This window comes from Synechococcus sp. PROS-U-1 (genome assembly GCF_014279755.1).
GTDB lineage: Bacteria > Cyanobacteriota > Cyanobacteriia > PCC-6307 > Cyanobiaceae > Parasynechococcus.
The window spans coordinates 224,146-335,485 of record NZ_CP047951.1; the positions used below are offsets into that span (position 1 = coordinate 224,146).

Below are 111,340 nucleotides of genomic sequence, written 5' to 3' on the forward strand. Positions count from 1 at the left end.
TGGGAATGGATTCCCTGGCCGTGAATCATGTGGCAGGCGTCGTGCATGGCCACGATCCCGGGAAGAGGTTGCAATTGCGTGCGGAACGTCTCCAGGAGGCCGCGGTCAGCCAGGAACTCCTGCACATCCAGCACCGGCGCACGGAATTGGATGTCGCCGTTCAGCAGCTCGCCGTAGGCCTTCATTGTGTGGCCGCAGCCGGAGGCGGCCACTAACACTGCATCCAGATCTCCCTCAATAGCGTTCATGCTTCGCACCAGGTCGGCCGCAAGTTGGCGGGTGAGTTCCAGCTCTCCTTGGTGATGGCTCACGGCACCGCAGCAGCCCTGCTCCTGTGGAATCACCACCTCGAAGCCGTTGGCCTGCAGCACCTTGACTGTTGCCGTGCTCACGCTGGGATCGAAGCAGCGCTGTACGCAGCCCAGCAGCAGCGCTACGCGGCCGCGGCGTTCAGCTTTGGCGGGGTTGATCAGAGGCAACTGATCGCTGAAGGCCTCCGCTGCCAGGGGCGGCAGCAACCTCTCCATCGCTTCGATCTCAGGGCCAAACAAACGGGTGAGCCCTGTGCGGCGGGCCAGGGCCTGGAGCGGTGTACCGGTGTAGGCCCGCAAGGGTTGCAGCAGGGCTCGCAGGCGACCTGGATAGGGAAGTACCTGCAACAGCAACTGGCGGAAGCTGGTCTGCCAGGCGCTGCGTTGCCCGGCATTGATCAGTTTTGGACGGGTGGCCTCGATCAGCTGGTCGTAGCGCACCCCCGAAGGGCAAGCGGAGACGCAGGCGAAGCAGCCCAGGCAGGTGTCGAAATGGCTCGCCACCGTGGCATCCAGTTCCAGTTCACCGGCTTCGATCGCCCGCAGTGCATGGATGCGGCCGCGGGGGGAGTCCATCTCACTGGCCAGCACGCGATAGCTGGCACAGGTGGGCAAGCAGAAGCCGCAGTGCACGCAGGGGTCCGCGGCGCCAGGCGGTAGACCAGGAAGCTGGGTGGGAGAGGCCATCGCCTGAGTCTGGCGTGAATGGCAGCTCTCGTGATCAGAACCTCTGGATGATCGCTTCAGCGAAACCGCTGCAGCTCACCGGATCCACCTGGGGTTCCATCAGTCGGGCCAGGTCGTAGGTGACCTGCTTGTCCGCAATGGCGGCACTGAGGCCCTTGGTCACCAGGTCGGCGGCCTCCTGCCAGCCAAGGAACTCCAGCATCATCACCCCGCTGAGGATCACCGAGCCCGGGTTGATCCGATCGAGACCGGCGTGTTTCGGGGCAGTGCCGTGGGTGGCTTCGAAGATGGCAGCGTTCTCGCCGATGTTGGCGCCGGGGGCCATGCCCAGACCGCCCACCATGGCGGCCGCGGCATCGGAGATGTAGTCGCCGTTGAGGTTGAGCGTGGCGAGGATCGAATACTCCTGAGGCCGGGTCTGGATCTGCTGGAAGATGCTGTCGGCAATGCGGTCGTCCACCAGCACCATTTCTTTCCACTTGCCGCCACCGTGGCTGTTGCCAATGGCGTCGATCACCGCCTGCACCTCGGCATCGATGTCGGCCTTTTTCTCAGGAGTGAGGCTGTCGTAGCCCGGCTCAATCATGCGGGCGTTGGCCTGCACGCTCAGATTGGGATCCTTCTCGAGGTTGCCGAGGATCCAGCTCTCCCGCTCGGTGATGCACACGTCACGGAATTCGGTGGTGGCCAGTTCATAGCCCCAGTCACGGAAGGCTCCTTCCGTGAATTTCATGATGTTGCCCTTGTGCACCAGGGTCACGTGGCGCTTGTTGCCTTGAAGACGCAAGGCGTGCTGGATCGCCTTGCGGATGTGGCGCTGGCTGCCGGCCTTGCTCACTGGCTTGATGCCGATGCCGGATCCCTCAGGGATCTGGCGCTTGCCCAGCTTGCCGTTGGCGGGGATCACCACCTCGTTGAGATGCTTGCGCAACTCCTGGCCGACGGCGTCATCGGCTTCCCATTCCACCCCCATATAGATGTCTTCGGTGTTCTCTCGGTAGACGATCACGTCCAGATCCTGGGGACGCTTGTGGGGGCTTGGGGTGCCTTCGTAGTAGCGGCAGGGACGCACGCAGGAATACAGATCAAAGATCTGGCGCAGGGCCACGTTCAGCGAGCGGATGCCGCCGCCCACCGGTGTGGTGAGGGGGCCTTTGATCGCTACCCCATACGTGCGGATCGCCTCGAGGGTGTCTTCCGGAAGGTACTGGTAGGTGCCGTAGAGATCGCAGGCTTCATCGCCGGCATACACCTTGAACCATTCGATGCTTTTGCTGCCGCCATAGGCCTTGGCCACGGCCGCATCCAGCACCTTCATGGTGGCGGGCCAGATGTCCACGCCAGTGCCATCACCCCGGATGAAGGGAATGATCGGGTTGTCGGCCACCACGGGCTGACCGTTCTCGAAGCGGATTGGTGTGCCCTGGCTGGGGGCGGTGAGCTTCTCGAACTGGGCCATGGCGGTTGGTCGGGCGTCAGCAGGCCGAGCCTATGACCGAGCCGGGAGCCCTACGGTTCACTGCAGTGCAGACCACTCATTGATGGCCAGCGAGCAGGTATGGGTGGTGGCGGCCTGCTTCAACGAAGAGGCGGTGATCACCCGCTTCATCGAACGGGTTCTGGCCCTGCCGGAGGTGGACCGTCTCCTCCTCGTTGATGACGGCTCGTCCGATGCCACGGTTGCGGTGATTCGTGCCTGCCAGCAGAGCCATGCCGATCAGAGCGTCACGCTGCTGGAGCTCACCCGAAATTTCGGAAAAGAGGCGGCAATGCTGGCGGGGCTCGACCATGCCAATGGACGCTGTGCTGCTGCGGTGCTGATCGATTCCGACCTGCAGCACCCTCCGGAGCGGATTCCCGCGATGGTGCAGGCCTGGCGAAATGGCGCTGAGGTGGTCACGGCGGTGCGGGATGACCGGGATGCCGAAGGATTGGTGAAGGTGGCCACCGCGTCTTGGTTTTATCGAGTGTTCAACCGCCTGGTGGATTCGATCCAGCTTCAGGAGGGGGCTGGCGACTTCCGTTTACTGAGTGCACAGGTGGTGGAGGCGGTGACCCAGTTGCGTGAGGCCACGCGCTTTTCCAAGGGGTTGATGCCCTGGACCGGTTATCGCAGCGAGGAGATCGCCTACAGCCGCGTAGCCCGCGTTGGAGGAAGCACGTCCTGGAGCTCCCTCAAGCTCTGGCGCTATGCCCTGGACGGCATCTTTTCGTTCACGGTGAAGCCGTTAAAGGTTTGGGGCGTGATCGGTGTTCTGATTTCGTTCCTGAGCTTCATCTATGCCGCACTGATCGTGCTGCGCACCTTGGTCTTTGGTGTCGACTTGCCGGGCTATGCCTCATTGATCGTGGCTGTTCTGTTCCTGGGGGGGATTCAGTTGATTGGTATCGGTGTTTTGGGCGAATACATCGGCCGGATCTACATCGATGTGAAACGACGGCCGCATTATTTCGTCAGAGCCGTGCACCAGAGTTCAGAGCTGTTGCGCTGACGACCACTCTTTTTGGCGGTTGGTGGCACTGAAAAAGGCCACGGACTGCTGAAAGGCGTCCTGATCCATGCCCGATACGGCATGGCGGCGGGCTGGATGAATCAGAACAAGGGGCCTTGACGCGCGACGGACCTTGCCAGGGCTGTGGGCGGTGATCCAGCTACGACGCAATGCCTTGCCGAACATCGATCCACTGAACAACACGCCGGCAAAGCGACGGTTGGTTTGAATCCCGGCTCGGCGCAGTCGGGGCATGGCCAGCCCGCTCAGCAGCTGCAGCACAAACCATTTGATCAGGCCCCCTGTCTGCAGGCTTCGCCACCAGAGCGCCAGAGTCAGGCCCTCGGGCAGGGGTTCCCGTGTCGTACGCACCCAGGTGATTGATTCGGAACGGGCCAAATCCAGCACCGCATCCAGCACGAGAGGAACGAGGTGGATGTGCTGGTGGCCATCGAGGCGGATCTGCCGCAGCCCGGTGAGCTGGCGGTAGCGGCTGATCTGCTCCAGCAGAACTGTGCGCAGCTGGGGTGCGATGCGTCGGCGCTGCCAGGGCAGGATCGAGGCCAGCAGCAAGGTGCCGAATCCGGTTGGCAGATCTGGACAGTTGTGCAGCCGATGCCCTTCGGTGAGGCAGAGGTGAAGGGTGAGCGGCGGTGGCTCAGCAAGCCTGCGCCAGGTTTCGACAGCGTCGCTTGCACTTGGGCCATTCACCAGCAGGCTGGCTCCCTGGAGCCGCCCGCTGCGGGCGAGATCGACAATCGCTGCATCAACGCCGGCCGCCAGCCCGAGGTCGTCGGCATGGAGCAGCGGTGGTTGGCCGTTGTGTTGCTGGCGGCTCCTTGCACTAAACCGGGCCGCGCGGCTCCAGATCAGGGCATTCAGCACCGTGGGTGTGAACACCAGCACCAATGTCGGGGCTTTGAGAAGCGGCAGCAGGGCGCAGACGCTGATGTTGACGACGTACTGCAGCAGCAACCAGCGACGGGCGAACTGGCGACCACCGGTCTCTTCCCGGAAGGTCAGCAGGGCGTGGCCGAGATACCCCGCCACGGAGGCGGCCAGGAAGGCGATGGGATTGGCCAGGCTGAGGGCCATCCACTGGCCGAGCAGCAGCAGCACGCCGAAGTGCACGGCCGCGGCGGTTCCTCCCACCACGCCATACCGCAGCAAGCGGTTCAGCAGAGCAATTATGCGCATCGTTGGGGAGTCTCGTTGCACCGCTGCAGCAGGGCCTCAATCAGCCGCCAGGCCTGTTTTTCGTAGCGTTTGACGAAGTCTTCGAAGCTTTGGGCTGCCGCTTCGTCGGCACCATCGGAAATCACCCGCAGAACCAGCCAGGGGACGCCCTCTTGCTCGGCCACTTGCGCGACGGCAGCACCTTCCATTTCAACGGCCCGCAGATCGGGAAGGGCGTCCCGCAACGATTGCAGCACCGTGGGATCGCCGATGAAGCGATCCCCTGTGGCGATCAGACCGCTGATTGGACAGGCAAATCCCTCCAGATCGCCAGCTCCGTGTGCCTCCAGGAGTGCGGCCTTGGCCCAGTTGAACCAGGCCGGCTGTGGTTGGAGTCGGTCCTGATTCAGGGCTGGCAGGGTGAACCGTGGGAACAGGGGGCGAGCATCCATGTCGTGCTGCAACACCGCATCGGCCAACACCACATCCCATTGACGCAGGGCTGGATCTGCAGCGCCTGCGACACCGGTGAACAACAGCAGATCAATGCTGGGATCGCTGGCGAGCAGGCGTGTGGCGGCCCGCGCAGCGCTCACCTTGCCCCAGCCGCTCCAGGCGAGGCTGAGGCGGACCTTCTCACTCCAAGATCCCCGATGGATCTTGAGGTCTCCGTGTTCGCTGCAGCTCAGCTCTTTGAGGTGGCTGAGATCGGAGCCGATCTCCTCCGGCATCGCGCCAAGCAGGGCAATGTGCAGCGGTTGCGTCATGGTTTCTTAAACCTCGGGCAACCGTAACGGCGACCTCTTGCATCTCCCTGCACACTGTGCGGAAGTCGGAGGTTTAAGTGAACGCGGGCGAGTCGGTACAGAGCGTGGCCCGGGTGCGTGCACTGGCCTCCACGATCACGCTGGTGCGTCACCAGTTTCCGGCTGCGCAGGCCAATCTCAGTCCCTGGCGAGACGATCCGCAGACCCGTCAATGGAGTGAGGAAGAATCGCTGGATCTGTCGTTTCACTTCCCCGGCTGGAGCCCACGCTTGGAATGCCGCAGTTTGCTGATGCAGCTGCATATCAGTGCTGAGCGAGGTGATGAACAGCTGCGTCTGCTGGGAGTGTTAATGCGGGGCATGACCTATGACGGCGAACGTTGGCGCCTCGCCACGGTTGGTGAATGGTTGCCGGAAGGTCCTCATTTGCCTCAGCAGCAGCAGGTGAAGCAGCTTCAGCAGATCTGTCGCGAGCTGTTTGAGTTGTTCGATGCAAATGCTGCGTCCGATACAGCGGCGTAACCCTTCGCAACGCTCAAGACCACGCTTCCGTGGACTGCTTATAGGGTCCTCCTATCGGTCCAATCACAAGCATTCATGTCCGTTGCACTGGCTGCCCAGATCCGTGAAGGCACGAAAAAGTCTCACACCATGGCCGAAAACACCGGCTTCGTGAGCTGCTTCCTTAAAGGTGTCGTCGACAAAGCCAGCTATCGCAAGCTTGTTGCAGACCTCTACTTCGTCTACGAGGCGATGGAAGAGGAGATCGACAAGTTGGGCGATCACCCGGTTGTCGGACCCATTGGCAAGAAAGAGCTCAACCGTCGCGAATCTCTCGAGCAAGACCTCACCTATTACTTCGGTGATGGTTGGAAAGAGCAGATTCAGCCGTCTCCGTCTGCAGCGATGTACGTCGAACGGATTCATGCCGTCGCGAAAGAGTCCCCTGAGCTTCTGGTCGGGCATCACTACACCCGCTACCTGGGTGATCTGTCTGGTGGTCAGATCCTCAAGAACATTGCTCAGAAGGCGATGAACATGGATGGCGACGATGGACTTCGGTTCTACGTCTTCGATGACATTGCTGATGAGAAGGCGTTCAAGACCAACTACCGCGCTGCCATGGATAGTCTCCCGATCGATCAGGCCACGGCCGATCGCATCGTTGAGGAAGCCAACCATGCCTTCCACTTGAACATGAACATGTTCAAGGAGTTGGAAGGCAACCTTGTTGCCGCGATTGGCAAAGTCTTGTTCGGTTTCCTGACGCGGCGTCAGCGGGCGGGCAGTACAGAGGCCGCCGCCGCTTGAGTTCTCGCTGGTGCCCACCGAACTGATTCGTTTCCTGGTCCCCGGGACCAGCCGTCGCTTTCGATGTGGTGGGCTTAGCGTTGAGTTGCAGACCGCAAATCTGGTTGGACGTTGCTGTCCGACCGAGATCGTGACGTACCGCGAGCGTTGTCACGATCACCCATTTCTGGCCGACCTCTTACAGCGTGAATCCGTTCGCGATGAGGTGATTTGGATTGTGAGCTGGGGGTTCGATGTTCCTCGGCTCATCCACCGTTTGCGAGGTCATCGCGTGGCCTATCACGCCCACAGCAGCGGCTATGGATTTGACCTCCCACGAGGGGTTCCTGTGTTGGCGGTGAGTCGGAACACGTTGGGCTACTGGGGGGATCGAGCACCCCGCAATCCGCTCTATCTCGTGCCCAATGCCCTGGAACCCCAGTGGATGGATCGGGGTGATCATTTGGGCTCAGGCTCACGTTCCATTGATGTCCTTGTCCAAGCGCGCAAGAGCAGCCCTTATGTGTTGAATCAGCTGGTGCCAGCGTTGCGGCAAGCCGGCCTTGTGGTGGAGGTTCAGGCTGGCTGGGTGGATGACTTGGTCGATCTGTTCAATCGCTCCACGGTGTACCTCTACGACTCAGCCGAGTACTGGCGTGGACGCAGAGTGACCGAAGGTTTCGGGTTGCCACCGCTGGAGGCTCTGGCCTGCGGTTGCGTTGTGTTCAGCAGCCTGAACCATGCCCTGGCCGACTACGGCGACCCAGGTCGCACCATGCATCAGATCGGTTGTGGCCGGCTGACGTTCGATCTGGAACGGATCAAGAGTGCCGTTGATGCTCCCCAGCGCTGGCGACCCTCAGTCGATCGTTTGGAGGCTCTGCTGCAGGAGTGTTCAGAAACTGTGCTGCTTGAGCGCTGGCGCGATGCCTTCGCTCACCTGGATGTGCTGGAGGCTTCATCGGGAACGCACCTAAGCAGTCTTCCCACATGGCGATTGCGGCTTCAGCAGGTGGTCTCTCGGCTTCAGCGAGTGGTCAATCGGTTGCCCGGCTGGCCGAAGGGATAAATCCATCTCCCACAATCACGGCCTAAGTTCCTGAAATGGACTGCCAGGGCTTGAATCAGACCAAAGTTCTGCATGTTGGAACATGTTGATGCGGAGCAGAACCCTCACTGATCTAGCGGTTCTGTTGAATCAATTGCCGCGGCGGCGTCTGCGGCTCATGGGCGTCGTTCTTGTTGCGTCCTTTCTTCAAGGCTTGCTCGACATGCTGTTGGTGGGCCTGATGGCTCGCATGGTCGGTTTGCTTGCGGGAGTGAAGCTGCAGGATCAAATCCCAGGGATTCGCGTGTTTGGTGGATCGTTGTTGGATCAAGCGGGTTGGCTGATTGGTCTCCTGATTGCAGCCTTTTGGTTCACCTCCATCATTCGTTTTGGTGTTTCGCTGATGCAGAGCATGCTCAGCGCTGAAATTTGGAATGATTTGGTGAATAGGGTTTATGCCAACTTGATGCGGCAAAACTATGCTTTTTTTACAGAAAATAGAACAGCAAATCTCTCCGAAAGTTTTAATCGTGTTCTGAATCGTATTTCGACGGCAGTCATCAGTCCCCTGATTACCATTGCGGGAAATTTGCTGTCTGTTGTCGTTCTTCTTGTCGGCGTCAACATCATTCTTGGCTGGAAGGCTTTGTTGATGTTTGCTTTGATGCTGATGGCCTATGTGATGTCGTCGCGTTTAATTACGCCCTATTTGCGTCTGGGTACAAAGCAGCGTGTTCGATATACCAGGCGCATCAATATGATTCTGATGGAATCACTTCGCTCGATGCGTGATGTTCAGCTTTACTCGGCAGATCAATATTTCACGTCTCGTTTCTCGCGTGATGGTGTGATCGCCAAGCGCTACGACCGTTTGACGCGATTGCTCCCCGATGTTCCGCGATATGTGATTGAACCTGTGGCCGTCACGGTGCTTTTCGCCATTGGTGTCGGCCCTTCTCTGATGGCAGGTGATATGGAGAGTGTTCGCGAGAGTTTGCCGCTGATTTCGGTGATTTTGGTGACTCTTCTGCGGATTTCCGGCCCGCTTCAGTCAATGTTCCGGAGCGTTAACAAGCTTCGTGGCGGGTTGCCGGAAATTCAGGATGCCCTTGACCTCTTGCAGCTGAAGCCGGAACGCCTCACCTTGCAGAGTCCGGGTGTTCCCTCCCCCAGTGGAGTGACCCCTCGCAGATTGATTCAGCTGGACAATGTTGGCTTCACTTATGCAGGGCGCGATCAGCCTGTTCTCCAGGCGATCAATCTGTCGATTCCTGTTGGCTCCCGGATTGCACTGGTGGGTCGCACGGGTAGCGGGAAAACAACGCTGGCCCACATCATTCTTGGTCTCTATACCCCCAGTTCGGGTGAGCTTTGCCTTGATGGAATTCCCATCACGGCTGAGGAAATGCCTGCTTGGCAGGCCAACTGTGCCTTGGTTCCGCAAGACATCCGTTTGCTTGATACGAGTGTTCGCGAGAACATCGCCTTTGGTCAATCCGGTGATGAGATTGAAGATGATGAGGTTTGGAATGCTTTGGCCGCGGCTCAGTTTGATGATGTTGTGAGTCAAATGCCTTATGGGCTTTACACCATGATTGGAGAGAATGGTGTCAAATTGTCAGGTGGGCAGCGGCAGAGATTGTCTTTGGCACGCGCTTTTTATCGCAAGGCAAGTGTTTTGATTCTGGATGAAGCGACGAGCGCATTGGATAACAAAACTGAGCACGAAGTGATGCAGGCTCTGGACATCATTGGTCGACGTTGCACCACGATCGTGATTGCTCATCGGTTGTCGACGGTCCGAAAGTGTGACCAGGTGTTTGAAGTTGGTGACGGTCGGATCAAGGCCTCCGGCAGCTTTGAAGATCTCGTCAAAATCTCAGACAGCTTCCGCGAGATGAATCAGCTGGAATCAACTTGATCATCGATGGCTGATTTCGTTGTCTTGGCAACGGCGGATTGGGATCACCGCCTGTGGACCAACAAGCAGCACACAGCCCTTTCGTTGCAGCGGGCTGGGCACCGTGTGTTGTACATCGAGTCGTTGGGGTTGCGCCCCCCGCGTGCCGATAGGCAGGACAGTCAGCGGATCGTCAAGCGACTGAGGCGGATGTTCCGGCCGCCGCGCCAGGTCGAGCCAGGGTTATGGGTGTGGTCACCGATGGTGATACCCGGTGGGACGCGCGGTGTTCTGCTTCATATCAACCGAGTGTTGTTCAGCAGTGCTCTGGGTTGGATTCTCAGGGGTCTTCGCTTTCGTTCACCACTGCTGTGGACCTACAACCCGCTCACCGGTCGCTATCTGAATCTGAAACGACGTGCAGGAACGTCGAAGCCATCGATGTTTTCTGCTGCCGTTTATCACTGTGTTGATCGCATCCATGCTCAACCAGGCATGCCCGCGACGTTGATTGCCGACAGCGAGCGTCAGCTCTGTCGCACGGTGAATGTGGTGTTCACCACGTCTCCCGATCTTCAGGCGTCGCTGATGCGAATCAATGCCTGCACTTACCACTACGGCAATGTTGCCGATCAGGCACATTTTGCTGCCGCTTTGGATGCTCTGCCCGCTCCCGATGGCCTTGCAGGTATCCCTAAGCCTCGCCTGATGTTTGTTGGTGCGATCGATGCCTACAAGCTCGATCTGCCCATGCTGACGGCCTTGGCCCGTCAACGGTCCGATTGGTCGTGGGTTCTTTTGGGTCCCGTTGGCGAGGCCGATCCGGACACGAGCATTGCGGCGCTTCAGGCTTTGCCGAATGTGCACGTCATGGGTCTGCAGGCCTATGACGATCTGCCGGCATGGCTCGCGCACGCCGATGTGGCTCTGCTGCCCCTGCAGGAGAACACCTACACGCAGCACATGTTCCCGATGAAGTTCTTCGAATATCTCGCTGCGGGGCGCCCCGTGGTGGCCACCCAGATTCCTGCTTTGCGGCCCTACGCCTCCGGGGCGTTGCTTTGTCCTCCGGATCCGGAGGCATTTGAAGCTGCCATCGCGACGGCATTATCGGGCGATGGTCCATCGCTGGATCAGCGCTTGGCGCTGGCCGCAGAACACACCTACGAGAGCCGTACGCAGAAGATGCTGCATGACCTGCAACGGGATGGACTGTTGGACGCGGCGTCCAGCGGTCAGTCGATGCTGCGTCTCCAAGGCCGAACCTGGCCGTTGCAGCGGGTGTTGATGCCTGCCTTGTTCCGTTCGGTGCGGTTGCGCAATCGTTGCGGGCGCAGCGAAGCAGGCCGGCAACTGTTGCGCTGGATCGATGGGCATCATCCCGTTGAGCCGCAGGTGCTCGATGCGCAGATTCCCCGCTTGATCAAAAGGGGTCTGTACTCAGAGGCCTTGGCACTAATGGAGCGCTCATGGTTGGAGCTCGGCCGCACCGATCACCTCCATCATTTGTTGTTTCGGCGTGGTGCCAGACCCAAGGCCTTGCAGGAGCAGATCTCGCTGTTCGAGACCCTGGGTGCCAGTTCCCGCTTGCCCCTCAGCTATCGCGCCTATTGCAGGGTGGTGTGTGCCTACCGATCTGCTGAACTCAACGACCCTCAGCTGATGCGCGCTTCCATTGCAGCTTTGGATGCAGTTGCCACAGGGTTGGAAGACGATCCCAACACACGCCTGTGTCGCCAGGGGAATCGCTTCAACCGAGCCAAACTTCTGATCTCCTGTTACGCCACCACGCTGCGGCTTCAGCTCACCTTGGCAGATCGGGACGGGGCCGCGAGCCTCGGCAGACGTGGGTTGCAGTTTAGTGAATCCCTCGATCTCACCATGATCGAAACAGAAACCTCCTTCCGGCTCACTCGCAATCTGATGCGGGTGCTGTCGATCAACATTGTTGAGGCATGGGCCTCATCCGATGCCACTCTTTACTGGCGGGCGAGACGGGCCTTGCAGGCCGTTCATGACCATGCGCATCGACCGGAGCATGACGAACGAGAAGTGCAGGAAGACCATCGTGCGTTTGCGGTGCAGGTGATGGAGCGTGTCGTACTGATGGATCCCGCACTCGCTGATGCGGATGCGATGGGTCGTGCCGTCGAAGATCTGATGCTGTTGCTGTTCCGCGCCAAGATCGTGAGTGAGGCCTGGCGGGCGGAGCGGCTGCCTGGGGTTTTGCCCTGTTTCAAGAGATTCCTGCACCCCGACCAAGGGAATCCGGGCACGTCATGACCCGGAGGGTCGTGTTGTACATCGATTCACTCAAGACCGGTGGAGCCGAGCGCGTCACGCTTCTGTTCGCCCGCTGGCTTGCTCAGGAAGGGTGGCGGGCCACGGTGCTCACCCGCCACGGTCCATCCCGAGACTTTTATCCCGTCCCGGCGGGAGTGCATCGGGCCATTGAGCCGTCAGATCCGCCCTGGTTGCGCTGTCTTGGGCTACTTGGTTTTCCGCTTCGCGTGCTGCGTCTGCGGGCATGGCTGCAGCGTCATCAACCCGATTTGGTCCTGGGCATGACCACCCTGCCCGCGATCAAGCTGCTGCTGGCGGTGCGGGGCATGGCGTGTCCATGCATCGTGTCGGAACGAAACTTCCCACCCTTGAAACGGCCCGGTTGGCCCTGGCGGCTTCTGCGGCGGCTCACCTATCCATGGGCCCATCTGCATTTGGTTCAGACCGAATCCACGGGCCGTTGGCTGGCCCAGCACTTGAACGCCCGACCTCAGCTATGTCTGGCCAACCCCGTGGCCTGGCCTCTGCCGAGGTTTGCGCCTGACCCTGACCCCACCGATTGGCTGGCGCGCCAGAAGGTCGGGGCCGACCAGCAGGTGCTCCTTGCGGTGGGAACCAAAGCCCATCAAAAGGGCTTTGATCGATTGGTCGCCATGTTTGCGCTGTTGAGGGAGCGGCATCCCCAGGTGCATCTTGTGATTCTTGGCATGGATGCAGTGCCGTATCACGGTGTGGATCAGCAGGCCCAGTTGCGTCGGATGCTGCCGCAGGCATCGCATTCCTTGCACTTTCCAGGGCGGGTGGGCAATGTGCAGGATTGGTACGAGCGGGCCGATCTGTTCCTGCTCCCCTCCCGTTACGAGGGTTTCCCCAACGTGCTGCTTGAAGCCATGGCCAGCGGCTGTTGTTGTGTCTCCTCCGACTGCCCCCAGGGTCCAGCCGAGTTGATTCGCGATGGCGTCAATGGTCGTTTGTTGCCGAACGATGCCAACCCGCAAACCTGGGCCGACGTGGTGTCGGCGCTGCTGGTGGATTCAGACGTACGCCGGCGCTTGGCGTGTCGGGCCCTGGAGGTGCGGCAACGCTTTTCCGAGGGACGCTTGCGTCAGTGTTTCATGAGCGGCGTGTTGCAGCTGGTGAGTGATGACTGAAGCGGAGCCAGCTGCAGGCCGTGATGATCTGTGGCTGGTGTTGCCGCATCTCGGAGCCGGGGGCGCTCAAAAAGTTGCCTTGATTGCCGCCCGTCATTTCGCGGCTCAGGGCTTGAAGGTGAAGCTTGTGACGCTCATCTCAGGGCATCCCGTGACTCATGCCCTTCCGGATGGGATCCCTCTGCTCGAACTGGGGGCACCGACCCATCGTTCCTGGTGGGCCCGCGGTGGTCGTTTCACCCTGGCGCAGCTCGACAAGTTGATCCGCTGGTTGTTCCAGCTGCAGCTGCGCTGGTTCGCCGGCTGGTTCCAAGCCCATATCCATCCGGGAGGTCGGGGCCTTGCGATGCAGCTCTTTCAAGTCGGAACAGAGGCGACGGCTGGCTTGCGTCTCCGCCAACTGCGTCGGCAGTTCCGCCGTCAGCGGCCCCATCGGGTCCTGTCGCTGCTCACCCGTACCAACATCATCTGCTGTTGTGCTGCCTGGGATCTGCCGATTCATCTCGTGGTCTCGGAGCGCAACGACCCTTCGCGACAGCTTCTCCCGGAGGTGTGGCAGCGCATGCGTCCCCTGACCTACCGACGGGCCGATGTCGTGACAGCCAACACGTCGGGTGTTCTCTCAGCTCTGGAATCGATGGGGCCCTGGGAGAGACTGGCCTTGCTGCCCAATCCATTGCCGAGTGCGCCTGCGCTGGCTGCCGGCGGCGGTGTGTCCAGCCCCAGTGGCTTCATCACCGTGGCCAGGTTGGTGCCCCAGAAGGGACTGGATGTGTTGATCGCTGCCTTGCCCAGGCTGAGTGGAGCTGCGGCGACTTGGCCCGTCACCTTGGTGGGTGATGGTCCGGAGCGTGCCGCGTTGGAGCAGCAGGCAAGGGATCTTGGGGTGTCGCGCCGATTGCGAAGCCTGGGGTTCCGTTCTGATCCGGAGCGGTTCCTGGCCGAGGCTGCCGTTTTCGTGTTGCCCTCCCGTTTTGAAGGCATGCCCAATGCACTGTTGGAGGCCATGGCTGCTGGTCTGGCGGTGATCGTGACGGATGCTTCCCCTGGCCCCCTGGAGGTGGTTGAGCCTGGGGTGAGCGGTTTGGTGATTCCCAGTGATGATCCGGCTGCACTCGCTAGAGCGATGGACGCGCTGGCTTCAGATCCCGAGCGTTGCAGGCGGATGGGTGCAGCGGCCAGAACGCGGATTGCTGCGTTGGACTGGCCCCAGTTGGAACCGCTCTGGCGGTCGATCCTGGCGTTGTGATGCCCGCTCGCGTTCTGGTGTTGGCTCCAACCCGGCGCGCCCGGACGGAAACGTTCGTGCGCGCCAATTTGGCCCGCTTGCCGTTTGCTGTGGAGGCCTGTTTCGGGGATGAAGTGCCCTGGTGCGAGCCCCTTAAAGCGCTCTATGGCCTGGCGGTGCTCACCAGCAAAGTCTGCACTCGCCTGGGTTGGCTCCGGCTTGCCACGTGTCCAACTTCACTCGTAGCCCTGCTTTTGGTATGTCGCCACCGTCCGGACGTGGTGATGGTGGAGTTCGGTTTTCATGCCGTTCGGGTGATGGAGCTGGCCCGCACGGGAGTTCCCCTTGCAGTTCACTTCCGCGGCGCCGATGCCTCGGCGGACCGCTACGTGAAGCATCTGGAGCAGCGCTACCGCCGTTTGTTTCAGCTCACTTCGGCTGTGATCGTCAAGAATCAAACGATGCGGAGCCGCTTAATCGCCTTGGGCGCGCAGCCGGCACAGCTGGTGATCAGTCCATCCGGTGCTGATGAGCAGCGCTTTCAGGGGGCCACTCCTGCGTCCATGCCGCCGCGGTTTCTGGCGGTGGGCCGCTTTGTGGCCAAAAAAGGTCCGATGGATACTCTGGAAGCCTTCGCCAGCCTGCTTGGTCTGAGTGACCATGCCGAGGCTTGCCGGCTGGTGATGGTTGGGGATGGCCCTCTGCTCCCCGAGGTGCGGGAACGGGCGCGCCAGCTTGGCCTCGAGCAGATGGTTCAGTTCCCTGGCGTGCTTGCCCCCGATGCGGTGGTGAAGGAGATGCGGCGTGCGCGGGTGTTTGTGCAGCATTCCCGGACAGCGGAGGATGGTGATGAGGAGGGATGCCCGGTCTCCGTGATGGAAGCTCAGCTTTGTGGTTTGCCGGTTGTGGCCACCCGTCACGGTGGGATCCCTGACGTGGTGGTGGATCAGCAGACCGGGTGGCTGGTGGGGGAAGGCGACCGCCGGGCGATGGCGGAGGCCATGGCCGTGCTGGCAGATCGTCCGGATCTCGCCGGTGCTTGGGGTGCTGCCGGTCAACGGCGGGCCCAGGCTCGCTTCACCGTGGCGCACCACGTCGATCAGATCACAACGCTGCTCAATGGTTTGGTGGATCACAGACGATGAGCAGCAATCGCTTGAAGTTGCTGCTCATCCGTGGTCTTGGCCACAGCGGCACAACGATGCTGGATTTGGCTCTGGGGGCCCATCCGCAGATCATTGGCCTGGGCGAGGCGGCGCGAATTCTGGCGACGCCCCAACCTGGCGATGAACATCGCGGGCCCAGTCAGCTGCGCGGTGCTCACCGGTTTGAACGGCGTTGCACCTGTGGTGCGATCGCTGCGGATTGCCCCCTCTGGGGCCCTCAGCTCGAGTGGCTGCGCCTGCATGATCAAACGCCGATGCAGGAGAAAGTGCAGCGCCTGCTGACCGGTTCACCCCACGCCGGTATGGAGGTGTGGCATGTCGACTCTTATCAGGACGATCTGGTGATGACGCAGCTGCCTGAGGCGATGTTTGACATCCGAATCATCCATCTCGTGCGGGATGTGCGTTCCTGGGTGCATTCCCGAGCCCGTGCCGGTCGCAAGTCAGGCCAACGCTGGCCTGCCGCACGTCAGCTGGCGCGCTGGTGGCGAGTCAACGCCAAGTTCGAACGAGCGTTTCAGCAGTCCCCTTACCCGCTCTTTCGTCTGGGGTATGAGGAATTTGCGCTTCAGCCCCAGCGCAGTTTGGAGTTGCTCTGCGCCTGGCTGTCCATCGATTTCCAGGAGGCGATGCTGGCTCCTGGTCTGAACAGCACCAGTCACATCCTCGCGGGGAACCGGGTGCGTTTCGATGCGGAGCGCAGCCGAACGATTGCCTATGACGGTGGCTGGCTGGCTGCCCCAGCACCTACGGCTGCGCATCTCGGCTTGCTCATGCCCGGTGTGGCCAGGATGAACCGCCGCCTGGTGTATTCCAACGGTTTGCTGTGACGGGCTGCTGTGCGGTGGGTCGCCTTAGGCGTCTCTCCAGGTCATCGCGGTGGCCCAGTGCTGTTCAACTCTGAGATCCGGACAACGGTCCTGGACCGCCGTCACCAACGGGGCGAAGTGGTGGCCAAGACGCCGCAACACCTCCGTTGGAACAGCTGTGGTGGCCTGACTGGCATTCACCCGGTGGCTCAGTTCGGGGATCTGCTCTGGGATGCCCAGACACCGGCACAAGGCACAGTGATCCGCTGCTGTGAACAGGGTTTCGTAGAGGCCGATGAACACCTCGGAGGCTGCAAGACCTGTCCGGAGTGCATCGAGGGTCGCGGGGTAATCGCTCCGGGGAGATTCACGTTTGAGCAGCTTGAGGCTGGCCTTGCTCAGATGTTCGGTTTCATGCTCGGGTTTGAGCAGGCCACGCTTGCGCAATTGCATGCGTTGCTGTGACAGGAACCGTTCCACCGGGTCACGCATGATGAACACCGCTCGCATCTGCACGCCACGTTCCTTGAAGGCGTCTTTGATGCGCTTGAAGCTTGGCGCGCTTAATCCGGCATAGGACGGGGTGATGTCTCCCGTCAGTCGAATCTGGGACGGCTTGAGCCGTGATGCGAAGTAGTCGAAGTAGCGCTCGGGTCGTTCCATGAACCGCGCCCGACGCCAGGTGCGCCACTGAATTGGTGTGGGGTTGTTCGCTCGGAAGGAGGAAAAGTGTTCCAGCTCCAGAGCATCAAAGACGTGGTATTCCTTCAGGAAGCCGAAATCAGCATCCTTCCTGCGGTTCAGTTGATCGTGCAGCCAGGAGGTTCCTGCTTTCTGGGCGCCAACGCCGAGCAGAAAGGTTGCGTCAGAGGCCAAGAGGTTTTGCCGAGAAACACCGCATTAGTTGATCTGCAGAGGTGGCATTGCTTTCACCAGATCATCGATGGCTTTGACCTGCGTCAGAAATGGCTCCAGCTGATCGAGTGGTAAGGCGCTGGGGCCATCGCATCGTGCTTTGGCTGGGTCTGGGTGGGCTTCCAAGAACAGACCAGCCAGACCAACCGCCATGCCTGAGCGGGCCAGGTCAACCACTTGTGTGCGGCGTCCGCCTGAGGCCGCACCACCAGGATCTCTGCACTGCAGAGCATGGGTCACGTCGAAGATCAAGGGAAGGTCATCGCAAGTGCGTTTCATCACGCCGAAGCCCAGCATGTCGACGACGAGATTGTCGTAACCGAAGTTGGTTCCTCGCTCGCAAAGCAGCAGCTGTTCGTTTCCGCATTCGCGGAATTTGTCCACGATGTTGCGCATCTGCTCCGGGCTGAGAAACTGAGGCTTCTTGATGTTGATCACAGCCCCTGTTTCAGCCATGGCGCGAACCAGATCGGTCTGACGGGCGAGGAAGGCAGGCAGCTGAATGATGTCGGCCACCTTGCCGGCGGCAGCGGCCTCTTCAGGGCTGTGGACATCCGTGATCACAGGGATGCCATGGGTGTCTTTGACCGCCTGAAGGATCTCCAGTCCCTGTTTCAGGCCGGGGCCGCGAAAGGAGTGAATCGACGAGCGGTTGGCCTTGTCGTAGGAGGCCTTGAAGACGAGAGGGATGTTCAGTCGCTCGCACACATCCTTGTAGTGCTTTGAGCAGCGCAGGGCGAAATCCAGATCCTCGAGAACGTTGACGCCACCTAGAAGGGCAAAGGGGCGATCGTTCGCGAAGGTGATCTTGCCCAGTTGGATCTGCTGCGCCACGGTCTTGAGCGTTCTCCGGATCGCGCGAGCCTACCCGCCTTCCTTTAGCTGCTCTGCAGACTCAAGCCGATGCTGCTGGGGTCCAGGCTGTAGCTCCCAAGCTTGAAGTCGGCGTTGTAGAGATCCACCACAGCCTTGATGGTTGTAGGGCTGTAGTAGCGCGACAACTTGCTGGAGGCTTGGGTGAGTTTGCTGTGCTGGTTGCTTTCAATGCGGTGCGGTTGTTGCAGCTGCTCGGCGCTGGGCAGGGTTAAGCCTGATTCGGCCAGGGCATTGGGAAGTTCGGTCGAGAGATGTTCAAGCCTGCAAATGCTTTTGAAATGGGATGCGGGCAGGATTAACGCAGCGTTCTGTGGTTTCCAGTGGTGGTTGGTATGCAACCCACCGCCGCCAAGAAAGGTGACGAAGGCTTCGAAACCGGCTTTGCTGTTGTCGCCAAATCCAGGGATGGATCCGTATTTGTCTTGAGGACCGTTGGCAATTTTGTCGAGAAATGCAGATAATGTTCGTGTCCACGGATTGCGAACGACCGTAAAAAATAAAGCCTTTTTCAGGCATGCGCGGTCTTTTTTTGTCCTCGACATTTCAATCAGGCTTTTGCCTGTGCCCATGGCGCTGCGTTTCGCTTGCTTGTAGTCGTTTTGATGGCTGCTTGGACCCCTGATTGCTTCATCCAGGTAAAGAATGACGGATGAATTGCCGCTTTTGGCGATTCTATTAAAAGCAATGTTGTGTTCTGGGTAAAACACGACGCGATCAAGATTATCGCGCCTGATTTCTAATGTTTTGCGCTCGATGGCCAGGCTTAGGAGAGCTCGCTGCTCTCGCAACTCTCTGCGAATGCGTTTCTGAGTGAGAGAGAAGGGCAAGAACGTCTGATGGCTCAGGATTGACTTTACCGATGGCTGTTGAAGTTCCAGGCCAGAGGGGCGACGCAATCCTTTGCAGGAGAGTGGAGGTCGGAGAGGAGGTAGGGCAGGAGGGCACCCAGGTTGTCGTCGCAGCCGAACAATTTCGTCGCGATCGCCTCAACGGATTCACGTTGGTTGAAGCCAATATCCCCGATTTTGATTTTCCGAGTAGTTGACATGTTGACCTTGACCGCGTTGTTTGTTCTGTCGGGCTGCAGAGGGCTTTGATAGTCCTCGGGCAAGAGTGAGTTGATCTTCGCGAGCAGCTCGTTCTGGGCTCCAGTGATGCCTTCGAAAGGCACAAAAAAGAGAGGGATCTTGTTTGTCCTTGTTGCTTCAATCCAGCTGCGAACCAGCAGATGGATCTGGGGGAGATAGAGGATGCCCAGGAGGTGGAACAAATCGCTTTCCGAGCGCTGATGGAGGTTCGGGATGCCATCCGTGAGTCCTGGACAGCGGAGGTCGAGGGGGCCGTAGCTCTTGCGGCGGGTGTGGTGAATCAGGGAGCACAACAAGGCGCCTAGGGGGCGCACTGGCATCACCACAGCAGCTGTGCTGTAGCGCCGCTTGAGCTGCTTGAGGTTGTGGTGGGAGGCCGGGTAATGCCCGTAAACCAAGAGGCGTTTGTGCGGTTGGTGGAACCGGATCCTGCGCATCCAACGTTCGCGGCGGCCAAGCTCGGGAACGTCCAGGAGCAGGTGTCCAAATCCCTTGGTGGTTTTGTGGCGCACAACCGGCGCCTCAAGGTGATTGCTCAGCAGGGCAGCGAGGGTTTGACTGGCACATTTCGGTGGAGCTGGAACGAGAAGCGCGCGCTGTGGCCCTTTGGGGGATGGCATTGATATCTCGCCAGTCATCCGCAGCTGCGTTGGAAGCATCTAAGCACCACTAATCTCCACCCATGAGCTTTTTGGCCGGCCTCAACGACGCCCAGCGGAGGGCTGTCGATCATCACGTAGGTCCACTGCTGGTGGTGGCAGGAGCTGGCAGTGGCAAGACACGCGCCCTCACCCATCGGATCGCTCATCTCATCGGTGAGCACGGTGCCGATCCGGCCCAAATTTTGGCGGTGACCTTCACCAACAAAGCCGCCCGCGAGATGAAAGAGCGGCTTGAGCTGCTCCTGGCGCAGCGTCTGGCCCAGAGCCAATACGGCCAGCCCTGGAGCACGCTCCCACCGGTGGATCAGCGCCAGTTGCGTTCACGCATCTACCGGGAGGTCACCAAGGAACTCTGGATCGGCACCTTCCATGCCTTGTTTGCCCGGATGCTCCGCTACGACATCGACAAGTTCAAGGATTCGGAGGGGCTCACCTGGACCAAGCAGTTTTCGATTTACGACGAGGCTGATGCCCAGAGCTTGGTCAAAGAAATCGTGACCCAGGAGCTGCAGCTCGATCCCAAGCGGTTCGAGCCGAAAAAGACCCGCTGGGCCATCAGCAATGCCAAAAATCAGGGTTGGTTGCCGGAGCAGCTGGAAGCGAATGCCGAAGGCCAGCGGGGAAAACTCACGGCTGATGTGTATCGGCGTTACCGCAAAGCCTTAGCTGCCAATAACGCGCTTGATTTCGACGATCTCTTGTTGCTGCCGGTTCAATTGCTTCAGCAGAACGAGCAGGTGCGCAGTTACTGGCACCGCCGTTTTCGCCACGTTCTGGTGGATGAGTACCAGGACACCAATCGCACCCAGTACGACCTGATCAAGCTGTTGGTGACGGATGGCAAAGATCCTCAGGACGTCGAAGACTGGTCTGGACGTTCCGTCTTCGTCGTCGGCGATGCCGACCAGAGCATCTACAGCTTCCGTGCGGCTGACTTCACGATCCTGATGGGCTTCCAGGACGATTTCGGCGATCAAGCGCCGGATGACATCACCAAGACGATGGTGAAGCTGGAGGAGAACTACCGCTCCACGGCCACGATTCTTGAGGCAGCGAATGCCCTGATTGCCAACAACAGCGAACGGATCGACAAGGTGCTGCGGCCCACCCGCGGGGAAGGTGAGTTGATCACGCTCACGCGTTGTGACGATGAAATTGCCGAGGCGGAAGCCGTGGTGCATCGCCTGCGCACGATGGAAGCCGCCAACCCTGAGCTGAGCTGGGGAGACATGGCGGTGCTGTATCGCACCAACGCTCAGTCCCGTTCGATTGAAGAATCCCTGGTGCGCTGGGGCATTCCCTACATCGTGGTTGGGGGACTGCGCTTCTACGACCGGCGCGAAATCAAGGATCTGCTGGCCTATCTGCGGCTGTTGGTGAATCCGGCCGACACCGTCAGCCTCCTGCGGGTGATCAATGTGCCGAAACGGGGCATCGGCAAGACCACGATTCAGCGCCTCACCGATGCGGCCAATCAACTGGGGATCCCGCTCTGGGATGTGGTGAGTGATCCCGAAGCGGTGCGCTCCCTTGGCGGCCGTTCGTCCAAGGGGCTTCTGCAGTTCTGTGACCTGGTTAATGATCTGAAGGCTCGCAGCCGTGATGTGGCGCCATCGGAACTAATTCAGCAGGTGATGGAGAAGAGCGGCTACGTCAGCGAGTTGATTGCCGATGGCACCGATGAGGCTGATGAGCGTCGCCGCAATCTTCAGGAACTCGTGAATGCCGCTCTCCAGTACCAGGAGGAAAATGATGAGGGGGACCTGGAGGGATTCCTGGCCACGGCGGCCTTGTCCAGTGATGCCGACAGCAAAGACACCGCTGCCGACCGCGTCACGTTGATGACCCTGCACAGCAGCAAGGGGCTGGAGTTCCCGGTGGTGTGTCTGGTGGGTCTTGAGCAGGGTCTCTTCCCCAGTTATCGCTCCCTGGATGATCCGGCCTCTCTGGAGGAGGAGCGCCGGCTTTGTTATGTCGGCATCACCCGCGCGAAGGAACGCTTGTTCCTCTCCCATGCCAGTGAGCGACGTCTCTGGGGTGGCATGCGGGAAGCGGCCGTGCCTTCGGTGTTCCTTTCCGAGCTCCCGGAGGCTTTGATTCAGGGAGACATCCCGCAGACCGGTGGTGCGGCGCTCCGGCGTGAACGTCGTCTGGACCGACTCACGCGTGTGGACCGTGACAAGCCCTCATCGGCCCCGGCCAATGCCGTGCGTCGCCGTCAGGCTGGGCCTGCCCCCGGCCGCAGTTGGCAGATCGGCGATCAGGTCATCCACGCCAGCTTCGGGGTTGGTGAAATCACCCACACCTTCGGCAGCGGTGAGAAGGTGTCGATCGCGGTGAAGTTCGCCGGTATGGGGCCAAAAATTCTTGACCCGAGGCTGGCGCCGATCGAACCCCTGGCCAGCGCTGATGGATGACTCATGTTCAGCGCCTAATCTCGACCGCAATCAACGAAGGCCCGTGCCGACTGTCTGCCAGCCGATCCCCATTTTTATCGGCTACGACCCTCGGGAGCGGGCTGCCACCAATGTTCTGATCGACAGCCTCTACCAGAACAGCAGTGTTCCTCTGGCGATCACCCCCCTTGTCACTCCGCAGCTGGAGGCCCAAGGTCTGTTCAAGCGCGAGCGTGATCCGAAACAGAGCACAGCGTTTTCATTCACGCGGTTTTTAGTGCCCCATCTGATGGGCTACCAGGGCTGGGCGCTGTTCATGGATTGCGACATGCTTTGCCGGGCTGATATCAAGGATCTCTGGGATCAACGTGATGACGCCTACGGCGCCATGTGCGTCCAGCACGAGCATGTGCCCGGAGAGACCGTGAAATTTCTCGGTGAGGTGCAGAGCGCCTACCCCAAGAAGAATTGGAGTTCCCTGATGCTGCTCAACTGCAGCCGCTGCACCAAGCTCACGCCCGATTACGTCAACACGGCGACGGGGCTGGAGCTGCACCGCTTTCATTGGCTGGACGGTGATCATGAAATCGGTGCGATCATGGGCGGTTGGAATCACCTGGTTGATGTCCAGGCTCCACCCGAGCCGTTGGATGCCTCGCCGATGCTGCACTGGACCCTCGGTGGTCCGTGGTTTCGCGAACAGCGCACCATGGGTGGGCCGTTGGCCGCGGAGTGGTTCAGCGCCCGGGATGACGCGATGAAGCTCTGGGATTGATGGCCATCAAACGATCCGTCGTCGCGGTTCCTGCCCGCTTGCAGTCGTCCCGTTTGCCGAACAAGGTGTTGGCTGATATTGGCGGAAAGCCAATGATCCAGCGGGTTCTGGAGCGGTGCCGTGAGGCCAGCAGGGTCGCGGCTGTGGTGCTCTGCACGGACAGTCCACAACTGCAGTCCCTCGCCAAGGGCTGGGGATTTCCCGTGCTGATGACGGCCGAGTCCTGCAGCTCGGGGAGCGAACGCATCGCCTCCGTTGCTGATGACCTCATGGCCTTGGCCTGGGGAGACAGCCCGGTGGTCGCGGACCAAACCGCCATCATCAATGTGCAGGGGGATCAGCCCTTCATTGATCCTGCTGTGATCGATGCCATGGCGGCCGAGTTCCTGCGGCTTGATCCAGTGCCTGCCGTGGTTACTCCGGTGTATGCGCTGAAGCCGGAAACCGTTCACAACCCCAATGTGGTGAAGACCCTGCTGGCCCATGACGGTCGCGCCTTGTACTTCTCCCGCTCCGCCATCCCCCATGTTCGGGATGTGGACGCGGCTGATTGGCACAAGCACACCACCTACTGGGGGCATGTGGGCATGTACGGCTTCCGGGGTGATGTGCTGGCTGGCTGGGACGAGCTGCCCGCTTCACCACTTGAAGATTTGGAACGTCTGGAGCAGCTGCGCCTGATTGAAGCTGGTCTCACCATCGCCACGTTCCCGGTGCAAGGCACATCACTGTCGGTGGACACCGCCGAACAGCTGGAGGAGGCCCGGACTCTGGCCTGACTGGCGGTCGGAATCACCAACCATCAATAGCTTGAGGTTTGTGCCCACACCTCCCGCGGGGGTGGATGTGTCGTGTCTGAGCTCAAATGTCCATTCAGTGGCCATACCGGTGCCGTCACTCCAGCGGCCCACACGGGCCATCGGCAATGGTGGCCCAATCAGATTGATCTCGGCCTGCTGCATCAGCACCATCCAGCCTCCAATCCCCTAGGGGATGCCTTCGACTATCCCGCCGCCTTCGGCGGCCTGGATCTGGAGGCGTTGAAGGCGGATCTGGCGGAGCTGATGACCGACTCCCAGGACTGGTGGCCAGCGGATTGGGGCCATTACGGCGGTCTGTTCATCCGTCTGGCCTGGCATAGCGCCGGCACGTACCGCAGCGCCGACGGTCGTGGTGGTGCCGGTCATGGCAATCAGCGTTTTGCCCCTCTCAACAGCTGGCCCGACAACACCAATCTCGACAAGGCCAGGCGGCTGCTTTGGCCGCTGAAACGCAAGTACGGCAATGCCATTTCCTGGGCGGATCTGATCATCCTCAGCGGCAATGTGGCCTTGGAATCGATGGGGTTCCGCACCTTCGGTTTCGCCGGGGGCCGTACCGACATCTGGCAGCCCGAAGAGGATGTGTTCTGGGGCGAGGAAACCGAGTGGCTGGCGGATGAACGCCACAACACTGAGGCGGGGCTGGATCAGCCGCTGGCGGCTGTTGAGATGGGGCTGATTTACGTCAACCCCGAGGGTCCCCACGGTCATCCGGATCCTGTGGCTTCCGGTCCTGAAGTGCGCGACACCTTCGCTCGGATGGGGATGACGGTCGACGAGACCGTCGCCCTTGTGGCGGGTGGTCACACCTTCGGCAAATGCCACGGTGCTGCTCCGGCATCCCACCTGGAGGCGGAACCGGAGGGGGCCGCATTGCATCAGCAGGGCCTGGGCTGGCACAACCGCTTCGAGAGCGGCAAAGGGGAACACACCATCACCAGCGGCATTGAAGGGGCATGGAAACCCCACCCCACCCGTTGGGACCAGGGCTACTTCGAGATGATGTTCACCTACGACTGGGAGCTCACCAAGAGCCCGGCCGGCGCCTGGCAGTGGGTGGCCAAGGATGTGAAGCCGGAGCACAGGGTCCCCGATGCCCACGTCCCTGGCCGGTCGTCCGCGCCAATCATGACCACGGCTGACCTGTCGTTGCGGCACGACCCGGTGATGGAGCCTGTGGCGCGCCGCTTTCATCAGGATCAGGACGCCTTCGCTGATGCCTTCGCCCGGGCCTGGTTCAAGCTCACCCATCGGGACTTGGGCCCCCGGGCTCTCTATCTCGGCCCGGATGTTCCCCAGGAGGTGCAGATCTGGCAGGACCCAGTGCCCGCTCAGGATCATCCGCTGATTGGTGAGTCCGAGATCCAGGCCCTGAAGCAGCGGGTTCTGGCCAGCGGCTGCAGCATCGGGGCTCTGGTGGGCACGGCCTGGGGTTCGGCATCAACGTTCCGTGGCTCCGATCGTCGCGGTGGTGCCAATGGTGGTCGGATTCGCCTTCAGCCCCAGAACACTTGGGAGGTCAATGACCCAGAGCAGCTGCGAACAGTGCTGCAGGCGCTGGAGGCGGTGCAGCAGCAGTTCAACGCTGAGGCTCCCGGTGGCCAGCAGGTTGCGATGGCCGATTTGATCGTTCTGGCTGGGTGTGCGGCTGTGGAACAGGCGGCCGCTGCTGGTGGTTACAGCCTGACGGTGCCGTTTATGCCCGGCCGGACGGATGCATCCTCGGATCAGACCGACACCGCATCATTCAATGTGCTCAAGCCGATCGCCGATGGCTTCCGCAACTGGATGCGCAGCGGGCTGCCGTTGCGTGCGGAGGAGTGTCTGGTGGATCGCTCCCAACTTCTGGGGCTTAGTGCCCCGGAGATGACGGTGCTGCTCGCTGGTTTACGGGTGCTGGGTGCCAACACTGGCGGTAACCGTCAGGGGGTCTTCACCGACCGCGTCGGTGTGTTGAGCAACGACTTCTGCGTGAATCTGCTCGATATGTCGACCCGCTGGACTCCCACCACTGAGGCGATGGACGCTTATATCGGTCGGGATGCCCAGGGTTCCGAGCGCTGGACGGCAAGCCGTGTTGATCTGGTGTTTGGTTCCAACAGCCAGCTGCGGGCCATTGTTGAGGTCTATGCCCAGGAGGATGGCGCCAGCCGTTTTGTTGCCGACTTTGTTCAGGCCTGGGTGAAGGTGATGAACCTCGATCGCTTCGATTTGCGCTGAGTCATCGGTCCCCTCAATCGTTGCGGTCTTTCCAGCCGTCACGGCGCAGGCCTTTCCAGCGTCCACGCACTTGAAGAATGCGCTCCGCCAGTTCACGGACGGCCCCATGGCCGCCCCGGCGGCGGAGCACCGCATCGGCACCCCGGCGGACGGGTCGGCAGGCGTCGGCGGGGGCGAACAACAGCCCGACAACAGGCCGAACGGCCAGGTCGTTGAGGTCATCCCCAACGAAGGCTGTCTGGTCTTCGCGCACCCCCAGCTGGTTCTGCAGGGACGTGAGGGCGGTTGGCTTGTCTTTGATGCCCACAAGGCAATGGCTGATGCCCAGTTGTCGGGCTCGCACCTCCGTCGCTCCCCCTTGCCCACCACTGAGGAAGGCGATCTCAAGACCAGCCTGCAGCAGCAGGCGGATGCCGAGTCCATCGCGCACATCAAAGCGCTTGCTCAATTGCCCTTCGGCATCGAACCAAAGGCCGCCGTCGGTGAGAACACCATCCACATCCAACACGAGCAGCTGAACCGATCCCAATCGGCGCCGCAGCAACCACCAGCGCAGACGGTTCACGCGAGTCCCGCCTGCACCAGATCATGCAGGCGCAGCAGACCCATCAGTTGGTGTTCTTGATTGACCACCGGCAGCACCGAGATGGGTTTACGCCGGTTGTGCTCCATCTGCTCCAAGGCCTTCACGACCAGGACATCGGCCTTCACGGTGATCGGATCCGCGGTCATCAGGTCCTTTGCCGTCAGATGGGTCCATGTTTCAGGACTGTGATCCTGCAGCGCTCGGCGCAGGTCGCCATCCGTGAGGATGCCGAGCAGGCCTCCGGGGCTGTCCGGGTTCTCGACCCATCCACTGCCGATCCCATCGCGTGTCAGGCCGCCGATCACCTCGGGCAAGGGGGTGTGGGACTGGAGAGGATGCAATTGGCTCGCAGGCACCATCAGGTCGGCAGCCGTCAACGTCAGTTGTTTGCCAAGGGATCCGGCGGGGTGATTCAGCGCGAAGTCAGCCGGTGAGATGCCCCGTCGTTCCATCCACACCGCAGCCAGGGCATCACCGATGGCCATGGCCACGGCTGTGCTCGCGGTGGGGGCCAGGTTCAAGGGACACACCTCACGGTCCACGCCGGCTTCCAGCACGACATCACTGCCTCTGGCTAGCGAGGAGTCGGCGCGTCCAACGATCGCGATCCTGCCGGTACCGCGCCGTTTGAGATGGGGGAGCACCTCAATCAGCTCGCTGGTCTCGCCACTGTTGGAGAGAAGCAGGCAGACGTCCTCAGCGGCCACAACACCCAGATCGCCATGCAGCGCGTCGGTGGGATTCAGAAAGAGGGCCATGAGCCCGATTGAGGAGAACGTGGCCGCGATTTTGCGAGCCACAATGCCGCTTTTACCTACACCGGTGATCACCAGCTTCGCCTTGCGATCTGCACAGCGCTCCAGCAGGGCGAGGGCTGCTTCTACCTGGTCGCTGTTCAACCGTTCTGCGGCAGTGGCAATCGCCGAGGCTTCCTCCTGAAGGCAGCGGGTGAGAGCGGACAAGGACGAGATCCGTGATGATCGGCCCATTGTCCTGCACGCCCCGTGATGGAACTGCCCGGTGTGCCGACTTCGCTGCTGGAGGAGTTGCGGGAGGCGGCGGTCTCCATCGGTGTGTCTCGTTTGGCTCTGGTGGGTGGTGTTGTTCGTGATCAGCTGCTCCATCAACGCTTCGGCCATCCCTGGACCGGCGTCCCAGATCTGGATTGGGTGGTGGAGGGAGATGCGGTTGCTTTGGCGGCTGAGCTGGTCCGACGTTGCGGCTCAGACCGGCTGAAGGCCCTGCAGGAGTACGGAGCCTTCGGCACCGTGTCTCTCCAGCTGGATGGCACGCCCCTTGATCTCGCCACGGCCCGGCAGGAGCATTACCCGGCACCGGCAGAAAACCCCGTCGTGCAGGCCGGAACGCTGACTGCTGATCTGGTGCGACGTGATTTCACGATCAATGCCATGGCCATGGAGCTGGTGGCTGGTGAGCTGATCGATCTCCACGATGGCCAGGAGGATCTGGCATCAGGCCAGTTGCGTTTTCTGCATCGGTGCAGCGTTCAGGACGATCCCACCAGGGTGTTCCGTGCCGCCCGATACGCCGCGAGGTTGGAGTTCCAGCTGGCAGAGGAGAGCCGAGAGCAAATTCGCAGCACCGTTGAGCAGTGGCCCTGGGCCTGGCGCCAGGACGACCCTGCGCCGGCGGCACCGCCCGCCCTCTCGACGCGTTTGCGGATGGAATTGGATCGTTTGCTGGAGCGGGAACCCTGGCGTCAAGCGCTGGATCTGCTGGAGCAGTGGCAGGCGCTCCCCTTGTTGGATCGACAGCTCCAGAACGATCGACAGCGCACCAAGCGGCTGCGCTGGGCGCGCCGCCTCGGCCTGCCATTGATGCCTGTCTTGCTGATGGGGGCAGCTGATCCCGTCGCCGTAGCCCAGCGGTTGCAGATCCCTGGCCGTCAGCAGCAATGGTTGCAGCAATGTGCAGAGCTTCTGCACTGGTTGGATGTTGACCCGTTGCCCTTATCAGCGGGCCCGTCGGTTTGGTCCGCTGCTCTGGAACAGCACAACTGGCAGCCGGAAGCGGTGGCGCTGGCTGTGACACTGCGGCCGAGGCCATGGAAACCCCTCCTGCGTTGGTGGGGACGCTGGCGCATGATTCAGGCGCCCCAGACGGCGCGCGACCTGATCGACATGGGTTGGCAGCCCGGGCCGGCCCTGGGTGAGGAGTTGCGCAGGCAGCGCAGCGCAGCGCAGGATCAAAGCCGATGAAACGGAATTGGCTGCTGCTGGTGGCGGCTCTTTGCCTGGCCTTTGGTCTCCGGGTCTTGTCCCTGATCGATGCCACGGCGCTCTGGAGCGATGAGTTGTACAGCGTCGGCAAGAGTTTCCAGCCCAGCTTCATCAGCCTGTTGGCCATGCTGAGGGAGGACACCCATCCCCCGGCTTACTACGGCCTGCTCTGGCTGTGGGGGCATCTGGTTGGCCAGAGCCCGGTCAGTCTTCGCTTGCTGTCTTGGCTCGCCTATCTGGCCGGTGGCCTGGTGATGGTTCGACAGGCGATGGCCCTCGGGGGGGTGCGTCTCAGGGTGGCGGCCATTGCAGCGCTGCTGGCCTTCTGCAGCCCTTACCCGATCCGATTCGCGATCGAGGGCAAGAGTTATGCGGTGCTGGTGCTGTTGGTGGCCTTGGCCTGGTGGTGGCGCCGGTCGGCCCATCCCATCGCCTACGGCGCCGTGGCGGGACTCGCCAGCCTGACGCACTTTTATGGATTATTCGTGGTGCTGGCGGCCGCGGCTTGGGATGGTTGGCAGCGTCGCTGGACCATCGCCGTCGCTGCCCTGATCGGCGCCCTTCCCGCTTTGGCCTGGATGGCCTACGCGGCCGGCTACCTGTTCAGCACCCGGGCCGGAAGCTGGATCGGTGCGCCGGATTACGCCTTGTTCGAGGAGATCCTGGCCCGTGGCCTCGGGCTCTGGCCGCTTCCCAAGTTGGTCCTGATTCTGCTGTTGCTGGTGGTTCTCCGGCGCTGGGGAGGTCTGGGGCCTCTGCGTTGGCCAGAGCGGGATTTGCTCGATCGAAGCGGTCTGATTCCGTCTCTGCTGATGGTGGTTGGTGTTGTTGTCGTGTCGTTCGTGAAGCCGATGGCCTTCAGCCGCTACTTCGTTGTGTTGTTGCCTTCAGTTGTCCCGGTCCTGGCAGTGTTGATCAGCCGTCTTGAGCTCAACCGCTTCGGGCGTAGCTGCGGTCTGATTGTGCTGGTGCTGTTGATGGCCAGCTGGTGGGGGCCAGGATTCAGCGAGCTCGATGCCGGCGTCGGTGGTGTGAGGGAACAGGACCAGTTCCGTCTGATCAGCCAGCGCACCAGCGGGCTGGAGGAGCGTTACAGCCCCCGGCCGCGGCTGTTCAACCTCAGCGACCGCATGGAAGCGGCGATGGGGCGGGTTCCCTTGCCGTCATCGCCATGGGGCGGAAGGGATGCTCTGGAACAACAACTGGAGGCGCGGGATCAGCCGAAGCAGCTCTGGCTGGCCAGCAGCGGCCCACCGCCGGCGATGGACCGCAAGCTCAAACCATTGCAAGAACTGGTTGAGCAGGCGGGTTTTCGCTGTGAACCACGAGCGAATGACCTCACCCATGCGCGGCTGTTGCGCTGCCGATCTGAATCCACGGGCCGTTCTGAATAAGCCGTTCCGCGGCCGCGCTGGTGCAGGCCAGCAGCAGGGGGCCGCAGGTCTGCGGGTCCACCAGGAGCTCCAGCAGGGACGCTGAGGGAGGCTGGTTCAGTTGAACAGGGCCATCCAGCCACCGCCAGGCTGCTCGGTTGGAGGGTGACAGCGTGCTGGAGACGCCGCGGTCGAACAGGTCGAACACACCCGGGTAGGCCGGGATGGCAGGACCATCCAGCTGGATCGCGAGTCCTGGTTCGCTCTCAAGCATTTCGCCCAGATGCCCGAGCAGGCCGAAACCGGTGATGTCGGTGCAGGCATGAACACCCTCACGGACGGGCTCCACCTGCTGAAGAAGCGTGTGCTGACTGCAGGCCATACCCTGCAGTGCCGTATCCAGATCGCGGGCGGAGGTGGCGCCGGTCATGGCCCCTGCAAACAGCACCCCGGTTCCAAGAGGGCGACTGATCAGTAGGGCATCCCCCGGCCGCAGGCCCGATTTCATCCAGGGTGATGTGCTGCTGCCGTTCACCGTCAGGGTGATCTGCACCCCCAGGCTTGCCGGCATGGGTGTGGCGCTTCGGGATTCCATCGTGTGTCCGCCGATCAGCTGGGCACCCTGCTCATCGAGGACCGAGCGGATTCCTGCGAGGGACTGCACCAGCAGCTCCTGCTGTTCGTCGGTAGGGACCATCGGCAGCGTGATCGTCGCCATTGCGCTGGAGACCTTGGCCCCGCAGGCCCAGAGGTCAGAGCAGGCATGCAGGGCCGTCAGGCGCCCGTTGAGCCAGGGGTCACTCACCAGGGCTGGAAAGCCATCCACGCTTTGCAGCAGCTCAGGATGGTCAGGGAGACGGGCCGCATCTTCGGGCTGTCCCCCCAGCCCCACCCGTTCCAGAGCCGCGACAAGAGGTTGAGCTGGCAACTTGGCGGCACAACCCCGGCAGGCCATGGAAGCGGCCTCGCGCATCGAACTCGGCTGCTGAAAGCCGTCCATGAAGCTGCGGTCGATGCGTCGCTTCAGGCGCCAAAGCAGTGGGGATGGCCCCAGCTGCCAGGCTCCCCATCGTGCCCAAGCGGAATTTTGATACGTGCCGATCAGTTGCAGCGCCTGACGCTGCGGTCGCCAGGGGCGAAGTGGTTGGCCCTTGCAGGCCGCTTCCAGATTCGCGGCCAACGGGCGGCCGGCTCGCACAGCCCACACCCCTGATGCTGCGCGAGGCGCTGTGCTGATCACGGCGCAGTCTCCGCTGGCAAATAGGGATCGATGGCCTTCCACCCTCAGACAGGCATCCGTGAGAATCCGCCCATCGGGATCCAGCGGCAGTCCGGCTGTTGCCAACCAAGCGGGCCCTTGGCTTCCAGTGCACAGCAGGCTGGGTCCGCTGTGGTGGGTGTCGTCGTCGATCAAGGCGATGCGAGCCCGTTTCAGCACCTGCTGGATGGCTTGATCCAGCTGTCCCCTGCGTTGTTGCAACTGCAGTTCCCGCTGTGGCCAGCGGCGTCGCAGCGCCAGAGCGACTTCCAGGCCGGCAGCTCCCGCTCCGACCACCCGGAGTGGCCTTGGGTCGGTCCCGCCCTCGCTTTGCAGAAAGGCAAGCGAGGCTTCCAACGGTTTGATGGGGATCCCGATGGCGCTCGGTCGGCTGACGGCGCCCACGTCCAAACTGAGCAGATCAAAGTGCAGCGCTGGTCGCTGTTGGAGCCTCAGACAGTTCTGCTGGAGGTTTAATCCAGTGATTTCCGCTTCCACGAAGGCCACGCCTGCCCGATCACAAAGCTGGCGAAGGTCGATGGCGAGCTCATCGCGTTGATAGAGGCCAGCGATCAACCCCGGCACCATGCCGGAATAAAGGGATGTGCTGGTGCGATTGACCAGGGTGATGCTGAGTTGTGGGCGTTGCTGCGGTCGCATCGCCCAGTGTTTGAGCAACAGGGCATGACTGTGGCCACCGCCGGCCAGGAGCAGCTGACCAGCTGCACTCATGAGTTGTTCCGGTACCCCGTTGGGTTGGCCTGTTGCCAGGCCCAGCCATCACGGCACATCTCCTCCAGGGTTCGACGGGCGCTCCAGCCGAGCATGGTCTGCGCACTCTGGGGGCAGGCCTCCAGGCGGGGCACATCTCCGGCTCGACGCTCAACGAGCTCGTAGGGAATCGTCAACCCTGTGGCCTGCTCAAATCCGTGCACCACCTCCAGCACGCTGAGTCCACGGCCGGTGCCGATGTTCAGCGTCAGGGGATCGGCGTTTTGCCGCTGGAACAAACGGTCCAGGGCCACGCCATGGGCTTCGGCCAGATCCATCACGTGCAGGTAATCGCGAATGCCGGTGCCATCGGGTGTGGCGTAGTCCTGGCCGAAGATGCGCAACCGTTCGCGACGGCCTGCGGCCACCTGGGTGATGAAGGGGAACAGATTGTTGGGTGTTCCCATCGGGTCTTCACCGATCTGCCCGCTGGGGTGCGCACCAACCGGATTGAAGTAGCGAAGACAGGCCACCTGCCAGGAGCCTGCGCGGCACAGGGCCCCCAGTATCTGCTCCACCGCAACTTTGGTCTGGGCATACGGGTGAATCGGTGCCATCGGCATGTCTTCCCGCAACGGAAACGTTTGGGGTTCGCCGTAGACGGTGGCTGTGCTGCTGAACACCAGGGTCCGGCAATCGTGGCGGTCCATGGCCGCTGCCAGAACCCGGCTGCCGTTCACATTCACATCCCAGTAGTGAAGCGGGTTGGCGACGGATTCTCCAACGGCTTTCAGACCGGCGAAATGAATCACGCCATCCACCGTTCCGGCCGTGCGGAAGGCCTGATCCACCGCCTTGGGGTCCCGGACATCCCCCTCCACCAGGGTCAGCTGGGTCGAGCCCGCCAGCTCCTGCACCCGCCGAAGAGCCTCTGGACTGCTGTTGTCGAAGTTGTCGAGCACCACAATCTCGTGGCCCTGCTCGAGCAGAACAAGGCAGGTATGACTCCCAATGAAGCCGGCACCGCCGGTGACGAGGACTCGCCGGCCCATGTCTTCAATTCGTTCAGTCTTCTGATTCTGAATCAGCTTGATTGCAAAAGCCTGACGCCCTAGGCAATCGAACCTAGGGTTCGCGCGTTGCGTTGGGCTTGTGGAAAGCGGAACGGTAGTTCCTGAGTTGCGACGTTCAATCGGAGCGGAAGGTCGTGCCCTGCTCAAACGGTTCAACCTGCTCAATCCTTTGGTGGAGCAGATGGTGACCCGCGAGGCGATCGCCGCCGTCGTGGTTCCCGAGGATCAGCTCGAGGAGGCGCAGCGTGGCTTGCTCCAGCAGCGTGGTTATGACGGCATCGAGCAGTGGGCGGAGCTGCTGGACGAGTTGGGGCGGAGCGAGGAGGAGGTGTTCGAGCGTCTTCGCCACGGCATCCGTCGCCGCAGCTTCATGCGGGAGCGTTTCGCGGCCAAGGCGGAAGCACGCTTCCTGGAACGCAAGAACCAGCTGGATCAGGTGGTGTACAGCCTCCTGCGTCTTGAGAACAGCTTTCTGGCGCGAGAGCTCTACCTGCAGATTGAATCCGGCGAATCCAACTTCGCCGATCTGGCCAAGCGCTACGCCGAGGGACCGGAACGCAACACCAATGGAATCGTGGGCCCGGTTTCTCTCACCCAGGCGCATCCGACCTTGGTGGAGAAGCTACGGGTCGCTCAGCCCGGTGTCTTGCTGGAACCTTTCCGAATCTCGGACTGGTGGCTGGTCGTTCGTTTGGAGCGTTACTCGCCGGCCACGTTCACCGATGAGGTCTCCGACCAGATGTGCCAAGAAATGTTCGACGCCTGGATCGATGAGGAAACCGCCACGAGTTTGAGCCAGCTGGCGTCCGAGACAACGGATTCGGCGCCCACTAGTGATTTCAGCGATTTCAGCATCTCCCGATGACCCAGACACCGTCTTTCCCTCTGCTGGAGCATCCGGCGTTCCGCGGTTTGTCTGAGGACTCGGCATCCAAGTTGGAGAGCAACTGCAATGTGCTCCGTTTCGAGCTCGGTGGACAGCTCTGTGATTCCAAGGACATCACAGCGAGGATTCTGGTCATCCTCCAAGGTCAGGCCCGCCTTGTTGGCCGTCATAACGGCCGTTTAACAACTGTCGGTAAGTTCGGCCCCGGCAGTGTGATCGGGGCTGCGAGTCTTCTCTGCGGTGCCCCCTGCGAGAACGTGATCGCCGCTGAGGAGGTGATTGCCTGCTCCATTTCTGATGAACTCTGGAGAGAGCTCTATTCCAGCGAAGTCTCATTCCGTCACTGGTGTGACCAGCAGCTTTGGCCCCAGGAGCTACTCAAGCTTTTGGAAGTTCTTGAGCAGAACACCCCTGAGACCGACAGTTCCGCTCTTGAAAAGCTTGAGGACGCTCTTCAGTGCGCCGAGCGCTGCTCCCCGGATCCAATGGCTGTGGATGCTGCCCTGGCGGCTGGCAAGCAGCTGTATGTAACCAGTGCGTGGGGCGACCTAACGGTCGGTCAACCGGTCCGATCATCCGCGGACCTACCGCCCTGCGAACCGTTCGCGCTTCGGTTGGTGTCTCTACCAGCACCCGGTGTGACCGATGAGTCCGAAGAGGAACCGACCAAAACCGGTGGTTCTCTCGTCCCGGTGGAGTCCATTCAGGATGCTGAAGTACTGCCTCCGGTGAGCAGCTTCAGTCCTGAACGCAATGTTGTCGACAGCCTGCGGTTGATCCGGGCCGATGGTCCCCTCAAGGAAACCCTGGCCTGTTTCCAGATGCTGGCGCAGTTGATGAAGCTGCCGTTTCGCCGGGATTCGATCGAGAAAGTTCTTCAGGACAATCTCCGTCGGGGTCTCACCCCCAATCTCCAGCTCTGTGGTCAGCTGGCTGCGAGCCTTGGACTCCATGTCATGGCGGCCAAGGTGCCAGCGGGGGCAGGCACACGGCTGCAGGTGCCCTCCATGCTGCCTTGGCAGGGTGGTTTCGCTCTGGTGATCGCCAGCAACGAGCGGGGGCTGAAGCTGGCCTCGCCCAAACAGGGCATGGTGACCCTGGAGCCGGACGATCTGGCGGAGCAGTTCCCCGAAGGAATTGAACTGCTGTTGATGGAGCGGTCCAATGCAACTCCCGATCAGAAATTCGGACCCGGATGGTTCTGGCCCGCGCTGAAGCGCTATCGCGGCGTGTTGATCCAGGTGCTGGCAGCCAGTTTTGTGGTGCAGCTGTTCACCCTGGCTAACCCGTTGCTGATCCAGGTGATCATCGACAAGGTGATCAGCCAGCGCAGCCTCGACACCCTGCAGGTGCTGGGGATCGCCCTGGTTGTCGTCACCATCCTGGAAGGGGTGCTGGGAAGCCTCAAGACTTTCCTCTTCGCTGAAACCACCAACCGGATCGATCAGCGCCTTGGGGCTGAGGTAATCGACCACCTGTTGCGTCTTCCCCTCGGCTATTTCGACCGTCGCCCTGTGGGTGAACTGGGGACCCGGGTGGCCGAATTGGAGAAGATCCGAAATTTCCTCACCGGTCAGGCCCTCACCACCATCCTGGATGCCGCCTTTTCCGTGATCTACATCGCGGTGATGGTGGTCTACAGCTGGCTGCTCACCTTGATTGCCCTCTCCGTTCTACCGATCCAGATCGGTTTAACGATCCTGGGGGCCCCCCTCTTCCGCCGTCAGTTCCGGGCTGCTGCCGAAGAAAACGCCAAGACCCAGAGCCATCTCGTGGAGGTGCTCACTGGCATCCAGACGGTGAAGGCCCAGAACGTGGAGATGGTCAGCCGCTGGCGCTGGCAGGAGTTCTATTCCCAGTACATCGCTCGCACCTTTGAGAAAACGATCACCGGCACGGCCCTGAACCAGACCAGCCAGGTGCTGCAGAAGATCTCCCAGCTGATGGTGCTCTGGATCGGTGCCTCCATGGTGCTGAGTGGTGATCTGACCCTTGGTCAGCTGATCGCGTTCCGGATCATTTCCGGTTACGTCACCCAGCCGCTGCTGCGTCTCTCCACGATCTGGCAGAACATCCAGGAACTGCGCGTCAGCTTTGAACGGCTTGCCGATGTGATCGATACACCGGAGGAATCCGATGAGGTCGACAAATCCAAGGTGATGCTTCCTCCGCTGCAGGGAGAGGTGCGGTTTGAGAACCTGTCGTTCCGCTTCCGTCCCGGTCAGCCCCAGGTGCTGAAGGACGTGAACCTCGAGATCCCCTCCGGCACCTTTGTGGGCATCGTTGGTCAGAGCGGCAGCGGCAAGAGCACCTTGATGAAGCTGCTACCCCGGCTTTACGACCCCGAGGAAGGTCGGATCCTGATCGATGGCTACGACATCGGAAAGGTCGAGCTCTATTCCCTGCGCCGACAGATCGGCATCGTTCCCCAGGATCCCCTGCTGTTCAGCGGAACGGTGAGCGAAAACATCGCGCTGACCAATCCGGAGGCCTCCAGTGAAGAGATTGTTCGAGCCGCGCGTCTCGCCAACGCCCATGACTTCATCATGGATCTGCCCAGTGGTTACAGCACCCCCGTGGGCGAACGTGGGGCAGCCCTCAGCGGGGGACAGCGACAGCGGGTTGCCATCGCTCGCACCCTGCTCAGCAACCCCAAGCTGCTGGTAATGGACGAGGCCACCAGCGCCCTCGATTACGAAACCGAAAGGAAGGTCTGCGACAACCTTCTGGACAATCTTGATGATCAAACGGTCTTCTTCATCACCCACCGTCTGTCGACCATTCGTCAGGCCGACATGATTGTGATGCTTCATCAGGGAGCCGTCGTTGAAGTCGGCACGCACGATGAATTGATGACGCATCGCGGTCGCTACTACGCCCTTTACCGCCAGCAGGAGAGCACCTGACCATGAAGCTCAATCCGCAAAACCTGACGACTTTGGTCAAGCAGGGCTCTAGCAAACTTGTCACGACGTCACGCGATTTTCTGCGCCGTTTCGATCCCGGCGCCACACAAGACGCCACCAATGTCGAGACCTACGACGAGTCGATTCTCCAGCAGGGGCGCTTCTGGATGCGCACCGTCACCTGGACCTTGATTGGCACCACCGTGTTCGGTGTGGGTTGGCTGGCCTTGGCACGGACCGAGGAGATCGTTGTGGCGCCAGGCCAGTTGGAGCCGATCGGTTCTGTGCAGGACATTCAGATGCCTGTGGGTGGTGTGGTCGCTCAGATTCTCGTGAAGGAAGGGGATCCGGTGAAGGCAGGCCAGGTGCTGATGAAGCTGGACACCGAAGCCAGCGAGGAACAGCGCAACAGCCTGGAAAAGACGATCAAGCTCAAGAACGAGCAGTTGGTTCTCAAGGACGAGGAAAAACGCAACTACATGCAGGTCAACCAGGAAGAGGTGCTGATGCTGGAGAGCAATCTCGAGCTTCAGGCTGAAATTTTGGGGCGTCTTGAACAGTTGGAGGAGGCTGGTGCCTATTCGGAAGTGCAGATCCTCAATCAGCAGAACACCGTTGCTGAAATCCGAGGAAAATTGATGCAGAGCAAGGCCGAGCGCCTGCGTCAGGTTGCCCTGCTCGATCAGCAAACCGCCCAGTTGAAGTCGGAGCTTGCCGATCTCAATGGCCGCTTGGTGGAGACCAAGGTCACCCTGCGTTATCAGCAGCTCAAGTCGCCTGTGGATGGTGTGGTGTTTGATCTCAAGCCCACCTCCCGTGGTTTCACAGCGCAGTCCACCCAGACGGTGATGAAGGTCGTGCCAATGGGTTCGCTCGAAGCAAAGGTGGAAGTGCCGAGCAACAAGATCGGTTTCGTGCAGGTGCCACCGGGTTGCCCCAAGGAGCGCAAGGCCTGCATGGACGCCGATATCAGCATCGACTCCTTTCCCTCGACTGATTTCGGGGTTCTCAAGGGGAAGGTGACGCGGATCGGTTCTGATGCCCTAGAGCCAGACCCCCAGGAGCAGCGACAGGAACTCAGTTTCCCGGTCACGATTGAGCTGGACGATCAACAACTCAAGCTCAAATCCGGATCCTCTCTGCCGTTGCAGGTGGGCATGAGCCTGACGGCGAACATCAAGCTGCGCAAAGTCTCCTATCTCCAGCTGCTGCTGGGTGAGTTCCAAGACAAGGCGGAATCGCTGCAGCGTCTCTGAAGCCGTGCGGATTCTTTTCGTTCATCAGAACTTTCCGGGCCAGTACGTCCACATCATTCAGCGGCTGGCCAAGCACGGTCAGCACCAACTGGTGGCGTTGGGCGTCAATGCACTGGACCGGGGGCGTGGCATTCCCGAGAGCATCAACCATTTTCGTTACCGCCTCGATCGTGGCAACACCCAGGGAGTTCATCCCCTGGTGATGGAGACGGAGACCAAGATCATCCGTGCTGAGGGCTGTGCCCGCGCGGCTGAGCAGCTCAAGGCCAAGGGCTTTATTCCCGATCTGATCTGCGCCCATCCCGGTTGGGGTGAGCCCCTGTTTCTGAAGGCGATCTGGCCAGACGTGCCATTGCTCTGCTACCAGGAATTTTTCTACAACGAGTTGGGCTTCGACTCCAACTTCGATCCGGAATTCCAGGACGAACGCGGTTGGAGAGAGCAGGCGAAGTTGACGATGAAAAACGCTTATCTGCATCTCACCCTGGAGCAGGCGGATTGGAACATTTCACCCACCCACTTCCAGGCCAGCAGCTTCCCAGAGCACTGGCGGCGAAAAATCAGCGTCATTCACGATGGTGTTGATCTTCGAAAGGCGTTGCCCAATCCGTCTCCGGCACCGTTGAAGCTGCCCGATGGAACAGTTCTCGAACAGGGGCAATCCATCGTCACCTTTGTGAACCGATGCCTGGAGCCCTACCGCGGTTGCCACAGCTTCATTCGAGCCATTCCTGAACTGCAGCGTCTGCATCCCGGGGCCCGGTTGGTGATCGTTGGTCAGACCAAAGGCGTGAGTTATGGAGCGGCCTGTCCAGATGGTGAATGGAAGGATCGCTTCCTTGCGGAGATCGAAGGACAATTTGACCCGTCCCGCGTTCATTTCACGGGAACCCTGCCCTACGACCAGTTTGTTCCTCTACTGCAGCTTTCGGCTTGCCACGTTTATCTGACCTATCCCTTTGTGATGAGCTGGAGCTTGCTGGAGGCCATGGCCTGTGGTTGTGCTGTTGTTGGCTCCGATACGGCTCCAGTTCGTGAGGCCATTCAGCACGGGCATAACGGCCTGCTTGTGGACTTCTTCTCTCCCAACGATCTGGCGGCGGCTGTGGCGGAGATGCTGGTGGACCGTGATCGAGCGGCCGCCTTCGGTGCGGCTGCGCGTGAAACCGTGGAGCGCACGTACGATCTCGATGCTTGCGTTAGCCGACAGTTGGCGTTGATGGACCTGGTGGCGAGCCGGAGCATCAACGCCTGAGGCCACCCGGCAGACTGAGCCACTGTACCTGCTTCTCGCACGTGAGTCAGCTCCAGAGCCTCAGGGGCATGGTGGATCTGCTGCCGGAGACGCTTCAGCGTTGGCAAGCCGTTGAGGCCATGGCGCGACAGCATTTTCAGCGTTCGGGTTTTGGGGAGATTCGGACTCCTTTGCTGGAGACGACAGATTTGTTCTGCCGTGGCATTGGTGAGGGCACCGATGTTGTTGGCAAGGAGATGTACAGCTTTCAGGATCGTGGTGATCGCTCCTGCACCCTGCGGCCGGAAGGGACCGCATCCGTTGTGAGAGCTGCTCTTCAGCATGGCTTGCTCAGTCAGGGCCCTCAGAAACTTTGGTATGCGGGGCCGATGTTCCGCTATGAACGGCCCCAGGCGGGTCGGCAGCGGCAGTTTCATCAGATTGGTGTGGAGTGGCTGGGCGCGGATAGCGCCCGCAGCGATGTTGAGGTGATTGCTCTGGCCTGGGATCTGCTGGCCAGTCTCGGCGTCGGAGGCTTGGAGCTGGAACTGAACAGCCTCGGTACGTCGGAGGATCGCCAGGCTTACCGCAACGCACTGGTGGCCTGGCTCGAACAGCGCTCTGAGGAGCTCGATCCCGATTCCCAGGCTCGACTCAGCACCAACCCGCTGCGCATCCTTGACTCTAAAAACAAGGACACCCAGGCTCTTCTGGAGCATGCCCCCACCCTGACAGACACGCTTTGTGATGCCAGCCGTGAGCGATTTGCAGAGGTGCAGCGCGGGCTGAATGCTTTGGGGATTCCCTTCCGGCTGAATCCGCGGTTGGTGCGTGGTTTGGATTACTACAGCCACACGGCTTTCGAGATCACCAGCGATCAACTCGGGGCCCAGGCCACGGTGTGTGGCGGTGGCCGTTATGACGGTTTGATTGGACAGTTGGGTGGAGCTCCGACCGCCGCTATCGGTTGGGCTCTTGGGATGGAGCGGCTCTTGCTGGTGCTGGAGGCGGCTGCTCAAGCGGCGCCGGATGGGCCAGCGGCAAAGCTCGTCGCGCAAGTCACGCCAGATGCCTACGTGGTGAATCGCGGTGACCAAGCCTCTGCTGCTGCTCTCATCCTGGCCAGGGGGCTGCGGGCCAGGGGGTTGGTGGTGGAACTTGATGGATCAGGAGCGGCGTTTGGCAAGCAGTTCAAACGGGCTGATCGCAGCGGCGCACGATGGGCGCTGGTGTTGGGTGATGACGAGGTGGACGGCCGACAGGTGCGTTTGAAGCCTTTGCAGCAAGCGGGTGAGCCGCAGAGTTGTGATTTGGACGATCTGCAGGCTCTGAGCGTTGTTCTGGGCTCCAGTTCCGGGGCTTAAGGCCAGACTCTGCATGGTATTTTTCCCGGGATTCCGAGGGAAAGGCGTTGATCAATCTGGTGACCGGCGGAGCCGGTTTTGTGGGTTCTCACCTGATTGACCGTTTGATGAATGCCGGAGAGGAAGTAATTTGCCTCGATAATTATTTCACTGGTCGTAAAACAAATATTGCCCAATGGATGGGTCATCCCCGTTTTGAATTAATTCGCCATGATGTCACCGATCCAATTCAGCTGGAGTGTGATCGAATCTGGCATTTAGCTTGCCCGGCTTCTCCCGTTCACTATCAATTCAACCCAATCAAAACCGCTAAAACCAGTTTTTTGGGTACCTACAACATGCTCGGCCTTGCCCGTCGAGTGGGAGCGCGCTTGCTTTTAGCAAGCACGAGTGAAGTGTACGGTGATCCTGAAGTTCATCCTCAGCCCGAGAGTTATCGAGGGTGTGTAAATACCATCGGTATTCGAAGTTGTTATGACGAAGGAAAGCGGATTGCAGAAACCCTGTGTTTTGATTATCAACGGATGCACGATGTTGAAATTAGGGTGATGCGTATTTTCAATACATATGGTCCGCGAATGCTTCCGGACGATGGTCGCGTTGTCAGTAACTTTATTGTCCAAGCCTTGAAGGGAGAGGCCCTGACGCTCTATGGCGATGGCTCTCAAACACGTTCGTTCTGTTATGTCGACGATTTGGTGGAGGGGATGATTCGCTTGATGAATGGATCCCACACCGGCCCTATGAATATTGGGAATCCAGGGGAATTTACGATACGTCAATTGGCTGAATTGATTCGTGAAAAGGTCAATCCTGGCCTTGAATTAATTGAAAAGCCATTGCCTGCAGATGATCCGCTACAGCGTCAGCCGATCATCGATCTTGCTCAGAATGAGTTGGGATGGAACCCAACTATTTCATTGGAAAACGGTTTGATACCTACAATTGACTGGTTCCGTAAGGTTCTTGAACAACAGGGCGCTCAATCTGCTGGAGCTAACTCATGACTGTTCAACGCATCTGTTGCATGGGTGCCGGCTATGTCGGTGGTCCAACCATGGCTGTGATTGCCGATCGCTGCCCTGAGGTTCAGGTCACAGTTGTTGATCTCAATGATCAAAGGATTGCTGCTTGGAATGATGCCGATTTAAGTCGGTTGCCTGTGTATGAGCCTGGTCTCGATGCTGTGGTTGGCAGGGCACGGGGACGCAATCTGCACTTCTCCACCGATGTGGATGCTGCCATTGCAACGGCCGACATGGTCTTCATCTCGGTCAACACCCCCACCAAGGTGAAGGGTCTTGGTGCTGGCCAAGCCAGTGACCTGCGCTGGGTGGAAGCCTGCGCACGCCAAGTGGCTAAGGCTTCACAAGGTCACACCATCGTGGTCGAGAAGAGCACGCTTCCGGTGCGCACTGCGGAGGCCATTCGCACCATTCTCGAGGCTGCCCAGGATCCTCCGACCAATGGTGAGCAGCCCCGCACTTTTTCAGTGCTGTCCAATCCCGAGTTTTTGGCGGAAGGTACTGCCATTCCCGACCTCGAAGCCCCCGATCGTGTCTTGATTGGTGGTGAAGATGACGCCTCAATTGACGCCTTGGCTGGTGTTTATGGCCAGTGGGTTCCTCAAGACAAGATTCTGCGGACCAATCTATGGAGCAGTGAGTTGTCCAAGCTCACTGCCAATGCGTTCTTGGCCCAGCGCATCAGTTCGATCAACTCTGTTGCCGCTCTTTGTGAGTCCACGGGTGCTGATGTTGAAGAGGTTGCCCGTGCGATTGGCACGGACAGTCGCATTGGCCCCAAGTTTTTGAAGTCTGGTCCGGGCTTCGGTGGAAGCTGTTTTCAGAAGGACATTCTCAATCTCGTGTATTTGTGCCGTCACTTCGGCCTGCCTGAAGTGGCGGATTACTGGGAAAGCGTGGTGCACCTGAACACATGGCAGCAGCACCGCATTTCTCGTTTGGTCGTGCAACGTTTGTTTGGCACGGTGACCGGTAAAAAACTGGCGATCCTTGGATTTGCCTTCAAGGCAGATACCAACGACACACGGGAGGCGCCAGCGATTCGTATCGCGACGGATCTTCTCGAGGAAGGGGCGCAACTGGCGATTCACGACCCCAAGGTCGAAGCTGCACAGATCTCTCGTGACCTCAGGCTTGAACCAACCGCCGCTGAATCTGAAGCCGGTCCGACAGCGCAGGCCCTCAGTGGGCAAGGCAGCTGGTGGAGTGCAGGAAGCGTGGAGCAGGCCGTCGCCGGTGCTGATGCTGTTTTGGTCCTAACGGAGTGGAATTCCTACAAGGCTCTCGATTGGATGGATCTGGCCCGCAGGATGCGTCGTCCTGCCTGGGTTTTTGACGCTCGCTCGGTTGTTAATCCCGAGGATGTGCGTTCGGCCGGCTTGACCTTGTGGCGTGTGGGTAACGGCGCGATCTGATGCTGTCTGTTCTGGTTACAGGCGCTGCTGGGTTCATTGGTGCAGCCCTCTGCCAGCGGTTGTTGCAACGTGGCGACAGGGTTGTCGGTCTCGACAACCTGAATCACTATTACGACCCGTCCCTCAAACACTCCAGGCTGCGTCAGATCGAAGCCGTCGCCTCACGTGGGGCCTGGCGCTTTGAGGCGTTGGCTCTTGAGGATGCTGAGGGGCTGCATGCTCTGTTCGCTTCGGAACGCCCCCAGGTGGTCGTCAATCTGGCGGCCCAGGCCGGTGTCCGTTACTCCCTGGAGAATCCGGCGGCTTATATCCAAAGCAATTTGGTGGGCTTTGGTCATCTTCTGGAAGGGTGCCGCCACCACGGCACTGAGAACCTGGTGTACGCCTCGAGCAGCTCGGTCTACGGCGGCAATCGCAATCTGCCTTTTCACGAGCAGCAGCCCGTCAACCATCCGGTGAGCCTGTATGCCGCCAGCAAGAAGGCCAATGAGCTGATGGCGCACACCTACAGCCATCTTTATGGCTTGCCAGCAACGGGTCTGCGTTTTTTCACCGTCTATGGCCCCTGGGGGCGACCCGACATGGCCCCGATGCTGTTCGCCCGCGCCATCCTTGCTGGCGAACCGATCAAGGTGTTCAACAACGGCAAGATGCAGCGGGATTTCACTTACATCGATGACATCGTTGAGGGTGTGCTGCGTTGCTGCGACAAGCCAGCAACCGCCAATGCTGCCTTTGATCCGCTTCAGCCTGACCCTGCTACGGCGGCAGCCCCGCATCGGGTGTTCAACATTGGCAACAGCCGGCCGATCGAGCTTTTGCGCTTCATCGAGGTGATGGAACAAGCGCTGGGCCGGGAAGCGATGAAGGATTTTCAACCGATGCAGCCCGGTGATGTGGTGGCGACTGCCGCGGATACCTCTGCCTTGGAGCAGTGGGTGGGCTTTAAGCCGTCCACCTCAATCGAAACTGGAGTGGACGCGTTCGCGCGCTGGTATCGCGACTATTTCAACGTTTGAGCTGAGGCTTGTTCTGCGTTGAGAAGACACAAAAAAACCGGCTTAGATGCCGGTTTGAAGCCTGTTGTTGGTTGAAATCAGGCGGAACCAACACCGGTGTAGGAACCATAGAAAAACAGACCTACAACAAAAAGAACTGCCATTCCCCCTGCTGTTGCAACCAGCCAGAGAGGTAGGACGCCTTCGGTCCAGCGTGACTTCCAAGGCACAGCGGGACGACCATCAGGCAAGCGATCGGGAATGCGACCGTCGGGATACGGGGATTTTTTTCCGCTCATGGAATAAACCTCAGTTGAAGAAGTAGCTGGACATGAGCACGCCGGTCACGAAGACAAACAGAAGACCCAAATAGAGGCTCGTGCGGTTGAGCTCAACCGGAAGGTTGTTGGGGTTGGGATTGCGTTCCATGGATCCAATCAGCGACGGATGAACTGCATCGCGGCGAGAGCGCCGAGGAAGAACACCGTCGGCACGCCGAGGGTGTGAAGAGCCAGCCAACGCACCGTGAAGATCGGATAGTTGCGTGGTGTTGTTGCAACGGGGGGAGCTTGTGTCATGGCTTATTTCAGACGAGTGTCAAGTGCAGACTTGCCTTCGTAGCGCTGGCTGACAACGGGAGCCTTGCTCTCAGATGCCTGGAAATAGGCGTCTGGACGAGGAGTTCCGAAGGCGTCATAGGCCAAGCCGGTGGACACAAACAGGAATCCTGCCAAAAAGATGGAAGGGAGTGTTACGGCGTGAATCACCCAGTAACGGATGCTCGTGATGATTTCGAAGAACGGACGTTCTCCTGTTGAGCCGGCGGCCATGGCGTTGGGCGTGTCAGGACGATGATCTTAGGAGGTGACTTTGGTCTGCCGAGGCTGAGGCTGCACCTCAGTTACACAGCGTTGCCGACCCAGCGCAGAAGATTTCCGCGCTCCCCGAGCACAAAGGCGTGCTCACCGTCGAAAACCATCCTGGTGAAGTTGCTTGGTTGACGGTCGCCTACGGGGTCGTTCTCCCAGCTGTCGCCACCGTCGCGGCTCACTAGCAGGGTGCCGTTACCACCCCCTGCCCAAATCGCACCATCGTCATCCCATGCCAGATCCATGTATCCGTAGCCATTGGTGATGGGGATGATGGCTTTGCTCCAACTATCGAAGTTTCCTGGCTCATCGTTGAGGCGAATTTGCGCGCCGCGAGCAACCATCCAGAGATTCCCGTCGGGTTGGAAGCCGATGCTCTGCAAGCGCTGACTGCTAACACGCTGGTGAACTTGCCAAACGGAATCTCCTGGTTCCCACGTTGCGTAGAAATTTCCAAGCCCGCTGACGCTCACATAGCTGCCGTCGTCGCTACGACGAAGATCGCGGACGGCGCCAGCTGCATCGGTCACCTTGGCTTCCCAGCTCGATCCATCGTTATGGGTTTCGTAGACCGCGCCCACGTTGGTGGCGAGTTCTGCGGAATGGCGATCCAGTGCTGTGATCAGGTAGGGCTCGCCGGGCAGCTTGGTGTCAAGGAACAGCCGAGTCCAGTTCTGACCACCGTCCTCGCTGTGCATCAGTAGTCCCGGCTGTCCGGCAATCCAGCCTTCATCGCCGTTGAAGTCGATACTGATCAGACGGAAATTCTCTTCGTCGGGAAGGTCAAGACTGCGTTCGTTCCAGTGGGCGCCGCCGTCGTTGGTTTCTCTGATCATCCGGTTGCTGCCCACCAGGTAGCCATGGCGGCTGTCGGTGAAGGCCACATCCAGTGGGTTGGCTTGCGTGTCGAGGTCCAAGGCTTGCCATGGGCTGGACGTCGCAAGTGGAACGTGAGTGGTGACGCAGCCGGTGAGGCTGATGCCGAGCACCAGAACCAGCAGAAACTGGGTTGCAGAATTCAACAGTCGCTTCATGGGGTGGCCTCAGCGCAGGGAGTAAAGGGACAAGAAGAAGGCGAAGCCAAGGGCGAGGCCGCCGAAAATCAGGACATTCTTCTGGCCTGGGGTCATGCGGTTGACGCCGAGACCGAAATCGAGATTTTCGTCAAAGCCGCTGGCTTTGGTGCGTGGGCCAATGTCGCGGAACGCGGCCACTCTGCTGCGGCATACCGGACAACGGAACGACATTGGGTCGAGATCCATGAAGGCTGTGCCGGGTTCAACCCCGACTTTTTTCACGCCTTCATCAGGGTCATAGACGTAGCCGCAGCTGCGACATTCAAAACGGTGGGTCCGTGGATCGCTCTCCGGAGCGGTTTCAACCGGAGTGTCCACCGCTTCGGTGGTCTCAATCGGTTGGACGGACTGTTGTTCGTCGCTCACCGCTGCGTTGCTGGGAAGGGTGACTCTATCCACGACAACTCCCGGCGGTGAATGCCAGACTGAGCCGGTCTACGGGGACGTACATGTTTGCCTTACCCGGCTATGACGCCTTCCTGGGATTTCTGCTGATTGCTGCAGCAGTGCCTGTGTTGGCTCTGGTGACCAACAAGTTGGTTGCTCCAAAAAGCCGTGCCGGTGAGCGCCAGCTCACTTACGAATCAGGCATGGAGCCGATTGGTGGGGCTTGGATTCAATTCAATATCCGCTACTACATGTTCGCCTTGGTCTTCGTCATCTTCGATGTCGAGACCGTGTTTCTTTATCCCTGGGCCGTGGCTTTCAACCGCCTCGGTTTGTTGGCCTTCATCGAAGCCCTGATCTTTATCGCCATTCTTTTGGTCGCCTTGGCTTACGCCTGGCGCAAAGGCGCCCTTGAGTGGAGCTAGTTATGTCAGAGAACACCTCCCCCTCCATCTCGGCTGTACGCGACCTGCGGGAAGCGAGCTGCGGTCCGATCGGTGCCCCGACGGTCACCAATGATCTCAGCGAGAACGTCATCCTCACCAGCCTGGATGATCTGCACAATTGGGCCCGGCTGAGCAGCCTCTGGCCCCTCCTCTATGGAACGGCCTGCTGCTTCATCGAGTTCGCAGCCTTGCTGGGCTCCCGGTTTGACTTCGACCGTTTCGGTTTGGTGCCCCGCAGTTCTCCGCGTCAGGCAGACCTATTAATTGTTGCTGGCACGGTCACGATGAAGATGGCTCCGGCACTGGTTCGCCTTTATGAGCAGATGCCGGAGCCGAAATACGTGATTGCCATGGGGGCCTGCACGATCACGGGTGGCATGTTCAGCGCTGATTCCACCACCGCTGTTCGGGGAGTCGACAAGCTGATACCGGTTGATCTTTATTTGCCTGGGTGCCCGCCACGGCCGGAAGCGATTTTTGATGCAGTGATCAAGCTGCGCAAGAAAGTGGGCGATGAGTCTCTTGCTGAGCGCCGCAAGCATCAGCAGACCCACCGCTACATGACGGTGACCCACCAGATGAAGCGCGTTGAACCTGTGGTGACCGGTTCTTATCTGCGTGCTGAATCCCAGAAAGCCGCTTTGGCTGCAGCTCCAGCTGGTCAGACCCTGGCCACGGATGCCGCCGTGCTCACTCCTGCTGCTGAACCGATCGAGTCATGAGCGAAACCCCTTCCAAGCAATCCTCCGGCGCTGACGACTCAGCTGCTGTTGTTGCCCCCGAGCCTGGTCCTGTGAGTCATTGGTTGAAGCAGCAGGGCTTTGATCACGACAGCCTTGACCCCGACCATCTGGGCATCGAACAGATCGGTGTTGAGGCTCCTGTGCTTCCGATGATTGCGGCGGCCCTCAAGAGCAACGGTTTCGACTACCTGCAGTGCCAGGGGGGCTACGACGAAGGCCCGGGTGAGCAGTTGGTTTGCTTCTACCACTTGTTGGCGATGGCCGAACAGGTGGACGCCATGACTGCTGACCCTTCAGCCAAGCTGCGGGAAGTGCGGATCAAAGTGTTCCTCAGCCGCGAAGGCACCCCGTCGATTCCGTCGATTTACGGCCTGTTCCGGGGCGCTGATTGGCAGGAGCGTGAAACCTATGACATGTATGGCATTCAATTTGAGGGCCATCCCCATCCCAAGCGTCTGCTGATGCCGGAGGACTGGAAAGGTTGGCCTCTTCGTAAGGACTATGTTCAGCCCGATTTCTACGAAATGCAGGACGCCTATTGATCGCGATCTCTGCGATGTGATCGGTAAAAACGCATCACTGCTAAGGCAAGGCTGCGGGAATCGTGGCGCAAGGTGGCTGTTGGTCTGACTCCTTGAAGAGGTGCTTGATGGACGTCGTAGCCATCTGAGCGAAGTCCCTCGGCATCACAGCGCACGGGATCCGCGCCGCGGCTTTGGTAGTAGCGCACCAGGTCTGAAGAGGGCAGGTTGTCCTGCGCAAGGACAGCACTGAACAGTCTGGGTTCAATGCCCAGGCTGGCGAGCTGAGCCTCGATCGCCCGGATGTGACCGCGAACATCCAGACCGTCGGTTTCACCCGGCTGCGTCATCAGGTTGCAGATGTAGAGCCGAGGAGCCCTGCTGCGTTTGATCGCACTCACCAACTCCGGCACCAGCAGATTCGGGAGCAGAGAGGTGTAGAGGCTGCCAGGCCCGAGCACGATCAGGTCGGCGTTGGCGATCGCTTCGAGCGCCCGGGGCAGGGCAGGAGGTCGTTCTGGAATGCAGCCCAGACGAACGATTGGGCTGGGGGCGTTGCCGATGTTGCTCTCCCCTTCAATGCGTTCGCCGTTTTCCAGTTCGGCCCACAGCCGCACATCCACATTGGTGGCAGGCACCACCTGACCTTGCACCGCCAGCACGCGGCTGGAGGCAGTGATGGCTGTTTCTAGATTGCCCGTGATGGCCGTCAGGGCGGAGAGGAACAGATTGCCGAAGCTGTGACCTTCCAGACCACTCCCTGCGGAGAAGCGGTATTGGAAGAGGCGGGTGAGCAGAGGTTCCTCGGTGGAGAGAGCGGCCAGGCAGTTGCGGATGTCTCCTGGGGGCAGCACTCCAAGTTCCCGCCGGAGAACACCACTGCTCCCACCATCGTCAGCAACGGTGACGATGGCGGTGATGTGGCTGCTATAGCGCTTCAATCCACTCAGAAGGGTCGATAGGCCAGTGCCGCCACCGATAGCCACGATGTTGGGTCCCCGGTTCAAGCGGCTTTTGGCCCGCAGGGCATCCACCAGCACGGTGTCTTTGTCGGGCGCGAGCGCCTGTTGAATCGATCCGAAGCTGCGGCTTTGCCCCCAGAGGAGCAGGCCCATGCCGATCAACACCACCAGTGGCCCGGTGACCTCACGGGGCAACACAGTGGTGAGGGTGCTCAGCAGCCAGCTGAGGGTTTCCAGAATCCAGTAAATCGGTTTTAGATCAGCCCAGACGGCGGCACCCAGGAGAGCCATCAACAGGCCCAAGCCGGAGGTGAGCAGCCATCGCTTGACCACCAGGCCGGGTTGCAACCAGCGCATGGCCCGTTGGGATCGGGTCATCAGATCCCGTCGCCGCCGATCGCGCAACATCTGGGCCTGGCGTCTGCTTTTCGGGTGCTTCAGCGCCAAGGAATGGCTTGATCCGCAAGTTCACCGAACTGTACGGAGCTTGTCGAAAGGCGGCAGGATGTCTGTGTTTTTCGGCCCAGACCGTGCCGCAGCTGGAACCCGTTGTGGAAATGCGGGACCTCACGATGCAGTGGGGGCCTCGCCCTGTTCTGGATCGGGTCAACCTGACCCTTCGCCCGGGAGAACGGTTGGCCGTGGTGGGCCCATCGGGTGCGGGCAAGTCAACGGTTCTGCGTCTGCTGGCCGGTTTGCAGCTGCCCTCCAGTGGCGAGCTGCGTTTGTTCGATCAACAACAGACTTACCTGCGGCTGGATCAGACCGATCCGCCGGATGTGCGGCTGGTGTTCCAGAACCCCGCTCTGCTGGCATCGCTCACCGTGCAGGAGAACGTCGGCTTCCTTTTGCGTGAAAGGGCACAGCTGTCGCGAGAGGAGATTCAGGACCGTGTGAATGCCTGCCTGGAAGCTGTCGGGCTCTATGACGTGGCGCATCTCTATGCCGGGGAACTCAGTGGTGGCATGCAGAAGCGGGTCAGCTTCGCCCGTGCCCTGATTGATGACCCCCAGCGCGGGGATCAGTCGATGCCCTTGCTGCTCTACGACGAGCCCACTGCAGGGCTAGACCCCGTGGCCTGTACCCGGATCGAGGATTTGATTGTGAAAACCACCACCGTGGCGAAGGGATGTTCTGTGGTGGTGAGTCATGTGCGCAGCACGATTGAACGGACTGCTGAACGGGTGTTGATGCTCTACGACGGCCGCTTCCAGTGGGAAGGTTCGGTGGACGCGTTCCGCACCACAGACAACCCCTATGTCGTGCAGTTCAGGACGGGTAGCCTGCGCGGACCGATGCAACCGGCGGAGCACTGACCACCATGCGACGCAGCGTTCGTGATGCCATCGTCGGTTTCACTGTGATCGGCGGCATCGTCGGGTTTTCTTCGATGGCCTTGTGGTTGAGGGGGGTGCGTTTGGGGTCCAGTCATTGGACATTGACCGCTCGTTTCAATGATGCGGCTGGTTTGGCGGAACGTTCCCCTGTCACCTATCGGGGCATCCTGGTGGGCTCAGTGCGCTCGATTGCGGTGACACCTGAAGCGGTGGTTGCTGAGCTCGAAATTGATAAAGGTGATTTGCGCTTACCGCTGCCCGTCACGGCCACGGTCGCGTCAGGCTCTTTGTTGGGGGGTGATGCGCAGGTTTCTCTCGTGAGTCGAGGCAATCCGTTGCCAAAAGATGCCCCCCTTCCCCGTGCTGCTGACTGCCGCACTGAACAGCAGCTCTGTGATGGCAGCACGGTCGACGGTCGCGAAGCAGCCAGCTTGTCCACCGTGACGGAGGCACTGCAGGAGTTGCTGGCCGAGGCTCAGAAGGAACGGGTGATCCCCCACGCGGCGGACTCGTTGGAGCAGATCGATGCCACTGCGAAGCAATTCGAAGTGCTGACCGTGAAGCTCCAGGACGAGCTCGCCAAAGCTGCTCCAGTCATTCGCAACTTGGAGACAGCCACGGCCAATGCTGTGGCGGCAACGTCGCATGTGAACAACATCGCGTCTTCTCTCGACAATCCCCAGACGTTGAGTGAGCTCAAGCAGACGGCCGCCAATGCCGCACAGCTCACCGCCAAGATCGATGCTGTCGGCGGCGATGTGGCACGACTCACTGGAGACCCTGAGTTCATGAAGGGCGTGCGCAATCTCACCATCGGCCTGGGTGAACTGTTTGGTGAGATCTATCCGGCGCAGACCGCCCAGTAGACGCGATATTTCATGGGAAACGTGTCGATTCAGTCACGATATTTGGGCGATATCGTGCCGCCTAAATGCTGCTGATCGCGTCCATGGCCACCGCTGCGATTGCCTGATCGCTGGCCTTGGGCAGCTGCACGTATTTGCCTCCCGCGGCTTCGGCGAGGTCCTTGCCCATGCCGCTGCCGATGAACTTGCGTTCGGTGTCGATCACCAGAAGCTTGATGCCCAGCATCCGGTAGCGCGCGGCCACATCCAGCACCTCTTGCTTGAGGTCGGGTTTCTCCTCGCCCTCCAGTTCCGGTTGGCCCAGGGAGGTGCTGAGGGGGACGTTGCCGCGTCCGTCGGTGATCGCCACCACCACCACCTGGCCGAGATCACCTGTGGCCAGCGCATTGGCGCCGACGCGGGCGGCCTGGGTGAGCCCATGGGCCAAGGGTGAGCCACCGCCGCAGGGCATTGATTCCAGCCGGCGGCGGGCGGCGGTGATCGAGCGGGTGGGGGGCAGCAGCACTTCCGCCTGATCGCCGCGGAAGGGGATCAGGGCCACTTCATCGCGGTTTTCGTAGGCCTCGGTGAGCAGCCGGATGACGGCGCCTTTCGCGCTCTGCATCCGGTTCAGGGCCATTGATCCGCTGGCATCCACCAGGAACACCACCAGGGCACCGGCTTTGCGCTGCAGCAGCTTGGCCCGGAGGTCGCCCTCTTCGACGATGACCGAGCGGCCTGGTTCCCGCTCCCGCCGGATCTTTTGATAGGGCGCGGCGGCGCGCAGAGTCGCATCCACGGCGATCCGGCGCACCGGACCGCGGGGCAGCATCGGTTTTACGTAACGACCGCGGCTGTCGCTGAGCACCACCGAACGGCTGCCGCTGTTACCGCTCTTGGCCTTGGCGGCATTGAACAGCAACAGATCGGGGTCCACGTCGATCGCCTCCGGATCGAGCATGAACTCCTCGGGCACCGCCGGTGGAGTCTGATCGTCCTCGCCGTCGCCCTCATCATCGTCGGTGTTGTCGTCGTCGCTGCTGTCCTCCGGTGGATCGTTCTCTTCCTCGTCGGATCCCTCCGGTGGCGGCGGAGGATTCTCCTGCTGCTGGTCGCCTTGGTCCTGGGGTGGTGGCGGCGGCTCCTGATCTTCCGGCGGTGGCGGTTCCATCTGCTGGTCCGGTGGCGGCATCTGGGAGGCCCGCGGCGCAATCACCAGGGCGACGGCCACCTGAAGGTCGTCGGCTTCCACACGATCCCGGCCGCTCAGGGCGGCATGGGCCTTGGCCACCCGCACTGCGTAGAGCTCGGAGCGGTGGCCTTCCACACCGCCGCGGATCGCTTCGGTCACCAGGTATTCGATCTGCTCGCGGGTGATCTGCACATCTGGCAGCCACTGGCGGGCCAGCAGGAGCTGGGTGGCCAGTGCATCGGTTTCCTCGCCCCACTTTTCGGCAAAGCTGCGGCTGCACTGGCCATGGCTGATCACTGCATTGGTGATTTCCACCCGCTGCTCGGTGCTCACCAGTTGGTTCGCCGAAAGCGCGATGGCAAAGCGGTCCAGCAGATGATCACGGACGTTGCCTTCCTCCGGGTTGTAAGTCGCGATCAGCAGCGGCCGGCAGGGATGGCTGAGGCTGAGACCTTCCCTCTCGACCCGGTTCTCGCCGCTGCCCACGGCCGCCAGCATCAGGTTCACGATGCCGTCATCCAGCAGGTTCAGCTCATCGACGTAGAGAACGCCGCGGTGAGCATCGGCCAGAAGCCCCGGCTGAAAGACGGCACTGCCGCTGGAGAGCGAGGCGGCCACATCCACGGCACCTACCAGACGGTCTTCGGTGATGCCAAGGGGGATTTGGATGAAGGGGGCGGGGATGACCGCGGAGGGGGCGTCGCCGGTGATTCGCTCCCGTGTGGCCGCATCCCATTCCTCTGGGTTTTGCGGGTCGAGGTTGCGCCCGACACCGCCTTCAGCATCCAGAACGTCGATGGGGGGGAGAAGGGCGTGGAGCCCCCTGGCCAGGACCGATTTGCCGGTGCCGCGCCCGCCGGCGATCACCACTCCGCCCAGGCCGGGATCCACGGCGGCCAACAGCAGCGCCAGTTTCAGGGTCCCGTGTCCGGTGATCGCCGCCAGCGGAAAGGCACGGGTGGCCTGGTCGTCCTTCACCGCTACACCGGTTGCCACCATGGACACGTTCAGCCCGTTCGTGCGCGCCAGTCTCGCTGATGCCCTCGATTGATGATGCTTCTGTTGCGGTGGCGCTGGGAGCAAACCGACCCAGTGCGGTCGGATCGCCGCGCGAGACGTTGCTGGCGGTACGGCCTTTGCTGGAAGAGCTCTTTGGAGGCTGGGCCGCACAAGATCTTCGCTTTTGCTGGTCGCAGCTGTTGGAGACCGAGCCCATCGGACCGATCCAGCAGCCTGACTTTGTCAATGCGGTGGTGCTGGTGAAGGGCCTGAGGGTTGTGCCTTCCGAACGATTGGCTCTGGATTTGTTGCAGCGCTTGCATGGGCTTGAACGTCGCTTTGGGCGTGAGCGGTCCCAAGAGCAGCGCTGGGGTCCCCGCAGCCTCGATCTCGACTTGTTGTTCTGGGGTGAACTACGCCTCGACCATCCCCAGTTGATCCTTCCCCATCCCCGGATGCATTTGCGGACCTTTGTGCTGGAGCCGCTGTTGCAGGCGATGCAGCAGCGGCCATAACTGGTCTTAGATCAAGCTTGAGTTGATCACGTAGGTGCCGGTTTCATCCCCACCGCTTGCGGTCGCATTAAGGAAATAGAGCCCTTTCTTATTGATCGTTGCTGCGATCAAAGCGTCGTTGCCCTTGCCGCTGTCGTCATCGGAAAGAATGACTTTGCCTTTCGAATTCAGCAGTTGAAGGGCTGGGTCGGTGAGAGAGCTCCCTTGTAGATCAAATCGATAATTACCAGGCTTCAGTTTGAGTTTGAACCAATCTTCATCGGTTTGATAATCGATGGTGCCTGATTGGCTTCGCCCCATTTTGTACGTCTTGGCTGTTTTGGAGGATTCGTCCGTCTGCCATGCCGCAATCGTGTAGCTCCCCGTTACGGCATCGCGATTGCCGCTGGCGTCGAGGATGTGCATGCCGCTCTTTTTCGGGGTGAATCGGATGACGGCATCTTTTCCGCTGCCACTGTCGTTATCAGAAGACAGGATCTTGCCTTTCTTGTCACGAAGGTTGAGGTAAGGATCAGACAGCGTGTTGCCCTTGAGCTCAAGGTGATAAGTGCGCCCCTTTTTGAGCTTCAGTTTGAACCAATCATGATCTGTCAGGTAGTCAATGGCCTTTTGCGTTGGATTGTTTGTTTTGAGTTTGATGGCACCTTGCGCTGTGGAATCACGATCGATGACCTTTACTGTTGTTAATTTGTAAGTTCCGGTGTCGTTGCTTTGGATTGCTCCGGCATCGAGAAAGTAGGTGCCTGCTGTTGCGGCGGTGAAGCCGATCGAAGCATTGTTGCCCGCTCCACTGTTGTCGTCAGAGGTGATGAGAGTCCCGCTGGAGTTCCGCAGTTTGAGTTCGGGGTCTTTGAGGGTGATTGAGTTGAGGTTGAAATTGTATCGAGTGTTTTTAGTGAGCTTTATTGCATACCAGTCTTTGTCTTTTGGATGTTGCACGTTGCCTGCAACGGATTTGCCAACCTTTAAGTTATTGGCTGTGCTTGCGCTTTCATCGGTTTGAAGGGCGATGAGTTTATAGCTTCCTGTTTTGGTATCACTGCTGTCACTTACATCGATATAAAAAGTCCCTGTTTTGCTTGGCTTGAAGTTTAGTATCGGATCATTGCTTGTATCAATGTTGTCGTTTTCGGCTAAGAGCGCTCCATAAGAGTCTCTGAGTTGAATTTTTGGATCATTGAGCTCTGATCCCTCGACTGAAAATCGATAACCCTTTTTGCTAGAAAGATTGATTTTGTACCAATCATTGTCGCCTTTGTAGAGGATGGAGCCTTGTTTTGTTTCGCCGGGGTTGATTGAGTTTGCTGTGCTCTTGGATTCGTCGTAGTTGAGTTGCTTGGTGCTCAGTGTGTATGTCCCCCACCGATAGCCAGCGTCACTTGCAATAAGATAGAAATCATCTGTGCTTGGAGCGGTAAAAGTAATGAGTGCATTATTGATTTCGTAGCCGCTATCGTTATCTTCGGCTAAGGTCTTGCCTTGAGAATCTTCAAGTATCAGATAGGGGTCGTATAATGAGGATTTTTCCATTTCGAATTGATAGGTACGACCTTCTGTGAGTTTTATCTTGTAGGAGTCTTCGTCCAGCTCGTGCTCAATTGTGGAGGCTTTGTTGGTGCCAACCGATATCGAAGTTGAGGTCGATTGAGTGTCGTCAGTTTTCCATGCGCTGATTTCGAAAGATCCTGTGTGGTACCAGGGATAAAAGGCTGGGTCTGGTGTGTCTGTTACCTCGAGGTAGTAAGTTCCCGACTGGGTTGGAGTGTAATAAATTAATGAGTTGAGGGAGTCAACATTTACTGTTTTTCCCGAATACCAGCCTGGCCCCAAATCATCGTTAGAATCGAGGGTTGAATTAGAAGAGTTGAGTAGGTATAGGTTGCTGTCTGAAAGTGATATTCCTTCTACGTAAAAGGCGTATTCGATTCCTGCGGATAGTTCGACGGAATACGTTTTGTAGTCACCCTCATTACTGATTTCTCCCCTAGTGCGTTCTCCAATGGGAAGGTTGATTGAGCTCATCTACTTGAATTTTTGAGGTTGATAACCTTATCAGTTGCTGGCAGCGCACTTCGTGTCAATCGTGCTCCCAAGACTGTCGTCTGACTTGTTTCGCTGAGCGGAGTCGTGCCCTCACTTGCCATGCTGGTGACCATTTCCTCCTGACCCCATGGCGCCGTTGCCGGCCCCGGAGCCTTTTGAGTTGCTGGACACCGTTGAGGCGGTGGATGTGGGCAAGCTCCGTTTTGAGCGCAATCGGATCAAGTTGCCGATGGGTGTAGAAGCCACCTTCGGAATGATTCGCCATCCCGGCGCTTCTTTGGCGGTGCCGATCACAAACGATGGTCAGGTGGTGCTGCTGCGGCAGTACCGCTTTGCGGTGCAGGCCCGTCTGCTCGAGTTCCCCGCCGGCACCTTGGAAGAAGGGGAAGACCCCCTGGAATCCATGCAGCGGGAGTTGGGTGAAGAAGCCGGCTACAGCGCGTCGCGCTGGGATGTTCTCGGCCCGATGCTCCCTTGCCCCGGCTATTCCGATGAGGTGATTCATTGCTTCTTGGCCAGGGAGCTCACCCCACTGGAGAACCCACCTGCCGGTGATGACGATGAAGACCTGGAGGTGGTGCTGATGAGCCCAGCCCAGCTGGACATGGCGCTGGCTTCGGGTGATGAATGGCTTGATGGCAAGAGCGTCACCGCCTGGTTCCGCGCCAAGCAGCTTCTCGGCCTCTGATGACAACCTCACGTGTTCTGTTCTGGCACCGCCGCGACCTGCGCCTGGAGGACAACCTCGGGCTGACGGCTGCTGTGGAGATCAGCCCCGCGGTGACCGGGGTGTATGTGCTCGACCCTCTGGTGATCGATCCTTCGGAACATTTGCCCCCGATGGCCCCGGCTCGGCTGTGGTTCTTGCTGGAAAGCCTGGTGGAATTGCAGCAGCGTTGGCGCGAGGCCGGCAGTCGGCTGTTGATCATTGAAGGCGACCCTGTGCAGGTGCTGCCGCAGCTGGCGCAGCAGATCAGTGCTGAGGCTGTGGTGTGGAACCGCGATGTGGAGCCCTATGCCCGTGAGCGTGACCGCCAGGTGGCCAAACGGTTGCAGGCCGATGGCTGCAAGGTGGTGGTGGATTGGGATCAACTCCTGATTGCTCCGGAGTTGCTCAAGACCGGCGCCGGCGATCCTTACCGGGTGTATGGCCCCTTCCTGCGCAACTGGCGCGGCCAGGTGCTGGCCCAGCAGCCCAGCACTATTGCAGCTCCTATGGGGCTGGTGGATCTGGATCCAGCTCAAGTGCCGGCGGCAGATCCCCTGCCAGCCCTGCGGGAGAACCACGGGTTCAAGGGCGCCGAGATCTGCCCCTGTCGCCCTGGCGAGGCGGCGGCCCTGGAGCAACTCACCACGTTCTGTGATGGGCCGTTGCTCGGCTATGAGCCTGACCGCAATTTCCCCGGCACTCCCGGCACCTCGTATCTCAGTGCTGCTTTGAGTGTGGGCACCCTTAGCCCCCGCCAGGCTTGGAGCACCGCACAGACGGCCCGCGAGCAAGCCCGCAGCGAAGAGCAACTTCAGGCCATCGCCGTTTGGGAACAGGAGCTGGGCTGGCGCGAGTTCTACCAGCAGGCCTTGTTTCATTTTCCGGAACTGGCGGATGGTCCCTACCGGGAGCAGTGGCGTCGCTTCCCCTGGGAGAACAACGAGGACTGGTTCGACTTCTGGAAGGAGGGCCAGACCGGCATGCCGATCATCGATGCCGCCATGCGTCAGCTCAACCAGACCGGCTGGATGCACAACCGCTGCCGCATGATCGTGGCCTCCTATCTGGTTAAAGATCTGATCTGCGACTGGCGCTGGGGCGAGCGTGCCTTCATGGAGATGGAGGTAGACGGGGACCTGGCCGCCAACAACGGTGGGTGGCAGTGGAGTGCCAGCAGTGGCATGGACCCCAAGCCACTGCGGATCTTCAACCCCGCCACCCAGGCATCCAAGTTCGATTCAGCCGGCGATTACATCCGCCAGTGGGTGCCTGAGCTGCGCCACGTGAACACCAAGGATCTGCTCAGTGGTGACATTGGCTCCCTCGAACGGCGGGACTATCCCGCACCGTTGGTGGATCACAAGAAACAACAGGCCAAATTCAAAGCGCTTTACGCCACCATCCGGTCCTGATCGCGAGCATCATCTCGGCGGAACTGGGCGGGAGCGTTGGACACCAGCAGTTGTCGCAGCGTGTCGATCACGGCCCGCTGCTGCTCGCCATTGAGCTCCGGGAAGATCGGCAGGCTGAGAACCTGGCTGCAAAGCTGTTCGGTCACCGGCAGGGAGCCTTGCTCTAACCCCAGGTGGGCGTAGGCCGGCTGCCGATGGATGGGGATCGGGTAATAGATGATCGTGCTCACACCACGCTCTTGCAGGGTCTGCTTGAGCCAGTCCCGGCAGCAGCTCTCTGGGATCCCATGGCGTGCACTCGTTGTGGAGGGATTGCAGCTGGCGTTGCAGAGCGGTTGGCCCGTGGGGCAGCTGCCAATGCGCACCACGAACTGGTTCCAGCTGTGGCCGTCGTCGGCTGTTGGAAGGGTGAGTCCGTTGAGATCACCCAGGGCTTTCCGGTAACGCGCGGCAATGGCTGCACGTTTGCCGATCCAGCTCTCCAGCTGCGGCAGCTTGACGTTCAGCACAGCGGCCTGGATCGCATCAAGCCGGGTGTTGTATCCAAGGCTGGTGTGCAGGTAGCGCTCGGGCATGCCATGCACGGCAAGCTCGCGCATGGTCTGGGCCAGCTCGGAGTTGTTGGTGGTGGCCGCACCACCGTCTCCCGCCGCGCCGAGGTTCTTGGTGGGGAAGAAGCTGAAGCAGCCCACATCGCCAAAGCTGCCTACGGGTTGACCGTTCCAGCGGGCTCCTGTGGCTTGGGCGCAGTCCTCGACAACCTTCAGCTGGTGCCCCTCGGCGATCGCCATTAGCCGGGACATGTTCACCGCCCGGCCGAACAGGTGCACCGGCATCAGGGCCTTGGTGGCTGGGGTGATCGCGGCCTCGATCTGATCGAAATCGATCAGATAAGTGGCGGGGTCGACGTCCACGAACACCGGCGTGGCTCCGACGGCGCTGATCGCCTCAGCGGTGGCGAAAAAACTGAACGAGCAGGTGATCACCTCATCGCCGGCACCAATGCCTAGGGCCCGCAGGGCAAGGATCAGTGCATCGGTGCCGCTGTTGCAACCCACGGTGTGGTCGCAGCCAACGCTGGCAGCAAAGGATTCCTCGAAGCGTTTGATCTGCGGACCACCGATGTATTGGCCGCTGTGCAATACCCCAAGGACCGCCTCTTCGAGGTCCACACCCAGATCGTCGATCTGCTGGCTGAGGCTGAAGGGAGGTACCTGCATAAAGCAAAGCTTAAGTGGCTCAGCCGAACCACTCCGGTTCGTGTCCGGGGTTCCACTTCACATTGCAGCCCACAGAGGCATTCTGCTTCTCGTTCACCGGCGATCCCGTCAGCACTGCATCCAGGGCGGCCCGTAGATCTCGGCCGTCGAGGGGCTGTTCATTGCCGGGTCGGCTGCCATCCAACTGCCCGCGATAACGCAGGGTCTGCACGCAGTCGCTATCGGGTGAAAACAGGTAGAACTCCGGCGTGCAGGCGGCCTTGAGCGCCATGGCCAGGGTCTGCTGCTCATCCAGCAGGTAAGGAAATCCCCAGCCGTGGCGACGGGCCTGCTCCGCGAGCTGCTCTGGTCCGTCCTGAGGGTGGGTGACCAGGCTGTTGCTGCTCACACCGATCAATTGCACCCGGTCGCCGAAGTCTCGATCCAGCCGCGTCAGTTCCGGTTCCACATGCTTCACGAACGGGCAATGGGCGCAAAGCACCATCAGCAGCAGGGGCCGTTGGTCCAGCGAGGAGTTGTCGAGCCGGCTGCCCGTGACCAGGGGGAGATCAAAGATGGGCAGGGGGGTGCCGAGCGCCAGCATCGTGGATGGTGTTAGAGCCATGACGCGCAGACAGATTGGGTGAATCTGCTTCAGGATGACCATCTCCGGTGGTGATGGATGCCGCGCCTGAGTCTGTTTTTGGGAGTTGCCTTGCTGCTGGCTGCTTGCGCTGGCTCTGAGGAACCGCCCAGTTGGCGATTGTTCTCCCTGCAGCGGTATGCCCCCCATGACGGGGTGGCCGTGGTGAATCAGCCCGATGGTTACGGGCTTCATATCTATCTGGAAACTGACACCAGCTTCCCGGGGGTGTGTCGTCCCCGTTGGCTTCCCGATCCAGCCCGGCTGTTCAATGGCAACGGATCCACCCCATTCAGTTCCGGGCTGGCCACCCGTCAGGAGTTCTTTGATGCCGTGGCCCGTAGTGATGTGCGGGATCTGCTGGAGAAGGAGCTGGAGGCTTTATGCCAGGCCCGCGCCCCTGAGGACCGCTGGCAGTGGACCGAGCCGCCCAGAAGCGAAGACCAGGTGGTGCCTGTGCAGCTGCCATCTCTGGAGGAAGAGGACCTGCTCACCAATCCTGTGGAGGAACTGAAGCGGGCTCGGCAACTGCTCAAGGATCAGCGCGCTGGTGAGTAGCCCTCCCACACCACCGCTTCGGCGTCCCGCCAATAGCGGCTGAATCGACCCAGCCGTGGTGGACGTGGCAGCTCCACGAAGGGCTGGGGATGCAACAGCTCCAGCGGCAGTTCCGCATCGATCGCTTCGCTAATCCGCTCCAGGCGCGGATCCACCGCACTGCTGCTCACCACACCGTCGGCCCCGTGGCGCCGGGCAAAGGCGAGCACCTCAGCGGCTACATCTCCTTTGCGCAGGGTGAGGGGAAGGTCGAGTGCATTTTCGTAGAGGAAGCCGAGCCGTTTGCGGCTGATCCGTGCGTCTCGGATCCAATGGGTGTCAAACACAAACACCGCTGGGGCATCGGGCCAGGTCTGCAGAGCCGGGTTGGTGGCACCGAGAGCTTCCTCGTGAATCCATAGGATCGGATGTTGAAACGTCATGGGTGATCTCCTGCTTATCGCTTGGGACGGGCCAGGGCGGCACTGGCGCCACCGCTGCTCCTCCGTTGGCGTTGGCGGTTGCGGTCGTTGCCGCTGTCGCGGATTGCCGGCATCGGGGCGAACAGCTGGTGCTCCAGTTGGTCGTAGCTGCCGTCGAATGGGCAGGTGTTAGCGCTGGGGCAGGTGTCGCAGTAGCGCGCGTCGCTGTAACGCTCGAGGTTGCCGCGATTGAAGAAGTAAGGCTTGTGGCTGAAGGTGCTGGCCACCCACTGCCAGCTCAGATGGTTGCTGGCTGGGTCGCCATCCAGCAGGTGCTGTAGGAACCAGTCGGCTCCTGCCTTCCAGTGCACCCGGCGCCAGTGCACGAGCCAGGCGGCCATCCACATCCGGGCGTGGTTGTGCAGCCAGCCGGTGGTCACCAGTTGATCGCGGAAGCCATCCATGCAGGCCAGCCCGGTGGTGCCATCACGAACATCGCCCGGCAGCTCCCGGGAATAGGCGCCGGCGTCATGGCCCGTCTTGAACGGTTCCTGATCGTCGTTGATGCCATCGCCCAGATCGAGCCACATCCGTTGCCAGAAGTCGCGCCAACCGAGTTCGTTGATCAGTTTTCCGCCCTCATCGCGATTGCGGATCTGTGTGAACACTGAATCGCGCACCTCGGCCAGGCCCAGAACGCCATGGCGGATGTAGGGCGACAGCCCGGTGACCGCGCCCTTGAGGTGGTTGCGGCTCTTGGCGTAGCGCTTGGCGTCGATCCGCCGCAGCTTTTTGTCGGCTGCCTCACGGCCACCGCGGATCGGGCTGAGGGCCCCTTCAGCCTCAGGAAACTCCTGCGCCAACAGAGCATTTAGCGCATCCCGTGATGCGAATTGCCGCGGCAGATCGCCGTCGATCGGGGGTGACGCAGCGCTGGGCACCGGCCTTCATGAGTAGAGGAGCGGTGATCCTGGCGGGGGATGGAGGAGAATCGCGCGAATGCAACCCGTTCCGGTCTGTCCCGATGCTGCTTGATCTCACCGGCAAGAAGATTCTCGTCACCGGCATCGCCAACAACCGTTCGATCGCCTGGGGCATCGCCCAGCAGTTGAAGGCGGCGGGCGCTGAGCTGGGTATTACCTACCTGCCCGACGACAAAGGCCGCTTTGAGGCCAAGGTGCGTGAACTCACCGCTCCGTTGGAGCCCAGTCTGTTTCTGCCCTTGAACGTGCAGGACGCCGACCAGATGGCTGAAGTGTTCGGGGAGATCAAGGAGAAGTGGGGGGTTCTCGATGGCCTGGTGCACTGCCTGGCCTTTGCGGGCAAGGAGGAGTTGATCGGCGACTACAGCGCCACGACAGCTGAGGGCTTCGCCCGCTCCCTCGACATCAGCGCTTATTCCTTGGCTCCTCTCTGTGCACACGCCAAGCCTCTGTTCAGCGAGAAGGCCGGTGTGATCACCTTGTCGTATCTGGGCGCTGAACGAGCCATCCCCAATTACAACGTGATGGGTGTGGCGAAGGCCGCGCTGGAAGCGTCTGTTCGCTACCTCGCCGCTGAGCTGGGTCCCGAGAAGCAGGTGCGCGTGAATGCCATTAGTGCTGGCCCGATCCGCACCCTGGCCAGCTCCGCCATTGGTGGCATCCTCGAGATGATCCACAACGTGGAGGAGAAGGCTCCATTGCGTCGCACGGTCACCCAGATGGAGGTGGGCGGCACCGCAGCCTTCCTGCTCAGCGATCTGGCCAGCGGCATTTCCGGTCAGACCATTTATGTGGATGCGGGCTACTGCGTCACGGGGATGTAAGGCACGATGTGAACAGTGGAGGTGGAGTGATGGCACGCCAGGGAGACATTCATCGGGTCACCGGTGAAACCGATGTGAAGGTGCGTCTGGATCTGGATGGCTCCGGCCAGTGCCAGGCCAATACCGGAGTGGCATTTCTCGATCACATGCTTCACCAGATCAGCAGTCACGGTCTGATCGATTTGGAGATCAATGCGGTGGGAGACACCCATATCGACGATCACCACACCAATGAAGACGTGGGCATTGCCGTGGGGCAAGCTTTGGCTCAGGCCTTGGGAGACCGCCGTGGTATCTATCGCTTCGGGCACTTCGTGGCACCGCTGGATGAGGCCCTGGTGCAGGTGGCACTGGATTGTTCCGGTCGCCCGCATCTCAGCTACAGCCTGATGATTCCCAGCCAGAAGATCGGCAGCTACGACACCGAGCTGGTCAAGGAGTTCTTCGTGGCGGTGGTCAACAACAGTGGCCTCACCCTGCACATCCGTCAGCTGGATGGCGTCAATTCACACCACATCGTGGAAGCCTGTTTCAAGGCCTTCGCCCGGGCACTGCGCATGGCTACCGAGGTGGATCCACGCCGGGCCGGTGCCATCCCCAGCAGCAAAGGGGTGCTGGAACAGGCCGGCGCGAATTGACGCTGGCGCCGCGCTTCATAGTCCGTTACGAGAGGATGGTCGAACGTTGATCGTTCGCCCGTGACCGTCGCCCCCGCCCGCAGCTACGACCGCAGCGACTGGTCCAGTTCCTTCGTCAATGTGGAGGAGGAGCTCACCGATGTGGCCTTAACGCCGGTGCGTGGAAGGGTTCCGGTGGAGCTTCAGGGCACCTTCTACCGCAATGGTCCCGGGCGTCTTGAGCGGGCTGGTCATCGTGTGCATCACCCCTTTGACGGCGATGGCATGATCGCGGCGATGCGGTTTGAGAGCGGCAGCGTCCAGCTCAGCAACCGCTTTGTGCGCACCGAGGGCTGGCTGGCGGAGGAGAAGGCCGGCAAGGTGCTTTATCGGGGCGTGTTCGGTAGCCAGAAGCCCGGTGGTCGTCTGGCCAATGCCTTCGATCTGCGTCTGAAGAACATCGCCAACACCAACGTGGTGCGCCTTGGCGATCAGCTGCTCGCCCTCTGGGAAGCTGCGGAACCCCATGCGCTGGATCCCCGCAGCCTGGAAACCCGGGGTCTCTCTCGGCTCGATGGTGTGCTGAAAAAGGGTGAAGCCTTCAGTGCTCACCCCCGCTTCGACCCCGGCCACAACGGTCGTCCCTGCATGGTCACCTTCGGGGTGAAGACAGGGCCCCGCAGCACCATCCGTCTCATGGAGTTCGCCACCGATGGCCCTGAGGCCGGCGCGTTGCTGCATGACCGTTCCGACAGTTTCCCCGGTTTTGCCTTTCTGCACGACTTCGCTATCACCCCCAACTGGGCGGTGTTCCTACAGAACGCCATCGCTTTCAACCCTCTGCCTTTTGTGACCGGCGAAAAGGGTGCGGCCCAGTGCCTGGCCTCTCAACCCGGTGGCAAGGGGCGTTTTTGGTTGATCCCCCGCGACTCCGGTCGTTTTGCCGGCCAGAAGCCACGCATCCTCGAAGCCCCAGATGGCTTCGTTTTCCATCATCTCAATGCGTTTGAGGACGGCGATCACGTGGTGGTGGAGAGCATCGTCTACGACGATTTCCCGTCCATCGGCCCCGATGACGACTTCGCCCAGGTGGATTTCGACACGGTTCCGGAGGGAATCCTTCACCGTTGCCGCCTCGACCTCAGCCGGGAATCGGTGCAGACCGAGCGGATCAGCGAGCGCACCTGCGAGTTCGCGATGGTCAACCCCGAGCGTCAGGGGCTCAGCGCTCGCTATGCATGGATGGCGGTGGCTGAGCGGGAGACGGGCAATGACCCCCTGCAGGCCATCCAGAAGCTTGATCTGGACTCCGGTGCAACCCACACCTGGAGTGCGGCGCCCCGTGGCTTCGTGAGTGAGCCGCTGATGGTGCGTCGCCCCGGTGCTGAAGCCGAGGACGACGGTTGGGTGCTGGATCTGGTCTGGAACGGAGCCCGGGCCGCATCTGATCTGGTGATCCTCAACGCCCGTGATCTATCGGAGGTGGCGGTGCTGGAGCTGCCGTTGGCCGTGCCTCATGGTTTGCATGGCAGCTGGGCCTCGGCAAGCTGACCGTCAACGGTTGCTTTGGTTGTGCGGCCCATGCGTCGAATGTTGCCCTTCGAAAGGATCGCCTTGCCCGTTGCCTCCATGGGCCTCCTTTTGTTGTCTTCGATGGGTCCCGTGCTGGCCCATGAGCCGTCCTGTGCTGGGACGTTGCTGCAGGTGTCTGTTGTTGAGCAGGGCTCGACCGTTGTGGCCCGTTTCCGTTTCTCGTTGGTCGTGTCTGGCGAAGGCCCCACTGAGCAGGCTGCATTGACGCAGCTGAATCAGCGCCTGGCCCGGTTGCGTCAGTCGCTCCAGCCGTTCATTCAGGGACGCCTCACTGTTCCCTCTCCCTCCACTTATCCACGCTCTGGGAGCAATGGGGCAAAGACATCCTTCATGGCCAACACCGGTGTCTCCGGTGAGGTGAATCGCCAGATGTACACCCAATTCATTCAAGCGGTGGGCGGGCAACCCGGCGTTCGGATGCAGGGGATGGAGTCCATCGCCAATGCACAGGCCGAGGCAGCACTGCGGCAACGCTTGACGGCTGCGGCACTGCGGCAAGGCAAAGCTGAGGCCGACAGCACCGCTGCGGCGATCGGAGCGACCCGTGTGCGGATCTTCAGGATCAATCGCAGTGATTCGATTCGGGGTCCCCGGCGGGTTCAGCTGTCGGGGACCATGAGCTCTGGTTTCGATCCCAGTGAGGCCCCGGAGCCAACCGCAACAGCGCGGATGGAACTCCATTACTGCCTCACATAGCCTGCTGATACCTTGAGTTCTCAAGCTGGGAATCTGGTGTCAACTGCATTCACACGTCCGCAGATCAATCGTGACGAGCGGATGCTGTGGATCCATGCGGGTCCCCACAAGGCAGCCAGTAGCTACGTCACCGAGCGGCTCCGCCAAAACCGGGGAAACCTGGCCGCCCAGGGTGTGTTGATGGATGGGGATGACAACTGTCTTGCCAATGCGATTGCTGAAAAGAGATATGAGCCTGTCGAGGAGGTTTTGGCCACGCTCCCTTCCTCATTCCACAGGGTTTTGCTCAGCAGTTCGTCTTTGGATGATCGGATTCTTAGTCGAACTGTCTTGGGCAGATTGCAGGCCCTGGTTGAGCGTCAAGGATTCAAATTAGGCGTTAGTTATTTCATTCGAGATCAGCAGTCTTGGTTGAATTCGGTGTATGCGCACCGGGTTCGACGATTTCGTGAAACGCCTGATTTTGAGCAGTATTGTGATTATATTATGTGTGATTCCGAGTCATGGAATATTGCTTATCCATCTAAATTTCGTGTTTTAAGTCGCTTCCCGTCGATTGCGACGTTGTATCTCCCCCTCTCCAAGCAGGTGGCGATTGCGGATCCGTTCCTTGCGCTGGTTGACGCCTTGGGTCTGGGCACTCCAGCGGGTCAAGAAGGCTGGCTTGCGGGCCGTTCCTCCAAGCAGAACATTCAGCCCGGAGCTCGCGGAATCTGGATGTCGGCCCTCTGCCGTCGCTTGATGGTGGACACGGGTTTCGATCCGGAATTGCTCAAGCGGAAGGGCAAGGTCATCCGTGATCTCGCCATTGAACGTGGCTGGGATCGGGAGAAGTTCGATGGCTTTGATCAACAGCTTCAAGACCGCCTGTCGGCCTTTTATGCCAGCTCTAACGAGGCTTTTGCACAGGAGCACTGGGGCGTGAGTTGGCAAAGCCTCTTCCCCGCGCGACCTGCTGTTCAACGTGTGTATGTGGGGCCTCAGAGCGAGGTGGATCACAAGGAGATGCGAGCTCTGATGGTTCGCGTGTTGCGCGAGTTGCGTTTTCCCTGGCGGTTGCGGCGTCGTTTCTTCTCTCTTTACGACGCCGCTGTGTGAGGGCGGCTCAGCTCAGCTGAGGCCCTCGCGCTTGGCCTCTTTCCAGGCCAGCCTTGGCGCTGACCAAAGGGTTGCCAGCACCAAGGGCGTGACAGGAACCGCAGCAATCACAATGAAGGCCTGAAGGGCGTTGATGGATGTGGGATCAGTCAGGCTGGAGCCGACCCGGAGCAGCACCAGCGTGAGGCTGCCGATCATGAGAGCCCAGAAGAGGCGGAGTGGTGCTGGGGGTTCATCCCGGCCGCTCACCACCATGGCTGCGGCATAGCTCATCGAGTCGGCGCTGGTGCACATGAACAGCACCACCAGCAAAAGACCAATTGGAATCAGAAGTCCCGACAGCGGAAGCTGGCTGAGGATTGTCAGCAAGGTGGATGCGGCGGCATTGATGCCGTCGCTCTCAAGTGCACTGGTGATGTCCTTACCGTTCAGGTCTAGATACATCCCTGTTCCACCCACAAGCGTGAACCAGAGATTGGTGACCAGTGGGCAGAGAATGGCGACCGCAAGCACTAATTCCCGGATGCTGCGTCCACGGCTCACCCCGGCGGTGAATAGGCCCATCAGGGGTGCGTAGCCGAGGAACCAGCCCCAGTAGAAGATCGTCCACCAGTTGAGCCATTCGCCGGTTTGGGCATTGCGAGGAAGGAGGGCCATCTGGGGGAGATGAACCACATTGCTCAGCAGTGCGCTGAAGAAGTGTTGGATCAGCCAAAGTCCAGGGCCCAGAAGCAGCAGCCCAGCCGCCAGGGCGATGGTGAGCCACACGTTGAGCTCCGACAGCCATTTGATGCCTTTCTGAATGCCGCTGACGGTTGATGTGGCGAACACGGCAGTGAGTAGGACCACCACGAGCGATTGCAGACCAGCACTGTTGGTGAGCCATGGCAGTTTGCCGGCAGCATCGCTGAGCTGAAGGGAGAGAAACCCAAGCGGCCCAACGGTGCCGGCGATGGCTGCGACCACTGAAAGCCCATCTGCGAGATCTCCGATGGGTCCGTCCACCCACCCCCTTGGCAGCACAGTGACCAAAAGGGTGCGGGGGCGAAGGGGTTCACCACGCCGCTCAAGAATCGAGAAGGTGATGGTGGTAGTGGTGGCGACCAGGGCCCAGGCGAGGAATCCCCAGTGCAGAAAACTCACGGCCAGGGCTGGATCCACGGCCGCAGCCGTTTTCCCCTCAACCCCTGCTGCTTGAAATAGAGGGGAAGGGGTGAGGTAGTGAAACAGCGGTTCGGCTGCTGACCAGAACACGCCACCGCCGGCGAGCAGGGTGCAGATCAATACTGCACACCAGTCAAAGAACTTGAAACTTGGTTTTGCGTTCTCACCCCCCAGTCTGAGCTTCCCGACAGGGCTAACTGCGATGGCCAGCGCGATCAGGAACAGCAGCAGCACCATCCACTGCCAGAGCCCACCGAGCAGCGTGCTGATCAGTGTTTGGCCCTGATCGGTGAACTTTTTGGCCAGGGCCAGGTCGATGGCTGACACCACCAGGAACACCAGCAAAGGGCCTGCTCCCACCCATAGCGGTGGTTGGCGCCACCAGGGGCGAGGGGAAGAGGGGGATTGCGACATGGATTTCTGGGGAGGGAGCGAGGCGCGGATGTGGATTTAGGCGCGGACAGCGTCGCGTTGGTGGCTCCAGCAGGACAGGTCCACCGCAGGTTGTTCGTTGCTGGCGAGGCGTGCCAGAGAATCGCCGATCAGGGGAGCGAACTTGAAGGCCTGGCCGGAACCTCCTGCGAACAGGCTGAGCTTCGGGGTGAGCCGATCCAGTACGAAGTTCACGTCGCTGGCCATGGAATATGGGCTGATCACGGTCTCCACTCGCTCCTGAACTCCCTCCAGTTCGTTGAACAGGAAGGTGTCGAGCAGCTCCACCAAGCGGGCCGGTGGTTCGGTGGCCATGGCGTTGGGTGCGGCCACCCGCAGCTCCCTTGGGGCCCAGTCGATGCCGGCTTTGATCCGAGGCCGGCCATCCGCCGTTCGGCTCAGCACGGGGAAGCCGTAGTACAGGCCGCCGTCATCGCCCCGTTCCTGCTGGAAGCAGAACCACTGGGGATAGCGATCGGCAAGTGCCGGGTCGACGGTGTAATGGGCCCAAAGCATTGGCCACACCTCGAGTTTCGGTGCCAGGCCGAGGGGAGCCAGCAGCAGCTGGCTCCAGATCCCGCAGGCCACAACCAATTGGCCGGCGGCAATGTGCTTGCCGTTCTCGAGGGTGACGCCTCCACCATCCGGATCGAGGCCCGCCACGGGGCAGTGCTCAATCAGCTGATGGCCGGCGTTGCGGGCGGTGTTGATCCAGTGGGCCACGACCCTGTCGCTGCGCACGGCACCTGCGGTGGGTTCGAACAGGCCGGTGAAGCCCGCCTTCGGCTTCAGCGGAAAACGGGCTGAGATTTGTTGGGCATCAAGGGCCTCATAGGGGATGCCCTGATCGTCCATGACGCGACGGGCCCCGGGGATGGATCCCTCGATCGTCTCTTCATCCCAGCTTTCGCCATAGAAGAGAAGACCGTGGGTTTCCCGCAGCTGTTCGCCGGCATGACTCTCCTCCTCTCGCCAAAGACGATTGGCTTCCTGGGCCAGACGGCAGAGCACCGGGTCGGAGTACATCTCCCGGAACATCCTGGTTTCGCCGTAGCTGCTGGCCTTGGCGTGGGCCAGGGTCTGGGCTTCCAGCAGCACCACATCGCGCACGCCGCGGCGGGCGAGGGATGCAGCGCAGCTGAGGCCCGCCATGCCGCCGCCGACGATCACAACCGCCGCGCTGCTGGGCAGGGAGGACGGAGTGCTCATTCGTTGTCTCCGAAGCTCAGGCCGATGGGTTCGGTGGAGGGTGTCGCCGCCACTTCCTCGAGGGCGGCACCAGCTGACAATCCCTGCTCGCGCTGATTCAGGTAGTCGCTGGCCCGCCGCCGTACTTCATCCCGGACGAAGGCATAGACGTCCTTGGCGCCGGCGTCTTTCCAGGCATCGGGGGAGAACCGTTCGATCGAATCGGCGATGACGGCGCCGGCATTCACCAGGGGGTCGGGCAGCACCCGCACACCGCGACGACGCAGGTCATCCGCCAACTGGGGTTGCTGAAAAGGGGCATTGGCTGCAGGCACCACGGCGGGGGTCCGCAGCGCCGTCGCCATTTCGGCGTTGATCAACCCGGAGATGGAGCAAGGCAGCATCAGGTCGAGGTCAAGTTCCCACCAGGGGCAGCTGTCCGGCAGAGGGGTCGCACCGGGGAAACTGGCTTTCCCACGATCCAGATCCACGGTGAACACCGTCCATCCGTGATCGACCAGATGGCGTGCCACCGTCCCGCCGACGGCGCCGCAACCATGCACAAGGGCTCGGCCTGGGCTGGCGTGATCGAGGTCCTTTTCCAGCACTGCTTCCACGGCGCCGAGAGTGCCATGGGCCGTGGCTGCACTGGCATCGACCGGGCTTCCCACCGCCGCCAACACATGGGGGGTGAGCGCCGTTAGACGCTCCATGTCCCCAAGGGTGGTGTTGAGATCGCAGCCCGTGATCATGGCGCCATCGAGCGATTCCAGCAGCTCAGCGGTGACGCTGATCAGTTCATCTTTCACCGCATCGGGTTCAGCGGCCCTGGCGACGATCTTGCCGCCGGCGAAACCGGTGCCGTAGAGATCGTGCTTGTTGGTCATCAACCCCGCAAGGCGTTGTCCGTCAGCAATGCAGGCCTCATCGCTGGGGTAGTTGAGCAAGCGCAGGCCCCCGTTGGCGGGGCGCTTGGCATCAGTGTCTTCCGCCACAACGAACACCGAGAGGTGATCGGAGACGTGTTCCGCCAGCACCGACACGGTCGGTGCTGTTTTCTTGCCGGTGCTCATCAGACCACTTTCTCCATCATCTGGTGGTGTTCGACGTAGTCGAGGCTCCATTCGCTGGGGTCTTCGGAGATGCGCTGCTGCAGACGCTCGTACACCGTGTCTGCAGCGCTGTCACCGGCAGCACTTGCGAAGCTGTGGCGGCTCCAGCTGCGGATCGTCGCCATCAGACCGGCGGCGAAAGCAGCCGTGTCACCGTTCTCGTTCCAGCGGCGTCGGTACGGGCACTTCACATAGACCGTGCGCTCGTCCACGAGGCGCAGTCCGTTGCGGTAGGCGGGGCTGCTCTCGTCCTTCAGCGGAGCCATGAACTCCTCAGGGGACTTGTAGAAATTCAGAACGGTGCCTTGTTTGTATTGCTCCGCGTTAATCAGGCCTTCCTCAGCCATGGCGTGCCAGATCTGGTGCAACTGGTCGTGCACATTGCGGGTTTCGCCGCCGTTATGACCGAGATAACGGCCTTCGCCATCACGGGAGAGGTTCACCGTCAGCAGTCGCCCGCCCACCTTCAGCTCGCGGCTGCGCAGTTCGAGGACGTGGTTCCAGTCCTTCATCGCCTGGGCGGTGAAACGCTGAAGGGCGTCGGCATCTCCTGAGGCCAGCACGTGGGTGTGGCTGTCGAGTGGTCCGGGAGAGGCGCTCAGCCAGTGCATGGCGGTCGCGGAGAAGCCGAAGCTCACGCTGTCCGGGGCCACGGAGGGTTCGTAGAAGCTGCGGGCACTCACCAGCACTGTTGGCTTCGGATCACGGGGGATCTGCAAGGCCAGGTTTTCAGCCAGAGCAAGGTTGTCGTTGCTCGGTAAGTCGTTACCGATCAGCGTCAGGTGAGCATTCGGCTGGTTGGCATGCAAGCGATCCAGCACTTCATTCCAGAGCCCCACGGCAGTGCCTCCATCGGCAGCTCCGTAATCGATCAGGACATGGCTGTCTGCGACAGCCAGTTGATTCACACAAGTCAAGGCCCAGTCCGAGGCGGCTTCAATGCACAGAAGAGCGCCTTCGGTCTGCGCGCTGTAACCCGTGGTCATGGCGATGGCCATGGACCTCGTCAGCGGCAGGTCTCACCGTACAGACCATGTCCCGGGGCCCTTTGTATCCGTGGTTCTTCTTCAGGATGCTTCGAGCAACTGACGCAGTTTGGGTTCCAGCAGGGTGAAGGCCTTGCCGCGGTGGCCGTGCTGCTTTTTCTCCGCCAAAGGCATCTCGGCGAAGGTGCGGCCGGTTCCAGCGACTTCGAAGATTGGGTCGTAGCCAAAGCCTTGATCCCCCCGGGGAGATGCTGTGATCAAGCCGTCGCAACGGCCTTCCACCTCCAGCAGGATCGTGCCGTCTGGCGCGGCGATGCAGAGGGCGGCGCAGAAATAGGCCTCGCGTTGGTTCGATCCCTTCAGGGCCTTCAACAGTCGTGCAATGCGCTCTGGATCGGTGGGGGCGTAGCGGGCGGAGTGAACGCCAGGGGCGCCATCAAGGGCATCAACGCTGAGGCCTGAATCGTCGGCCAAAGCCCATTCGCCTTTTGCAGCTGCAACGGATTGGGCTTTAAGACGGGCATTTGCAGCAAACGTGGTGCCTGTTTCCTCCACCTCCAAGCCCTCAGGCTGGGGGCACACGGTGACGGGGACGGCCTGCAGCAGACCCTGAAATTCACGAATTTTTCCGGCGTTCCCGCTGGCGATGACCAGTGTCTTCATGCGGCCTCTGCGAACTGCCTGGCCCAGGCCAGCACTGCATCCACCCGATCAGCATCCGGACCTTCGCAGTAGAGGCGCAGCAGAGGTTCGGTGCCTGAAAAGCGCAGCATCAGCCAGTGACTGGGCCCCATCCTCAGTTTGATCCCGTCTGTGGTGATCACGTCCAGTACCTCTACGCCTGCGACGGTCGAAGGTGTGCTCTGGGCCAACAGGGTCTCGAGCCTCCGGCGTGCCTCCATGTCAGCCAACCGCAGGTCGAGGCGGTCGTAGTGGCTGCTGCCTCCGTGCTGCTGCTGAAGAGCATCCAGCCGAGCTCCCAGGGGTTGTTTGCCTTCTACAAGGGCTTCCAGCACCAGCATCGCCGCGAAGAGTGCGTCCCGCTCGGGCAGGTGCATGCCAAAACCGACACCACCAGATTCCTCGCCGCCGATCAGCACGTCCCCCACCAGCATCTCTGCGGCGATGTATTTGAAGCCCACTGCGAGCTCAAGAACGTCGCGCCCCTGGGCTTCCGCCACCAGCCGCATCAGATCTGAGCCGCTGACGGTCTTGACCACCGTGCCCGGCAGCTGCCGGGCACGGGCCAGGTGATCGATCAACAGGGGCATCAGGAGCTGGGTGCTGCAGAACCGACCGGTTTCATCCACGGCGGCGATGCGATCACCATCGCCGTCGAACACCAGCCCTACGGCGGGAGTCCCGGCGGTTGTTGAGGCCTTGACCGAAGTGATCAGTTCTGCGAGGTAAGGCGCCAGGGGTTCCGGCGGATGACCACCGAACAAAGGGTTGCGATCGCTGCGGATTTCCTCAACCACTCCATGGGCGTCAGGGCCAAGCAGTTCCGTCACACACCCGGCCGCTGATCCGTGCATCGGATCCACGATCACCTTCAGGTTGATGGCCTTGAGGCCGCGCACCAGTGCGGGGAGGTCCAGCTTGCGCCGCAGACCCTCAAGATGCTCACCGCGACCATCAAAACGGGGGACATCTGCCTTGATCGGTGCCGTGATGCCGCCGGCGGCCAGGCGTCGTTCCACCGCGGCGGTGAAGTCTCCCTCGACCGATCCACCGAAGGGGCCCTTGATCTTCAGCCCCAGCCACTCCGGCGGGTTGTGACTGGCGGTGATCACCAGAGCTCCCAGGGCTTTGCGCTCCACCACGGCCCAGCTGCAGGCGGGTGTGGGGACAGCGGTGTCTGTCAGCAGAGGCTCGAGTTCACAACCCCGTACGGCGGCAGCGATGGCTTCCCCAAGTTCGGGGGCAAGGAAGCGCCGGTCGTAACCGATGACCACCGTTCGGCTGTTGAGGCCCTCTGGTGCGCGATGCGCGAGCTCCTGGGCAGCGGCAGCGGCAACGGGTAAGAGCCGTTCCACCGTGATGTCGACGCCGATGATTCCGCGCCAGCCATCGGTGCCGAACTTGATCGGAGCTGGGCTTAGGGGGAGGGGAGCCGACGCCATGGCACAGCCTGCACTTCAGTGGATCTAGCAGCTGGCAGCCGTAGGGTCGGCGGATGGGTGACACCCCGCCTGCCGACAACCCCCTCACCGACCGGTTGCTGCGCAGTTGGCTGCGTTGCCGTCGCAAGGCCTGGCTGGATCGCCACGGGGATCCAGCAGAACGACGCTGGACCGCCCACCGCAATCTTCTGCTCGATGACCAGCAGCGGTGTTTTGTGGCGTTGGTGCCCCGAAAACCAGACCATGGCTTGGCCGCTTGTGCTGCTGGTGCCGAGGCCGTTGTGGGTCTGCGGTTGAAGGGTCTGGGGCCCTCCGGTGAACCCCTGGAGGCGCATCCTCCCCTGCTCCGGCGGGTCAAGGGCCAGAGCCGCTGGGGTGACTTCGCCTACCAACCGGTGTTGGCACGTCAGGGCCGCCGCACCACCCGGGAACATCAGCTTCCTCTGGCCCTGATGGCTCTGCTCCTCGAGCAGGAGCAACAGGCTGATGTCCCATCCATGCTGGTTCTGGGCGGCGGCGGCCGACGGCTGGAACAGGAGCGGGTCCATCTGTCGAACGGCCTGCGCCGACAGCTTGCGGAAGGGCTGCGCAAACTGCAGGCCGACCTCGAGCGACCGCTCCCCCCTCCCTTGGCGGCCGACCGCCGCAAGTGCTCACTCTGCAGCTGGCGGGTGACCTGCAACGCCGTGGCGGCGGAGGAAGGACATCTGAGTGAGGTCAGTGGCATCGGGGCCAAGCGGCGTGAAATGTTGCTGGAACTTGGGATTCGCGGTCTCTCCGATCTGGCCGCTGCTGATCCGACGCAGCTCGCCGAGCGGATGCAACGCTTTGGGGATCAGCATGGGGAGGTGGCTGCTTCCCTCGTGGCCCAGGCCAGGGCGCAGCGGGATGGTCGCGTTGAACGTTTGGACGCCGCACCGGTCCTTCCGGAATTGCGCGACTGCCCTGGTGTGCTCCTGTACGACATCGAGTCCGATCCAGATGCCCGTCACGACTTTCTCCACGGTTTTCTGGTTTTGCCCAGAACTGAAAGTGGGGACTGGGACCTTGCGTCAGTGGCGTATCACCCGATCCTGGCTCTGGCTGAGCACGGCGAAGCCCGTTGTTGGCTCCGGCTGCAACGGTTGCTCAATCACTATCGGAGCTGGCCGATTCTTCACTACGGGGAAACAGAAAGCCTCGCCCTGAGGCGGCTTGCTGAGCGGCGGGGCGCTGCTGAGGACGAGCTGCTGCAGCTTCGTCATCGTCTCGTGGATGTGCATGCCCGGGTGCGGCGTCACTGGCGCCTGCCGTTGGCCAGTTACGGCCTCAAGGCCGTCGCCGGTTGGCAGGGATTTCACTGGAATCAGGCCGGTGCCGACGGGGCCCGGGCGTTGCTGTGGTGGAGGCAGTGGCAGGGCGATGGTCTCCATCGACGCGGCAACAGGCATGGGCTGCGCTGGATCTTTGATTACAACCGCGATGACTGCCTCGCCACCTGGGCCGTTGCCGCCTGGTTGCTTCAGCGAGATCAGGGCTCGGGATCCTGAAACGCTTCAGGTCGGCTGATCCGGAGCTGTTCTCCATTGGGTCCCTCCAGCATTTCACTGGCAAGCCACTGACGGCGCACCAGGGCCAGTCCAATCCAGCTCCCGTCGTGTTCCAGAGCACTGGTGATCACGCCGGCCCGCTCTCCGTCCAGTGTGAGTTTGGTGCCGGTCGAGAGCGGGCAGCGGCAGCTCCAACAGCGCAGCTGTTGTTTCACTCCCGCCTGGCCAACGAGTTTGGCCATGGTCTCCTGGCCCAGATAGCAGCCCTTCTCTGTGCTGATCCGTGCGACGAGTCCGAGTTCCAGAGGGTTGGTCTCGCCATTGAGTTCACCGGGTCCCGGTGGGAAGCCGCTCTGGAGCCGCCAACGCTCCAACACTGCTGCATTGACGGGCTGTCCGGATGCCCAAGGTTCCGGCAGTGCCGCATTTGGCTCGAACCAGGCCGCAGCAGTGTTGGGCTCCAGCCACTGCAGCCGGCGCAGCTGGTCCAGAGGCTGGAGTCGTATCCGATCGGCCGGAAAGATCACTTGATCGAATCCGGCCTGAACGGCAGATGCATCCCCCGCTAGAACGATCACATCAGCTCCGTCCGCATCCAGACGGACTTCCAGCACCGCACGCAAGCGTCCCGTCGCCGTCAGCCAGCAGGTTTGAAGCAGATCTCCAGGGTGGAGTGTGCTGAGGTCAGCACTGGTCTGGCCTTGGAGAAACTGGCGTGCTCCGCTGCCGTTCAGGCGCAGCCGGGGAAGGTTGGCGTCCCAAAACAGCATGGTCATGCCGGTGTGAAAGCGGCGATTTCAGTCAGTTTGTAAAGGCTGATCAATTCCAGATCGTCAGCGGCCATGGCGGCGTCGCCCCCTTCTTCCCGGTCGACGATGGTGACGACCCGGTTCACGCCGTAGCCGGCGTCGCGCAGCTGCCGGACCGCCTTGAGGGAGGACCCCCCAGTGGTCACAACGTCTTCCAGAACTGTGATCAGAGATCCGGGGGCTGGTAGCGGTCCCTCCAGCCATGCTCCGGTGCCATGGCCTTTGGCTTCCTTGCGCACGATCAGTGCATCCAGGTTCCGGCCCTGATCGGCGGCGGCCATGGCGACACCACTTACTAGTGGGTCGGCACCGAGGGTGAGGCCGGCCACGGCGACCGCATCAGCTTCCACGTGCGTCAGCATGGCCCGACTGATCAAGGCCAGTCCGGAGCCGCTCAGGCTCACGGGCTTGCAGTTCACGTAATGCTCGCTCTTGCGGCCTGAGGCAAGGGTGAAGTCTCCGCGCCGGTAGGCCAGGGTGGCCAGGCGGTGCAGCAGGTTCTCCCGCTCAGTCAGGACACTCGACGATTCAGGCATGGGACTGGCCGCGCTTCGCAGGTGTCCTTAGTTTGCGCGTAGAGCTGTTTCTTCCGGTGCTGCTGCGCTCGTTCTTTTGCTCAGGATTGCTGGTGCTCGCCGGTCCATCGGTGCTGGCAGGCCCGCTGTTCTGCACCACCAGCGTCGAGGCTCCTCCACCCTGCAGTCGTTCTGCACCCGTGGAGGTGACGGTGTGCCATCCCACGGAGACCACCAGTGAGTTGATCAACCGTCGCCTCTACACCTGGACGTCACCCATGGCCCGGGGCGTGGATCCCCTGCATCAACTGACCGATGTTCTGGGTATCGCCGTTGGAGGAATCGAGGGGAATCGGGTGATGGGGCTGGGTTTTTCGGACCAGACCCTGGTCTGGGACGGGTCTGCACTGCACAACACGACGGGAGCTCTGCTCGAGGAACAGACCCCGGCACTGCCGTTGCGAACCCTGGATATTCCGAGTGGATTTGATGGCAGTCTCGCGGCCACCGGCGTGAATGAACCTGGTCTAGAGCCGCCCCGAGCTGAAGACTTCCCCGACATCACTCCCCTGTGGTAACACTCTCCTTGAGGGGGTCTAGCAATCTGGTGAATGCAGCGAACTCATAATTCGCCTAAGGCGAGTTCGATCCTCGCGACCCCCATTCCCCCCTGTTGATGCGGCTCCTCCTGCTGGCTGTCCTGCTGGTTCTGCCGGCCTTCTTCGCGGCCGCAGAGGTGGCTTTATTGCGGCTTCGCCCCAGCCGCGTCGAAGTGCTGGTGGAAGAAGAGCAGGCTGGCGCGCGTTCCATTCAGCGTCTGCAGCGACGCCTGCGGAGAGCGCTGCTGGTCTCCCAGCTGGGGGCCACTCTCGCTCTGGTGGCCCTGGGTTGGGCCGGCCGCGGTCTTGGGGGAAGGCTTTGGTCGGATGGGGCCCTGGGTGTGGCCTGGCGCGACACAGGGCTGTTCCTCGGCATCGTGCTGCTGGCCACGCTGGTGGCTGGTCTGTTGCCCAAGGCTTGGGTGCTGAACCGTCCGGAATCCTCGGCGCTTCGACTTGTGCCCCTGCTCGAGGTGGTGATGCGTTGTCTGGCACCGCTGCTCAACTTGCTTGAGGCACTGGCGGGCCTGCTGATGCGTCTGCTTGGTTTGGCTCCCCAGTGGGATGTGTTGGTGCCAGCACTCTCTGCCGGTGAATTGGAAACCCTTGTGGAATCGGGGCGGGTCACGGGTTTGTTCCCCGATGAGAAAAGCATTCTTGAAGGTGTCTTCGCCCTGCGGGACACCCAGGTGCGGGAGGTGATGGTGCCGCGGTCCGGGATGGTCACGCTGCCGGCCACGGTCCGTTTCGCCGAAATGATGGAAGCCGTGCATCACACCCGTCACGCGCGGTTCCCGGTGATCGGCCAGTCGCTGGATGACGTGCGCGGCGTTCTGGATCTCCGCCAGATGGCCGAACCGATCGCAAGGGGGCAGCTCCAGGCCGATTCGCTGCTGGAGCCCTATCTCCAGCCTGCGGTCCCTGTGCTGGAGACTTGCACCCTGGCGGAGCTGCTGCCGATGATCCGCAGTGGCCAGCCGCTTCTCTTGGTGGTGGATGAGCACGGCGGCACCGAAGGGCTCGTCACAGCAGCAGATCTCACCGGAGAAATCGTCGGTGATGAGGACCCCGGAGAGACCGATGAACCGGACCTCATCGAGGAGAAGGACTCTTCTGGTTCCTGGCTAGTGGCGGGAGATCTGGAGATCTTCGAGCTCAACCGTCAGCTGGATCTCGATCTGCCGGAAGCAGATGACCATCACACCCTGGCGGGTTTCCTGCTGGAGCGTCTTCAGCACATTCCAGCCGCCGGAGAGGCGCTGCATTTCAACGGCCTGCAGTTCGAGATCACAGCCATGGCTGGGCCACGCATTGAGCGGGTCCGGCTCGTTCTTCCCAGTTCAGTGGATGATCTCGAATGAAGGCCGATAGTCTTCCCCCAACCAACCACCCGTGCTGATGTCTCCCGACCCCATGGTCCCAGTGAAGGTCGGGGTGATCGGAATCGGCAACATGGGCTGGCACCACGCCCGGGTGCTCAGTCTTCTTCGGGATGCCGATCTGGTGGGGGTCGCGGATCCCGATGCTGAACGCGGACAGCTCGCCACAGAGCAATTCGGCTGCCGCTGGTTCGCGGACTACAACGCCATGCTCTCCGAGGTGGAGGCCGTCTGCATCGCTGTTCCAACCCTCCTGCACCACCCCGTGGGTCTGGCTTGTCTTCGTGCTGGTGTGCATGTTCTGATCGAAAAGCCGATCGCGGCGAGTCAGGACGAGGCCACCGCGCTGATTGAGGCCGCGACTGCAGCGGGTCGTCTGCTGCAGGTTGGTCACATCGAGCGGTTCAACCCCGCGTTTCGTGAACTCATCAAGGTGGTCGCTAACGAGGAGGTGGTGGTCCTCGAGGGGCGGCGCCACAGCCCCCACTCCGATCGGGCCAATGATGTCTCCGTGGTGCTGGATCTGATGATCCATGACATCGATCTTGTGCTGGAGCTGGCCAAGGCACCCGTGGTGCGACTTGCCGCTGCCGGTGGTCGCAGTGCCGAGGGGCCGATCGATTACGTCAATGCAACGCTGGGCTTCGAGAACGGTGTCGTGGCCAGCCTCACGGCCAGCAAGATGAGCCACCGCAAAATCCGCAGCCTCAGTGCTCACTGCCGTTCGAGCCTGGTGGAGACAGACTTCCTCAACCACACCCTGCACATCCATCGCCGCGCCCATGAGTGGTACTCCGCCGATCACGGTGAGCTGCTGTACCGCAATGACGGCTTCATCGAGGAGGTGAGCACCACGTCGATCGAACCCCTCTATGCAGAGCTGGAGCACTTCCTCCAGTGCGTGCGCGGTCGGGAAACTCCTGCGGTGGACGGTCTTCAGGCATCGCGGGCTCTCAAGTTGGCGGATTTGATCGAGCAGGCGGTCGAACACCCCGATACCGGGGCGCCCTTGCCTGCACCGATCTGACGAACCTGTCGCGGATCAGACCAGCCCTTTTTGTTCGGCCAGCTCGCGCAATGCTGTGACCTGCCAGCGACGGCAGTCACCTGGTGAGGATCGATAGAACTGCCCCCAGGCCTGGGCTTTGTGCTGTGGGTAGGTTTCCGGACGGAGGGAGGGATGGCTCTGTTGCCAGCCCACTCGGACGGCATGACCGATCACCACGTCGAGGGCCAGGTCATCCTCGAAGCGCACCTCCGGATTGGCTTCGACAAACGCCATCAGCGAGAGCAGGCATTCGCTGCAGAGTTGGCGGTATTCCGGGGCCTTGATGCGACTCAGCAGATGGTCGACTTGGGCGGCGAAATTGCGTTCGCCGGGTGTTTTCTCGAGGACGAGACGGCTGTTGAGTCGATTGCGCCGTTCCAGCTTGTCGCCTATCACCAGGCCGCGGCAGTGTTGCAGCAGGGACCAGATTCCGGCATAGAAATCACGGGGAACTTTTTGGAATGAGCCGAGGCGGATGCGGTGCTGAAGCCAGTCGCCGCCACCTGGTGTCTCCTCCAACGGGTCGGGAACCGACCACTGCACCCTGCCGCTCACATGCAGTTGTTCGCCGCGTTGCAGGGCGGCCCTGGCATGCTCCACATCCCCGAGCACGGCGCGCAATCGTTTGCGGATGGCGTGGGGTGCTTCGCTGCAGAGGGCTTCAAAGGCCTCGTCCTGAGTGAGTGTTTTCTCTACCGCCAGTTCTGATGTCAGCAGCAACATCAGCTGGCCCAGCTGAAGCGTGAGGCTGCCTTTGAGCAGGGCGGGCTCCCGCCGCGCCACGCTGTCGAGAGCGAGCAGGAGTTCCTGTTCGAGCATGCGTTCACGGCCGTCGATCCCACTGGTGGTCTCAATCCGTTCGGCGATGGCAGCACTGTCCATCGGTTGACGAAGCCGGGAGTCACCGGTGTAGTTGCGCCCCACCACCACCTGTTTCTGACGGACGAGAAGATCGGTCAGGGCATCCTCCAGCTGGGGATGCACCATGCCCATGGCGCCGGCGCAGCGCCGCACCACATTCCAGTCTTCACAACGCAAGCCCCGGTGATACACCTCTTCGAGGAGGTTTCGCAGGGCCACAGGATGTCCATTGGGGCTGCGTTGAATCCCCTGAGGGCCGAGACGCCGTTGCAGCAACTCGAGCACTTCGGCCTGTTCATGCAGTAGTCCACTGCTCCAGAGGCGCTGACTCAACTGATCGATCGGAGTGTCATCCAGCTCCTGCTCCTCAGCGGCCGTCAGATCCCGTAGATCAGTGGCGTCGCGCAGAACGTGCTGGGGTTGATCGGATGTTGAGACCGGTTTCTGCTGAAGCGGAGGCAGTTGGACGTTCTGCCCATGATCCACCAGCTCACTGAGGCGGCCCAACCGGACGGGGATGCTTTCAATGACGCCGCTGCCAAGTTGCCGGGCCAGTTTGAGGACGATGTCGCGATGTTGCTTCAAGGCGGCTTCGCGAATGGGAATGACCAGAAGGGGCTGTCCCACGCCGCGCCAGTGCCGTTGCAGCAGATGCAGCTCGTCCACAACAGTTTCCAGCAGCTCCTCCGGGTCATCAGCCAGATAGCTGCTGCGGTCCTCCAGCACAGACGGGGTAAACACGCTGATGGTGCCGTCCTGGTGGTAGACGCGTGCGGTGTCCTCGGTTTCCACCCGGTGTCCCGGGCGTCCGCTGAGCTTCAGACGGGGATTGGTGCCAGCTGCTTTCAGCCGTTGCTTCAGCTCGTCGGACGACAGCACAGGAATCACCATGGTTGGATCGATCGGCACCTCTGCCGCCATCAGGTCCTGGCGCACGGCATCCGTCTCCGGAGCCATCGCCACAAGAACTGACTCGGCGCCTAGTGGCTGCGGCTCCCTGCGGCCACAGGGGTCAATGTCTTCGGGGCGGATCAGATCCTCGAGCAGCATTTCCCCCAGCCAGACGAGGCTTTGGGTCCAGATCAGCGGCAGGTTGGTGTTGGCCAACCGGGCCTGGCTGCCTGGATTCAGCCGTTCCTGATCGACGGCACTGGCAGGGACCTGGTAAAGCTCGGGGTAGAGACGTTCTCCGTTCTGTTCAACGGCAAGAGCCTTGAGCTGGTTGTGCAAGCGCCGGGCCTCGTCCCAGCGGCTTTCGCAGCATGCGGTGACCAGTTCGAAGGCCAGAAACAATGGCCACTCCGACTCGATCCCTTCAAAGGCGGCGAGCTCTTCGGGTTCGTAGTGCAAGCGGGTGATGTCTTCCACCACCGTCTGGTGGCCGTCCCGGAGGAAGCGTTTGTAGCCGTAAGCCCCGCCGAGTTCCCGTCGAATGCGACGGCCGGTGCGCTCCACCAGGGCGGCATCTTCCACCGCCCAGGCGGGATAACCAATCACCGACAGACAGGCACTGTCGGCCTCCTTGCTGGCGGATTCCCGCGGCAAGAGGCCTTGCAAGGCGCGCCTTAGGCGCACGATGGCCCCCTGGGGAATCAGCAGGATGCAGCTGCCGTCCCCATGGAGGCCGTAGAGGTCAAGGCCATCCAGGGCCTCCAGGGCGGCCTTGGCCATGCCGATCGAGCTCGCATTGCGCTCCGGCAGGCCATGGTTGCCTTTGTCGCCCCGTTCCCAGATCCCGTAGTCGGGGGTGCGGTAGGCCCTTGAGATGTAGTGCACCAGGTTTTGGAGAAAATCCACCTCGTCACGGCTTTGCACCACGGGGCAGCTGCCCTTCGTTAACTGCGCCAGCTGCAGTAAGAACAGTGAGGTGGCATCCAGTTGAAGATGGCCCCAGGCGTCATCGGCCACCACCGGTTCGCCCGTGCAGCTGTCGTACTTGGCATGAAGTGCGTCGAGGGGATGCAGGCTCTCCTTGAAGCGTTCAACTTTCCCCGCCTGGCGCATCATCGAGCGCATCAGGCCACGCATGAGGGCCACCACGCGCTGCTCCAGTTCCCAGGAGCGTTTGCTGCTCTCCCCCTGCTGGCGTTTGTGGGCCAGGGCCAATCCCCACACACATTGCACCGAATAGACGCAGTCCCGTACCCAGGCATCGCCGTAGTTGCCATGGATGGTGTGGGCGGTGCTGGCGGGGAGCAGTCCACTGATCGGGTCTTGCCGATCGAGAACGACCCGTTGGATGGACTGATCCAGACGCTGAAGGCTTGTGGCGTGGTGCTGCGGAAGGGTTTCCGTCGTCGTCAAAACCATGCCCTCATCCATCACCACCTCTAAATTCTCCAACGCAGCCCCACGGCCATGGACTCAGTCAGCACCACTCCCGATGACCGTCGCCGCTGCAAGGTGCTTGGCGTGCCCGTGGATGCCTGCCGCGACGTTTGTGCTGCAGCCCTCGGACTGCACGCCCGGGGAGGGGGGCGCATCGTCACCCTCAATGCTGAGATGACGATTTCCGCTCGGGCGGATGCCTCTCTTGGGCAGGCGATCGGGACGGCTGATCTGGTGATCCCCGATGGAGCTGGCGTGGTCTGGGCTCTGGGCCGTCAGAAGGTCCGCGTCGTCAAGACGGCAGGGATCGAGCTCGCCTGGACCTTGCTGAACTACGCCGCAGCCCATCAATGGCGTGTGGCTCTGGTGGGGGCATCACCTGAGGTGATGGAGACCCTGCGCGCGGATTTGCCTCAGCGCATCGTTGGGCTCAACCTGGCTTTCACGGTGGATGGCTATCAATCGCCCGAGACCTGGCCCGGCATCGAGGCTCAGCTCAAGCAATTGCAGCCGGACCTTGTACTGGTGGCCCTGGGTGTGCCTCGTCAAGAAACCTGGTCTGAGCGCGTAGCGGCCGGACAACCTGGACTTTGGATGGGAGTTGGAGGAAGTTTTGATGTCTGGGCCGGCACCAAAAAACGTGCACCCGGCTGGATGTGCCGGATGCAGCTCGAGTGGATGTATCGGCTCATCCAGGAACCATCCCGATGGCGACGCATGCTTTCGTTGCCTGCCTTCGTTCTGGATGTGATTCGGATGGGCTGAGGCTTCAGCGGAAGCCCACAGAGGCTTGCCAAACGAAGGCAAGAAGCAGGAAGAACACTGGGATCAACGGAAGGATGTCGATCAGCGGCGAGAAGGCCTGATAGGCCTCGGGCAGCTGTGCCAGCAGGTCGAGGGTGAAGGCGGCCATCCCTTGCATCAAAAAGGCGTTCGGCTGGACGCTACCACGTGTGATGGGCTGGCGAGTCTGGCTCCCAGGGAGCGAAATCCTCTGAAAAACAGCCGTCACGGATGGCTTGTGCCATGGCGGACGTGAAACGCACCAGCTGGGTGATGTTGTGAATGCTCAGCAAGGTGAGGCCCAGGAGTTCTTCGCTACGAATCAAGTGATGCAGATAGGCCCTGGTGTGTCCGGTGCAGGCCATGCAGGAGCAGCTCGGATCCAAGGGTGTGTGGTCGTGGCGGAAACGTGCATTGCGCAGATTCCAGCGTTCTCCACCAACGAGGGCCGTGCCATGGCGACCCAGTCGGGTGGGCAAGACACAGTCGAAGAGGTCGATCCCGTTGGCCACGGCGATGGCCATCTCGCGCAGAGTGCCGATGCCCATCAAGTACCGGGGTTTGTTGGTGGGGAGCAAGGGCGTGACATCCCGCACGATGCGGTGCATGTCCTCCACGGGCTCACCGACGCTGACGCCACCGACGGCGATCCCTGGCAGATCGAAGGAGGCCACGGCACGGGCACTCTCCCGCCGCAGATGCGGGAAACAGCCCCCCTGAACAATGCCGAACAGGGCCTGGTCCATGCGTGTGTGGGCTGTGACGCAGCGCTCGAGCCAGGCATGGGTACGGCGACAGGCATCGATGACGTCGTTTTCCGTCGCCGGATAGGGCGGGCACTGGTCGAAGGCCATGGCCACATCCGCCCCGAGGGCCATCTGGATGTGGGTGGCATGTTCCGGTGTCATGTCGATGGTGCGTCCATCGCGGGGGTTCCGGAACACCACGCCGCGGTCATCGATCTTGTTGAGGTCCCCCAGGCTGAACACCTGAAACCCCCCGGAGTCGGTCAGCATCGGGCCGTCCCAGCCCATGAACCGGTGCAGCCCCCCCGCAGCTGCCACGATGTCCTCACCGGGTTGCAAATGCAGGTGGTAAGTGTTGGAGAGCACCATCTGGGCACCCGTGTGCCTCAGTTGCTCGGTGCTGATGCCCTTGACGGTCGCAAGAGTCCCCACTGGCATGAAGCGTGGTGTGTGCACCGGTCCATGCGGAGTCTCAAAGGTGCCGCACCGGGCTGCTGTGTTGGCGCAATGCGCGTTGATCTCAAAGCCGAACAAGGCTGATCCGCCCCTGCAATGACCCTACGGTGAGGGCTGATTGCACCCGTCACGCCATTCCCCGGATCGCTCCGTCCTGGCTGTCTGATCTGGCGGGAGCCTGGATCTTTTACACAGTGCTGCCTGCATGGCCTTGGCCGCAGCCCTCGTTTCAGCGCATTGCACGATTCGCTCCCTGGATTGGGCTGTTGATCGGTGCGCTGCAGGGGCTGCTCTGGAGTGGTCTGTCCAGGTTGGGTTGGCCTCCTGAAGCCTGTGCCCCATGCGTTGTGGCTCTTGGTATCCAACTCAGTGGTGGATTGCACCACGACGGCTTGATCGATACGGCGGATGGCCTTGGGGCGCCTGAGGAACGGCGGCTCGAGGCCATGGAGGACAGCCGTGTGGGCGCCAGTGGCGTGCTGGCTCTCGTGATGGTGGTCCTGCTGCAAGTCGCGGCATTGATCCAATTGGGGCCCAAGGCCCCGATCGGGCTCTGTTTGGCTGCGTTCTGGGCGCGGGTGTCCCCGCTCTGGGCCATGGCGCGTTTCGACTATCTCCGGGCCGATGGCACCGCTGCTTTTCATCGCGACCATGCCAGGCCGCTCTGGGATGCCCTGCCCACACTGCTGGTGGTGGCTCTGCTGGCCGGGGTGGTCGCGCCCTTCCCTCTTCTCTTGGGGATGGTCGTGGCGATCCTTGTCGCCCAGGCTCTTGGGCGACGCCTGGGGGGGCACACCGGTGACAGCTATGGAGCGGTTCTTGTGTTGACCGAGATGATCACGCTGCTTGGCCTGGCGTTGCTTCTGCCGGCCAGTTGAGGACGAACGCGTTGCCCTGAGTGGGCAGATCCGGAGCGATCGTGGATGGCTCCACGCAGAGGCTCAGGCGGCGGCCCTGCCGTTCCGCCAAGGAGCGTGCGAGGGCGAGTCCAAGGCCGGTACCGGGTCGGTCTTGGCCGGTGGATCCCCGTTCTCCCTGCTCGAAAATCAGATCCCTTTCCTCCGTGGGGATCGGTGGCCCGTTGTCCCAGACGCAGAGCCCGTTGGGCAACAGACACAGTCCGACGGTGCAACCCGCTGGGCTGTAGCGGAACGCATTCTCCAGGAGGTTGGCGACGATTTCCGCGATGGTGCCGTCCTGGGACGGCTGGTCGATCCATTGGGGCCACTGCTGCGGCCCTTGCCAGGGGCGGCCCTGCAGGCTTGCTGTTGCTTCCGCCCGCTCCAGCAGGGGCATCAGCAGGGTTTGCATTGTTGCCTCGCCTTCGGCCGGCCCTGGGGGCAACAGGGTGGGCCCCAGATTCTCTTGCTGCGGAAGACGCTTCTGCCCAAGGCCATCCAGAACGTCGATGTACTGGCCGAGTTGCCGTTGCTCCGAGAGCATGCCCTCCACAAGTGGACGATGGGAGCTGTCCGCTTCAAGCCGCCGCATCAGCAGCTGGGCGTAGGTGCGCAGGGCCGCCAGTGGATTGCGCAACTGATGAACGAGTGTGCGCAGTTGATCGTTTTGTTGGCTCAGTTCCTGGCGGAGTTGTAAGCATTCCAGGTCCCGCCCCAGAGCGTGGCTGATGGCGGCAGCACTGCGTCTCATCCGTTGGTCCAGGGTCAGAGTCCAGCTCCGTTGAGGATCCAGGTCGGCGCGCAGGGCCCCCAGGATTAATCCGGCATCCTGCAGTGGGTACCAGCGCCGACTCTGATGGGGTAAGCGGAGGTTGGGGTCTGCGTCGGCGGCGGGGAGGGAGCGTTCATTGGCGGACCATTGCCGAATCAGCAGCAAGGGCGGGCCTTGTTGATTGGGTGGTGCACTGACATAAAGCCCCAGATGCTGAATGCCCTCTTTGGCGGTTAGATCTGCCAGCTGTTGGTCTGTGAAGTCGAAGAATCGATCTGTCAGCTGCATCGGATCCGGCCGATCAATTCACGCGCTCAAGCAAGCCTGCGCGAGGGGGACTTGAAAAATCTGGGAAAAGTCTTAAGATCCTCCTATCGACCGAAGGCGCTGTTCATTGTGAACAGACGCCCGCCATCTCTCACAAAGGTTGCATTTGTTTTGCAACCAAAGCTACAGCAGAGGTTGATGTGTCCTCGGCTGCTTCTCGCTTGGGTGTTGGTGTTCTGCAGGTGATTGTGGTTTGTCCTCAATCGCCTCAACGCGGTCCCTTGCGTCTGGCGTTTTACGCCGACGGCTACTGACGATTCCGTGGTGATGGTCTTCGCCGAAACGGATTCCGTCTGTTCTGACGAATCACCCTGTTCTTCCTTTCGTATCGGAGCCCTTCCATGTCCAAGAAGCGCAAGCGCATCAGTCGTCGTCGCCTGGCAGGTCAACGGGTCCTGGCGCATGTGCCAACCCACCACCTCGAAACCGGTGAGTACAAGCCCGTTACTGCGGCTCGTCGGTACATCGCTGAGGCTGGAATGGTGCCACCGGCTCTTCTGAACGTGCGCCGCAACGAGCACACCACTGATCGTTTCTTCTGGGGTGAGAAGGGTCTTTTCAGTGCGCAATACGCCGAAGAGAACCATTTCCTCTTTCCATCGTTGCGCATCATTGTTGATTCAATCGGTGAGGACCAGCTCTTTGAAGGCCTTGAGCTTGGTGCCGATGATTGGGAAGAAATGGAGGAGTACGAGTACGCCTTTGTTTGATCAAAGACGCTCCAGCACTCGCTCGATAAACATCAACATCGGCTGCATCATCTCTTGAGGGATGGTGTGGCCGTTGTTGAATGTGAGGGTGTGACATCGATCCGACTGCAACTGCGACGCGATCGCTTGCATGGCTTGGAACGGCACCACCGGATCTTCGTCACCGTGCATCAGTAACACGGGGGGGTGCTGCGCGGGTGGAGCCCAGTTGGGATGGGGATAGCCGCTGCAGCTGATGACCCCGGCGATGGGCAGGGAGCAGCCGCAGTCCAAGGCCATGGCGCCTCCCTGTGAAAACCCGAACACCACCGTCTGTTTCATCCCAATGCCTGCCCCGCACTGGTCTTGCAGTTGAGCCTTCAGACGGTCAACTGCCTCGGGCACGGCATTCCACTGTGCCGGGAACAAGCCGTACCACTGGCGCCCCCCCGGTTGGTCTGGGTGCAGTTCAGGGGCCTCCAGGCAGACCACATCAAGGGTCTTGGAGGATTCACGTGCAAGCTGATCACCCAGGGGTTTCAGGTCATCTCCGTTGGCTCCCCATCCGTGGAGGAGCACCAGCCGGCCATCCATGGGCATCAACATCACTGCTGCGTAGGTTGGCTCACGACCCAGTCACGACCCTGCGATGGCTCCTGTCGCTCTCCTGAGTGTTTCCGACAAGTCCGGGCTGGTGCCTCTGGCGGAGGCCCTGCATCGGACCCATGGCTATCAATTGCTCTCCAGTGGAGGCACGGCCAAGGTGCTGGAGCAGGCGGGCCTGCCGGTGACCCGTGTGTCGGAGCACACCGGTGCTCCAGAAATTCTTGGTGGTCGGGTGAAAACATTGCACCCAAGGGTGCATGGCGGCATTCTTGCCAAACGGGAAGATGCTGCACACCAAGCAGATCTGGAACAGCAGAACATCGCCCCCATCGATGTGGTGGTGGTCAACCTTTATCCCTTCAGAGAAACGATTGCCCGGCCTGACGTCAGCTGGGACCAGGCCATTGAGAATATCGATATCGGTGGTCCCGCCATGGTCCGGGCGGCAGCCAAGAACCATGCCGATGTGGCCGTCCTCACCAGCCCTGATCAATACGACCGTCTGTTGACTGCCATGGTGGAGTCGGGCGGGAGTGTGCCTTCGGGCTTGCGTCGCCAATTGGCCCTTGAAGCGTTCCAGCACACCGCGTCGTACGACACTGCGATCAGCCGCTGGATGGCCCAGCAAAATTCAGCGGAAGACAGCCCCTGGCTGGAAGCGGTTCCGCTGCGTCAGACCCTGCGGTACGGCGAAAATCCCCACCAAAAAGCCCGCTGGTTCACCCATCCCAAGCAGGGTTGGGGCGGTGCGATGCAGCTGCAGGGCAAGGAGCTGAGCACCAACAACCTTCTGGATCTGGAGGCGGCCCTCGCCACGGTGCGTGAGTTCGGTTATGGCGCCGACGGTGCCGCACCGGCGCTGCAACCGGCGGCCGTCGTCGTCAAGCACACCAATCCCTGTGGTGTGGCGATCGGCGTCTCGCTGCCTGCGGCGTTGACGCGGGCTTTGGATGCAGATCGGGTCAGTGCCTTCGGCGGCATCATCGCCATGAATGGTGTGGTGGAAGCCACGGCGGCCCGTGAGCTCACCAGCCTGTTCCTGGAATGTGTCGTGGCACCGGGTTTCACTCCTGAAGCTCGGGAGGTGCTCGCGGCCAAAGCAAATCTGCGGCTTCTGGAATTGGCTCCTCAGGCCATTGATGCGGCCGGTCCGGATCATGTGCGCAGCATCCTCGGCGGGCTTCTGGTTCAGGATCTGGATGATCAGGCGATCACGCCGGCCGACTGGACCGTGGCCAGCCAGCGTCCGCCCACACCCCAGGAAAAGCTGGACCTGGAATTTGCCTGGCGATTGGTGCGTCACGTTCGCTCGAACGCCATCGTGGTGGCTCGGGATGGCCAGAGCCTCGGTGTGGGTGCTGGCCAGATGAATCGGGTGGGATCGGCCCGGATTGCCTTGGAGGCTGCCGGTGATCAAGCCCAGGGAGCGGTGCTGGCCAGTGATGGCTTCTTCCCCTTTGACGACACAGTGCGTCTGGCCGCCAGCCATGGCATCACCGCTGTTATCCATCCCGGCGGGAGCATGCGCGATGGCGATTCGATCAAGGCCTGTGATGAGCTCGGTCTGGCGATGCAGCTCACGGGGCGCCGCCATTTCCTGCACTGATGCTGGTGGGGGGGCGGCGGCCCCCTAGCCTCGCGTCACTGAAGACTCCCCCCCGATGCTCGCCACGCTTCCCTTCAGCCTCAATTTCGCTCACCCTTTAGCGGAGTGGGGCCTGCTCGCTACTGGTGGTTGGGCTCTTTACCTGGGGATCAAGGCCAAGAAAACACGCACTGGTACGCCAGAACAACGCAAAGAGCTGGTGCCGAAAAAGTTTGCCCAGCGTCATTACCTCTGGGGCAGCATCCTCTTAGCGGTGATGACCCTCGGCACGCTGGGTGGCATGGCTGTGACCTATCTGAACAACGGCAAATTGTTCGTTGGACCGCATCTGTTGGTGGGTCTGGCCATGACAGGGATGATCGCTGTTGCCGCGTCGCTCTCACCCCTCATGCAACGGGGCAATTTGATTGCGCGCAAGGCTCATGTGGGACTGAACATGGGCATGCTGACGCTGTTCCTCTGGCAGGCCTTTAGCGGAATGGAGATCGTCAACAAGATCTGGACCAACCGCTGAAGATCCTTCAGAAGGCTGCCCACTGACGGGGTGGGCAGCCCTTTAACGCGGTGGCCTGGACAACCCTCCACGTGGAGGGCGAGTTGCACGCCATCTGTTCCTAGGACCCTGGATTGTTGAAGTAAGGCTGAGACAAGCTGCGCTGGGATGTCAGAACAGCGCAAAGAGCTGCTGCCTAAAAAGTTTGGCCAGCGCCATGACCCCTGGGGCAAGCTCTGGTTGGTGCTGATGATGAGAGGGATAGTCGCCATTACCGCGTCGCTGGATCCCTTGATGCACTCATCAAGGTGTTCGCACGAAGGCCGTTGCTGTAGAAGCTGTTCTAGAACCTGGATGTCGGTCGAGGAGCTGGATCAGTAACAGCGTTGAGATGATTCGGTTTTGTTCTGGCCACTAACGATAAAAATCCTCTCCCTTGAGTGGTGTTTTTCGTTCGTTGCTTTTGATGTAAAAAAATGCAGTTGCTGCAACGACTGCGAGTGGTATTGCAGTAAACAAAAGAAGCGCAATCGCCGTATAGTCTTGATGCATGATGCAAGAAATTTTTGATATTATATTTTCTTGAGCCAAGGATTAATTACTGAATTTTACTTCGCTTTGATTGAAAAGGAATGTCCTTGATTATCTTTTGATGCAAGTTGTGTTTTATTCGTTCTATTGTTTGTGCTCTCCTGAGGGATGCGTGTATGCGCATCATTTCGGGGACTTCTCTGTATCAATGTTAAATGCTGTCATTGATTTAATCGAAATCATGAAGAATCTATGAAAAGCACTTTGAAGACCATCATGTTCTCTACCTTTTATATTTTAATGTGTGGAGGAGCTCTTGCTCAAGCTGTTCATGAGTCGACCAAGCAGCCGATTGGATTGTTGGTCTTTGCGATGGTGATGACTCCAATCATTGTTTCTATTTGTGGTGGGCTGCCTGTTGATTTTATGAAAGTAAATTTCAACAATGCACGTGATAACTGATCTGCAGTAGGTCGGCTAAATTCTAATTTAGCTTTGGTTTAATTGTGCCATGTATTTCGTTTTCCAGGTTATAATGTATTGGCTTCTTGAGTGATTGCCCTTGACCAGGCCTGTAGGCGGTCATCAGTTTTTTCTGATTCATTGTCTTCGTCAATGGGTAATCCACAAAACATTCCATCGATAACACTTTTGGACTCATCAAAAATATATTGGTCAGTTGATACATGGCCAATCATTCGGCCTCCTGCAGATTTGAATGATTTGTAAAGTTCTTCCATGGCATCACAGAAATATTTGCTGAATGCAGCTGAGTCTCCCAGGCCTACTATCGCAATGGGTGTGTCTTTTAGCGATAGATGGGGAATGTTGTCAATGTGTTCGTCCCATGATGTGCCTGATCTTTTAATATCAGAGCCAGTGTTCCAGGTTGGTGTGCAGCAAATTAAAGCTTCAGACTCTTCTAGTTCTTTTGTAAAATCTATTCTGTCAAGATCTTTTAATTCTGATCCTGGCAATAATATCCTTAGCCTTTCTGCTATGTCTTCTGTATGGCCGGTTGCTGATGCATAAACGATAGTAAAGCGCATGAAGCAAATCTCAAGTGAATGGATTATGAACAATTTTGAGATGAGACCAAGCACTTATTTGACGTGTCGATGTCATGCAAGCTACTGATGCGTCTGGTTTCTAAGTCTATTCCTATTGGTGGGATCAAGAATATGTATTCGTGTATGCTTGATATCAAGCTGGACCCTTGAAGCGCTAATTTGCTTTTCTTTTTTTGTTCATATTTGAGAGTATTCATTTGCTTGCGCTCCCATTTCTTTAAATTTTGTTGGCCGTCTAAATGATTGTGTTCCGCGACTTTGCCTCTAGTAGCTGTAATTTATTCCATCAGTCTTGCTGTGGTAATCCTGCTAAAAGATGTGGAGTTTATCTGCACTCTTGTGCTGATTTTTGTGGTGGATTTTTCCGATTTGCTGTTTATAGAAATGCTCAGCTCTGTGGTTTTTGATGATAAATCGGATTGCATTGTCGATGAATCTTGGGCCCTTGGGCTCAAGGCGTCGCCGGGGGCCGTTGCTGGACCATCGGTGATGCATTCCAAATAACTGGTCAGGTATCACCAAGGCCGTTGAACAGCTCTTTGTGAACAACAAATGTGTGGTACAGCACTGTGCCTGATTCGGGTTCGAGTCGTTCTCCGTCTGCGTTGAAGCCAATACTGCACACCAGATTGCCTGTCCAGCTGATTTGATCCGGGCTTTGACTGACAGACCATTTCAGCATTTGCTGAGCCTGTTCAGGCAGTTGCACAGCAATTTTTTCGCAGGCTTTATTGAGACGGTAAAGCGCGGGTGGTTTGGTAGGTAGTGCGAGTGATTTCCTTAGTGAAAGCTCGTCGAAGATGCCGATGTATCGAATGTGCTCAATGATCTCCAGCTCAGAGGGGTCCAAACCCGCATTCTCGAGGGCAAGCTCAAAGGCTTCAACGTCCAGGCGGGGCCGCTTGATCATGTCGTTTTTCCCTATGGTTTCAGTCGTTGAGGTGACGCATTTAGTAAGCAGTACGTTCAATAAGTGCTGCGGCTGAGGAAGGTCATAATGCTGATAATTGCGAAATAAAGTGTTGATGTTTCATGTTCGTGCTTTTGCATTTTAACTGTTCCAAAGAGCACGCCCTGAAGTCCAGTGTCCATTCTTGCATCGGATTCTTGGTTTGTAAGGTTGATCAGCAATAAGCCTGGCCTAACGTGCTGAGTGTAAGCGGCAATAATGCTCGAAAGGCTCTAGCCTAAGTGTAGTAATTGGAAGGATGTTTCAATGGTTTGACAAGGCTTTTGGCGTTCAAAAGTTTCTTAACTATGGATTAATTTGAAGTCATAGCTCAGGGCAATCTTGCGGATCGCAAGCTAACGCTTATTCGCTTGAATTTAAAGTGGTATCAGCCATGTCTCATGCCTTCGCATGTATGGCGTAAGTTGATGTCCATGGTTTCTGTGATCTTTCCTTTTTGGTAAGTTTTGCGCATGCCTAGACTTGAACGGGTGCTTTCTCAGTTGCTGATTCTGCGTAATAAATCTGGTTGCCGTTGCATTTCTGTTTTGATTTCGTCAAGCATGTGTCTGCTTTTTGTATAAACAATGACCTCTAAATTCTTTACAGCCTCGTGTATTTTCCAGAGGCCAACTTGTATTTCAGAGCGTGCATATGTTACCTGCCATGCGTCTGGGTGAGGTCGGCCGACTTGCTTCACCGTGATCAGGGTCCAAAAAGAGTTGCGGCGCTGCATCGCTTGGTAGCAGTGGCACACCGCGCCATCGGCTTGCTTTGTTCTCTCGAAGCCGATCTCCTGTAATTGATCGCTCCAGTCAGGCATTTTTGAAGGCATGAGCTGTCGACTCCCAACGCGTTCAGTTTGCCAGCTCGTCTGAACGTAGTAGTTAGACTCGGGATCGGCAAACGCTATAAGATTTAATTGCCCCATTCCCTTGCTCAGTTTCTGTTACGGCGATCAGTATTCGTTTTTGCCCTATGGCCGATCAAATTGAGCGAGATGCTGGGCTCAAAGTCGCTAGAATTTTCGTTTTTTGCCGAAATGGCGAGTAGGTTTTACAAGTGAGCAAGGGCTGTTGCTCATGGTGAAACTGATCTTTGCCTAATGTGAATCGGCTGATGTCTGATTCGTTGCAGGTTGATTAATGATGAAAAGCCCGGGGCGCTGCTTGTCGGCGCTGACGATTGGTGGAAGCGATTCTGCTGGTGGTGCTGGTATCCAGGCAGACATCAAAACCTTTCAGCACTTCGATGTTCACGGTGCATCCGTGATCACGTGTGTCACGGCTCAAAACAGTCTTGGTGTCACGCATGTTGAACCCCTCAGTTGTCATTCGGTTGCTCAGCAGATCGAGGCTGTTTGTTCGGATCTCGTTATTCCTGCGTTGAAAACGGGGATGTTGTACTCGTCGGAGCTCGTGGAGGCTGTCGCTGATGCATTGCGATTGTTCGAGGGTTCCACCGTGGTTGATCCGGTAATGGTGTCTCGAGCGGGCTCAAGGCTGTTGAGTGGAGATGCCGTCGCGAAGTATCAACAACTTCTGTTCCCGCTCGCCACGTTGTTGACGCCCAATCTGCACGAGGCTGCTCTTCTCACGGGCCGCGAGATCAATGGCAAGGTCGATGTAGAGCATGCGGCTCAGTGCTTGTTGGAGCGTGGTCCCCAGGCCGTGCTGATTAAAGGTGGCGGTTTGCCTGAGTTGGCAGGTCAGGATTTTTTTTGTTCTGGTGATGCTCCTGGCGTCTGGCGATCACAACCCGCAATTACGACTCCCCACACGCACGGGACGGGGTGCACCCTCAGTGCGGCAATCACGGCTGCGCTCGTTCTTGGTCGACCACTCGCAGATGCCGTGATTCAGGCCAAGATCTATGTCAACCAAGCATTGCTCCAGGCGGTTGCCTTTGGACATGGACCTGGGTGTGTTGGCCACAGGATCGAACCTCTGAGCCCGTGAGCTAAGCCCCATCCCTGCTGCTCTAGAAGGCTGCCCGCTGACGGGGTGGGCAGCTCAGTCCACGGCTGGCATGGAAATCCTCTTGGACCTTCCAGGTCAGCCGACGCGAGATCTGACGGACGATCTGCTTCAGCAGATGGTCACCGCTGCTCTGGACCAACTGATCCGGAAGCATCGCAATCACCTTGGGCAGCCGGATCCAGACTTTGAGATCCAGATCCCACTGCACTGAAGTGTTCTCCTGTTCGGGGATCAGTCGCATCCCAGCGCGGAAGTCGACGTCATAGTGATTCCGCAGTGCGAGGGGCTGCGGCACCGTGCGCACGGTTTCGATGCGGTAGATCCCTTCCTGTTGCGGCAGCAGCCGCAGAGCGATCGTTGGCTCCACTTCGAAGCCGAAGTTGCCGAACCGTCCCAGGGTCAGGCTGTAGGACTGCTGATCGATAGCCTCAACCTGCATCGGACTGGCGCAACGCTTAAACCAGCTCTGATGGTCATCCAGGTAGTGCGCCACCACCGCTTGGGGAGCCAGCATGTGCATTGAATCTTCGAAATGGCTGCTGTAGCAGCGCACCTGAGGATCGGCACCGTGAAGCTGATTGTCGGTTTCAGTGGGCGACAAGACCGTCACGGATGAGGAGCTGCCAGCGAAGGGCGGACTAAAGATGAACCAATGTAAAGCTCCTTGAGATTCAGTTTTCGCTCAATTGCATCAGTTTTTCGATCACCTCTTCCACAGCTCGGTCTGGGGTTGAGGCGCCTGAGGTGATTCCCACCTTGACGGGGCCTTTAGGCAGGAAATCTCCCTCACGACAGAGCTCGGCGGCCAGTGGTTTGTGCTCGATTGAATTGCTGCCAACGTCAATGCGCTCGGGCGTGTCGATGTGAAAGGAGCGGATGCCGCGGCTGATGGCAATCTCCTGCAGGTGGGTGGTGTTGGACGAGTTGAAACCGCCGATCACCACCATCAAGTCCAACGGTTCATCCACCAGGGAGAACATGGCGTCCTGACGCTCCTGGGTCGCGTCGCAGATGGTGTTGAAGGCCAGGAAGTGATCGTTGAGCTGGGTTGGACCGTATTTGCTCAACATCGTGCGCTCGAACAGACGTCCGATTTCCTCCGTTTCGCTCTTGAGCATCGTGGTCTGGTTGGCGACTCCCAACCGTTCAAGGTCTCTGTCGGGATCGAAACCAGGGGAGCACGCTTTGGCAAAGCGCTCGATGAAGGCATCACGGTTTCCGTTGCCGAGGATGTAGTCGGCGACGTACTGCGCTTCTTCCAGATCCAGCACCACCAGATAGGTCCCGGCAAATGAGCTCGTGGCCAGGGTCTCCTCGTGCTTCACCTTGCCGTGAATGATCGAGGTGAAGGTGTGCTTTTTGTGTTTCTCCACGGTGTTCCACACCTTGGAGACCCAGGGACAGGTGGTGTCAACGATGTGGCAGCCCCGCTCATTCAGCAACTGCATTTCCTGAACGGTGGCGCCGAATGCCGGAAGAATCACCACATCACCGGAGGTGACACCGGAGAAATCCTTCACCCCCTGTTCGACAGGAATGAACTGCACATTCATCTCCCTGAGATGATCGTTCACAGAGGGGTTGTGAATGATCTCGTTCGTGATCCAGAGACGCTCGCTGGGGTAGTGCCTGCGGGTCTCGTAGGCCATCGCTACGGCACGTTCAACACCCCAACAAAACCCGAAGGCTTCCGCCAGTCGAACGTTGAGCCGACCGTGTTCAAGCCGGTAGCCGTTATCCCGAATCGTGCCGATCAGTCCGCTCTGGTAGGCCTGCTCGAGGCTTTCCGCCACTTCCTCGGCACGCCCGAAGCCTCGCCGGTTGTAACGCTCGGAATGGTGGAGGGAGCGCTTGAAGGCGTGGGTGTCCATGGAGGGCGCTGGAGTGAGGTAACTCTATGTGGCCTGAAGCGGCGAGTCGGGCAGTAAAAAAGCCCGGCCGATCGGCCGGGCTTGAGAACAACAACAGTGTCTGAAGTGGATCAGTTGTTGATGGTGGAGAAACCGGCGTAGGCCTCCATGCCGTGTTCGCCGATGTCCAGACCTTCGGTTTCTTCCTGTTCGGTGACGCGGATGCCACCGAAGAGGGAACCGATGATCTGCCAGGCGATGAAGCAGGTCACCACGGTCCAGATGGCATAGGCACCAGCACCCAGGGCCTGAATCCCGAGCTGGTCGATGCCGCCTCCGACCAGAAGGCCGAGACCGGAGCCGTCGCCTTGGACGTCGTAGCCCCAGAGACCGATCACGAGCGTGCCCCACACGCCGCACACACCGTGCACGGAGAAAGCGCCGACGGGGTCGTCGATGCCTGCGGCATCGAGAGCTGCGACGGAGAAGACGACGATGATGCCGCCCACCAGACCAGCCACCCAGGACCCCGTCAGAGTGAGGTTGCCGCAACCGGCGGTCACGCTCACCAGGCCGGCCAGGATGCCGTTGATGATCATGGTCAGGTCAGGCTTTTTAGAGGTGATCGTGGAGATCACCGTGGCACCGATAGCACCGCCGGCAGCGCCGAGGGTGGTCGTGACGGCCACGTAGGGAACCCACTGGTCCATGGCTAGCTGGGAACCGGGGTTGAAGCCGTACCAGCCGATCCAGAGGATCAGAGCGCCAAGGGTGGCGATGGACATGTTGTGTCCAGGAATGGCCTGAACCTTGCCATCGACGTACTTGCCGATGCGGGGTCCGAGCAGCATGGCCCCGACGAGGCCGGCCCAAGCGCCGACGGAGTGCACGATCGAGGAACCAGCAAAGTCGATGAATTCGACGCTGCCAACACTGTTGAGCCAGCCACCGTTCCATTCCCAGCTGCCAGCAACTGGATAGATGAAGGCGGTGAGGACCAGGGCGAAGATCACGAATTCGCCGAACTTGATCCGCTCAGCCACAAGACCAGAAACGATCGTGGCGGCGGTTCCGGCGAAGGCCGCCTGGAACAGGAAATCAACGGTGGGAACCAGGCCGGCATCGCTGATGGTCTCAGCGGTGACGGTTGGATCGAAGAAGAAGCCTGCGAAATACAGCCAACCGTCGATGACGGAATCGCCGTACATGAAGGAGTAGCCCACGAACCAGTAAGCGGTCACCGCAAGGGCGAACACGAACAGGTTCTTGGAGAGGATATTGACGGCATTCTTTTGCCGGCACATGCCTGCTTCGACCATGGCGAAGCCGGCGTTCATAAAGATCACCAGGATGGTGGCAACCAGCAGCCAAAGGTTGTTGGCCAGAAATGCTGCGGAGAGCTCAGGCAGCTCTTCGGCTTTGGCCGACAGCGTGAAGATGCCCAGGCCCATGAGCGCCAAGGGCGCACAGGCGAGCCAGGTCATGGCGCGGTTGGAGCTGAAGCCACGGATGCTCTTGAGAAGCAGCATCGGGCCTTCCAGGAGGCTGGCCTCTTGGAGTGTTTTGCGCCGCCGTTCTGGAGGCGCTTGGAATGCAGTTGTCATGAACGAGGTTGCAGAGCTGCGAGACACGTCTGGAATGTTCCCAGACGAACAAAACCAAGGTGCCTGGGGGGAGCCCCCTTCCATGTTCGATCTGCTACCAAAAATCAAACTGGTCTGACTGGACGCACTCCCTGCCAATGCACCGCGTCGGCGGCAAAGCTGAAACAGCACGGCAGAACCTCCACGCCGCTGTCGGTGGATTGGCGAAACAGTTCTCCGTAGCGCGGATCGGCACTGTCGCCGGGAGCAAAGTCGTTCACATCTGGGCGGCTGAGGCAGGGCACGAGCACCGCCCGAGCTTCCGGGAGCACACCCATGAGCTCGATTAGATGCTTTTGGCCCCGCTCGGTCACTGTGTCAGGGAATAGTGCTGTTTTGCCGTCGGTCCAGGTTGTGTTCTTCACCTCTAGGTAGATCAGTCGTTGATCGGGGTTCTGTTCTGCCGGGGTGAGCAGGAGGTCAATCCGGCTGCGCTTGTTTGTTCCGTAGGCCACCTCCCGGCGGATTCCCGCAATCGCACCGAGTTGAGTGTTGAGACAACCCGCTTCGATCGTGGCCCGAATCAAGCGGTTGGGGAGGGCGGTGTTAATGCCGACCCAGCAGGGTTTGCCCTCTGCACCTGGAACTTCGGCTTGTTCCCAGGTCCAGGCCAGCTTGCGTTTCGGGGAGGGTGCGTGGCGGAGTCGCACCTTTTGGCCAGGGATCAAGACACCGGTCATTGGACCGGTATTGGCGCAATGGGCCGTGACGGTTTCACCGCTGCTTAGTTCCACATCGGCCAGAAAGCGTTTGTAGCGCTTCAGCAGCACGCCCTCCGTTAGGGGTTCAAAACGCAGCAGGGCATCGCCTGGAGAGGGAAGGCCAGTCATGGCAGCAGCTGAGATTGGCCCATGGTCTCGTGCGATGCATTCACAATGCGCCCAGTGCTGGGGGCGGAATGGCGCGTTCACTCAAGGGGATCGCACTGGTGGTGACCCTTGGCACCCTGCTGAGCAAGGTGGGTGGCCTCATCCGGCAGCTGGTGATCGCAGCGGCCTTCGGGGTTGGTGCTGCCTATGACGCGTACAACTACGCCTACGTGCTGCCTGGATTTCTTTTGATCCTGCTCGGGGGAATCAATGGCCCTTTCCACAGCGCCATGGTGAGTGTTCTCAGCCGGCGCCCCCGGGCTGAAGGGGCTCACATTCTTGCGGCGCTCAACACCAGCGTCAGCGCTCTGCTTGTGCTGGTCACGATCGTTCTGGTGCTGGCGGCGGATCCCCTGATCACCCTGGTGGGGCCGGGTCTGGCGCCTGATCTTCACGCCATCGCCAGGGTTCAGCTGCAGGTCATGGCACCGATGGCGCTGCTGGCCGGACTGATTGGGCTCGGCTTCGGATCCCTCAATGCTGCAGATGAATTCTGGATTCCGGCGATCTCACCGCTGATGTCCAGCGGGGCCTTGATCCTGGCTGTGGGACTTCTGTGGTGGCAGCTCGGTGCTGACATTGCCTTGCCGTCCGCCGCCATGACCGGAGGTGTGGTGTTGGCATTCGCCACGTTGGTGGGGGCTTTATTGCAGTGGTTGATCCAGCTGCCGGCTTTGATCCAGCAGGGGTTGGCTCGGTTCCAATTGGTCTGGGACTGGCGGCATCCCGGCGTGCGGGAGGTCTGGCGTGTGATGGGGCCCGCGACGCTGTCGTCCGGAATGCTTCAGATCAATGTGTTCACGGATCTGTTTTTCGCCTCTGGAATCGTCGGTGCGGCTGCGGGTCTGGGGTACGCCAATTTGCTGGTGCAAACGCCGCTGGGCCTGATCTCGAATGCACTCCTGGTGCCCTTGCTGCCCACCTTCGCCAGGCTCACGGCGCCGGCCGATCGACCGCAGCTGATCGAACGGATCCGGCAGGGGCTGATGCTGTCCACAGCATCGATGATTCCTCTCGGCGGTCTGTTCATCGCCTTGGGTGGTCCCATCGTCGCCCTGGTCTACGAGCGTGGAGCCTTCGATGCGACAGCGGCTCAGCTGGTGACGGGTTTGCTGATGGCCTACGGCCTGGGCATGCCGGCTTACCTCGGTCGGGATGTGCTGGTGCGTGTCTTTTATGCCCTCGGCGATGGGACGACGCCCTTTCGGTTCTCGCTGGCGGGGATCGGTCTGAATGTGGTTTTTGATTGGCTGTTGGTGGGTGGCCCGACCCCTTGGGGGAATCAGTCGCCGTTCAATTTCGGAGCGCCCGGGTTGGTGCTCGCCACGGTCGCCATCAACCTGCTCACCTGTCTCGCCCTTTTGGTTGCTTTGCAGCAACGGATCTCAGGCCTCCCATTGCGGCGCTGGGGGCTTGATCTTTTGCGGCTGGCCATCGCTGGTCTGCTGGCCGCTGGGGGAGCCTGGGTTCTGTTGGCTGCTTTTAGCTGGCCCTCAGGGCTCGTGGGCCTGCTGCTGCAGGTGTCTGCACCTGGCCTGCTGGGTTTGGTGCTGTTTGCCTTGATCGGTGCTCAACTCAAGGTGCAGGAGGTGCGTGAGATTTCACAGTTGGTGCTGGGCCGATTCAGGTCTCGCTGAGACGAACATCACGCTCTTCACGCACCTGAATGGGAAGTTCCAACTGTTCGCGACCCACGAGTTGTGGTCCTTGAACAGAAACGATCCGCGCTTCGATCCCGAATTCCTTGAAGGCGGTTTCCAGCTCTTGAATCAGGGCTTTTTCAACCTGAGCTTCTGCATCCACGACCCGCCCAATCAATCGTTCACCCAGTCGGCCGATGCGTTGGCGGACCACTTCTCGCGAGTTGGTGACTTCAATGATCAGCACACCAACCGCGGCGGATGGACTGCAACCTTATCCGCAGTACGGCTCGAGGATCTCTTCCAGATCACGCAGCTGGGTGGGTGGAATCAGCTTGGCGAGGGGCAGCTGGCTGGCACCTCCCGCCAGCGGCACCTTCACAGCATCGAGAGCCTGCCGAGCTGCCACTTCAGCACCTTGATTGATGCGGGCACTGCATTCGATGGCCAGTGCGGAGGCCAGGTCGGCATCGCCTAGATAAAGATGCCAGCCGCTGATCTGAACGTAGAGGCGATCAGCCAAAGCGCTTTGAAGGTCCTGTAGGTCGCTGGCGGAAAGGGACATCAGCCCAGGAAGATCAAGGGGAATACATCCATGCTGGCTTTATTCAACCGACTTGGGCCGCTGAAGAATCACCCAAATGAACTGGCCGAGCCACAGGGTTGCCCAGAGACCGGTGACCCAGGTCAGGCTCCCTGAAGGAAAGGGATGGCGCATCTCCTGTAGGAACCAGCCGCCGCTGTTCACCGCGGCAAAGATGCCGCCGTGCAGGCAGAGGTTCACGATGCGTTCGAAATGCCGGTATGTCGGATCCTCAGGGTTAGCGGGGCCATACCAGCGGATCGGCATTGCTCAGGCTCAGAAACCCCTGAATCCTGACGCGCTCCGGACCCAGTTGACGAGCGGACCCTCGATGGGGTGTGATGGTTCCACGCAAGCGCTTGTAGCTCAGCGGATTAGAGCATCTGACTACGGATCAGAGGGTCGGGAGTTCGAATCTCTCCAGGCGCGCTTCAACTGCCCTTCAGGGCAGTTTTTTTTTGGTTGATCGGTCGAGCTGATCGCAATGGTTTCTTACGATTGGTCAAAGCTTTACTGACACTTCATGAGCCAGGCTTCTGGACGCGCCATCGACGCAGATCTGGCTCAGTCAGATCCCGATATCGCCGCGTACATCAACCAGGAACGGCAGCGTCAGGAAACCCATCTTGAGCTGATCGCATCGGAGAACTTCGCGTCCCGTGCGGTGATGCAGGCTCAGGGTTCCGTTCTCACCAACAAATACGCCGAGGGTCTGCCCAGCAAGCGCTATTACGGCGGTTGTGAGCACGTTGATGCCATTGAAGAGCTGGCCATCGAGCGGGCCAAGCAGTTGTTTGGGGCCGCTTGGGCCAATGTGCAGCCCCACAGCGGTGCCCAGGCCAACTTCGCTGTTTTTCTGGCTCTGCTGCAGCCCGGCGACACGATCATGGGGCTTGACTTATCCCATGGCGGTCATCTGACCCATGGATCTCCGGTCAACGTCAGTGGCAAATGGTTCAACGTTGTTCAGTACGGCGTTGACAAGGGGACCCAACGCCTTGATATGGAGGCGATTCGGCAGCTTGCGCTGGAGCACAAGCCCAAGCTGATTGTTTGTGGTTATTCCGCTTATCCGCGCACGATTGATTTCGCGGCGTTCCGCGCCATCGCCGATGAAGTGGGTGCCTATCTATTGGCCGATATGGCCCATATCGCCGGCCTCGTGGCCGCTGGCGTGCATCCCAGCCCAGTCCCCCATTGCGATGTGGTGACCACCACCACCCACAAGACCCTGCGCGGTCCCCGCGGTGGTCTGATCCTGTGTCGCGATGCTGATTTCGCAAAAAAATTCGATAAGGCCGTCTTCCCGGGCAGTCAGGGCGGCCCGTTGGAGCACGTCATCGCGGCCAAGGCAGTGGCTTTTGGTGAAGCCTTGCAGCCTTCGTTCCAGGCTTACAGCCAGCAGGTGGTCGCCAATGCGGCGGCCCTTGCTGAACAGTTGATCGCACGCGGAATCGATGTCGTTAGCGGTGGCACCGACAACCACGTAGTTCTGCTGGATCTGCGGGGCATCGGGATGACTGGAAAAGTGGCTGACCTGCTGGTGAGTGATGTGCACATCACAGCCAACAAGAACACCGTTCCCTTCGACCCCGAATCGCCTTTCGTCACCAGCGGGCTGCGGCTCGGGACCGCTGCGCTCACCACGCGAGGTTTCGATGTTCCAGCCTTCCAAGAGGTCGCTGATGTGATCGCCGACCGTCTTTTGAACCCTGAAGATGATGGGATTCGTCAGCGTTGCCTTGACCGGGTGGCTGCGCTCTGTGAGCGCTTCCCGCTCTATGCCGACAGCAAGCAGCCGGTTCTGGCGTGAGGTTCGGCGCTTCCGAATGGACAAGCGTGGCTGGTTTCTGGTGTGCGGGTTGCAGGCTCTTTAGGATTGGGACGACTCCTTCTGACCGGGGGATCGTCTCTTTTCTGGAGCATTCGTGAACCTCTTGGCCAGCCCTATTGCGGTCGCCTCGGTCAGTTTTCTTCTGGCCGCGGTGATCACCACGGTGCTGGTGCCTCAAGTGCGACGGTTGGGTCTGCGCTTTGGTTGGACCGATCAGCCGGATGAGCGCAAACAGCACGTCACCCCCATGGTGAGACTTGGGGGAGTGGCCATGGTGCTGGGTTTTGTCTTGGCACTGGCGGCGATCTGGTCAATGGGGGGCTTCGGACTGCTGGCCCCGGCCAGGGATCAACTGATTTGGGGCACCCTGGCCGGTTCGCTCTGCTTCTTCTTGATCGGCCTGGCAGATGACCTCTTTGCTCTCTCCCCGTGGCCGCGGCTGGCTGGACAGGTTGCCGTGGCTTGTGCGGTTTGGAGTCAGGGCGTACGGATTGGAGCTATCGACCTCCCCTGGCTCACCGCTTCCGCTGGTCCCATTGCCTTGCCGGACAGCCTCAGCCTGCTGGCGACAGTTGTCTGGCTGGTGGGGATCACCAATGCCATCAACTGGTTGGATGGCCTTGATGGGCTCGCTGCTGGGGTTGCTGGCATTGCTGCTGTCGGACTGGTGTCCGTCAGTTTTTCCCTCCATCAGGTGGCTGCTGGATTTCTCGCCGCTGCTCTGGCTGGTTGCTGCTTTGGTTTCCTCCGACACAACTTCAATCCAGCCCGCATTTTCATGGGTGATGGGGGCTCCTACTTCCTCGGATTCACCCTTGCTGCTGTCAGCATCGTGGGACCCGCCAAGGGGCTCACAACGGTGAGCCTGCTGCTGCCGCTCCTGATTCTTTCGCTGCCGCTGGCCGACATGTCAGCCGTGATCATGGGCCGTCTGCGGGCAGGCCGCTCTCCCTTTTATCCCGATCGGAGGCACCTCCATCACCGCTTGCTTCGTGCCGGGTTCAGTCATCGGCGCACAGTTTTGTTGATCTACGTCTTCACCCAGTGGCTTGCAGCCCTGGCTCTTGTGGTGGCGAATGCTGAGATGCGCTTTCTCTGGTTGGCTTTGGCGACCGCCATTCTGGTTGCAACGGTTGTGATCAGCCGGCGCCAACTGCAACACGAGCGGGCCTTGATGAACACCACGCCGCGTGCCACACCCGCTGATCCCGCAGCCCTTGGCGAGCCGCGTGGCTGAATCGGGTGTTGAAATTCTCTGTGTAGGCACGGAGCTGCTGTTGGGGGACATCCTCAATGGCAACGCTCGATGGATCGCAGAACAGTTGGCTGGCTTGGGGTTGCCGCACTACCGCCAGACCGTTGTCGGTGACAACAAGGATCGCCTGGTTTCTGCCGTGCGCGAAGCGTCGCAGCGTTGCAGGGTTCTGGTGACGACCGGAGGTTTGGGGCCGACACCCGATGACCTCACCACCGAGGCCTTGGCTGCTGCGTTCGAGACTCCCCTGGAGGAACGTCCCGAGCTCTGGCTGGAGATCCATCAAAAATTATCGGCAGGAGGCCGGCCAGTTGCTTCCAGCAACCGCAGCCAGGCTTATCTCCCCCGGGGCGCTGAGGTTCTTCCCAATCCCAAGGGGTCGGCTCCAGGGATGATCTGGTCGCCGCTGCCCGATTTCACCATCCTCACCTTCCCGGGGGTGCCCTCGGAAATGCAGGCGATGTGGACGGAGACGGCTGTCCCCTGGTTCCAAGGGCATGGTGGTGCCTCCGGGGTGTTCGTGAGCCGTCAGCTCCGCTTCAGCGGCATTGGTGAATCCGATCTGGCCGAGCGTGTTGCTGATCTGTTGGCGTCCACCAACCCAACGGTGGCTCCCTATGCCTCCCTCGGAGATGTGAAATTGCGGCTCACGGCCTGTGCACAGAGTGCTGAGGCTGCCGCTCAGATGCTGGTGCCGCTTGAAGCGGAGCTGCGACGTCGCACGGGGGACCTTTGCTACGGCGTGGACGAAGACAGCCTGGCCTCGGTGGTGATCGACCTGCTCAAGCAACGGCACCAGACGATGGCGGTTGCGGAGTCCTGCACCGGTGGTGGTTTGGCGGCAGCCCTTACGGCTGTTCCAGGCTCCTCGTCGGTGTTCCAGGGTGGCGTCGTCGCCTACAGCAATGCGGTGAAACAGGCCTTGCTTGGGGTGTCACCGAATCTGCTCACAGCCCATGGTGCTGTTTCCCAGCCTGTGGTCGAGGCGATGGCTCGGGCCGCCCGGGAGCGCCTGAATTGCGACTGGGCAATTGCGGTGAGCGGTATCGCCGGCCCTGGCGGTGGCAGTGCCGAGAAGCCCGTGGGCTTGGTGCATCTGGCCTTGGCCGGTCCCGATGGCTGTGAGGCCTGGGTACAGCATTTCGGTGAGCGGAGGGGGCGGGAGGCCATTCAGAGGATGAGCGTGATCCGTGGCTTGGATCGTCTGCGTCTGCGCTTGCTCGCTCAGGTTTAGGGTCGACGGTTCCTGCGGCTGAACTGTTGAGTTCCGGCACCCTCTACGACAAGGTGTGGGATCTGCATCGGGTGGCGGAGCTTCCCGGTGGATCCACCCAACTGTTTGTCGGTCTTCATCTCATCCATGAGGTCACCAGTCCCCAAGCGTTCTCGGCGCTGAAGGACAAGGGCCTGAATGTGCGCTATCCCGAGCGCACGGTGGCCACAGTGGACCACATCGTGCCGACCACCTCCCAGCAACGTCCGTTCGCGGATCCGTTGGCGGAGGAGATGCTCAGCACCTTGGAGCGGAACTGTGAGGAGTACGGCATCCCTCTCAACAACATCGGCAGCGGCCGGCAGGGCATCGTGCACGTGATTGCCCCTGAGCTGGGCCTGACCCAGCCGGGGATGACGGTGGCTTGCGGTGACTCCCACACCTCCACCCATGGCGCCTTCGGGGCAATCGCCTTCGGGATCGGCACGAGTCAGGTTCGCGATGTGCTGGCCAGCCAGAGCCTGGCCATGAACAAACTCAAGGTGCGCCGGATTCAAGTGAATGGCCTCCTGCCGGAGGGGGTGTCCGCCAAGGATCTGATCCTTCATGTGATTCGCCGCCTTGGTGTGAAAGGCGGGGTTGGGTATGCCTATGAGTTCGCCGGGTCTGCCATCGAGGCGTTGTCGATGGAAGAGCGGATGACCCTCTGCAATATGGCGATCGAGGGTGGAGCCCGATGCGGTTACGTCAATCCTGATCAGGTCACCTTTGATTATCTGAACGGTCGCCCCCATGCTCCAGATGGTGACGCCTGGACCCGCGCTGTCTCCTGGTGGAGCTCATTGGTCACCGAGCCCGACGCAACGGTGGACGATGAGGTGGTCTTTGATGCTGCTGCGATTCCGCCCACAGTGACTTGGGGCATCACCCCTGGCCAGGGACTGGGAATCGACGAAACGGTTCCCAGTCTCGATCAGCTGGATCCAGGGGAGCGCCCGATCGCGGAGGAGGCCTATCGCTACATGGATCTGCAGCCTGGAACGGCCATCGCTGGAGTGCCTGTGGATGTTTGTTTCATCGGCAGCTGCACCAATGGTCGTCTGAGCGATCTCCGTGCTGCTGCCGACGTGGCCCGTGGGCGCCAGGTGGCGGAGGGCATTAAGGCGTTTGTGGTTCCTGGCTCGGAGCAGGTGGCGAAAGCCGCCGAAGCGGAAGGGCTGGATGCGGTGTTCCGGGCCGCAGGCTTCGAGTGGCGGGAGCCCGGTTGTTCGATGTGCCTGGCGATGAATCCCGATCGGCTTGAGGGACGCCAGATCAGCGCCAGCTCCAGCAATCGCAATTTCAAGGGTCGGCAAGGGTCGGCCAGTGGGCGGACGTTGTTGATGAGTCCAGCGATGGTGGCCGCTGCTGCCGTGAATGGTCGTGTGACCGATGTCCGTACTTTGATCTCTCCGTCCGCATCGTGATGGCTCTCTTCCCCACTGGTTCCATTCAGCAGGTGCGTGGAACGGCCATTGCCGTTCCAGGTGAAGACATCGATACGGACCGGATCATTCCCGCCCGCTTCCTTAAATGCGTCAGTTTTGAGGCGCTGGGTGACCAGGTGTTTGCTGATGACCGTCTGGAACTCTCCGGCGAGCATCCCTTTGATCAGGCCCGTTATCAGGGTGCCTCGATCCTGGTGGTGAATGGCAATTTCGGCTGCGGTTCCAGCCGTGAGCATGCACCTCAGGCATTGATGCGCTGGGGAATCCGTGCGGTGGTCGGTGTCAGTTTTGCCGAGATTTTCTATGGCAACTGCCTCGCGCTGGGCATTCCCTGTGCAACGGCTGCGCCAGATCAGATCAAGGCGATTCAGGCGCAGGTGGCTCGTGAGCCAGATGGCTCGTGGCAGCTGGACCTTGCTGGTTTGCAATTGACGTCGGCGGAGTCCAGCTGGCCTGTCTCCATCGATGCCGGTCCTCTGGACATGTTGCGCAGCGGTCGCTGGGATGCCACGTCCCAGCTTTTGGATCATGGCCCCCAGGTTGCGGCGTTGATGCAAACACTGCCTTACATCAACCAATTCGCCGCCAATTGACGGCCAAGCGCGACTCCTGTGTCTATGAAAGAGACAGGAGGATGCGTGTTGATGGTTCATTCGTTGTCGCGGTTGTTGTTGCCGTTGTTGGTTGTTGTCGGAGTGGCTCCTGCTGGTGCCCTGCCACTTCAGATTCAGCCCCACGATCCGTTGGATCACAGCTGTCCAGGTTGTGATCTGCGCCATGTGGATTTCCGGCAGGCCCACCTCATCGGTGCTGATTTTCGGGGCAGCGATTTGCGCGGCGCTGATCTCAGGGAGGCGAATCTTGAGGGTGCTGATTTGACGGGGGCTCTCCTCGAAGGGGCTGACCTGCGGGGAGCCAACCTCACCAATGCGGAGCTGTCTGGTGTGGATCTGCGCAATGCCGATCTGCGGGACGCCCAGGTGATCAATGCCTATGCGCCAAATGTTCAGACCTCCGGCATGCGCTATGCCGGCGCGTCACTGTTCGGAAGCGATCTGATCATCGGCGGTGGTGATGACTGACTCAAGGGCCATGGTCACGAACCGCCCCAAGGTGACAAAGCCACTATGAGGATCAGAAGGGTTGATCCGAGCGGGTCGTCTCCATCCAGTTGGTTGGGGTGTAAGGCACAAATGGCACTCCTGTGCCTTTGAAGTCGAAGTCGTTGAGCCGGAAGCGCACGCCACCAATGCCTTCGTAGGGATTGAAATAGATCCCGACGTCGTAACTGCGACGTTGCCAGCGCAGTTCGATGTTCGAGTTGACCGTTTTGCCGTAGTACTCCGAACCGGGATCGACGTTGTAGCTGACGCCTGTGCTCAGCACGACCGGACCAACAATCTGCTGGGTGAGCCCGATCCCAAGGGTGGCGAGATCGACGTTTCGGTCGAAGGCGAAGGGGCTGTTGCCGTTTTTTAGGGAGCCGCCACCAACGATGGAGATCTGAGTGAAATCGAGGAACGGCTTGCTGAAGGTGCCCAGGGTGATGGTGGGCCCTCCGCTGAGACTCACGGTCTCTTGGTGACGTCCATCCCCATAGACGGCCATCGAGGTGTTGATGTTGGTGTTCAGGCTCAGCCCTGGGACGATCGGCACGGGGGAATAGCGATAGGCCGCACTCGGAATCAGCTCAGCGGTCTTACCTCTCAACAGGGGAATCTGGCTGGTGATTGAGGCGAACAAGCTGCCACGCCCGCTGCGGAAGCGTCGGTCACTGTTGAAGCGATCGGCGTCGTAGTCGCCGATGGCACCTCGAATCAGATACCTGTGGTCAACCCCTCCGGTCGACCAGCTGCCCCGGGTCTGGGCATAGACGCCATAGGCCGCATGGATGTTGGTTTCACCGAGGGAGCCATTCCAGGTGCGATAGCGGTAGGCCCCGAACAGATTGGTTTTGAGCACACCCAAACTGCCCATGTCGATATCACGGCCGAAGCTTCCCCAGAAACGACTGCTGCTGAGGATGTCTTCAGGATTAAAGCTGCTCATGTCGGCGTCGGCGCGCAATCTGTAGTCCCCGTACTGACCACGAAGCTTGGCTTCCAGGCCAAACAGATCACCGGCGCTGTTGAAGTCGCCGTCCAGGGTGCGCTGGAGCATGAACTGCGGCTGAAGGGACAGCTCTGTGCTGTTGCCGATGGTCAGAGGCTTGAGGTTGCGTCCCACAAAAAGGCCACCGCGGTCTTTGTTGTCGATGCCAACAACCAGACGGTTCTCCACTTCCTCCTCCTTCTGGATGAGCTGTCGACGTGTCACAGGAATGGGCAGCCGCTCTTCGACGATGAGGCGGTTGCGACGCGCTGAGATCAGCACATCACCATTGCTTTGCTCCCGAGCGATCACATCCTCTGCATCAATCCTGGTTTGCGCCGGAGTGAAGGGATCGTTGCTGAATCCCATGCGGTCGGCTTGCCAGCCATCCGCTGTGATCAAGACCTTCGAGGCCTGAATTCTCCAGCGGCTGATCGTGCCATTCAGGAGTTGTGTGCTTCCAAGGCTCTTCAGTTGAGGAACTTTGACCACACCAAAGCGGTTTTCATCTCTGACTGAGGAATTCAGGCGTTGAACGGGGATGCCGCTGCGTCGTTCAATGCTGAAGCTGCCCTGGAAGTCGACGTCTGAGATGCGCTGGTCGATCTTGGCGATTGCCTCAGTTCGCATGGCCTGCTGCTGGGCAGGGGGGACCGCTTGCTGTTCGGATTCGCCATGACTTGAGAAATGGCGCTGGGGATCACCTCCGTCACCGAGAGCAATGGAATCGAGACGGTCGGAGAGGGAGGAAGGCTTGACGCGGCGGTCGCGATCCGGATCCGCGCACTCCGGCAAAGGAGGCATCATCGCGCTCTCCGGCTCGGGTGTGTCCCGTCCCCAGCGGTAACGCAGGCCGAGCAAGTAGGCATTGCTGCCCTCGGAGACCCCTCCATAGGATCCGAATGCACCGGAACGGTGGTGAATTCGACCGACGAGCGACAGGTCGGAGGACACAGCTGCTTCCACCTCGAAGCCGAGATAATTCAGCAGCTGGGTGTAGTTCTCGCGGAACGTTTTCTCATAGAGGCTGACATCCGTGTTGTAACTGATGCCTTCAACGAAGCTGAAACTCAGCCAAGGCTGCACCCAAATGCGAGCTCCGATGCCCAAGACCCCTTCACCGAAGCTCTGGGAGGGAAGATCGGCATAGGGCGTGCTCTGGTTGAACTCTCCCCCCTGCTGTTGCTTCGCGATGTGGCTGAACAGGTCAGCCTCAAGTTCAAGTGCCAGGGGGCCAGCGCGCATGATGCGCTTTTGCACGCCCACGCCCAGCACGGCTTCCGGTCGCATTCGACCGTTGAACATGAAGGTGTCGCCGAAGGCGGCATCAATCATCTGACCGCCCCAGGCTGTGACCGCCCAGGGTTGTGGATGCCAGTCGGGAACCGGGGGGAGGAGAGGAGGACAGGCCACCGGAGGCATGCCCTCGTTGCTTTCTAGGGTGTCGTCTCTGCTGGGAACCTCTGGCTCTGACTCAGGCGGTGCAGATGCCGGTGGAGATGTCGTTCGAGACGCTGTTAGCGGATTGTTTACCGAGTCCTCAAGGTCGATGACCCCGTAGACATCATTGAGTTGACCTTCGTTTTGGACGAGGTTGAAGCGGAAGCTCGATGCTTGGAAATATTGGTTGCCACGCCTGAAACGAACGGCACCACGGGCATAGAGCGTCCTGAAGCCAGCATCGAATTCGATGCGGTCGGCGCGAAGCTCAGCGTTCCTGAGCTGAATGCTGACGTTGCCTTCAGCGATCGTGGCGTTCGTCTTGCGATCGCTGTACTGGCGGTCAGCCTGAATCTTGAGGTGTGCAGGTGCGGCGACAACCTGCTCAGCCGATGAGGCCGAA

At 60.3% G+C, this 111,340-nt stretch carries 107 protein-coding genes and 2 tRNA genes (2 of these 109 running past the window's edge); 59 read left to right on the forward strand and 50 right to left on the reverse strand.

Going from position 1 to position 111,340, the window contains the following annotated elements; all coding sequences use genetic code 11:
• Together SynPROSU1_RS01080 and SynPROSU1_RS01085 are read right to left on the reverse strand one after the other, a co-directional pair.
• Positions 1-998, reverse strand: partial view of a (Fe-S)-binding protein gene (locus SynPROSU1_RS01080; RefSeq protein ID WP_186571166.1) — the 5' portion only. Its footprint begins 361 nt before the window's first position; only the first 998 of its 1,359 coding nucleotides appear in the window; it begins with the start codon at positions 996-998; its stop codon lies beyond the left edge, outside the window.
• 34 nt (positions 999-1,032) lie between these two features.
• Positions 1,033-2,457 carry an NADP-dependent isocitrate dehydrogenase gene (locus tag SynPROSU1_RS01085; RefSeq protein ID WP_186571167.1) on the reverse strand — a complete coding sequence of 475 codons (1,425 nt, stop codon included), beginning with the start codon at positions 2,455-2,457 and terminating at the stop codon, positions 1,033-1,035.
• Positions 2,458-2,539: 82 nt separating this feature from the next.
• Between SynPROSU1_RS01085 and SynPROSU1_RS01090 the strand changes: the two genes are divergently transcribed.
• Positions 2,540-3,490, forward strand: a complete 951-nt coding sequence (locus SynPROSU1_RS01090; protein ID WP_186571168.1) for a glycosyltransferase family 2 protein — start codon at positions 2,540-2,542, stop codon at positions 3,488-3,490.
• Here the strand turns inward: SynPROSU1_RS01090 and SynPROSU1_RS01095 are convergent.
• Both SynPROSU1_RS01095 and SynPROSU1_RS01100 read right to left on the reverse strand, forming a co-directional pair.
• Positions 3,473-4,687: a ChbG/HpnK family deacetylase gene (locus SynPROSU1_RS01095; protein WP_186571169.1), complete on the reverse strand. Its 1,215-nt coding sequence runs from the start codon at positions 4,685-4,687 to the stop codon at positions 3,473-3,475. The two genes, SynPROSU1_RS01090 and SynPROSU1_RS01095, sit on opposite strands and share 18 nt — an antisense overlap.
• The gene (locus SynPROSU1_RS01100) at positions 4,678-5,433 is read right to left on the reverse strand and encodes a 5'-methylthioadenosine/adenosylhomocysteine nucleosidase (RefSeq protein ID WP_186571170.1); all 756 of its coding nucleotides are present in this window, start codon (positions 5,431-5,433) and stop codon (positions 4,678-4,680) included. The genes SynPROSU1_RS01095 and SynPROSU1_RS01100 overlap by 10 nt, the downstream gene beginning before the upstream one ends.
• A gap of 77 nt (positions 5,434-5,510) precedes the next feature.
• Between SynPROSU1_RS01100 and SynPROSU1_RS01105 the strand changes: the two genes are divergently transcribed.
• The 9 genes from SynPROSU1_RS01105 (at position 5,511) to SynPROSU1_RS01145 (ending at position 16,328) form a co-directional block, all read left to right on the forward strand.
• Positions 5,511-5,954: a hypothetical protein gene (locus SynPROSU1_RS01105; protein ID WP_186571171.1), complete on the forward strand. Its 444-nt coding sequence runs from the start codon at positions 5,511-5,513 to the stop codon at positions 5,952-5,954.
• Between the two features lie 75 nt (positions 5,955-6,029).
• On the forward strand, positions 6,030-6,743 hold the full coding sequence (locus tag SynPROSU1_RS01110) for a heme oxygenase (biliverdin-producing) (protein ID WP_186571172.1): 714 nt from the start codon (positions 6,030-6,032) through the stop codon (positions 6,741-6,743).
• Between the two features lie 10 nt (positions 6,744-6,753).
• On the forward strand, positions 6,754-7,791 hold the full coding sequence (locus SynPROSU1_RS01115; protein WP_186571173.1) for a glycosyltransferase: 1,038 nt from the start codon (positions 6,754-6,756) through the stop codon (positions 7,789-7,791).
• Between the two features lie 82 nt (positions 7,792-7,873).
• Positions 7,874-9,691: an ABC transporter ATP-binding protein gene (locus SynPROSU1_RS01120; RefSeq protein ID WP_186571174.1), complete on the forward strand. Its 1,818-nt coding sequence runs from the start codon at positions 7,874-7,876 to the stop codon at positions 9,689-9,691.
• A 6-nt stretch (positions 9,692-9,697) separates the two neighbouring features.
• Positions 9,698-11,953, forward strand: a complete 2,256-nt coding sequence (locus tag SynPROSU1_RS01125; RefSeq protein WP_186571175.1) for a glycosyltransferase — start codon at positions 9,698-9,700, stop codon at positions 11,951-11,953.
• Positions 11,950-13,104 carry a glycosyltransferase gene (locus tag SynPROSU1_RS01130; protein WP_186571176.1) on the forward strand — a complete coding sequence of 385 codons (1,155 nt, stop codon included), beginning with the start codon at positions 11,950-11,952 and terminating at the stop codon, positions 13,102-13,104. Before SynPROSU1_RS01125 ends, SynPROSU1_RS01130 begins: the two co-directional genes overlap by 4 nt.
• Positions 13,097-14,353: a glycosyltransferase gene (locus tag SynPROSU1_RS01135; protein ID WP_186571177.1), complete on the forward strand. Its 1,257-nt coding sequence runs from the start codon at positions 13,097-13,099 to the stop codon at positions 14,351-14,353. The genes SynPROSU1_RS01130 and SynPROSU1_RS01135 overlap by 8 nt, the downstream gene beginning before the upstream one ends.
• On the forward strand, positions 14,353-15,477 hold the full coding sequence (locus SynPROSU1_RS01140; protein WP_186571178.1) for a glycosyltransferase: 1,125 nt from the start codon (positions 14,353-14,355) through the stop codon (positions 15,475-15,477). Before SynPROSU1_RS01135 ends, SynPROSU1_RS01140 begins: the two co-directional genes overlap by 1 nt.
• On the forward strand, positions 15,474-16,328 hold the full coding sequence (locus SynPROSU1_RS01145) for a sulfotransferase (RefSeq protein WP_186571179.1): 855 nt from the start codon (positions 15,474-15,476) through the stop codon (positions 16,326-16,328). The genes SynPROSU1_RS01140 and SynPROSU1_RS01145 overlap by 4 nt, the downstream gene beginning before the upstream one ends.
• Positions 16,329-16,352: 24 nt before the next feature.
• Here SynPROSU1_RS01145 and SynPROSU1_RS01150 read toward each other — a convergent pair whose 3' ends face one another.
• Genes SynPROSU1_RS01150 through SynPROSU1_RS01165 form a run of 4 tightly spaced genes read right to left on the reverse strand, consistent with a single transcriptional unit; the run spans position 16,353 to position 19,806 of the window.
• A complete protein-coding gene (locus tag SynPROSU1_RS01150; protein WP_186571180.1) occupies positions 16,353-17,183 on the reverse strand; it encodes a sulfotransferase family protein in 831 nt (276 codons plus the stop codon).
• Positions 17,184-17,207: 24 nt separating this feature from the next.
• A complete protein-coding gene (gene kdsA, locus SynPROSU1_RS01155; RefSeq protein ID WP_186571181.1) occupies positions 17,208-18,056 on the reverse strand; it encodes a 3-deoxy-8-phosphooctulonate synthase in 849 nt (282 codons plus the stop codon).
• Positions 18,057-18,100: 44 nt separating this feature from the next.
• Entirely contained in the window at positions 18,101-18,994 is an 894-nt protein-coding gene (locus SynPROSU1_RS01160; RefSeq protein WP_222929893.1) for a sulfotransferase family protein, read from the reverse strand.
• Positions 18,952-19,806: a hypothetical protein gene (locus SynPROSU1_RS01165; RefSeq protein ID WP_222929894.1), complete on the reverse strand. Its 855-nt coding sequence runs from the start codon at positions 19,804-19,806 to the stop codon at positions 18,952-18,954. The genes SynPROSU1_RS01160 and SynPROSU1_RS01165 overlap by 43 nt, the downstream gene beginning before the upstream one ends.
• Positions 19,807-19,868: 62 nt before the next feature.
• On the opposite strand from SynPROSU1_RS01165, the gene SynPROSU1_RS01170 reads away from it, so the two are divergent.
• The 4 genes from SynPROSU1_RS01170 to katG all read left to right on the forward strand — a co-directional run bounded on the left by SynPROSU1_RS01170 (position 19,869) and on the right by katG (position 26,060).
• On the forward strand, positions 19,869-22,265 hold the full coding sequence (locus tag SynPROSU1_RS01170; RefSeq protein WP_186571184.1) for a UvrD-helicase domain-containing protein: 2,397 nt from the start codon (positions 19,869-19,871) through the stop codon (positions 22,263-22,265).
• Positions 22,258-23,019 carry a hypothetical protein gene (locus SynPROSU1_RS01175; RefSeq protein WP_370586236.1) on the forward strand — a complete coding sequence of 254 codons (762 nt, stop codon included), beginning with the start codon at positions 22,258-22,260 and terminating at the stop codon, positions 23,017-23,019. The genes SynPROSU1_RS01170 and SynPROSU1_RS01175 overlap by 8 nt, the downstream gene beginning before the upstream one ends.
• Entirely contained in the window at positions 23,019-23,798 is a 780-nt protein-coding gene (gene kdsB / locus SynPROSU1_RS01180; RefSeq protein ID WP_186571186.1) for a 3-deoxy-manno-octulosonate cytidylyltransferase, read from the forward strand. Before SynPROSU1_RS01175 ends, kdsB begins: the two co-directional genes overlap by 1 nt.
• Before the next feature lie 72 nt (positions 23,799-23,870).
• Positions 23,871-26,060: a catalase/peroxidase HPI gene (gene katG / locus SynPROSU1_RS01185; protein WP_186571187.1), complete on the forward strand. Its 2,190-nt coding sequence runs from the start codon at positions 23,871-23,873 to the stop codon at positions 26,058-26,060.
• Positions 26,061-26,073: 13 nt separating this feature from the next.
• On the opposite strand, the gene SynPROSU1_RS01190 is transcribed toward katG, so the two are convergent.
• Together SynPROSU1_RS01190 and SynPROSU1_RS01195 are read right to left on the reverse strand one after the other, a co-directional pair.
• The gene (locus SynPROSU1_RS01190; protein ID WP_186571188.1) at positions 26,074-26,625 is read right to left on the reverse strand and encodes an HAD family hydrolase; all 552 of its coding nucleotides are present in this window, start codon (positions 26,623-26,625) and stop codon (positions 26,074-26,076) included.
• Complete coding sequence (locus SynPROSU1_RS01195) at positions 26,622-27,635, reverse strand: SIS domain-containing protein (RefSeq protein ID WP_186571189.1); 1,014 nt, start codon at positions 27,633-27,635, stop codon at positions 26,622-26,624. The genes SynPROSU1_RS01190 and SynPROSU1_RS01195 overlap by 4 nt, the downstream gene beginning before the upstream one ends.
• Positions 27,636-27,653: 18 nt before the next feature.
• Here SynPROSU1_RS01195 and SynPROSU1_RS01200 point away from each other — a divergent pair, with 18 nt between their 5' ends.
• Both SynPROSU1_RS01200 and SynPROSU1_RS01205 read left to right on the forward strand, forming a co-directional pair.
• Positions 27,654-28,865, forward strand: a complete 1,212-nt coding sequence (locus tag SynPROSU1_RS01200; protein ID WP_186571190.1) for a CCA tRNA nucleotidyltransferase — start codon at positions 27,654-27,656, stop codon at positions 28,863-28,865.
• The gene (locus SynPROSU1_RS01205; RefSeq protein WP_186571191.1) at positions 28,862-30,280 is read left to right on the forward strand and encodes a hypothetical protein; all 1,419 of its coding nucleotides are present in this window, start codon (positions 28,862-28,864) and stop codon (positions 30,278-30,280) included. The genes SynPROSU1_RS01200 and SynPROSU1_RS01205 overlap by 4 nt, the downstream gene beginning before the upstream one ends.
• Here the strand turns inward: SynPROSU1_RS01205 and selD are convergent.
• Both selD and galE read right to left on the reverse strand, forming a co-directional pair.
• Complete coding sequence (gene selD, locus SynPROSU1_RS01210) at positions 30,225-32,249, reverse strand: selenide, water dikinase SelD (protein ID WP_186571192.1); 2,025 nt, start codon at positions 32,247-32,249, stop codon at positions 30,225-30,227. The genes SynPROSU1_RS01205 and selD overlap by 56 nt on opposite strands.
• Complete coding sequence (gene galE / locus SynPROSU1_RS01215) at positions 32,246-33,280, reverse strand: UDP-glucose 4-epimerase GalE (protein WP_186571193.1); 1,035 nt, start codon at positions 33,278-33,280, stop codon at positions 32,246-32,248. The genes selD and galE overlap by 4 nt, the downstream gene beginning before the upstream one ends.
• Positions 33,281-33,407: 127 nt before the next feature.
• On the opposite strand from galE, the gene SynPROSU1_RS01220 reads away from it, so the two are divergent.
• From SynPROSU1_RS01220 to SynPROSU1_RS01255, 8 genes are read left to right on the forward strand one after another with little or no spacing between them, the layout of a single operon-like run.
• The gene (locus SynPROSU1_RS01220) at positions 33,408-34,166 is read left to right on the forward strand and encodes a peptidylprolyl isomerase (protein WP_370586237.1); all 759 of its coding nucleotides are present in this window, start codon (positions 33,408-33,410) and stop codon (positions 34,164-34,166) included.
• Positions 34,163-37,093 (forward strand): type I secretion system permease/ATPase, encoded by a 2,931-nt coding sequence (locus tag SynPROSU1_RS01225; protein WP_186571195.1) that lies wholly within the window; start codon positions 34,163-34,165, stop codon positions 37,091-37,093. Before SynPROSU1_RS01220 ends, SynPROSU1_RS01225 begins: the two co-directional genes overlap by 4 nt.
• A 2-nt stretch (positions 37,094-37,095) precedes the next feature.
• Positions 37,096-38,349 carry an HlyD family secretion protein gene (locus SynPROSU1_RS01230; RefSeq protein WP_186571196.1) on the forward strand — a complete coding sequence of 418 codons (1,254 nt, stop codon included), beginning with the start codon at positions 37,096-37,098 and terminating at the stop codon, positions 38,347-38,349.
• Positions 38,350-38,353: 4 nt separating this feature from the next.
• Positions 38,354-39,604, forward strand: a complete 1,251-nt coding sequence (locus SynPROSU1_RS01235) for a glycosyltransferase family 4 protein (protein ID WP_186571197.1) — start codon at positions 38,354-38,356, stop codon at positions 39,602-39,604.
• A 41-nt stretch (positions 39,605-39,645) separates the two neighbouring features.
• Entirely contained in the window at positions 39,646-40,947 is a 1,302-nt protein-coding gene (gene hisS, locus SynPROSU1_RS01240; protein ID WP_186571198.1) for a histidine--tRNA ligase, read from the forward strand.
• A 50-nt stretch (positions 40,948-40,997) separates the two neighbouring features.
• Positions 40,998-41,954, forward strand: coding sequence for a UDP-glucuronic acid decarboxylase family protein (locus tag SynPROSU1_RS01245; RefSeq protein WP_255444868.1), 957 nt, complete (start codon positions 40,998-41,000; stop codon positions 41,952-41,954).
• Positions 41,951-43,387, forward strand: coding sequence for a nucleotide sugar dehydrogenase (locus SynPROSU1_RS01250; protein WP_186571200.1), 1,437 nt, complete (start codon positions 41,951-41,953; stop codon positions 43,385-43,387). The genes SynPROSU1_RS01245 and SynPROSU1_RS01250 overlap by 4 nt, the downstream gene beginning before the upstream one ends.
• Entirely contained in the window at positions 43,384-44,406 is a 1,023-nt protein-coding gene (locus tag SynPROSU1_RS01255; protein WP_304623047.1) for an NAD-dependent epimerase, read from the forward strand. The genes SynPROSU1_RS01250 and SynPROSU1_RS01255 overlap by 4 nt, the downstream gene beginning before the upstream one ends.
• Before the next feature lie 77 nt (positions 44,407-44,483).
• Here the strand turns inward: SynPROSU1_RS01255 and SynPROSU1_RS01260 are convergent, their stop codons facing one another.
• The 6 genes from SynPROSU1_RS01260 to SynPROSU1_RS01285 all read right to left on the reverse strand — a co-directional run bounded on the left by SynPROSU1_RS01260 (position 44,484) and on the right by SynPROSU1_RS01285 (position 46,696).
• Entirely contained in the window at positions 44,484-44,684 is a 201-nt protein-coding gene (locus SynPROSU1_RS01260; RefSeq protein ID WP_186571202.1) for a photosystem II reaction center protein J, read from the reverse strand.
• A 10-nt stretch (positions 44,685-44,694) separates the two neighbouring features.
• Complete coding sequence (locus SynPROSU1_RS01265) at positions 44,695-44,814, reverse strand: photosystem II reaction center protein L (RefSeq protein WP_006852026.1); 120 nt, start codon at positions 44,812-44,814, stop codon at positions 44,695-44,697.
• A gap of 8 nt (positions 44,815-44,822) precedes the next feature.
• Positions 44,823-44,963, reverse strand: coding sequence for a cytochrome b559 subunit beta (psbF, locus tag SynPROSU1_RS01270; protein WP_186571203.1), 141 nt, complete (start codon positions 44,961-44,963; stop codon positions 44,823-44,825).
• Positions 44,964-44,966: 3 nt separating this feature from the next.
• A complete protein-coding gene (gene psbE / locus SynPROSU1_RS01275; protein WP_186571204.1) occupies positions 44,967-45,215 on the reverse strand; it encodes a cytochrome b559 subunit alpha in 249 nt (82 codons plus the stop codon).
• Between the two features lie 71 nt (positions 45,216-45,286).
• Positions 45,287-46,288: a photosynthesis system II assembly factor Ycf48 gene (locus tag SynPROSU1_RS01280; RefSeq protein WP_186571205.1), complete on the reverse strand. Its 1,002-nt coding sequence runs from the start codon at positions 46,286-46,288 to the stop codon at positions 45,287-45,289.
• 9 nt (positions 46,289-46,297) lie between these two features.
• Positions 46,298-46,696, reverse strand: coding sequence for a rubredoxin (locus SynPROSU1_RS01285; RefSeq protein WP_186572169.1), 399 nt, complete (start codon positions 46,694-46,696; stop codon positions 46,298-46,300).
• Between the two features lie 83 nt (positions 46,697-46,779).
• Here SynPROSU1_RS01285 and SynPROSU1_RS01290 point away from each other — a divergent pair, with 83 nt between their 5' ends.
• The 3 genes from SynPROSU1_RS01290 to SynPROSU1_RS01300 are packed head-to-tail and all read left to right on the forward strand — an operon-like array spanning position 46,780 to position 48,448.
• On the forward strand, positions 46,780-47,142 hold the full coding sequence (locus tag SynPROSU1_RS01290; RefSeq protein WP_011363234.1) for an NAD(P)H-quinone oxidoreductase subunit 3: 363 nt from the start codon (positions 46,780-46,782) through the stop codon (positions 47,140-47,142).
• A gap of 2 nt (positions 47,143-47,144) precedes the next feature.
• The gene (locus SynPROSU1_RS01295; protein ID WP_186571206.1) at positions 47,145-47,885 is read left to right on the forward strand and encodes an NADH dehydrogenase subunit K; all 741 of its coding nucleotides are present in this window, start codon (positions 47,145-47,147) and stop codon (positions 47,883-47,885) included.
• The gene (locus SynPROSU1_RS01300; RefSeq protein WP_186571207.1) at positions 47,882-48,448 is read left to right on the forward strand and encodes an NAD(P)H-quinone oxidoreductase subunit J; all 567 of its coding nucleotides are present in this window, start codon (positions 47,882-47,884) and stop codon (positions 48,446-48,448) included. The genes SynPROSU1_RS01295 and SynPROSU1_RS01300 overlap by 4 nt, the downstream gene beginning before the upstream one ends.
• On the opposite strand, the gene yvcK is transcribed toward SynPROSU1_RS01300, so the two are convergent.
• Positions 48,442-49,797 (reverse strand): gluconeogenesis factor YvcK family protein, encoded by a 1,356-nt coding sequence (yvcK, locus tag SynPROSU1_RS01305; RefSeq protein WP_186572170.1) that lies wholly within the window; start codon positions 49,795-49,797, stop codon positions 48,442-48,444. The two genes, SynPROSU1_RS01300 and yvcK, sit on opposite strands and share 7 nt — an antisense overlap.
• A 149-nt stretch (positions 49,798-49,946) precedes the next feature.
• Here yvcK and SynPROSU1_RS01310 point away from each other — a divergent pair, with 149 nt between their 5' ends.
• Together SynPROSU1_RS01310 and SynPROSU1_RS01315 are read left to right on the forward strand one after the other, a co-directional pair.
• Positions 49,947-50,705, forward strand: coding sequence for an ABC transporter ATP-binding protein (locus SynPROSU1_RS01310; protein WP_186572171.1), 759 nt, complete (start codon positions 49,947-49,949; stop codon positions 50,703-50,705).
• Positions 50,706-50,710: 5 nt separating this feature from the next.
• Complete coding sequence (locus SynPROSU1_RS01315) at positions 50,711-51,592, forward strand: MlaD family protein (RefSeq protein ID WP_186571208.1); 882 nt, start codon at positions 50,711-50,713, stop codon at positions 51,590-51,592.
• Between the two features lie 61 nt (positions 51,593-51,653).
• On the opposite strand, the gene SynPROSU1_RS01320 is transcribed toward SynPROSU1_RS01315, so the two are convergent.
• The gene (locus SynPROSU1_RS01320; RefSeq protein ID WP_186571209.1) at positions 51,654-53,762 is read right to left on the reverse strand and encodes a magnesium chelatase subunit D family protein; all 2,109 of its coding nucleotides are present in this window, start codon (positions 53,760-53,762) and stop codon (positions 51,654-51,656) included.
• A 38-nt stretch (positions 53,763-53,800) separates the two neighbouring features.
• Here SynPROSU1_RS01320 and folK point away from each other — a divergent pair, with 38 nt between their 5' ends.
• A complete protein-coding gene (gene folK, locus SynPROSU1_RS01325; protein ID WP_186571210.1) occupies positions 53,801-54,277 on the forward strand; it encodes a 2-amino-4-hydroxy-6-hydroxymethyldihydropteridine diphosphokinase in 477 nt (158 codons plus the stop codon).
• Between the two features lie 6 nt (positions 54,278-54,283).
• Here the strand turns inward: folK and SynPROSU1_RS01330 are convergent, their stop codons facing one another.
• Positions 54,284-56,299, reverse strand: a complete 2,016-nt coding sequence (locus SynPROSU1_RS01330; protein WP_186571211.1) for a PPC domain-containing protein — start codon at positions 56,297-56,299, stop codon at positions 54,284-54,286.
• Between the two features lie 148 nt (positions 56,300-56,447).
• Between SynPROSU1_RS01330 and SynPROSU1_RS01335 the strand changes: the two genes are divergently transcribed.
• Together SynPROSU1_RS01335 and SynPROSU1_RS01340 are read left to right on the forward strand one after the other, a co-directional pair.
• Entirely contained in the window at positions 56,448-57,008 is a 561-nt protein-coding gene (locus SynPROSU1_RS01335) for an NUDIX hydrolase (protein ID WP_186571212.1), read from the forward strand.
• Positions 57,008-58,441 carry an FAD-binding domain-containing protein gene (locus SynPROSU1_RS01340; RefSeq protein WP_186571213.1) on the forward strand — a complete coding sequence of 478 codons (1,434 nt, stop codon included), beginning with the start codon at positions 57,008-57,010 and terminating at the stop codon, positions 58,439-58,441. The genes SynPROSU1_RS01335 and SynPROSU1_RS01340 overlap by 1 nt, the downstream gene beginning before the upstream one ends.
• Here the strand turns inward: SynPROSU1_RS01340 and SynPROSU1_RS01345 are convergent.
• Both SynPROSU1_RS01345 and SynPROSU1_RS01350 read right to left on the reverse strand, forming a co-directional pair.
• Complete coding sequence (locus tag SynPROSU1_RS01345; protein ID WP_186571214.1) at positions 58,420-59,661, reverse strand: DegT/DnrJ/EryC1/StrS aminotransferase family protein; 1,242 nt, start codon at positions 59,659-59,661, stop codon at positions 58,420-58,422. The two genes, SynPROSU1_RS01340 and SynPROSU1_RS01345, sit on opposite strands and share 22 nt — an antisense overlap.
• A 19-nt stretch (positions 59,662-59,680) precedes the next feature.
• Positions 59,681-60,265 (reverse strand): thioredoxin family protein, encoded by a 585-nt coding sequence (locus tag SynPROSU1_RS01350; RefSeq protein ID WP_186572172.1) that lies wholly within the window; start codon positions 60,263-60,265, stop codon positions 59,681-59,683.
• Between the two features lie 57 nt (positions 60,266-60,322).
• Between SynPROSU1_RS01350 and SynPROSU1_RS01355 the strand changes: the two genes are divergently transcribed.
• On the forward strand, positions 60,323-60,841 hold the full coding sequence (locus tag SynPROSU1_RS01355; protein ID WP_186571215.1) for a hypothetical protein: 519 nt from the start codon (positions 60,323-60,325) through the stop codon (positions 60,839-60,841).
• On the opposite strand, the gene SynPROSU1_RS01360 is transcribed toward SynPROSU1_RS01355, so the two are convergent.
• Positions 60,823-61,263 (reverse strand): hypothetical protein, encoded by a 441-nt coding sequence (locus tag SynPROSU1_RS01360; protein WP_186571216.1) that lies wholly within the window; start codon positions 61,261-61,263, stop codon positions 60,823-60,825. The two genes, SynPROSU1_RS01355 and SynPROSU1_RS01360, sit on opposite strands and share 19 nt — an antisense overlap.
• 14 nt (positions 61,264-61,277) lie before the next feature.
• A complete protein-coding gene (locus SynPROSU1_RS01365; RefSeq protein WP_186571217.1) occupies positions 61,278-62,183 on the reverse strand; it encodes an FAD-binding domain-containing protein in 906 nt (301 codons plus the stop codon).
• 83 nt (positions 62,184-62,266) lie between these two features.
• On the opposite strand from SynPROSU1_RS01365, the gene fabI reads away from it, so the two are divergent.
• From fabI to SynPROSU1_RS01390, 5 genes are all read left to right on the forward strand, one after another.
• Positions 62,267-63,049, forward strand: a complete 783-nt coding sequence (gene fabI / locus SynPROSU1_RS01370) for an enoyl-ACP reductase FabI (protein WP_186541725.1) — start codon at positions 62,267-62,269, stop codon at positions 63,047-63,049.
• A gap of 29 nt (positions 63,050-63,078) precedes the next feature.
• Positions 63,079-63,687 carry an imidazoleglycerol-phosphate dehydratase HisB gene (hisB, locus tag SynPROSU1_RS01375; RefSeq protein WP_186571218.1) on the forward strand — a complete coding sequence of 203 codons (609 nt, stop codon included), beginning with the start codon at positions 63,079-63,081 and terminating at the stop codon, positions 63,685-63,687.
• 60 nt (positions 63,688-63,747) lie between these two features.
• Complete coding sequence (locus SynPROSU1_RS01380) at positions 63,748-65,217, forward strand: carotenoid oxygenase family protein (RefSeq protein WP_186571219.1); 1,470 nt, start codon at positions 63,748-63,750, stop codon at positions 65,215-65,217.
• A gap of 30 nt (positions 65,218-65,247) precedes the next feature.
• Positions 65,248-65,955: an SIMPL domain-containing protein gene (locus tag SynPROSU1_RS01385; RefSeq protein WP_186571220.1), complete on the forward strand. Its 708-nt coding sequence runs from the start codon at positions 65,248-65,250 to the stop codon at positions 65,953-65,955.
• Between the two features lie 564 nt (positions 65,956-66,519).
• On the forward strand, positions 66,520-67,053 hold the full coding sequence (locus SynPROSU1_RS01390; RefSeq protein WP_186571221.1) for a hypothetical protein: 534 nt from the start codon (positions 66,520-66,522) through the stop codon (positions 67,051-67,053).
• Between the two features lie 12 nt (positions 67,054-67,065).
• On the opposite strand, the gene SynPROSU1_RS01395 is transcribed toward SynPROSU1_RS01390, so the two are convergent.
• From SynPROSU1_RS01395 to SynPROSU1_RS01420, 6 genes are all read right to left on the reverse strand, one after another.
• Positions 67,066-68,631, reverse strand: coding sequence for a BCCT family transporter (locus SynPROSU1_RS01395; RefSeq protein ID WP_186571222.1), 1,566 nt, complete (start codon positions 68,629-68,631; stop codon positions 67,066-67,068).
• Positions 68,632-68,667: 36 nt separating this feature from the next.
• A complete protein-coding gene (locus tag SynPROSU1_RS01400; protein ID WP_186571223.1) occupies positions 68,668-69,858 on the reverse strand; it encodes an FAD-dependent oxidoreductase in 1,191 nt (396 codons plus the stop codon).
• Positions 69,855-70,910, reverse strand: a complete 1,056-nt coding sequence (locus tag SynPROSU1_RS01405) for a glutamate dehydrogenase (protein ID WP_186571224.1) — start codon at positions 70,908-70,910, stop codon at positions 69,855-69,857. The genes SynPROSU1_RS01400 and SynPROSU1_RS01405 overlap by 4 nt, the downstream gene beginning before the upstream one ends.
• Complete coding sequence (locus SynPROSU1_RS01410) at positions 70,910-71,947, reverse strand: SAM-dependent methyltransferase (protein ID WP_186571225.1); 1,038 nt, start codon at positions 71,945-71,947, stop codon at positions 70,910-70,912. Before SynPROSU1_RS01410 ends, SynPROSU1_RS01405 begins: the two co-directional genes overlap by 1 nt.
• A 69-nt stretch (positions 71,948-72,016) precedes the next feature.
• On the reverse strand, positions 72,017-72,598 hold the full coding sequence (gene rdgB / locus SynPROSU1_RS01415) for an RdgB/HAM1 family non-canonical purine NTP pyrophosphatase (RefSeq protein WP_186571226.1): 582 nt from the start codon (positions 72,596-72,598) through the stop codon (positions 72,017-72,019).
• The gene (locus tag SynPROSU1_RS01420; protein WP_186571227.1) at positions 72,595-74,058 is read right to left on the reverse strand and encodes a phosphoglucomutase/phosphomannomutase family protein; all 1,464 of its coding nucleotides are present in this window, start codon (positions 74,056-74,058) and stop codon (positions 72,595-72,597) included. Before SynPROSU1_RS01420 ends, rdgB begins: the two co-directional genes overlap by 4 nt.
• A gap of 53 nt (positions 74,059-74,111) precedes the next feature.
• On the opposite strand from SynPROSU1_RS01420, the gene SynPROSU1_RS01425 reads away from it, so the two are divergent.
• On the forward strand, positions 74,112-75,587 hold the full coding sequence (locus tag SynPROSU1_RS01425; RefSeq protein WP_186571228.1) for a TM0106 family RecB-like putative nuclease: 1,476 nt from the start codon (positions 74,112-74,114) through the stop codon (positions 75,585-75,587).
• Here the strand turns inward: SynPROSU1_RS01425 and SynPROSU1_RS01430 are convergent.
• The gene (locus SynPROSU1_RS01430; RefSeq protein WP_186571229.1) at positions 75,569-76,363 is read right to left on the reverse strand and encodes a folate-binding protein YgfZ; all 795 of its coding nucleotides are present in this window, start codon (positions 76,361-76,363) and stop codon (positions 75,569-75,571) included. The two genes, SynPROSU1_RS01425 and SynPROSU1_RS01430, sit on opposite strands and share 19 nt — an antisense overlap.
• A complete protein-coding gene (gene pyrE / locus SynPROSU1_RS01435; protein WP_186571230.1) occupies positions 76,360-76,932 on the reverse strand; it encodes an orotate phosphoribosyltransferase in 573 nt (190 codons plus the stop codon). Before pyrE ends, SynPROSU1_RS01430 begins: the two co-directional genes overlap by 4 nt.
• A gap of 56 nt (positions 76,933-76,988) precedes the next feature.
• Here pyrE and SynPROSU1_RS01440 point away from each other — a divergent pair, with 56 nt between their 5' ends.
• The 4 genes from SynPROSU1_RS01440 (at position 76,989) to SynPROSU1_RS01455 (ending at position 79,916) form a co-directional block, all read left to right on the forward strand.
• The gene (locus tag SynPROSU1_RS01440) at positions 76,989-77,489 is read left to right on the forward strand and encodes a hypothetical protein (protein ID WP_255444733.1); all 501 of its coding nucleotides are present in this window, start codon (positions 76,989-76,991) and stop codon (positions 77,487-77,489) included.
• Positions 77,490-77,501: 12 nt separating this feature from the next.
• Positions 77,502-77,574 (forward strand) — tRNA-Ile (locus SynPROSU1_RS01445).
• A 13-nt stretch (positions 77,575-77,587) separates the two neighbouring features.
• Positions 77,588-78,871: a hemolysin family protein gene (locus SynPROSU1_RS01450; protein ID WP_186571232.1), complete on the forward strand. Its 1,284-nt coding sequence runs from the start codon at positions 77,588-77,590 to the stop codon at positions 78,869-78,871.
• Positions 78,872-78,908: 37 nt separating this feature from the next.
• The gene (locus SynPROSU1_RS01455) at positions 78,909-79,916 is read left to right on the forward strand and encodes a Gfo/Idh/MocA family protein (protein WP_186571233.1); all 1,008 of its coding nucleotides are present in this window, start codon (positions 78,909-78,911) and stop codon (positions 79,914-79,916) included.
• 15 nt (positions 79,917-79,931) lie between these two features.
• Here the strand turns inward: SynPROSU1_RS01455 and SynPROSU1_RS01460 are convergent, their stop codons facing one another.
• Entirely contained in the window at positions 79,932-83,108 is a 3,177-nt protein-coding gene (locus SynPROSU1_RS01460) for a glycoside hydrolase family 15 protein (protein WP_186572173.1), read from the reverse strand.
• Between the two features lie 48 nt (positions 83,109-83,156).
• On the opposite strand from SynPROSU1_RS01460, the gene SynPROSU1_RS01465 reads away from it, so the two are divergent.
• Positions 83,157-83,891: a WecB/TagA/CpsF family glycosyltransferase gene (locus SynPROSU1_RS01465; RefSeq protein WP_186571234.1), complete on the forward strand. Its 735-nt coding sequence runs from the start codon at positions 83,157-83,159 to the stop codon at positions 83,889-83,891.
• A 4-nt stretch (positions 83,892-83,895) separates the two neighbouring features.
• On the opposite strand, the gene SynPROSU1_RS01470 is transcribed toward SynPROSU1_RS01465, so the two are convergent.
• Together SynPROSU1_RS01470 and tgt are read right to left on the reverse strand one after the other, a co-directional pair.
• A complete protein-coding gene (locus SynPROSU1_RS01470) occupies positions 83,896-84,039 on the reverse strand; it encodes a photosystem II reaction center protein K (RefSeq protein ID WP_025362038.1) in 144 nt (47 codons plus the stop codon).
• A gap of 31 nt (positions 84,040-84,070) precedes the next feature.
• Positions 84,071-85,189 (reverse strand): tRNA guanosine(34) transglycosylase Tgt, encoded by a 1,119-nt coding sequence (gene tgt / locus SynPROSU1_RS01475; protein WP_186571235.1) that lies wholly within the window; start codon positions 85,187-85,189, stop codon positions 84,071-84,073.
• Between the two features lie 29 nt (positions 85,190-85,218).
• Between tgt and cobS the strand changes: the two genes are divergently transcribed.
• Positions 85,219-85,989 carry an adenosylcobinamide-GDP ribazoletransferase gene (gene cobS, locus SynPROSU1_RS01480; protein WP_186571236.1) on the forward strand — a complete coding sequence of 257 codons (771 nt, stop codon included), beginning with the start codon at positions 85,219-85,221 and terminating at the stop codon, positions 85,987-85,989.
• On the opposite strand, the gene SynPROSU1_RS01485 is transcribed toward cobS, so the two are convergent.
• Positions 85,949-87,070, reverse strand: coding sequence for a sensor histidine kinase KdpD (locus tag SynPROSU1_RS01485; protein WP_186571237.1), 1,122 nt, complete (start codon positions 87,068-87,070; stop codon positions 85,949-85,951). The genes cobS and SynPROSU1_RS01485 overlap by 41 nt on opposite strands.
• A 380-nt stretch (positions 87,071-87,450) precedes the next feature.
• Here SynPROSU1_RS01485 and SynPROSU1_RS01490 point away from each other — a divergent pair, with 380 nt between their 5' ends.
• Positions 87,451-87,819 carry a DUF3155 domain-containing protein gene (locus SynPROSU1_RS01490; protein WP_186571238.1) on the forward strand — a complete coding sequence of 123 codons (369 nt, stop codon included), beginning with the start codon at positions 87,451-87,453 and terminating at the stop codon, positions 87,817-87,819.
• Here SynPROSU1_RS01490 and SynPROSU1_RS01495 read toward each other — a convergent pair whose 3' ends face one another.
• Positions 87,820-88,392 carry an alpha/beta hydrolase gene (locus SynPROSU1_RS01495; RefSeq protein WP_186572174.1) on the reverse strand — a complete coding sequence of 191 codons (573 nt, stop codon included), beginning with the start codon at positions 88,390-88,392 and terminating at the stop codon, positions 87,820-87,822.
• 55 nt (positions 88,393-88,447) lie between these two features.
• On the opposite strand from SynPROSU1_RS01495, the gene purH reads away from it, so the two are divergent.
• The 3 genes from purH (at position 88,448) to SynPROSU1_RS01510 (ending at position 91,496) form a co-directional block, all read left to right on the forward strand.
• Positions 88,448-90,010, forward strand: a complete 1,563-nt coding sequence (gene purH / locus SynPROSU1_RS01500) for a bifunctional phosphoribosylaminoimidazolecarboxamide formyltransferase/IMP cyclohydrolase (protein WP_186571239.1) — start codon at positions 88,448-88,450, stop codon at positions 90,008-90,010.
• A 55-nt stretch (positions 90,011-90,065) separates the two neighbouring features.
• Positions 90,066-90,524 (forward strand): DUF4079 domain-containing protein, encoded by a 459-nt coding sequence (locus SynPROSU1_RS01505; protein ID WP_166015632.1) that lies wholly within the window; start codon positions 90,066-90,068, stop codon positions 90,522-90,524.
• 762 nt (positions 90,525-91,286) lie between these two features.
• Entirely contained in the window at positions 91,287-91,496 is a 210-nt protein-coding gene (locus SynPROSU1_RS01510; protein ID WP_186571240.1) for a hypothetical protein, read from the forward strand.
• Between the two features lie 68 nt (positions 91,497-91,564).
• Here SynPROSU1_RS01510 and fldA read toward each other — a convergent pair whose 3' ends face one another.
• Positions 91,565-92,083 (reverse strand): flavodoxin FldA, encoded by a 519-nt coding sequence (fldA, locus tag SynPROSU1_RS01515; protein WP_186571241.1) that lies wholly within the window; start codon positions 92,081-92,083, stop codon positions 91,565-91,567.
• A gap of 318 nt (positions 92,084-92,401) precedes the next feature.
• Between fldA and SynPROSU1_RS01520 the strand changes: the two genes are divergently transcribed.
• Complete coding sequence (locus SynPROSU1_RS01520; protein ID WP_186571242.1) at positions 92,402-92,608, forward strand: hypothetical protein; 207 nt, start codon at positions 92,402-92,404, stop codon at positions 92,606-92,608.
• Positions 92,609-92,612: 4 nt separating this feature from the next.
• Here SynPROSU1_RS01520 and SynPROSU1_RS01525 read toward each other — a convergent pair whose 3' ends face one another.
• From SynPROSU1_RS01525 to SynPROSU1_RS01535, 3 genes are all read right to left on the reverse strand, one after another.
• Positions 92,613-93,014, reverse strand: a complete 402-nt coding sequence (locus tag SynPROSU1_RS01525) for a hypothetical protein (RefSeq protein WP_186571243.1) — start codon at positions 93,012-93,014, stop codon at positions 92,613-92,615.
• A 56-nt stretch (positions 93,015-93,070) separates the two neighbouring features.
• Positions 93,071-93,235 (reverse strand): hypothetical protein, encoded by a 165-nt coding sequence (locus SynPROSU1_RS01530; RefSeq protein WP_186571244.1) that lies wholly within the window; start codon positions 93,233-93,235, stop codon positions 93,071-93,073.
• Between the two features lie 317 nt (positions 93,236-93,552).
• Positions 93,553-93,984: a hypothetical protein gene (locus tag SynPROSU1_RS01535; RefSeq protein ID WP_186571245.1), complete on the reverse strand. Its 432-nt coding sequence runs from the start codon at positions 93,982-93,984 to the stop codon at positions 93,553-93,555.
• Between the two features lie 217 nt (positions 93,985-94,201).
• Here SynPROSU1_RS01535 and thiD point away from each other — a divergent pair, with 217 nt between their 5' ends.
• Positions 94,202-95,011, forward strand: coding sequence for a bifunctional hydroxymethylpyrimidine kinase/phosphomethylpyrimidine kinase (gene thiD / locus SynPROSU1_RS01540; RefSeq protein ID WP_186572175.1), 810 nt, complete (start codon positions 94,202-94,204; stop codon positions 95,009-95,011).
• A 22-nt stretch (positions 95,012-95,033) separates the two neighbouring features.
• On the opposite strand, the gene SynPROSU1_RS01545 is transcribed toward thiD, so the two are convergent.
• The 4 genes from SynPROSU1_RS01545 to sfsA form a co-directional block, all read right to left on the reverse strand.
• A complete protein-coding gene (locus tag SynPROSU1_RS01545; RefSeq protein ID WP_186571246.1) occupies positions 95,034-95,642 on the reverse strand; it encodes a DUF1997 domain-containing protein in 609 nt (202 codons plus the stop codon).
• Between the two features lie 61 nt (positions 95,643-95,703).
• The gene (locus SynPROSU1_RS01550) at positions 95,704-96,903 is read right to left on the reverse strand and encodes a 4-hydroxy-3-methylbut-2-enyl diphosphate reductase (protein ID WP_186571247.1); all 1,200 of its coding nucleotides are present in this window, start codon (positions 96,901-96,903) and stop codon (positions 95,704-95,706) included.
• A 110-nt stretch (positions 96,904-97,013) separates the two neighbouring features.
• Positions 97,014-98,486: an ammonium transporter gene (locus SynPROSU1_RS01555; protein WP_186571248.1), complete on the reverse strand. Its 1,473-nt coding sequence runs from the start codon at positions 98,484-98,486 to the stop codon at positions 97,014-97,016.
• Between the two features lie 104 nt (positions 98,487-98,590).
• Positions 98,591-99,355 (reverse strand): DNA/RNA nuclease SfsA, encoded by a 765-nt coding sequence (sfsA, locus tag SynPROSU1_RS01560; protein ID WP_186571249.1) that lies wholly within the window; start codon positions 99,353-99,355, stop codon positions 98,591-98,593.
• A gap of 68 nt (positions 99,356-99,423) precedes the next feature.
• Here sfsA and murJ point away from each other — a divergent pair, with 68 nt between their 5' ends.
• Positions 99,424-101,031, forward strand: a complete 1,608-nt coding sequence (gene murJ / locus SynPROSU1_RS01565; RefSeq protein ID WP_186571250.1) for a murein biosynthesis integral membrane protein MurJ — start codon at positions 99,424-99,426, stop codon at positions 101,029-101,031.
• Here murJ and SynPROSU1_RS01570 read toward each other — a convergent pair.
• Genes SynPROSU1_RS01570 through SynPROSU1_RS01580 form a run of 3 tightly spaced genes read right to left on the reverse strand, consistent with a single transcriptional unit; the run spans position 101,018 to position 101,884 of the window.
• Positions 101,018-101,281, reverse strand: coding sequence for a cytochrome-c oxidase (locus SynPROSU1_RS01570; RefSeq protein WP_186571251.1), 264 nt, complete (start codon positions 101,279-101,281; stop codon positions 101,018-101,020). The two genes, murJ and SynPROSU1_RS01570, sit on opposite strands and share 14 nt — an antisense overlap.
• Before the next feature lie 27 nt (positions 101,282-101,308).
• Entirely contained in the window at positions 101,309-101,599 is a 291-nt protein-coding gene (locus SynPROSU1_RS01575) for a DUF3181 family protein (protein ID WP_186571252.1), read from the reverse strand.
• A gap of 39 nt (positions 101,600-101,638) precedes the next feature.
• A complete protein-coding gene (locus tag SynPROSU1_RS01580; protein ID WP_186571253.1) occupies positions 101,639-101,884 on the reverse strand; it encodes a hypothetical protein in 246 nt (81 codons plus the stop codon).
• Positions 101,885-101,972: 88 nt separating this feature from the next.
• Between SynPROSU1_RS01580 and SynPROSU1_RS01585 the strand changes: the two genes are divergently transcribed.
• From SynPROSU1_RS01585 to SynPROSU1_RS01615, 7 genes are all read left to right on the forward strand, one after another.
• Positions 101,973-102,046 (forward strand) — tRNA-Arg (locus SynPROSU1_RS01585).
• A gap of 94 nt (positions 102,047-102,140) precedes the next feature.
• Positions 102,141-103,430: a serine hydroxymethyltransferase gene (gene glyA / locus SynPROSU1_RS01590; protein WP_255444735.1), complete on the forward strand. Its 1,290-nt coding sequence runs from the start codon at positions 102,141-102,143 to the stop codon at positions 103,428-103,430.
• 115 nt (positions 103,431-103,545) lie between these two features.
• Positions 103,546-104,688, forward strand: coding sequence for a glycosyltransferase family 4 protein (locus SynPROSU1_RS01595; RefSeq protein WP_186571254.1), 1,143 nt, complete (start codon positions 103,546-103,548; stop codon positions 104,686-104,688).
• Positions 104,681-105,940 carry a competence/damage-inducible protein A gene (locus SynPROSU1_RS01600; protein WP_186571255.1) on the forward strand — a complete coding sequence of 420 codons (1,260 nt, stop codon included), beginning with the start codon at positions 104,681-104,683 and terminating at the stop codon, positions 105,938-105,940. Before SynPROSU1_RS01595 ends, SynPROSU1_RS01600 begins: the two co-directional genes overlap by 8 nt.
• A gap of 26 nt (positions 105,941-105,966) precedes the next feature.
• The gene (leuC, locus tag SynPROSU1_RS01605) at positions 105,967-107,385 is read left to right on the forward strand and encodes a 3-isopropylmalate dehydratase large subunit (RefSeq protein ID WP_186571256.1); all 1,419 of its coding nucleotides are present in this window, start codon (positions 105,967-105,969) and stop codon (positions 107,383-107,385) included.
• Positions 107,385-107,999 (forward strand): 3-isopropylmalate dehydratase small subunit 2, encoded by a 615-nt coding sequence (locus tag SynPROSU1_RS01610; RefSeq protein WP_186571257.1) that lies wholly within the window; start codon positions 107,385-107,387, stop codon positions 107,997-107,999. The genes leuC and SynPROSU1_RS01610 overlap by 1 nt, the downstream gene beginning before the upstream one ends.
• Positions 108,000-108,050: 51 nt before the next feature.
• Positions 108,051-108,488 carry a pentapeptide repeat-containing protein gene (locus SynPROSU1_RS01615; protein WP_186571258.1) on the forward strand — a complete coding sequence of 146 codons (438 nt, stop codon included), beginning with the start codon at positions 108,051-108,053 and terminating at the stop codon, positions 108,486-108,488.
• A 52-nt stretch (positions 108,489-108,540) separates the two neighbouring features.
• Here the strand turns inward: SynPROSU1_RS01615 and SynPROSU1_RS01620 are convergent, their stop codons facing one another.
• On the reverse strand, positions 108,541-111,340 hold the 3' portion of the coding sequence (locus SynPROSU1_RS01620) for a DUF3769 domain-containing protein (RefSeq protein ID WP_186571259.1). Its footprint extends 8 nt past the window's final position; only the last 2,800 of its 2,808 coding nucleotides appear in the window; its start codon lies beyond the right edge, outside the window — the gene reads right to left on this strand; it ends in the stop codon at positions 108,541-108,543.

Bases quoted from the DNA above. Each gene is read 5' to 3' on its own strand.
- SynPROSU1_RS01260 (WP_186571202.1), bottom strand. From the start codon at position 44,684: ATGAGCGGAAAAAAATCCCCGTATCCCGACGGTCGCATTCCCGATCGC.
- selD (WP_186571192.1), bottom strand. From the start codon at position 32,249: ATGAGTGCAGCTGGTCAGCTGCTCCTGGCCGGCGGTGGCCACAGTCAT.
- SynPROSU1_RS01350 (WP_186572172.1), bottom strand. From the start codon at position 60,265: ATGGCTCTAACACCATCCACGATGCTGGCGCTCGGCACCCCCCTGCCC.
- fldA (WP_186571241.1), bottom strand. From the start codon at position 92,083: ATGCGCTTTACTATCGTTTATGCATCAGCAACCGGCCATACAGAAGAC.
- SynPROSU1_RS01345 (WP_186571214.1), bottom strand. From the start codon at position 59,661: ATGCAGGTACCTCCCTTCAGCCTCAGCCAGCAGATCGACGATCTGGGT.
- SynPROSU1_RS01410 (WP_186571225.1), bottom strand. From the start codon at position 71,947: ATGGCCATCGCCATGACCACGGGTTACAGCGCGCAGACCGAAGGCGCT.
- SynPROSU1_RS01110 (WP_186571172.1), top strand. From the start codon at position 6,030: ATGTCCGTTGCACTGGCTGCCCAGATCCGTGAAGGCACGAAAAAGTCT.
- psbE (WP_186571204.1), bottom strand. From the start codon at position 45,215: ATGGCCGCCGGCTCAACAGGAGAACGTCCGTTCTTCGAAATCATCACG.
- SynPROSU1_RS01430 (WP_186571229.1), bottom strand. From the start codon at position 76,363: ATGACCATGCTGTTTTGGGACGCCAACCTTCCCCGGCTGCGCCTGAAC.
- SynPROSU1_RS01550 (WP_186571247.1), bottom strand. From the start codon at position 96,903: ATGGACACCCACGCCTTCAAGCGCTCCCTCCACCATTCCGAGCGTTAC.
- SynPROSU1_RS01420 (WP_186571227.1), bottom strand. From the start codon at position 74,058: ATGGCGTCGGCTCCCCTCCCCCTAAGCCCAGCTCCGATCAAGTTCGGC.
- folK (WP_186571210.1), top strand. From the start codon at position 53,801: ATGCCCTCGATTGATGATGCTTCTGTTGCGGTGGCGCTGGGAGCAAAC.
- rdgB (WP_186571226.1), bottom strand. From the start codon at position 72,598: ATGAAGACACTGGTCATCGCCAGCGGGAACGCCGGAAAAATTCGTGAA.
- SynPROSU1_RS01320 (WP_186571209.1), bottom strand. From the start codon at position 53,762: ATGGTGGCAACCGGTGTAGCGGTGAAGGACGACCAGGCCACCCGTGCC.
- SynPROSU1_RS01195 (WP_186571189.1), bottom strand. From the start codon at position 27,635: ATGGGCCGATCATCACGGATCTCGTCCTTGTCCGCTCTCACCCGCTGC.
- hisB (WP_186571218.1), top strand. From the start codon at position 63,079: ATGGCACGCCAGGGAGACATTCATCGGGTCACCGGTGAAACCGATGTG.
- psbF (WP_186571203.1), bottom strand. From the start codon at position 44,963: ATGACACAAGCTCCCCCCGTTGCAACAACACCACGCAACTATCCGATC.
- SynPROSU1_RS01315 (WP_186571208.1), top strand. From the start codon at position 50,711: ATGCGACGCAGCGTTCGTGATGCCATCGTCGGTTTCACTGTGATCGGC.
- SynPROSU1_RS01485 (WP_186571237.1), bottom strand. From the start codon at position 87,070: ATGCAGCTGACAGATCGATTCTTCGACTTCACAGACCAACAGCTGGCA.
- SynPROSU1_RS01125 (WP_186571175.1), top strand. From the start codon at position 9,698: ATGGCTGATTTCGTTGTCTTGGCAACGGCGGATTGGGATCACCGCCTG.
- thiD (WP_186572175.1), top strand. From the start codon at position 94,202: ATGAAAAGCCCGGGGCGCTGCTTGTCGGCGCTGACGATTGGTGGAAGC.
- SynPROSU1_RS01425 (WP_186571228.1), top strand. From the start codon at position 74,112: ATGGGTGACACCCCGCCTGCCGACAACCCCCTCACCGACCGGTTGCTG.
- SynPROSU1_RS01100 (WP_186571170.1), bottom strand. From the start codon at position 5,433: ATGACGCAACCGCTGCACATTGCCCTGCTTGGCGCGATGCCGGAGGAG.
- sfsA (WP_186571249.1), bottom strand. From the start codon at position 99,355: ATGACTGGCCTTCCCTCTCCAGGCGATGCCCTGCTGCGTTTTGAACCC.
- SynPROSU1_RS01265 (WP_006852026.1), bottom strand. From the start codon at position 44,814: ATGGAACGCAATCCCAACCCCAACAACCTTCCGGTTGAGCTCAACCGC.
- SynPROSU1_RS01490 (WP_186571238.1), top strand. From the start codon at position 87,451: ATGTCCAAGAAGCGCAAGCGCATCAGTCGTCGTCGCCTGGCAGGTCAA.
- SynPROSU1_RS01280 (WP_186571205.1), bottom strand. From the start codon at position 46,288: ATGAAGCGACTGTTGAATTCTGCAACCCAGTTTCTGCTGGTTCTGGTG.
- SynPROSU1_RS01335 (WP_186571212.1), top strand. From the start codon at position 56,448: ATGGCGCCGTTGCCGGCCCCGGAGCCTTTTGAGTTGCTGGACACCGTT.
- SynPROSU1_RS01360 (WP_186571216.1), bottom strand. From the start codon at position 61,263: ATGACGTTTCAACATCCGATCCTATGGATTCACGAGGAAGCTCTCGGT.
- SynPROSU1_RS01340 (WP_186571213.1), top strand. From the start codon at position 57,008: ATGACAACCTCACGTGTTCTGTTCTGGCACCGCCGCGACCTGCGCCTG.
- SynPROSU1_RS01575 (WP_186571252.1), bottom strand. From the start codon at position 101,599: ATGTCCCTTTCCGCCAGCGACCTACAGGACCTTCAAAGCGCTTTGGCT.
- SynPROSU1_RS01200 (WP_186571190.1), top strand. From the start codon at position 27,654: ATGGAACTGCCCGGTGTGCCGACTTCGCTGCTGGAGGAGTTGCGGGAG.
- SynPROSU1_RS01395 (WP_186571222.1), bottom strand. From the start codon at position 68,631: ATGTCGCAATCCCCCTCTTCCCCTCGCCCCTGGTGGCGCCAACCACCG.
- SynPROSU1_RS01450 (WP_186571232.1), top strand. From the start codon at position 77,588: ATGCGGCTCCTCCTGCTGGCTGTCCTGCTGGTTCTGCCGGCCTTCTTC.
- SynPROSU1_RS01505 (WP_166015632.1), top strand. From the start codon at position 90,066: ATGCTCGCCACGCTTCCCTTCAGCCTCAATTTCGCTCACCCTTTAGCG.
- purH (WP_186571239.1), top strand. From the start codon at position 88,448: ATGGCTCCTGTCGCTCTCCTGAGTGTTTCCGACAAGTCCGGGCTGGTG.
- SynPROSU1_RS01610 (WP_186571257.1), top strand. From the start codon at position 107,385: ATGGCTCTCTTCCCCACTGGTTCCATTCAGCAGGTGCGTGGAACGGCC.
- SynPROSU1_RS01165 (WP_222929894.1), bottom strand. From the start codon at position 19,806: ATGCCATCCCCCAAAGGGCCACAGCGCGCGCTTCTCGTTCCAGCTCCA.
- SynPROSU1_RS01525 (WP_186571243.1), bottom strand. From the start codon at position 93,014: ATGATCAAGCGGCCCCGCCTGGACGTTGAAGCCTTTGAGCTTGCCCTC.
- SynPROSU1_RS01145 (WP_186571179.1), top strand. From the start codon at position 15,474: ATGAGCAGCAATCGCTTGAAGTTGCTGCTCATCCGTGGTCTTGGCCAC.
- SynPROSU1_RS01470 (WP_025362038.1), bottom strand. From the start codon at position 84,039: ATGGCCGCCTTCACCCTCGACCTGCTGGCACAGCTGCCCGAGGCCTAT.
- kdsB (WP_186571186.1), top strand. From the start codon at position 23,019: ATGGCCATCAAACGATCCGTCGTCGCGGTTCCTGCCCGCTTGCAGTCG.
- galE (WP_186571193.1), bottom strand. From the start codon at position 33,280: ATGGGCCGGCGAGTCCTCGTCACCGGCGGTGCCGGCTTCATTGGGAGT.
- SynPROSU1_RS01205 (WP_186571191.1), top strand. From the start codon at position 28,862: ATGAAACGGAATTGGCTGCTGCTGGTGGCGGCTCTTTGCCTGGCCTTT.
- glyA (WP_255444735.1), top strand. From the start codon at position 102,141: ATGAGCCAGGCTTCTGGACGCGCCATCGACGCAGATCTGGCTCAGTCA.
- pyrE (WP_186571230.1), bottom strand. From the start codon at position 76,932: ATGCCTGAATCGTCGAGTGTCCTGACTGAGCGGGAGAACCTGCTGCAC.
- fabI (WP_186541725.1), top strand. From the start codon at position 62,267: ATGCTGCTTGATCTCACCGGCAAGAAGATTCTCGTCACCGGCATCGCC.
- SynPROSU1_RS01295 (WP_186571206.1), top strand. From the start codon at position 47,145: ATGTCAGAGAACACCTCCCCCTCCATCTCGGCTGTACGCGACCTGCGG.
- SynPROSU1_RS01465 (WP_186571234.1), top strand. From the start codon at position 83,157: ATGGACTCAGTCAGCACCACTCCCGATGACCGTCGCCGCTGCAAGGTG.
- SynPROSU1_RS01170 (WP_186571184.1), top strand. From the start codon at position 19,869: ATGAGCTTTTTGGCCGGCCTCAACGACGCCCAGCGGAGGGCTGTCGAT.
- murJ (WP_186571250.1), top strand. From the start codon at position 99,424: ATGGCGCGTTCACTCAAGGGGATCGCACTGGTGGTGACCCTTGGCACC.
- SynPROSU1_RS01460 (WP_186572173.1), bottom strand. From the start codon at position 83,108: ATGGTTTTGACGACGACGGAAACCCTTCCGCAGCACCACGCCACAAGC.
- SynPROSU1_RS01405 (WP_186571224.1), bottom strand. From the start codon at position 70,910: ATGAGCACCGGCAAGAAAACAGCACCGACCGTGTCGGTGCTGGCGGAA.
- SynPROSU1_RS01310 (WP_186572171.1), top strand. From the start codon at position 49,947: ATGCGGGACCTCACGATGCAGTGGGGGCCTCGCCCTGTTCTGGATCGG.
- SynPROSU1_RS01510 (WP_186571240.1), top strand. From the start codon at position 91,287: ATGAAAAGCACTTTGAAGACCATCATGTTCTCTACCTTTTATATTTTA.
- SynPROSU1_RS01400 (WP_186571223.1), bottom strand. From the start codon at position 69,858: ATGAGCACTCCGTCCTCCCTGCCCAGCAGCGCGGCGGTTGTGATCGTC.
- SynPROSU1_RS01175 (WP_370586236.1), top strand. From the start codon at position 22,258: ATGGATGACTCATGTTCAGCGCCTAATCTCGACCGCAATCAACGAAGG.
- SynPROSU1_RS01090 (WP_186571168.1), top strand. From the start codon at position 2,540: ATGGCCAGCGAGCAGGTATGGGTGGTGGCGGCCTGCTTCAACGAAGAG.
- SynPROSU1_RS01120 (WP_186571174.1), top strand. From the start codon at position 7,874: ATGTTGATGCGGAGCAGAACCCTCACTGATCTAGCGGTTCTGTTGAAT.
- SynPROSU1_RS01355 (WP_186571215.1), top strand. From the start codon at position 60,323: ATGCCGCGCCTGAGTCTGTTTTTGGGAGTTGCCTTGCTGCTGGCTGCT.
- SynPROSU1_RS01095 (WP_186571169.1), bottom strand. From the start codon at position 4,687: ATGCGCATAATTGCTCTGCTGAACCGCTTGCTGCGGTATGGCGTGGTG.
- SynPROSU1_RS01555 (WP_186571248.1), bottom strand. From the start codon at position 98,486: ATGACAACTGCATTCCAAGCGCCTCCAGAACGGCGGCGCAAAACACTC.
- SynPROSU1_RS01385 (WP_186571220.1), top strand. From the start codon at position 65,248: ATGCGTCGAATGTTGCCCTTCGAAAGGATCGCCTTGCCCGTTGCCTCC.
- SynPROSU1_RS01535 (WP_186571245.1), bottom strand. From the start codon at position 93,984: ATGGGGCAATTAAATCTTATAGCGTTTGCCGATCCCGAGTCTAACTAC.
- SynPROSU1_RS01140 (WP_186571178.1), top strand. From the start codon at position 14,353: ATGCCCGCTCGCGTTCTGGTGTTGGCTCCAACCCGGCGCGCCCGGACG.
- SynPROSU1_RS01300 (WP_186571207.1), top strand. From the start codon at position 47,882: ATGAGCGAAACCCCTTCCAAGCAATCCTCCGGCGCTGACGACTCAGCT.
- SynPROSU1_RS01455 (WP_186571233.1), top strand. From the start codon at position 78,909: ATGTCTCCCGACCCCATGGTCCCAGTGAAGGTCGGGGTGATCGGAATC.
- SynPROSU1_RS01225 (WP_186571195.1), top strand. From the start codon at position 34,163: ATGACCCAGACACCGTCTTTCCCTCTGCTGGAGCATCCGGCGTTCCGC.
- SynPROSU1_RS01495 (WP_186572174.1), bottom strand. From the start codon at position 88,392: ATGGATGGCCGGCTGGTGCTCCTCCACGGATGGGGAGCCAACGGAGAT.
- SynPROSU1_RS01250 (WP_186571200.1), top strand. From the start codon at position 41,951: ATGACTGTTCAACGCATCTGTTGCATGGGTGCCGGCTATGTCGGTGGT.
- SynPROSU1_RS01130 (WP_186571176.1), top strand. From the start codon at position 11,950: ATGACCCGGAGGGTCGTGTTGTACATCGATTCACTCAAGACCGGTGGA.
- SynPROSU1_RS01580 (WP_186571253.1), bottom strand. From the start codon at position 101,884: ATGCCGATCCGCTGGTATGGCCCCGCTAACCCTGAGGATCCGACATAC.
- yvcK (WP_186572170.1), bottom strand. From the start codon at position 49,797: ATGTTGCGCGATCGGCGGCGACGGGATCTGATGACCCGATCCCAACGG.
- SynPROSU1_RS01135 (WP_186571177.1), top strand. From the start codon at position 13,097: ATGACTGAAGCGGAGCCAGCTGCAGGCCGTGATGATCTGTGGCTGGTG.
- SynPROSU1_RS01615 (WP_186571258.1), top strand. From the start codon at position 108,051: ATGGTTCATTCGTTGTCGCGGTTGTTGTTGCCGTTGTTGGTTGTTGTC.
- SynPROSU1_RS01330 (WP_186571211.1), bottom strand. From the start codon at position 56,299: ATGAGCTCAATCAACCTTCCCATTGGAGAACGCACTAGGGGAGAAATC.
- SynPROSU1_RS01230 (WP_186571196.1), top strand. From the start codon at position 37,096: ATGAAGCTCAATCCGCAAAACCTGACGACTTTGGTCAAGCAGGGCTCT.
- SynPROSU1_RS01290 (WP_011363234.1), top strand. From the start codon at position 46,780: ATGTTTGCCTTACCCGGCTATGACGCCTTCCTGGGATTTCTGCTGATT.
- SynPROSU1_RS01085 (WP_186571167.1), bottom strand. From the start codon at position 2,457: ATGGCCCAGTTCGAGAAGCTCACCGCCCCCAGCCAGGGCACACCAATC.